This window comes from Cryobacterium sp. PH29-G1, assembly GCF_030063365.1.
In the GTDB taxonomy this organism is placed as follows: Bacteria; Actinomycetota; Actinomycetes; order Actinomycetales; family Microbacteriaceae; genus Cryobacterium.
Genome location: NZ_JASISY010000012.1, coordinates 1 through 108205, shown reverse-complemented (window position 1 = coordinate 108205; position 108205 = coordinate 1). Strand labels below are relative to the sequence as shown.

Sequence of the window (108205 nt, the reverse complement as noted above, 5' to 3'; positions counted from 1 at the left end):
CTGGAGCGAAGCCCACCACATCGAAAACTGGCTCGCCGCCAACGGCCTCACCAACATCGACCAAGCCATCCTGCTCTGCACCCCACACCACCTACTGCTCCACAACCGCGGCTGGAAAACACTCCTCATCGACAATCAGTATTGGCTGCAGCCCCCGGCCGACATCGATCCCCAACAAACACCGATCGAACTGCCCAGCAAAAACCCACTCCTCCAGCAGCCGCCCCTGCTCGATCAGCACGATGACTACCTAGACTGAGTCGTGGCGCCGCTCGCGCCGGTAGTGCTGGCATCGTCGCTATGCGCCGGTCACGAAAATGAGCGTCGAACTGTGCCACGGGTACACGGGGGCCCGAGCAGGAATAGAGCCGGAACAGAACCGGTAATGCGGCAGTGCTCCGAGTAGAGCTTCCATCCAGTGGATGGAACCGAGTCCAAACGAATCAAGGAGATTGCGTGTTCAGTCTGAGCGACCTGGAGATTCCCATCATTGCGGCACCGATGGCCGGCGGTGCATCGACCCCGAGCCTCGTGGTCGCCGTGAGCGACGCCGGCGGACTCGGTTTTTTGGCCGGCGGCTACAAGACGCCGCAGGCTCTGACCGCGCAGATCGTTGGCGTGCAGCAGCGCACCGAGCGCGCCTTCGGCGTAAACCTTTTTCTGCCCCAGTCGCCCATGATCGACCGAGGCGCCGTCGAAGCGTACCGGGACGTTCTGGCGCGCGAACTTCCCGCAGCGTCCGGCGCGATCGCCGACCAGCTGCTGGCCGCCGAGATTCAGGCCGACGACGACGACTGGTTCGCGGAGAAGGTGGCCGTTGTCATTTCCCAACGGGTCGCGGTGGTCTCCTTCACGTTCGGTCTGCCGCCCCTTGACGCCGTGCAGCGGATGCACGCGGCCGGATGCTGGCTGATCGCCACCGTCACGTCAGTGCCCGAAGCCTTGGCGGCGGTCGCCCGAGGCGTGGACGCCGTCTGCGTGCAAGGTCCAGAGGCCGGCGGGCACCGAGCGACCTTCACTGCGAGAGACGAACCGGGCACTCTGGAATTGGGCGAGCTTGTGATCGCCATTCGTGAGGTGGTGACGCTGCCGCTGATCGCGGCGGGCGGCATCCACTCGGGTGGGCAGATTGCGTCGTTTCTCGCCGCCGGAGCGGAGGCCGTGCAGCTCGGCACCGCTTTTTTGCGCACCGAGGAGTCGGGCGCGACCCCGGCTCACCAGGACGCACTCGTCGACCCGCGGTTCAGCGAGACCGTTACTACCCGGGCTTTCTCCGGCCGGCCAGCGCGGGGCCTTCGTAATGCGTTCATCGGGGCCCACGATTCCAGGGCACCGCACGAGTATCCGCAGGTGCATCACCTCACCAAGGTGCTTCGAGCGGATGCCGCCCGTCGCGGTGACCCCGACGGGCTCGCCCTGTGGGCCGGCACCGGTTTTCGCCACGCACGCACCGGCCCCGCCGCTACGATTCTCTGCGGACTGTGGATCGACGCGTTCTCTGCGGCGGCTTCGTAGCATCGGCTTCCCTGTCGACCGGTCCCCACGAACCACCGGCACGATAGTCGTTGTGGAGTGCACCCCAAGGTAGGCTCTTTCGCAGGGTGCGCAGCACCCGGTACCCGGTAGTTCAGCGTCGATCGGCGCGATACACCCCTTTGGCTGACAGGGCGAGCAGGTCGCGACACGAATCGCACGATAAGAAATGGTTTCATTTTGCGCAAACTCAATATTTTCCGGGCGGGAAAGCTCACGGTCGCCGTTACAGCGCTGCTGGCTCTCGCCGGCGGATTCGTCGGCGTCAGCGCCGCAGCCGCGAGCCAATCTGCGGCACACCCGGTGTCGGCGGTTTCTGGCGAAACGTTCGTCATCGGTACCGACACCACCTTTGCACCGTTCGAGTACCGCAAAGACGGTGAACTGACCGGCATTGACATGGACTTGATTCGTGAGATTGCCGCGAACCAGGGCTTCACCGTTGAAATCAAGTCGCTCGGATTCGACGCGGCGTTGCAGGCGTTGCAATCCAACCAGGTGGACGGCGTTATCGCCGGCATGTCGATCACCGACGAGCGCAAGCTGGTCTTCGACTTCTCCGACCCGTACTTCGACTCCGGCGTGCAGATGGCTGTTGCTGAGTCCAACACGGCGATCACCGGCTACGCCGACCTGGCCGGCGAAACCGTCGTCGCGAAGCGGGGCAGCGAGGGTGAGACCTTCGCCAAGTCGATCGCGGACGAGTACGACTTCACCGTCAAGTCCCTCGCCGACTCGGCCACGATGTATGACGACGTCAAGGCCGGCAACTCTGTCGCGGTGTTTGATGACTACCCGGTGCTTGCCTACGGCATCAACCAGAACAACGGTCTCAAGTCGGTCACCGAAAAGGAACAGGGCAGCTCCTACGGCTTTGCCGTGAACAAGGGCCAGAACCCGGAACTGCTCGCTGCGTTCAATGCCGGCCTGGCCGACCTGAAAAGCAGCGGCGATTACCAGAGCATTCTCGACAAGTATCTTGAGCAGCCGGCGCCCGCCGCGGCATCCGGTTTCTTCGGTTTGCTGACTGATAGTCTGCCGGCTCTGATGAAGGGCCTGGGGCTGACACTGCTCGCGACCGGCCTCTCGATTCTGATCGCCCTCGTGCTCGGCGTACTGTTCGGGTTCTTCAAAGTCTCCGAGAGTCGCCTCTTGCGCGGCTTGGCGAGTATCTACGTCAGCATCTTTCGGGGCACTCCGCTGCTCGTGCAGGCATTCTTCTTCTACTTCGGCCTGCCACAGCTCACCGGGCAGTCGATCGACGTGCTCACCGCCGGTGTGCTCACCCTGAGCCTGAACGCCGGTGCCTACATGACTGAGATCGTGCGCGGCGGGATCCAGTCGGTTGACCCCGGCCAGACCGAGGCCGGTCGCAGTCTGGGACTCAGCTACGTCACGACCATGCGGCGCGTGGTACTGCCGCAGGCCGTGAAGATCATGACGCCCTCATTCATCAACCAGTTCGTGATGACCCTCAAGGACACCTCGCTTCTCGCCGTGATCGGCTTTGCCGAGCTCACCTACCAGGGTCAGCAGATCTACGCCTCGAACTTTCGCACGGGTGAAACCCTGCTGATCGTCGCGGCGCTGTACTTCATCGTCATCAACCTGCTCACCATGCTCTCCAACAAGCTCGACAAGAGGTTCAACAAATGAGCACCAGCGCCATCACCAACACGAGCGCCAGCAGCAAAATCAGCGTCAGAGGCCTGCGCAAGTCCTTTGGCTCCAACGAGGTGCTCAAGGGTCTCGACGTGGAGATCAGCGAGGGCGAGGTGGTCTGCGTCATCGGCCCCTCCGGTTCGGGTAAGTCCACTTTTCTGCGCTGCCTGAACAAGCTCGACCAGCACTCCGCCGGCACGGTCATCATCGACGGATTCGACCTCGGTGATAAGACCGTCGACCTGAACGAGGTGCGCCAGCACATCGGAATGGTGTTCCAACATTTCAACCTGTTCCCGCACATGACGGTGCTGCAGAACATCATGCTCGCGCCGGTCGAGTTGAAGAAGGAGTCCAAAGCGGATGCCCGCGCCACGGCCGTGAAACTGCTCGACCGGGTCGGGCTCGCCGACAAGGCGGATGCCCGCCCCGCGCAGCTCTCCGGTGGGCAGAAACAGCGCGTGGCCATTGCCAGGTCGCTCGCGGTGAACCCCGACATTATGCTCTTCGACGAGGCCACGAGCGCCCTCGACCCGGAGATGGTCGGCGAAGTGCTCCAGGTTATCCGTGACCTCGCCGCCGAGGGCATGACCATGGTCGTCGTTACTCACGAAATGGGTTTCGCTCGCGAGGTCGCCGACCGGGTCATCTTCATGGCCGACGGCGTCATCGTCGAAGAGGGCACGCCGGCCGAGCTGTTCGGCAACCCGCAACAGGAACGCACCCAGGACTTTCTGTCGAAGGTGCTTTAAACCGAAGATACGACCTGTCCCGCGGTCCGCTGCGCGCAGTGCCCCGGTGAAGTGAGGGCGCTGCGCAGCAGCAGATCAAGTACGTCCTACGAGAAGGACGGTGTCATCGCGATGACGGTTCCGAGTGAAAACGGCGGAACTCGGTGGGGGACATTCCGTTGGCGGCCCGAAAGATCCGGCTGAAGTGAGCGGCATCCAAGAAACCCCATTGAGCGCCGATAGCCGCTACGCCCCGTGTTGCCTGCGCTGAATCGACAAGGTCTGCATGGCAGCGTTCGAGTCGAAGTTCCTTAATCAAGGCGGCAACAGTGGTTCCTGTTTCTGTGAACAGCGTGTGCAGATACCGAGTCGAGATGTAGTGGGCTGCCGCGATGCTACTCGGGGTGAGGTCCGGCGATGGCAAGTGCACTTCAATGTACTTTCCAATTTTGCTGAGCAGGCTCTGCCTCGTGTCCTGTTCCGAGGGATGTAGGCCCAAAACCTCGGTGAAGAGATTCTTCGCCAGGTCGAGGCTGGTGTCGGCCAGTTGCAGCCGCGTTGCCCCGGCGAGCATGCTGAACTGCTGAGAAAAGTTCGTGATGAACGCCGAAAGGATGGGGGCCAGTGGGTGCATCGCGCTGAGCGGGGCGGCGCTGAGATGCTCGAGGGACGCGACGGGTGCGCTCAGAGAATTCTTCGGGAACATCATGATGAGGTTGCGAAATTCGCCATCGAACAGCAGTGAATACGGCCTCGAGGTGTCGTAGAGCGTTAAATCTCCGGCTTGCATCACCAGTTCCCTGCCGTCTTGGACGAGGATGCTCGTGCCCGCCAGCAGCAGGCTTACCTTGTAATAGGAACTCCCGCCCCGGGAGATCTCGCACGAAGTACGCTCGACCGTTTGCGCGGTAGAAGCGATCTCCGTGAAAACGACATCGCCCGCGCCAGCGGTGCGAATATCAGCGAAAAACTCACCTCTGTGCTGGGGAGATATTCGCAGCGGCACAAATGACTTCGCGATTGCATTCAGATACGATGCGTGATCATCCGAATGCATCTCAGTGGTGAAATCTTGAACGTTTCGTCGCAGCATATTCACTTCACAGGTCCTAACGCCGTAGTCTCAACTGCCGCCGCAGTTGGTGCGACGTTACCTCAAGTCAGGCCTATTCCGGTCTTGATCGTCTCCGCGGGGACATTCTGCCGTAGTTTGCGAACTCGCGCTATATTTCGTCGAGGGATGCTTGCAGCGCGTCGAGCAGGATGGGGAGCTCCGCAGCGCTGAAGGCAAGCGGTGGGCGCACCTTGAGCACATTGTCGTGAGGGCCGATTTTGGCGATGAGAACCTTCCGTGCCTTCATCGACTCAACGACTTTTTTGGCCAGATCCGGCGCTGGTGCACCATCCACTCCAAAATCGAGTCCGAGGAAGGTGCCAACGCCCTTGGCTGAGCGAATGAAATCGTACCGTGCGGCGAAATCGTTCAGAGCCGCGAACGCTGATGCGCCAATGATCCTGGCTTGCTCCATGAGGTCACGATCCCGCATTTCCAGCAGCACGGCTTCGCCGACTGCGGCTGATACGGGGTTTCCCGCGAAAGTGTTGAAAAACATGTTCGCGGATCCGAATTCCTCGAGCAGTGACTCACTGGTGACAACCGCCGCCATGGGCTGCCCGTTGCCCATGGGTTTTCCCAAGGTCACGAGATCGGGGTGCATTCCGACGCGCTGGTAACCCCACATGTGCGTTCCGGTGCGCCCAAAGCCACTCTGCACTTCGTCCGCAATAATCAGACCGCCGGCAGCATGAATACGATCCATTATTCCGGCGATCAGGCCGTGGGGCAGGCGAGGCAGGCCCTCGCTGGAGAACAGAGAATCGAAGAGGCAGGCGGAGACCCCGTGTCCGGCGTCCTGAAGGGAAGTGATCATTCCGTCTAGTTCTGCGAGTGTGGCGCGCAGTACCTCCGCTTCTTCGCGCGTTTCCAGGTCCATATCAGGAATGTGCAGGGTGCGCACATGATCGGCGAGGGCCTCTTGCGTGTGCAGTGCGGTGGTGAGCTCTGAGAGAGTGATGGTATTTCCGTGATAGCTGAAGTCGGAAACGATCACACCCTTGTTGTGTGTGTGCTGGCGTGCGATTCTGAGCGCAAGTTCGTTTGCTTCGGAACCAGAGTTAGTGAAGAACACGCGGTCAAGATAGTCATCGAAGGTAGCGAGCAACTGCTCCGAATAGTCGATTACTCGGTCGTTGAGGTACCGGGTGTGCACGTTAAGCCGTGACGATTGATCCATCAATGCCCGGAGGACACGCTCGTTGCAATGACCGACGTGCGGGACGTTGTTGTATCCGTCGAGGTACTGATCGCCGTGAATATCGGTGAACCACACGCCCTTGGCGGACACGAGGTGCAGCGGCTCATTGTAGAAGAGTGGCGAGTGCGGACCGATGGTTCGGTTGCGGCGGATGATGAGGTTTTCGGTGGTGGTGGTCATGTGCATATCCTTTCGAGCCGGGTACGGCTGGGTGGTTGCCAGGTCAGGCTGCGAGCAGTGCGTGGGCGAGTTGAACGACGCGGGGGATGAATTCTTCGACCACGAATTCGGCGGTGTCATCACCGCGGCGGTCGGCGGCCCACCCGAGGTAGGTGAGGGCGCGGGCAAATACGATCGCGGGATAGGCTGCATGGTCGCGCGCTTCAAATGGGCGAATTGCCTCGTAGGCATCGAACAGGGCGACCCGGTACTCCTCGTAGCGCGGGTGCGGAATGAAGAAGTTGAGAGCCGTGGCGAGATCGAACAGGTGCCAACCGTGCGCGAAGTCATCGAAATCAATAACGACGAGGCCGGCGTGGGTGCGGAGTACGTTTTCGGGTGTGAGGTCGGCGTGGATCGGGCCGTACCGCAGGGGGTGCGCCCCGTAGTCGGCGAGGGTGGCGCGCATGCGCGCGATTGCGGCCTCGACGGTAGCGCGGTCTGCGCCCGTGAGTTCGGGGAGCCGGAGCGGATCGCCCCAGGTCCAGGTCGGGCCGGTCAAACCGCCATGATCCCAGTCCAGACGCTGGGCACTCACGATGTAGCCGGAGCGCTCTGTGGCATCGTGAACGCGAGCGAGCAGGGTGCCCAGCTCGGCGAAGTCCGAGGGGGGTAGCTGCGCGGTCCCGTCAAAGGCGGTCGCCTCGGAACCGAAATTGCCATGATTGACCAGCAGCAGTTGAAGATCGACCTGGTGCGGCCCGTACGGGCTGGTTTCACCGACGATGCAGAAGATGCGCTCATCGAGGGCGCGGATGAACTGGGGCACCGCCACACCTTGAGAGCGCAGAGCCTCAACGAATTCAACCTCGCTCGCCAGCTCGGCATCGGAATGATAGCCCCGCCGGTGCACGCGCACGACATAGTCGACGCCGGCAGCGTGAGCGGAGAAGACAAAATTTTCGCGATACTTCAGGAGGGTGAGCGGGGTCTCGGGATCGATTCCGTAGTGGGGCAGAGCTTGGGCTGCGAGTTGCTCCGCAGCGGCGAGATCAACGTTGATCATGTGCGTCCTTCCGGGGGTCCTGGTTTGAGGCTAACACCATTGCACCACACTTCTGTACTCGGCGTACAGTAAATATATTCCTCGTCCAATCATGCTGAGTGATTCATGACGTGAGCGGGTGGCCAGCCCATGCGGATCGATAGTCTTGAGGGACGATGTTAGAGACCAAAGTAAAACCCACCTTGCGGGAGCGGCGGTTTCAGCGCACCCGGCAGGAGCTCGTTGACGCCGTACTCGCAGCGGTGGGTGAGTATGGGATCGAGGGAGTCACTATCGATCGGGTAGCAGAACACGCCGGTCTCTCTCGGGGCACCATTTACGCTCACTATCCGGCCGGGCGCGACGAACTGTTGCGGGCGGCATACGCCGCACTGGGCCACGACGTCGCGGCGCGTACCCGAGCGCGAGTATTGGAGGCCGGTTCCTGGCAGGCGCGGCTCGTCGCGCACGCGAGCGTGATGTATGAACTTGCCCGGGTTGAGCGCATCGGCTATTTTTTCAATGTTTCCGGGCCTGCGCTGATCCCCGAGGGAGAAGAACGTGGAATCGGATCCTCGGCAAGCGTGGCACTCATGCGGGAGACGCTGGTGGCCGCACGGGAAGAGGGCACACTGGCCGCAGACGTACCGCCGGACTCGATCGCTATTTTGTTGGTCGGGGCGGTGCGTGAGGCTGCCGCGGCTGTCGCGAGCGGCGCGTGCGACGCCTCCGAAGCGGAGGAGGGCTTTGCCCGTCTGGTTGAGGGGCTCGCCGCCGGAGTACGTTGACCAGCTTGGCAGTACCGTCGGACGCCTGAACGCAGAAACACAGACGCTCCTCCTGAGCGCCCCGTTCTGGGGTCTGCGCGGGAAGAGCGTCTGTGATTGCTTGGTCGAGACCTATCTAGCCGCTGACGACCTGCGGCTGCGACACCGCTTTGAGGCCCTCGACACCGAACTCCATGCCGTAGCCGGACTGCTTTGCGCCGCCGAAGGGTACGCGCGGGTCAACCATGCCGTGGGCATTGATCCAGACAGTTCCGGCCTGGATTCGAGAGGCCACCTCGCGTGCACGCTTGATGTCGGTGCTCCAGACAGAAGCTCCAAGGCCCACCTCGAGGGAGTTGGCCTGTGCAACCGCCTCGTCGAGGTCCGTGTACCGAATGATGGGCAATGCGGGTCCGAACTGCTCCTCGATGACCAGATCATTCTGCGGATCGATATCCGCAATGAGCGTGGTCGGGTAGAAGTATCCTTTTGCATCGCGCTCGGGGTTGCCGCCCAGCACCACGCGTGCGCCGGAGGCCTTCGCCGATTCGACGAGGCGATCCACGATCTCGAACTGCTTCTTGTTCTGCAGCGGACCGAGCGCGTTCTGGTCCTCAAGGCCGTTGCCCATCGGAACATTCCTGGCGAAGTCGGCCAAGGCATCGACAACCGCGTCGTAGACGCTGTCGTGAACGTAGAGGCGCTTGAGAGCGGCACAGGTCTGACCGGTATTAATGAACGCACCCCAGAAGAGACCTTCGGCGATTGCCGTCGGGTCGACATCTGGAAGCACGATCCCGGCATCGTTGCCACCCAGCTCGAGCGTGAGTCGGGTCACGTTCCCGGCACTGGCCTCGATGATTTTCTTGCCCGTCGGGGTCGAACCGGTGAACATGACCTTGCCGATTTTGGCATTGCGGACGAGCGCGTCGCCGATCACGCTGCCTGGACCCGAGATCGTGTTGAGCACGCCCTCAGGCAGCGCCTGGTTCATCACCGCGGCCAGGGCGAGGCCCGAGAGGCTGGTGGTTTCGGCCGGCTTGATGACGACGGTGTTTCCCATTCGGATCGACGGGGCAATCTGCCAGATGGCGATCATCATCGGCCAGTTCCACGGGGTAATCGCGCCGACAACGCCGATGGGTCGGTAGTGCAACTCCGCGTATGTCGTACCATCATCGACCAGCGTTTCCACGGGCAGTGGTGTGTCAGCCGCAGTCCGGAGCCAGCCCACGCAGCCACCGACCTCAAATCGAGCATTCGGCCCGTTCAGAGGCTTGCCTTGTTCGCGCGACAGAAGCTCAGCAAGTGCTTCTGCTGATGCTTCAATGGCGTCAGCGGCGCGGTGCATGTACTGGCGTCGCTCGTCATCACTGAGCGCTGCCCACGCCGGCTGGGCGGCTGCAGCCTTGTCGATCAGATCCGAGAGCTCGTCGACGCCGTGAACGGGTGCCAGCCCGATCAGCTCACCGGTGGCGGGGTCGATGACTTCGTTGGTCTTGCCGTTCTTCGCTGTGACTGCGGCGAGCAAGCTTTCGTAGGTGTCCATGGTTCCTCCTCATTGAGTACTGACTTTTGTGTGTGCCAAGTTAGTGGGTGAAGCGTGCCGAATCGTGCACGGAGCTAAGCGGGGAATGACGACCGGCCGGTGTAACCGAAGTCGGAGAGCAGGCTTTGCCCATTCACCGCGCGGGCACGCCGGCTGGTGAGGTAAGCCACCGACCAGGCGATGTCTTCGGCTGACTGCACCGGGAACGGGGGATTATCCATCACGTCGTCACCCAGACCTCGTCGGGCCATCGGAGTGTCTACGACCGAAGGGGCGACGCTATTCACTCGGATCCCATCGGTGTCGTACAGTTCCACCGCAAGGGCTCGTGTGAGCTGGATTATCGCGCCTTTGGAGGCGTTGTAGGCCAGCATTCCCGGAACCGCGACGAAGCCCGAGTCCGATCCGATGATGGTGATCGTCGGGTTATCCGCCAGCCTGAGGTAGGGGAGCGCGGCTTTCACCGCAAGGAAAGCACCGAGCACGTTCACCTCCAGGACTTCGCGAAAACCCGCTGCGGTGACCTCGGATACGGCAGCGCCCATTTCTCCGTCGACGCCGGCAGAGATCACGAGAGCATCGAGTCCACCGAGCTGGCGGGCGATGTCATCGATGGCATCCGTCACCGCTTGCTCATCCGCCACGTCGGCCGGTGCGAGCACAACCCGTGCCGCTCCGGCTACAAACTCGAACTCCGTAGCCGCCGTCTCAAGACGTGCTCTTGAGCGACCGATGAGACCGACGCTGGCGCCCGAATCATGAAAGAGGCGGCCGCACGCCAGACCGATTCCCGAAGCGCCACCGGTGATGGCCACACGCCGGGGAAGGCCCAGCGACACGCGTTCATCCGTGTTCTGCGTCGTGACGGTCATCGCTTCACGGCCTCGGCTGCTTCTCTGAGCTCCTCGTCGAAATCTTCGAGGTCATCCGAGAGCCCGGCGTAGACGTCGGGCTTCTTCGCTTTCAGATACGCGCCGTAGACAATGCCACCGATGACGGCAGCCACGAGGATCCACGGCAGGGCGACCACGTACGGCTCTTCAGAACCGGCGACCGTGGGGAAGTTAGCCAGGGCCATGATGCTGAACAAGGCCAGTGCCAGGAATCCAAGACCCGGGGCGATGAAGGTGCTCCACCAGCGACGGTCGCCTTTCTTGCGAAAGTACGCCACAACCGAGAGGGCTGCGATCGCTTGCACGATGATAATGGCGAGGGTCGCGAATCCAATGCCGACAGGTACCAAAGTGAGGATCGGAGGAACGTCGGGGAGGACGAAGCGGAAAATCGCCGCGATGAGAATGGCGAACAGCGCGTTGACCAGGAGCGCACGATCCGGCGAACCCTTGGCGTTTGTCTTCGCGAGCCAGTTCGGGAGCACGCGGGCCCGACCCATGGAAAAGAGGTACCGAGCAGCTGAGTTGTGGAATGCCAGCTGTGCGGCGAAGAGGCTGACGACGACCAGAATCAGAGCGGCGGTGAGGCCGATCGGCCCCAGATAGTTGCCGATGACCATCAGGGTGAGGTCGCCGCTCTCCAGGTGGTCAAGGGCAACGCCCTGTGCCTCCGTGGCTCCGATAGCGCTGATGATTGCCCAGGCGGCGAAAGCGTGCATCAGGCCGATGATGATGATCGCGGTATAGGTGGCGCGTGGGATCGTCTTACGGGGGTTCTTGGCCTCCTCGCCAAAGAGGGCGGTGGCTTCGAAGCCGATAAAGGCGGTCGCAGCCAGGAGCAGGCCGATCCAGAGCGAACCGCCCATGATGACCTCAGGGTGGAAGATGCTCAGATCGAAGCCTGTGGTGAAGAGTACCGAAAATCCGAAGACGACGACCAGAAGGATCTCAACGACGAGAGCGATGCCAAGTGCGATGGCGCTGACATGAATGCCCGATCGGGCGAGCAGGAAGACGAGGACCATCAGCACGAGAGCAGTGAGGAACCAGTCCAGTTCCACACCGAAGAGTTCTGGAAAGACCACGGCACCGGCGAAGAAACCGATGGTACCGAGTGCGCCGGCCACGAAAGCGTTGTAGCCGATCGTGGCGATGATGCCGGTGATCAGGCCAGCGGTCTTACCGAGGCCCTTCACCGCGATCGCATAAAACCCACTGGCGTTGGTGAGCTCCTTGGTGATTTGTGCGTAGCCGACGGCGAAGAGGAGTAGCGCACCCGCCACCAGGAGAATGGATATGGGAACACCTCCGCCATTGCCGAGTCCGATCGCCAGCGGAAGGACCACGATCAACACTGTGACCGGGGCTACTGCCGCGAGGACGAGAAAAACGATTGAACCGACGCCGAGTTTATTTCGGGCGAGATCGGTGTTTGCATCTGCCATAGCAGTCTCCTTCGTTGGAGCGGGTCAGGTGATTGACGTGACGTTGACAGTGACATATTCCGATCAGACTGTCGATACCCCGGGATTATCACTGCGCGCAAAGAACAATCTTCGGCGCTGGTCGTCAACAGAGCGCATGCCGGATGTTCGGTCCCTTGGGAAGAACCCCACCGGACGCTGCTAGAACTACCTATTGAATGGCGAGAAATACGTATTGCCAGCGGATTCTCCCGTTCAGTATCTTCAGGGAAAGGCTTTGAGCGCTATTCACCTGCGATCAGGAGAAAAATGACGGATTCAGTTGTCGATGACAGTTACGGGAACGGTCGCGGAACGAAAAATCTGGCGATACCGGGTCTCACCCGCTCAGGCCAGTCACCGACCCATCTCGGGTCAAGCACTGGCGCCCTGACGCTCGGCACGCGCCGGCCAATGCTCACCGCGGATCCGAGTTTCCCCTCTTCGTGCGCAGGCTGCGGTCATTCTCCGGAGGCCTGCCCGGGTGCTGAGATCGATTCTCAGAATATGGTGCGTTACCTGCGGTGGTTGCACAACTAACCGGTGTCAGAACTATTCCTCACAAGACCACGACCCGTACATCCAAATTCTGGGGCGGGACAATGAAATGGAGCAATGTATGTCTCAAGAAGTACAAGACCTGGAAGCTTCTGCTGCAGCCTCCGGCAACGCCGCCACGGATCGCTTTCGCACGAGCGGCAAGACGGGCACCGCCGTGGCCTCCCCGGAACGTGTCTCCCTGATCGTCAACGAGGTTCTCGGCGCTGTCTATGACACTGTGCGCAAGCACCAGGTCAGCTATGCGGAGTTCAACGTGCTCAAGGCTTGGCTGATTAGCGTCGGCGAGGATGGTGAATGGCCGTTGTTCCTGGATGTGTGGGTCGAGCACGTCGTGGAAGAGGTCGCCACCGGGGACCGCTCAGGTTCCAAAGGCACCATCGAGGGTCCGTACTACATCCCCGAGGCACCAACACTGACCACGCCTGCGACGCTGCCCATGCGAGCGGATGAGGCGGGCACACCGCTGCTGCTGTCGGGTCAGGTAACCGGCACGGATGGCGCAGCGTTGGGCGGAGCGATCGTCGAAATCTGGCACGCCGACGACGACGGATTCTATTCACAGTTCGCCCCCGGCCTGCCGGAGTGGAACCTTCGAGCTACGGTCATCGCTGACGACAACGGCAATTTCGCGATCAACACCATTCAGCCGGCCCCGTACCAAATTCCGACGGATGGTTCCTGCGGAAAACTCATCGCTGCCGCCGGATGGCACGCGTGGCGTCCGGCCCACCTGCACCTGAAGGTGTCCGCCCCGGGGCGGCAGCTGCTCACCGCCCAGCTCTATTTCGAGGGAGATACGCACCTCTCTGATGACATCGCCTCGGCCGTGAAGTCCGAACTCGTGTTGCGGCCCACGCCGACAGCCGACGGTGCGGGCCGGGAAGTCACCTACGACTTCGTGCTTGATCCAGAATAAATAGGGGGGCTCATGCTTTTCGCAATCCGCATGGACGTCAATTTGCCCGTGGACATGGATCCGACGGTGAAGGCCGACACGCTTCTTCGGGAGAAGGCCTACTCACAAGAGCTGCAACGGAGCGGTGAGTGGCTGAACATCTGGCGGTGCGTGGGAGAATATTCCAATCTCAGCATCTTCGACGTCGAAGACAATGAACGCCTGCACAACATTTTGTGGAACCTCCCCCTGTTCCCCTACATGCGGATTGATGTAACGCCGCTTGCGACGCATCCCTCCGCAATCGCAGCGCCGGCACCGGGTTGACAAGCCTCCCGGGGAGACGGAAATCGGAGTCGTTTCGACTACGATCACGTTTTCCTGGGGGACGCCGGTGCTTCTAAGCTCGGACGTGCCGGTGGTGGGGCTAGATCGTGCACCTGCGGTGGTCGAGCCATTTTCTGAGCCAGTCGCTCAGGCGCGGTCCCCGACGATCTCCTCGCGTACCCGGCGCAGGTCTTCCATGAGGGAGCCGATCAGAATCCAGTGGTCCGGGTGCGGGGTCACAATGCGCAGCGGCGCGGTCAGAGCGAGATCATCGATCGCCGGCAGATCGGGTACCTCGGTGAGGTCACCCTCCTGGCGGGCGAGCAGCTTCAAATCGTGCGCGGCCCGAGCCAGTTCGCGCGAAAAGGCCTGAACACTGGGCTCGAACTGCAGCGATTGGTCGTAGTGGTCATGCAGCGCCCGGGTCATGCCGATGGCGCGGGTCACGAGCGTCGGCAGCCGCTCGATCATCTCCCGGTCGGCATCGAGGCCTACCCGCAGCCTGGCTTTGCGCGGGTTGAGCATGAGACTCTCCTCCGCCTGCGCGATGGCCTTGTCGGCCGAGGCTTGCATGGGCCGCAGCAGCCGGGCCTTGATCATCAGCTCCATCAGGTCGATCGGGGTCTGCGGGGTGCGCAGCGCCTGGGCGATGCGGTCGAAGGTGTCCGCCAGCTCGCGCGCAAGCAAGCTGACAGCGTCACGCGCGGGCGCAATCAGTACCGGGGGAACGATGAGTGCATTGATGATGAGAGCGATCCCGGCCCCGATGAATGTCTCGAAGATCCGATCGAGGGCGTATCCGGGCGTTGTCGCGCCGAGGGCGAGCACGAGCATGGCGCTGATCGGAATCTGACTGGAGGCGACGGGCGACAGGCGCAGCGCCCAGGCGACGAGAATGCTCACGACGATGGCCCCGAGCACGATCCAACTGCTTTGGCCGAGGAAGAATCCGATCGTGGAAGCGATGATGACACCGCCGATGACGCCCGCGGTGCGTTCGATCGCTCGGCCGAGGGTCTGGTTGACGCTCGGTTGCACCACGAGCAGGGCCGCGATCGCGGCAAAAATGGGCAGGTCGTTCGGCAGCAACAATTGGGATGCGACCCAGGCCAGACCGACGGCGACGGCCATTTTCACGACTTGCAGAACCGGGAGCCGTTTGGGGATGCGCAGGGCCGAGGTTAGTTTCACTGGTCAAGGCTAACCCGCCCCGGGACCTCCGCACGCTTGAGCTTCACCGCAAGAAATCTGGCGTAGTCCTGTGCTGCTCGCGCGAATGCCCGTTGCGTTTTCGAGGCCCGAGCCCGCCCGGTTGCCGTGGTGGGTTCGTCGAACAGCACGGCCTCGGCGGTGAACCCCGACGTGGCAATCGTCTTGCGCCAGGTTCCGACAATGTGGCCGTTTCTGACCACGATGGGGAGAAAGATCCCGTTGAGGCCGGGCACGACCCGGGTGAGCTCCTCTGCGGCGATCACGTGCGTGCGATCGCGGTAACCGAGCAGATACTCATCGAACCCGGGCAATGCGAGCACCTGCGTGCGCCGTAGAGCGGGGGAAACTGCCGTATCCGCTGCTTCCGTGGCAAGAAAATGCGCGACGCCATCGACCCGCACCTCGGTGAGGTTGTGCCTGGCCACCGCCAACCCGATTTTCGCCTCGGCGACGGTGAGCTGCGACCACCAGACGAAATCAGCCAGTGTCGCCGGCCCGTGGCCGATGAAATAGCGGTACACGAACGCGCCGAGCGCCTCGTCGCGCTCCAGCCGGCGCGGGTTCAGCACCCACTCGTCCAGTAGCACGAGGCTCTGCTGGGTGCCGACGTGCCGACCCCAACACAGTGTTCCGGTGAGGGCGAGGTGGGAGACGATGTGGTACCCGCGCTGGCCCTCGGTCGACAGCCCTGCAGCTTGCAACACGGTCATGAATTCGGCGCGGCTGAGTTGGGCATGCCCGGACAGGGCGCTGATCGCGGCTTCTCGAGCGCGCTCCAGCACAGAGAGATCGAGGCCGAGTCGTTCGTTGATCGTGCGCGTTCTGGCGATCATCCGCGGTGTCGTGAGGGCCTGCATCCAGCCCAGTTCCCGAGCCGGAACAAAATGTAGCGTGCCCCGCATCGGCCAGGAACGCACAATCTGCCCGGCCGAAACAGCCGCTTGTACGTCGGACTGTGTGGTCCCGGGGGAGCGGACGCCCAGCGCCCACTGGCCGGCAGCGTAATCCTGGGCCTGCACCGCGAGCATCCGCTCAGCCACGGCGACGGGCCCATCCGCTGCCGGATCCGTCAGGCCGTGCGCATGCAGGCGCAGCCGAATGACGTCGGCGCGAGAGGCGGCAACTGGCATGACACCAGTATGCCGACTCCCGCGCCGAGGTCGAAGGGCAAGATTCGAGAAACTGGCTAACGGCGGGAACGCCCGGCCGGAGGACGCACCACGCGAATCACGCGGGCGCTTGTGTCCGAGGTCTGGGTTCCGAAAGCATCGAACTCTTCCCTCCATTCGGAATCCGCCGTACCGGAATCCGCCGTACCGGAATCCGCCGGTGCACCGCCGCCGGACACCGTGCCGCCGGACACCGTGCCGCCGGACACCGTGCCGCCGGACACCGTGCCGCCGGGCATCGAACTGCCGGAAGCGGGGCCGTCCGTCGGGCCGCCAGTCGGGGCATCGGTGGGGCCGCGGCGATCGAAACGGCGCAGCAGTGCCTTCACGACGGGCGGACCGATCAGGTACAGGGCGATGACGGTGTACACCACAACGGCCAGCGGCTCACTCAGCAGCGCGGCCGGGTCGCCGGCGCTGATCTGCAGCGAACGGCGCAGTTGACGTTCCATCTCCGGGCCGAGGATGGCGCCCACGATAATGGGCAACACCGGGAACCCGAAGCGGCGGGCCATATAGCCGAGCGCGCCGAGCAGCAGCAGGATGACGATGTTGAACGCCTGCATGCCCGCAGCGTAGGCGCCGAGCGTGGCGAAGAACAGGATTCCGGCGTAGAGGTATGGCCGCGGGATCCGCAGCAGCTTCGCCCACATCGGCGCGAGCGGCAGGTTGAGCGCGAGCAGCAGCGTATTGCCGATGAACAGGCTCGCGATGAGCGTCCAGACCAGCAGCGGCTCGGTCGTGAACAACAGCGGCCCCGGGTGGATGCCGTACTGGTTGAACGCGGCGATCATCACGGCGGCGGTGGCCGTCGTCGGCAAGCCGAGGGTGAGCAACGGCACGAGGGTGCCGGCAGCGGATGCGTTGTTCGCGGCTTCCGGACCGGCGACACCCTCAATGGCCCCGTGACCGAATTCCTCAGGATGTTTGGACAGCTTCTTCTCGGCCACGTACGAGAGGAACGTAGGAATTTCCGCTCCGCCGGCCGGGATGGCGCCGAACGGAAAGCCGATGGCCGCGCCGCGTAGCCAAGGCTTCCAGCTGCGCTTCCAATCTTCCTTGCCCATCCACGGCACGCCGACCGGGATGGTGGCCTGCTTGCCGTGCCGCAGGTGCGCGGCGATCCAAAGGGCCTCACCCACCGCGAACAGGGCGACAGCGACGACAACCACATCGATGCCGCCGGAGAGCAGCGGCTGGCCGAATGTGAGGCGGGGTTGGCCCGTCGTGGCGTCCATGCCGACCAGACCGATGGCGAGCCCGATGAACAGTGACGACAATCCTCGGATGCGGCTCGCGCCGAGCACGGTACTCACCGCGACGAAGGCAAAGACCATCATCGCGAAGTAGGAGGGAGCGCCCAAGCTGATGGCGATGGCCACGACGAACGGTGCCACGAACACGATGCCGGCCGTGGCGATGGTGCCGGCCACGAACGACCCGATCGCCGCGGTGGCGAGCGCCTGGGCGCCTCGTCCGGCCTTGGCCATCTTGTTGCCCTCCAGGGCGGTGACCACCGACGATGACTCACCGGGAGTGTTCAACAGAATCGATGTCGTCGACCCGCCGTACATTCCGCCGTAGTAGATGCCGGCGAACATGATCAGTGAACCCGTCACGTCGAGTGCGTAGGTGAGCGGAAGCAGCAGCGCCACGGTCATAGCCGGGCCGATGCCGGGCAGCACACCGACAGCGGTACCGAGCAACACCCCGATCAGGGCGAAAAGCAGGTTCTGTAGGGTCAGCGCGTTGGCAAACCCGTCCATCAAAAGCGAGAGATTGTCCATTACAGAATTCCTGTCAGCAGGCCGGCCGGAAGGGGAATGCCGAGCCCGAGTACGAAGCCATAGAACACACCGACGGCCAGAACGGCGCCGATGGCCAAGGCCCAGAAGTAACGCTTCGACCCGAGCAGCAGCGCTGCGCCGTAGAACAGCAGCGTGCTCGATACCACGAACCCCAGAAAGTCGAGGGTGAGGGCGTAGGCGAGAATGACCCCGGCCAGACCGAACACGGTGGGCCAGTGCGCGGGGAGGGTGAGGTCGATGTCTTCGCCTTCTTCCGCTGCGGCACGGCCGCCACGCAGCACGCTCACGGCGAGGGCGATCGAGCACAGACCGAGGGCGACGGCGATGATACTCGGAACGACGCGCGGTCCCATCACGCCGGCGTTGATAGCGGTGTCGCGGATATGCGCGGTGTCGAAGGCGATCACGATCGCCAGAACGGCCAGCAGGAGGGCGACGCCGAGCTCCGCCCGGCCGCGCAGCACCGCGGGCACCCGGCTCGCGGTCGGCGTGGCAGAAACGGTGCCCCCGGCGCTGGTCATCGAGCCGGGAACGCCCGCGGTGCCGTTGCTCATATCAGGCCCAGTGTTTTCAGGGTCGTGGCGACGCGCTCGTCCTGCTCGGTGAGGAACGTGCCGAAGTCGTCGCCGGTGAGGAAGGAATCGGTCCAGGCGTTGGCTTTCAGAACGGCAGCCCACTCGTCGCTGTCGTGCATGGCGGTCACCGCGTCGACCAGGCGAGCTGTCTCGGCGTCGGTCAGGCCGGGTGCGGCGAGGAATCCGCGCCAATTGGTGAAGATCAGGTCGACGCCCTCTTCGGTGAGGGTGGGGGCATCGATAACGGGGACGCGCTCCTCACTCGTCACGGCCAGTACGCGCAGGTCACCGGACTTGACCTGCTCGAGGAACTCGCCATAGCCCGAGGCTGCGAACTGCAACTTTCCGCCGAGGATGGCCGGCAGCAGCTCTCCGCCCCCGTCATAGGAGATAAAGTTGACAGCGCCCGGGTCGATGCCCACGGCATCCGCGAGCTGCATCGGCAGCAGGTGGTCGGGGCCACCGGGTGACGATCCGCCGCCGACGGCGAAGGCGGCCGGGTCGACCTTCCACGCCGTGATCATGTCGTCGAGACTCTGGTACGGCGAGTCGGCGGGCACGAAGATGGCGCCGGCCTCTTCGATCAGGCGCGCGATCGGGGTGGCGTCGGCCACCTTGGCGTTGCCTTCGTTGGTGTACGCGGCGCCGACGACGCCCAGGCCCATCACCATGAGAAAGTTGGCGTTGCCCGTTTCGGTGAGGGTGCGGGCGAGGCCCACGGTGCCGCCGGCGCCGGCGAGGTTGGTGACCTCGGTGCTGGTGGCGGTACCGATGTCGTCCATGACCTTGACGGCTGCACGACCGGTGACGTCGTAGCCGCTCCCGGGGGCGTTGGGGACCATGACCTGAAGGTTGTCGATCGGGCCGCTGGCGGCGCCGTCGGTGTCTTTTGCGCCCGTGACTCCGCAAGCGCTCAGGGCGAGAATTACCGCCCCGGCCAGAACGGCGGTGCCCGCGGTTCGACGGGAACGCGTGATGCGTGCTGTGATTGGCATGCTTAAAATCCTCTTCGATTTCTGGCCAGCCTCTTTGCCGGCCACGTTCATGGTGCGTGGCCAGCCCGGCCGGGCACAACTTGTGGCGTTACTGAACGTTGTGTAGCTTATGGAGGCCACCAGCGGAGGAAAATTTCGGTTTGGCCAGCCGATGAGGGACTATCTTCTATGGCCAAAGACGACTCCCGGACACGACCGACCGCCGTAGCGGTGCGTGCGCTGCGCCATCGCGGCACGGGCATCCGTTCGAGCCGACTCAGCCTCACCCGTCAGCTCCTGCTGTTTCAGCTGAGCCTCATCGCCCTCGTTTTGGTTGCCGTCACGGCGATTTCTTTGGAACAAGCCCGCGGCAGCTTCGAGAGCGGGGCACGCCGACGTATGCTGACCGTCGCCGAGTACACCGCCGCCAACCCGCTCGTGCGCAGCCTGCTCGACAGCAAGGCGGTGCCGCAACAATTCTCCATTCCGGTCGAGGCTCTGCGCATCACGATGGGCGTCGATCAGCTGATCGTAACGGATGCCGGCGGCCACATCCTTGCGTCCCCGGCCGATCCGCAGCTGCTGGCGACTAACCTCGCCATCGATCCCACGCCGGACGAGTCTGATGCCGGCTGGTCCGGTGTCGCTCCGATCGGCGTGAACGACTACGTGGTCGCGCAAGTGCCGGTGCTCTCGGACTCCGGGGTGGTGGTGGGCACCGTTGTTTCCGCCCGGCAGTTTCCCACGGTGGACGTGTTGCTCGCGAGTGCGGCGCCGAACTTGATCACCTATGTGGGGGTGGCCGGGGTGCTCGGTGTGGTCGGTTCGTTGCTGTTGGCCGCCCGGGTGAAGCGGCAGACCCTCGGTCTGGAGCCGGAACAGATCGGTCGGTTGGTGGAGCACCGTGACGCCATGATCCACGGCATCCGCGAGGGGATGATCGCTGTAGACGCCGACGGTGTGATCACACTCGCCAACGACAGCGCGCGTACCCTGCTCGGTCTGCCCGCTGATGCGGAAGGCCGGGCGATCAACACGGTGGGCCTCGATGACGCGGCGGTGCGGGCACTGCGCCAACAGGACGGCGGCGAGATTGACGCGGTGTTGGTAAACCGTGGGGTGCTGCTCGTGCTCAATCAGACGCTCATCCACCCGCCGCGGTCGCTGCCGGAGGTCGTCACGACCCTGCGAGATCGCACCGAATTGGTGACCCTGCAGCATGATCTCGGCAGCAGTCGGCAGGCCACCGACACCCTGCGGGCCCAAACCCACGAGTTCGCGAACCGCCTGCACACCATCTCGATGCTGATGCAGCTGGGCGACACCGACGCAGCGGTGGAGTACGTCGACGCCGTTACGCGTGACCGCACGGACCTCGATAACTCGGTGCTGACCCGGCTGCAGGAGCCGGCGGTCGCCGCGCTCGTGATCGCCAAGACGTCACTCGCTCGCGAACGCGGGGCGACGCTCGTGCTCTCGGACGACTCGGTGCTGGCCCGGGTCGACGCTGAACTCTCGACCGACCTCGTCACCGTCATCGGCAATCTGGTCGACAACGCCCTCGACGCCGTGGCGGGGACCCCGGAGCGCACGGTGCGCCTGGACTTGCAGACACTTTCTGGATCCGCTGCCGTGCGGGTCACGGTGCGGGATTCGGGACCGGGAATCGACGTCGCGCTCCTCGACCGGGTGTTCGAGGTTGGGGTGACCAGCAAGTCGGCGTTGGCGGGGGGAGACGCCCACGGTTACGGGCTCGCGATTGTGCGTCTCGTTGCGACGCGTCGTGGGGGAACGGTTCGATACCGGGCCGAAGACGGTACCGTTTTCGAGGCCGTACTCCCGCTCGTGGCAGCCCGGTCGGCCGAGCAGGAGGAACAGACCCGTGTGTGAGGTGCTCGTCGTCGACGACGATTTCATGGTGGCGCGTGCCCACGAACGTATTGTGGCCAAACAACCCGGCTTCACGGTCGTCGGCGTCGCGGCGACCGGATCTGATGCGCTCGCGCAGATCGCCGAAAAGTGCCCGCGCCTTGTGCTGCTCGACATGTATCTGCCCGATATGACCGGCCTCGACGTGATCCGCCGGGCGCGCGAAGCTGGGCTGGATGTGGACTTTCTCGTGCTCAGTGCCGCACGGGAGGCCGAGATGGTCACCGCGGCACTGCAGGGCGGAATCGTGAGCTACCTGCTCAAACCGTTCAAAATCACCGAACTGCAGTCGCGGTTGTCGGGGTACGCCGAACGGCGCCGGCTCTTGGGCCGCCGCGGTGATCTGAGCCAGAGCGATCTGGACCAGGCCCTGGGGCGCGCATCCGCTCCACCGTCGGCAGAGCCGGTGGCGACACTGCCCAAAGGCCTGAGCAAAGAGACGGTAGCCCTGGCCGCTGCCGCCCTGAAAGCGGCAACCGTGGGCCCCGCGCGCGATCTGGCCGCATCGGAGTGTGCCGAACGACTCGGGCTGTCCCGGGTGGTGGCACGAAAGTACCTGGAGTACTTCGTCGATTCCGGGCAGGCATCCGTGAGCTTGCGCTATGGGCAAACCGGCCGCCCGCAGCGGCGCTATGCCTGGCTAGCCAGCTGACGACAGGTGCGAGCCCGCGGCGGGTCAGCCCAAATCGTCGTCGGTGCGTGCGCCGAACACGATCTCGTCCCAGCTCGGCATCGACGCCCGGCCGCGCTTGGCTGTCGTGCGCCCGTGGCTGGTACGTTCCTGCGCCCGGGCAGCCTGATTAGCCCAGACATTCCCGGTGGGTTCAGGCGTGGTGGCGGGCGCCGCACTGGACTCATCCGTGACCGTGACCGTGGCCTCGGGCGGCGTGGCCCGACGCGGTCGCAGTGCTGCCGGCGATTGCCCGCCGGTCTGCTGTTCGTGCTGCTGGCCAGCCTGCTGTGCTGCAGCGGACGCCGTCGGTTTAGCGGCCGCATCGGTACTGGATGCCGCCTCACGTTCGCCGCGGCGACGACGCAGGGATTCCAGGAGGTCGGCCGTTTCGCTCATGTTCGAGGCCGGCTCAGCGGCGCGCTTGATGGCCGCTTTCGACACCGCGTCGTCCCGGTTCAGTGAGCGAGAGTACGGAACAGCCTCGAGGTTCGGGCTGGTGTCGTTCAGGATCTCGTCGGCGAGCGATTCCTTGAAGTTGAAGGCGTTGCTGTCAAAGCGGGACACGTCGGCGACGCTGGTCTCCGACCCGACCGCGCGTAGGCGTGGAATGAGTGAGCCCTTGAGCTCACCCTGCTGCGAAAGCGCAACGGCCTCGCTGCCGACGGGCGACAGGGAATTCTTTTTCGGTTCGAAACCCCAACGGGCATCGTGGTCGATTTCGTCGGCGGTGAACGACAACTTCACAATCCAGCCGCCGCCGGGCTCTTTCCAGCTAGCCCAACGTTCTCCGGTCGCGCCGAGCGAGGCCAGGCGTTCACGGATGACGCTGCCGAAGTTGACGCTCTCGTCGATCGGGTCGGGATCGATCGCGGTGTGCACCGGAACGCTCAGCGCCGACGAGACGATGTATTCCCGTTCGGCAACGACCGGACCCTCAAATCGACGCACATAATCCAGGGACGCCCCGGTGACCGCGGCTACGTCCTCGGCGGACATGCCGGAGCGAATGTGCGCCTGCACTTCCCGCGGGGACAGCTTGGGCGCGTTGACACGTTCCGTCTGGGTTTGGCGAAGCCGGGACTGAAGAACCTCGTCGATGGCGATTCGATACCGATCGCCATCTTCGGACGCTGCGAGCAGCGCACCGTTCTCAACCCCAATAACCTTCAATTCCTGCATGAAGACAAGCCCTCTCGCGATTACCGTTGGCTGCAAGACTGCCACGGTTGGTACCGATTTGCGGGAATACGCCGGGCGTGCCGCAAGTTGTTTCTTCATGTCCGAACACGAAGGTTGGCGGACGGTTTGCTATTCCGTCTGGATTGTTGGAAACTGTGCCCGCCGATTTCGTTTATCGGCGTAACTGAAATGGATGGGCATGGCAACCGATTACGACGCACCCCGAAAGACTGAAGACGACTCTGAGTCGATCGAGGCCCTCAAGGAACGTGTGCCAGACAAGATGTCCGGCAGCGTTGATGTCGACGACTCCGACAACCCCGGTGGGTTCGACCTTCCGGGTGCCGATCTGTCCGACCTGGACCTCGATGTCGTCGTTCTGCCCCCGCAGGCCGACGAGTTCACCTGCGTGAATTGCTTCCTCGTGAAGCACCGCTCGCAGATGGGCCACGAAACCAAGCTCGGTACCGTCTGCCTGGAGTGCGACTCCTAAGACCCGCACGATTCAACCAGCACGATGTTTGATCAGCACCTGTTTGATCAGCACCTGTTTGTTCAGCACCTGTTTGATCAGCACGGTGTCTGACCAAACAGGTGCTGAACAAGCACCATCTGATTTAGCCCACGTTGGCCGTTCGCGATTCATTGATCGCGGCGGCCAACTCTGTGGGGTGACGGCTGGAGATGATCCAGTACGGCGCCGGATCGGTCGCATCGACGATCGGTACCCGCACGACCGGGTCGATCCAGCCCCGGATGAGCAGCCAGGCGCGGGCATCCAATCGGGGTCCGCGTTCCTGGGTGGCTTCGGACTTGGCAAAGACCGTCGCTTCGCCGAGCAGGCGGGTCGAGATTGTTGCCGGTCCGGCAACCAACTCGCCGTTCTGCACGCGCACGACCGGTGCGGCCAGGATGAGCAGCAGCACGCAGCCGCCGTACAGCACGGCGGCCGTGACGATGCCGGCAAAGAGAGAGATCGGTACGAGCACGAGAATGCTCGCTGGTATCACCAGAGCGGTGACGATGAAGGCCCAGGCGTTGGGCCACAGTTTTTCGCGGTAATCAGGCATGGCTCTATTCGATCAGATATCTGCACTACCCTCGACACGTGGCAGAAAGCGTCGAAGTACTGATCCAGGCATCCATCCTCCCGAACTACGCACACCCCGGTGATGCCGGGGCAGACCTGCACGCGGCCGAAGCGCTCGTGCTCGCCCCGGGAACCCGTGCACTTGTCGGCACCGGCGTGTCGATCGCCCTTCCCGACGGATATGCGGCCTTTGTCGTTCCCCGAAGCGGGCTCGCCGTCAAGCACGGCATCACCATCGTGAACTCTCCCGGAACGGTGGATGCCGGCTACCGCGGCGAAATCAAGGTCGCCCTGCTGAATACGGATCCCCGCGAATCGTTCACGATCGCGATCGGCGATCGCATCGCCCAGCTCATCGTGATGCCCGTCGTTCGCGCCACGTTCATTGCCGTTGACAAGCTGCCCGGCAGCCAGCGTGGCGAGGGCGGGTTTGGTTCCACCGGCGTTCTGCCGCACGCTGCAGGCAACACAGGCAGCGTCCCCAACCACGCATCAGTGCCGGGCGCAGCCGCCCCGCAGACAGGAGATAACCGGTGAGTGACATCACGAACCCGGCGGAGTTCCCCGCCCCCATGCCGAAGTCGGCGCCCGACGACCGTGAAGCCGAGGGCCCGTACGACGAGTCAGAGGCCAACCCGGTGCGGCCCTACGTCGACCTCGGCGGAATCAAGATTCTTCCGCGTGAAGGATTGCACCTGCGCCTCGAAATCGAAGAGGGCAGCAAACGCGTTGTGGCCATCGGCCTGGACTTCGCCGGTTCCACCCTGCAGGTGCAGCCGTTCGCCGCGCCGCGCTCGAGCGGACTGTGGCACGAGATCCGCGACCAGATCGCCGACCAGATCGGCAAGCAGGGCGGCACCACGACGCCTCGTGAGGGCCCGTTCGGTCCCGAACTCGTCGCCGAGATCCCCGTCGCAGCCGGCCAAGAGGCCGGTGGAGTCACCCGTCTCGCGCGCTTTATTGGCGTTGATGGCCCGCGCTGGTTTCTACGCGGGGTCATCGCCGGCGAGGGTGCGATCGACCCGGCGGCCGCAGCGCAGATCGAAGACCTGTTCCGCAGCATCGTCGTGGTGCGCGGCTCCACCCCGATGCCGCCGCGGGACCTCATTCCGCTGCGCATGCCGGCCACGCCGGCCGGCGCCAGCGAGACCGCCCCGGCCTAGGTTGCAGCGCACCTCATGACTGACGCACGCGAGCCCGACGATTCTCGACCCGATACGACGCCTGCGTCGGCCGAGCCAGGGCCGGTGCCCGTGGAGGGTCAGGACAATCCCGACCAACCGAGCCCGACCGTGTCCGGTGTTTTTGCCGAATCCATGGCGGGCGCGGCCCGGCGTGCCGGATTCAGTTCGGCGACCGACGGTGAGGCCATTAACAGTCAGGCGCTGCTCGCGGCGATGGGGGGCGTCCGTGGCCTGATTGAGGCCGTGCTGCCGGGATTGGTTTTTCTGGTCACCTACTCGCTCACGATCGACCCGAACAGCCCGGCGACGATCGCATCTCTGCTGCCCGCGCTCATCGCCCCGCTCGTGCTCGGCGTGATCTTCGTCGCCCTGCGCGCTGTGACGCAGCAAACGGTCGCGCCCGCCATCGGCGGCCTGATCGGCACCGGAATCAGTGTGGCCCTGGCGCTGTTCTCGGGAAAGGCTTCGGGATTTTTCATCGTGGGTCTCTGGACCAACTTCGGCTACGGCGCCGCCCTGCTGGTCTCCGTCTTCGTGGGTTGGCCGCTGATCGGGCTGGCCGTGGGCTTTCTTATGGGCGACGGCACGGCTTGGCGGCAGGATCCAGCCAAGCGTCGGGTCCTGAGACTTCTGACGCTGTGCTGGGCCGGACTGTTCATCGCCCGGCTCGCCGTGCAGTTGCCGCTCTACCTCGCCGACAACATCGAGGTACTCGCCACGATGAAACTGCTCATGGGCATCCCGCTCTACGCGCCGCTGCTCGTGGTGTCATGGCTCATGGTGCGCTCGGTATATCGCAAAGCGGATGCCGCAGACGCGCTCTAAGCGACCATTCTGCAGCGCTCCCGCCCTGCTAGAGTTATCTTGACGTCAAGATAGTTGCTCGGTGATGATTCGCCGACGCGACTCGATGGAAAAGGGCAGCCCCCGGCATCCGCTGGTTAGGCTTGCCTTGCTGGCACGAGGTCGTGGCAGCGCACAAGAATTGAGGATTGCCGCCGGTATCCCGTCGGCTCCCACAACGGAGAGGGCATTGTGTCGGATTCAACAAATACCGCGGTTAATAGCTTCGGAGCCAAAGACACGTTGCGCGTCGGTTCGACGGACTACGAAGTCTTTCGTCTGGACGCGGTCGACGGCTACGAGAAGCTGCCATACAGCCTGAAGGTGCTGCTGGAGAACCTCCTGCGCACCGAAGACGGCGCAAACATTACCGCCGAGCACATTCGTGCCCTCGGCGCGTGGGTACCCACCGCGGAGCCCGACACCGAGATCCAGTACACGCCGGCTCGCGTCATCATGCAGGACTTCACCGGAGTTCCCTGCATCGTCGACCTCGCCACCATGCGCGAGGCCCTCGTCACGCTCGGCGGCGACGCGAAGAAGATCAACCCGCTCGCCCCGACCGAAATGGTCATTGACCACTCCGTCGTCGCAGACCTGTTCGGCACCCCCGACTCCTTCGAGAAAAACGTTGAGATCGAGTACGAGCGCAACGGTGAGCGCTACCAGTTCCTCCGCTGGGGCCAGACCGCGTTCGACGACTTCAAGGTGGTGCCGCCGGGAACCGGAATCGTGCACCAGGTCAACATCGAATACCTGGCTCGCGTCACCATGACCCGTGAGGTGGGCGGCGTACTGCAGGCCTACCCGGACACCTGCGTCGGCACCGACTCACACACGACCATGGTCAACGGCCTCGGCGTGCTCGGTTGGGGCGTCGGCGGAATCGAAGCCGAAGCCGCAATGCTCGGCCAGTCGGTTTCCATGCTCATCCCCAAGGTTGTCGGGTTCAAGCTCTCCGGTGTCATTCCGGCCGGCGTCACCGCAACGGATGTCGTACTCACCATCACGCAGATGCTGCGCCAGCACGGCGTCGTCGGCAAGTTCGTTGAGTTCTACGGATCGGGTGTGGCCTCCGTGCCGCTCGCCAACCGCGCCACCATCGGCAACATGAGCCCCGAATTCGGCTCGACGGCCGCCATGTTCCCGGTCGACGACGTCACGCTGGGCTACCTGCGCCTCACCGGCCGCAGCGAAGAGCAGGTCGCGCTGGTCGAGGCGTACTCGAAGCTGCAGGGACTCTGGCACAACCCCGATCAGGAGCCGATCTTCAGCGAGTACCTCGAGCTCGACCTGTCCACGGTCGTTCCGTCGATCGCCGGACCGAAGCGTCCGCAGGACCGCATCATCCTCTCCGAGGCAAAGAGCCAGTTCGAACGCGACCTGGACAACTACGCCAACGCGCCGGTCTCCCTCGTGGACGCGGCACTAGAGGGTACTTTCCCCGCTTCCGACCCGCTGGGCCTCACCCCGCAGGACGAGCAGACCGCGCACGAGCACACCTACGAGTGTGGTGTGGAGCGACACACCAGCCACCCGACGAAGTCGCACCCGCAGCCGACCGACGTCACCCTGGCCGACGGCCGTGCGTTCACGATCGACAACGGCTCCGTGGCCATCGCCGCGATCACCTCCTGCACCAACACGTCGAACCCGTCCGTGATGCTCGCAGCAGGCCTGCTGGCCCGCAACGCGAGCCTCAAGGGACTCAAGAGCAAGCCGTGGGTCAAGACCACCCTCGCTCCCGGTTCCAAGGTCGTCACCGAGTACTACGCGAAGGCCGGCCTCAACGGCTACCTCGAAGACCTCGGCTTCTACCTCGTCGGCTATGGCTGCACCACCTGCATCGGCAACTCGGGCCCGCTCGAGAGCGAAATCTCCACCGCCGTGCAGGAGAACGACCTGGCCGTCACCGCCGTGCTCTCCGGTAACCGCAACTTCGAGGGGCGCATCAACCCCGACGTGAAGATGAACTACCTGGCCAGCCCGCCGCTCGTCATCGCCTATGCCCTGGCCGGCACGATGAACTTCGACTTCGACACCGACTCGCTCGGCACGGACACCGAGGGCAACGACGTGTTCCTCAAGGACATCTGGCCCGACGCCGACGAGGTACAGAAGACCATCGACGAGTCCATCAACTCGAACATGTTCGAAACGCAGTACGCCGGTGTCTTCGACGGCGACGAGCGCTGGCAGTCGCTCGAAACTCCCGTTGGCGATACCTTCGCTTGGGACGCCGAGTCCACCTACGTGCGCAAGCCCCCGTACTTTGACGGCATGAAGCTGGAAACCACTCCGGTGGTTGACATTGCGGATGCTCGCGTACTCGCCAAGCTCGGCGACTCAGTCACTACAGACCACATCAGCCCGGCCGGTTCGATCAAGGCTGATGGTCCTGCCGGTCGTTACCTCGCCGAGCACGGCATCGCTCGTGGCGACTACAACTCCTACGGCTCGCGTCGTGGAAACCACGAGGTCATGATTCGCGGAACGTTCGCGAACATCCGTCTGCGCAACCAGCTCCTCGACAACGTCGAGGGTGGATTCACCCGCGACTTCAGCGTCGCTGGAGGCCCGCAGGCAGACATTTATGATGCCAGCCAGAACTACCAGGCCGCCGGAACGCCCCTCGTCATCTTCGGTGGCAAGGAATACGGTTCGGGTTCCAGTCGTGACTGGGCAGCCAAGGGTACGAGCCTGCTCGGCGTCAAGGCCGTCATCGTGGAGAGCTTCGAGCGCATCCACCGCTCGAACCTCATCGGGATGGGCGTTGTACCCCTGCAGTTCCCGGTCGGCCAGAGCGCCGACTCGCTCGGCCTCGATGGCACCGAGATCGTCTCGATCTCCGGCATCACCGAGCTGAACAACGGTAAGACCCCGAAGACCGTGCACGTCACCTGCGTCCCGAGTGAATTCTCGGCCGCCGGCAAGGCACCGGTCGAGTTCGATGCCGTCGTGCGCATCGACACCCCGGGTGAAGCGGACTACTACCGCAACGGTGGCATCCTGCAGTACGTGCTGCGCTCGCTCGTCTGAGCTAGCACAGGGCGCGGCCTTCGCCTCGCTCCACCAGTATGATTCCGGCGCGTAGACTCGATTTATTCGGGCCTACGCGCCGGTTTGGTTTCGAAAACAGTTTCATGAACAGACGACGTGAAAGGTGTGACGGATGATCCTTCTGGAGACAATTCATGGTCCCCGGGACCTCGATGGTCTCTCGAAAGAGCAGTTGCCGCAGCTGGCGAAAGAGATCCGCTCCTTTTTGGTGCGCGAGATTTCAAAGACGGGCGGGCATCTCGGGCCGAACCTCGGCGTGGTCGAACTGACCATCGCCATCCACCGGGTCTTTCACTCACCGACCGACGCGATCGTCTTCGATACCGGCCATCAGTCCTACGTGCACAAGCTGCTCACCGGGCGTCAGGATTTCAGCAAACTCCGCCGGGTGGACGGCCTCGCCGGTTACCCGCAACGCTCGGAGTCTGAGCACGACATCGTCGAGAGCTCGCACGCCTCCAGCTCGCTGTCCTGGGCGGACGGCATTTCCCGTGCCTTCGAGATCACGGGCCAGAAGGACCGGCACGTGGTCGCCGTCGTCGGCGACGGAGCCCTGACCGGGGGAATGACCTGGGAAGCGCTCAATAACATCAGCGATGACAATACGCGCAAGCTCATCATCGTGGTCAACGACAATGGTCGCTCCTACGCACCCACCATCGGCGGCATGGCTCGCTTCCTCAACACCGTGCGCACTCGAGCGAGCTATCGGGATGCCTACCTCACCAGCAAAGACGTCTTCGACCGTTTCGGTGCGCCCGGACGAGCGCTCTGGCGCGGTGCGCGCGGTGGTCTGCACGGTTTCCTCGCCCGGGTCACCAACAACGAAGCCCTGTATTCAAACCTCGACATCAAGTACATCGGCCCGATCGACGGGCACGATGTGCACGCCATGGAAGAGGCCCTCGCCCAGGCCAAGGGCTACGGCGCGCCGGTCATCGTGCACGCCATCACCCAAAAGGGGAAGGGCTACGACCCGGCCGTGCAGGACGTCGCTGACCAGTTCCACGCGGTCGGGCAGATTGACCCGGAAACCGGCGAATCCGTGGAAGAGCCGGGCGCGGCATCCTGGACCAGCGTCTTCGCCGACGAATTACTGCGCCTGGCCACCGAGAACGAACGGATCGTGGCCATTACCGCAGCGATGCTCCGGCCGACCGGGCTGCACAAAATGGCCGAACGTTTTCCGGCCCGCGTGCACGACGTGGGAATCGCCGAGCAACACGCGGTGACCAGTGCGGCCGGGCTCGCCTACGGGGGACTGCACCCCGTCGTCGCGCTATACGCCACCTTCATCAACCGCGCCTTTGACCAGGTGCTCATGGACGTTGCCCTGCACAAGGCCGGCGTGACCTTCGTACTGGACCGCGCGGGCGTCACCGGGCCGGACGGACCCAGCCACCACGGCATGTGGGACCTCGCCATTTTGCAGGTCGTGCCGAACATTCGGTTGGCCGCACCGCGCGATTCCGTGCGCCTGCGCGAAGAATTGGCCGAGGCCGTGATCGTCGACGACGGGCCAACCGTCTTGCGCTTCCCCAAGGGCAGCGTCGGGCTGGAGCTTGATGCGATTCGTCGTCTCGATGACGGCGTTGACGTGCTGCAGGAAGCGACCCAGCAAGACGTGCTGATCGTCACGGTCGGACCGATGGCGGCGATGGGCCTTGACGTGGCGGACCGGCTCGCGGCGCAGGGGATCGGGGCGACGGTCGTTGACCCGCGCTGGGTCGTTCCGGTGCCCCAGAGCATCATTGCCCTCGCGGCGGCACACCGCATCGTCGTCACGATTGAAGACGGCATTCGGGTCGGCGGAATCGGCACGCGGATCCGGCAGGACCTGCGTGAAGCCGGCGTCGACACGGCGGTGACCGAACTCGGCCTGCCCGACCAGTTCCTCGACCACGGCACTCGTGCGCAAATTCTGGAACGGGTCGGACTGACCCCGCAGGCGATCGCTCGCGACGTTGTGGCCATGGTGCTCGGCAGCAAAATCCCCAACGCCCGGCCGCTGCCGGCCAACCACACCGACACCGGCGCCATCCGCGTAACCCGCCGAGACTAGCGTCTTCTTCCACTTCTAACCGGGCCCGGGCCCGGAAAGCGGGCCCATGATAGATCATGGGCCCGCTTTCCTATGGTGGGCCCGGTCTCGCCGACCGGTCCGGTTAGCCCCTAGCCGCGCGCAACTGATTCAACCCGTGCGCCGATTCCGCGAATCGGCGGCGTGTGGAATGTGCTGCCGAAGACGCGTTCGCTCGCGCCGACGCGGTCGAGGTACGGGGTGATCCCGCCCATCTGGAACGGCCAGCCGGCGCCGAGAATCATGCAGAGATCGATGTCTTCAGCCGCGTGCACAACCTCGTCGTCGAGCATCCGCTTGATCTCGTCGGCCAGGCCGTCTTCGACGCGCTGCTGAATCTGCTCCGCAGTCATGGGGGTGGTGCCGCCGGCGACGATCTTCAGTGCACCCTTGTCGAAACCGGTACGGCGGCCCTTGCCGTCGCGTTCGAGGATCTTGCCATGCTCGGCGAGCTTGTGCAGGTTGTCGCTTTCGAAGAACCGGTCGGGGAAAGCCCCGTGGTGCGTGTCGAGCACGTGGGCGCCCACCGTGAGGCCGACCAGCTCGAGCAGTTCGAACGGGGTCATCGGCAGCCCGAACGGCGCGACAGCGGCTTCTACGACCTCGAACGGGGTGCCGGTGTCAACGGCATTCATCGCTTCGCCGAGCAGCTTGGCCAGTACGCGGTTGACCACGAAACCGGGAGTGTCCCGCGTGATGACCGCGTTCTTGCGCAGCTTGCCGGCAATGACCATGGCGGTCGCGAGGGTGACCTCGTTGGTCTGCGGCGTGTTGACGACTTCGATCAGGGGCATGACCGCGACCGGGTTGAAGAAATGGAAGCCCACGAGGCGCTCCGGATGCGTCAGCTTCGATCCGATTTGCTCAACCGAGAGCGACGAGGTGTTCGTCGCCAGAATTGCTTCGGGGGAAACGAACTTCTCGATCTCGGCGAACACCGACTGCTTCACACCGAGTTCCTCGAAGACGGCCTCGATGACCCAGTCGGCATCCGAGAACAACGACTTGTCGGTCGTGCCGGTGACTAGCGCGCGCAGCCGGTTGGCTTCGTCGGACGAGATGCGTTTCTTGGTCTGCAGGGCGGCGATCTCATCGTGGATATAGGCCACTCCCTTGTCGACACGGGCCTGGTCGAGGTCGGTGATGACCACCGGTACCCGCAGCCGCCGCACGAAGAGCAGGGCGAACTGACTGGCCATAAGACCAGCACCAATCACTCCGACCTTCGTGATCGGGCGGGCCAGTTTTTTGTCCGGTGCTCCCGCCGGGCGCTTGGCACGCTTCTGCACGAGATTGAAGGCGTAGATACTGGCTTGGAGCTGATCGCCGGCGATGAGGCCGGCGAGGGCTTCGTCTTCACGCTGGAAGCCATCGGCGCGGCTGCCGCTCTTGGCAGCCTGCAGCAGTTCCAACGCCACGTAGGGCGACTTCGCGACCTCGCCGATGCGGTTCACCAACATCTTGCGGGCGATGCCGATGGCGACGTCCCACTTGACGAGGCGCTCGATTTTGCCGGGCTCGTTCGGACGGGACACCTTCACGGTTCCTGCCAGAACTCCGTCGGCCCAGGAGATGGACTCTTCCAGGAAGCGCGCGGACGTGAACATGGCATCGGCGATGCCGAGCTCCAGGGCATCCGCTCCGGTGAGGGTGCGGTTGTTCTTGAGCGGGTTCTCGATGATCACCTTGAGTGCGTTCTCGATGCCGATCAGGTTGGGCAGCAGGTAGGAGCCGCCCCAGCCGGGAATCAGGCCGAGGAATACCTCGGGCAGCGCGATTGCTGGAACCGACGCATCAACAGTGCGGTAGCTGGCGTTCAAACCGATTTCAAGGCCGCCACCGAGTGCGAGCCCGTTGATGAAGACGAACGACGGTACCCCGAGCGTGTCGAGCTTGCCGAGCGCATGGTGGCCGAGCTGGCTGAGCAGCTTGCCGGTCTCCAGCGAGGGAATCTCGGCGACCTTGCTCAGATCGGCACCGGCGGCGAGAATGAACGGCTTGCCGGTGACGGCAACGCCGTGGATCTCACCGCGTTCGGCCCGACCAGCGAGCTCGTCCATGGTGGCGGCGAATTCCAGGAGGGTGACCGGGCCCAGGGTGTTCGGACGGGTGTGGTCCCGACCGTTGTCGAGGGTGACCAGAGCCAGGGTCCGGCCCGAGCGAAGGGGCACGTCGCGCACAAAGGAGTGCGTGACGACCTCGTCACCCGAGATCGCAACAAGCGAGCTGAAGTCGAGGGTGTTGTAGTCGGTAGTGGTCATCGCTTGGCTGCCTTCTTGTTGAAGTGCGGGTTTTCCCAAATCACGGAGCCACCCTGGCCGAGGCCGATGCACATGGCGGTGAGGCCGTAGCGCACCTCGGGGTGCGATTCGAACTGGTGGGCGAGCTGGTTCATCAGACGAACGCCCGACGAGGCGAGCGGATGTCCGATCGCGATCGCTCCGCCGTATTCGTTGACGCGAGGGTCTTCATCGTCGATACCGAAGTGGTCAAGAAAGGAGATGACCTGCACGGCGAAGGCTTCGTTGAGCTCGAACAGTCCGATGTCGGTGATTGACAGGCCGGCCTTGCGCAGTGCTTTCTCGGTGGAGGGTACCGGGCCGAGGCCCATGACCTCCGGTTCGACGCCGGCGAAAGCGAAGCTCACCATGGTCATTTTGACACCGAGGCCGAGTTCTTTGGCCGTCGCGCCGCTGGCGAGAAGGCAGGCGGTGGCACCGTCGTTGAGGCCGGAGGCGTTGCCGGCCGTGACTCGACCGTGCGAACGGAATGGTGTCCTCAGCGTGCTCAGTCCCTCGAGTGTGGTCTCGGGGCGGGGCGCTTCGTCGCGGGTTGCGAGGCCCCAGCCGGACTCGCTGCGCGTGGCCACGGGAATCAGGTCGGGTTGGATATTGCCGGCGTCGTAGGCCGCGGCCACCTTCTGCTGACTGCGCAGCGCGAACCGGTCGGAGCGTTCCTTGGTGTATGAAGGGAACCGGTCGTGAATGCGCTCGGCGGTGGCGCCCATATTGAGGGCGTCTTCACTGACTAGCCGCTCGGACAGAAAGCGGGGGTTCGGGTCGGCGCCGAAGCCCATCGGGTGACGTCCCATATGTTCGACGCCGCCGGCGATGGCCAGGTCGTAGGCACCGAAGCCAATCGATGCACCCATCGTGGTGACCGCGGTCATCGCTCCGGCGCACATCCGATCAATGGCGAATCCGGGAACCGACTTGGGCAGACCGGCCAGGAGCGCGGCCGTGCGCCCCAGGGTCAACCCCTGGTCGCCCGTCTGGGTCGTGGCCGCGATGGCGACATCGTCGATACGTTCCGGCGGAACCCCCGGGTTGCGTTCCATCAACCCGATAATCGCCTTGACCACGAGATCATCGGCTCGGGTGTTCCAGTACATGCCCTTTTCGCCGGCGCGTCCGAACGGAGTTCGAACCCCGTCCACAAAAACGACTTCTGCTCTCTCGGCCACAATGCCTCCCGTAGGTAGTTCCAAATCAATGTTGGATCAGAATCAGTCAGATTCGAATCAATCTGTTAGGTCTCGTCTGATCCTAGGGTGGCACGATTGGCCGCCCGAATCGTTTGCCGGTTTCTACGACTCCAGATCGGGCGCCGGGTCGCCGATTTGTGGAATCTCTACAAAGGCATCCGCTATTAATTGTGCGGTCACGTCAATTTGCCAGGGTCGCGCCCCCAAAATGGCCAGAGCTTCCCCCACCGAAGCCGCATTTGCCGGATCCGGCGGCGACCAGGACACCCGGCGCAGAAAGTCTGGCGTCAGCAGGTTTTCGAGGGGTATTTCCTGTTCATCCGTGACGGTTTGCAATGCTGCCCTGGCCGCCTTATAGCGTACGTCGGCTGGCGGGTTGCGGTCGGCCCAGGCCCGCGGCGGCGGCAAGGTGTCGTTGGTCGCCTTGAGAGCAGGCAGATCCGTGGTCGCCTGGCCGCGCTGGATGGCGGCCCACCAGCGGCTGAGTTCGTTGCGGCTCGCCCGCCCGTTGAACTCGCGCAGGTCGGACAGTGCCTGACGGGTCGTGGGAAGAACGCGGGCGGCGGCGAGCAGCGCGGCGTCTGGTACCAGCCGTCCGGGGGAGACATCGACCTCGCGCGCGAATTCGTCGCGGGCCAGCCACAGCTCGCGAGCGACGGCCATATTGCGCTGTCCACGCAGCGAGTGGATGCCCGATAGTCGACGCCACGGGTCCACGCGGGCGGCCTTAGCCTCCTTGGCCAGAGTGGCGGAAAATTCCTGCTCGGCAATGTCGGTCTTGTCGGACTCGACGAGCAGATCGACCATGCTGTCGCGCAGATCGGGAAGCAGCTCAACGTCGAGAGCCGCGTAGACCAACCAGGATTCGGGCAGGGGGCGGGTCGACCAATTCGCGGCGGAGTGCTCCTTCTTGAGGTGGATACCGAGCAGCTCTTCCACCACGGTGCCGAGGCCGACGCGAGGAATGCCGAGTAGCCGGGCGGCGAGTTCGGTGTCGAAAATACGTGTGGGGTCGAGCCCGACCTCCCGTAGACAAGCCAAATCCTGGCTCGCGGCGTGCAGAATCCATTCCGCGTCGGCGAGGGCATCGTTCAGTTCGCTGAAATCGCCGATCGGTGGCGGATCGAAGAGGAACGTGCCGGCGCCGCGGCGATAAATTTGAATGAGATAGGCCCGTTGGGAGTACGTGAAACCGGAGGCCCGCTCCGCGTCGACGCCGACCGGTCCGGTGCCTGCGGCCAAAGCGGCCGTTGCGGCGAGGTAGGCCTCACGGGTATCAATGACGCGGTGGTGAACGGCGGGCGGCGCGGCGACGCTCTGATTGGATTGCGATTCAGCCACGGGCTGCTCGGCGTGCTGACAACATGCTGACTCCTTCCCCAGCGGGAGGGAGTCCGGCCAGCATGCAGAGCAGCTCGCCCCACCCCTCGACGTGGGCGGTGAGATTGTGATTCAGGGGTGTCCACGACGCGCGCAGCTCAATCTGCGCGCCATCTCCTTGTTTGGCGAGTTCGCCAAGGCCTGATGAAATTATTTTAGTCGCCGTTCCGGAGGCGGCGGTGTACATTGCTTTTCGCGAGTCAAGAGCATCGACGAGCCACGTCCAGGTCACCTCGGCCAGAAACGGGTCCAACCCGATCTCGACCTCGAGCGGTGCCTGGGCGAAACAGACCACGCGGAACGCTCCGTTCCAGGCTTCGGGCTCGTCCGGGTCGTAGAGCAGGATGAAGCGGCCGGTGCCCAGCTCGGAGTCGCTACCGTGCCGCACCGGCTGGATATTGGCGGAGAGGGCGATCGAATACGGGGCGAGGTGGGCGGGAGCCGCAATCTCCGTAACGATCAGTTCGGCCCGGCTCGTGGCGCGGCGAATGGCGGTCAATGCCGCGGCAAACTCCGCGGGGAGCGATTGATGTGTTTCGGGCACGTCTGCAGACTAGAGTTTTTTCTGGGTGTTGTCCGTGAGGCACGCCGACCAGTCGGAGGTGCACGTGCGCGACCCACATCCCCCAAACGGGCGTCAACAGGGCGTTCTACGAGGGGTTCTCACCGTGACCGGCATCGTCGCGGCCAGCTCGGCTGTCGCCGTTGTCGGCGCGGTCGGTGTGCTCGCGGCGGTTATGGCCAAAACGATCGTGACGCCGCCGGGAGCGCGGGGCGATGACACCAGGGTGTACGGAGTCGACCTGCAAAATGGCACCGTCACCCTGCAGCGTCACCGGGATTCCGTGCTGCCGGGCGACTACAGCTTCTTCTTCAGCGCCGGTACCGGCCACGCCCGGGTCGGTGAGGTCACCACGCGCACGGCGACCAGCGTGACCCGGCGCATTCTCAGCGTCGACTACGGTGATCTGCCCGCCGCCCGACGCGGCCGGTTCAGCGGCTGGCTCTATACCAGCCCGGCCGACCTGGGCGGGGCGTGGACGGAAGTGACCGTGTCCACTCCCGTCGGTGCGGCGCCCGCCTGGCTCATTCCAGCGGATGACGCGGCACCAGCGGGTCGGTGGGTCATCCAGGTGCACGGCCGGGCCGTGCGTCGCGAGGAAGCCCTGCGGGCCGTGCCGGTATTCCGCGCGGCCGGCTACACGTCGTTGCTGGTCTCCTATCGAAACGACGGGGATGCGCCTACCAGCGATGATGGGCGGTACGGTCTCGGCGACACTGAATGGCCCGACATTCAGGCCGCACTCGACTACGCCGTCGACCACGGTGCGACGAGCATCGTGCTGATGGGCTGGTCGATGGGCGGTGCCGTGGTTTTACAGACGTTGACCCGCAGCCGACACGCAGACCGGATCGACGGCGTGGTGCTCGATTCACCGGTCATCGATTGGACTGACGTCGTGGCGGCGCAGGCTCGGGACCGCCGATTGCCGACGCTGATCGCGCGCTGTGCGGTCGCGATAATGGGCGCCCGCTGGGCCGGACGCATCACGGGGCAGGCCACTCCGATTGATTTTGGCCGGCTCGATTTCGTGGCGAGAGCCCGCGACGTGAACCGACCCATTCTGCTGCTCCACAGCGATGACGATGGTTTCGTGCCGGCTACCGGCTCGCACCGACTCGCCGATCGGCGGCCCGACATCGTGACCTTCGTTGCATTTGCCCAAGCTCGACACACCAAACTGTGGAATTTTGATCCCACCCGGTGGAACGCCGAGATCGCGTCGTGGCTGGGCCGGCTGCCGCAGCGCTCCTTGACCGCACTGCCCGTTGACCGCAGTGCTGTTCAGCCGAGGCGCTCCCGAAGCTGACGTTTCGCCCGGCCGAGCATGGCGCTCATACCGCGGAGGCGGAGCGGTGAGACGGCTTCGGTCAGGCCGATGGACAGCGGATAGTCGTCGGGCACGGCGAATACCTGCTCGGCGCTGAGGCCCTCGAGGCCCTGGGCGAGGATCGATGCGAACCCCCGGGTGGTCGGCGATTCGCGGGGAGCCGTGGCGTGCAGGTGGAACGCGCCGTCGGCATCCAGATCAACGAAGATGAAGACCGGGGACTGACACTCAACGACGCGCTCGAGCAGGTCGGGGTGGTCCTGAAACTGTTGCGGGAGTTCGGGCAGCTCGTTGGCGAATTCGAGCAGCAAAAGCAAACGGTCCTTCTGCTCGAGGGCGAGAAAATCCTCCTGAATCTCGGCCAACTGGGCCGGAAGTGCGCTCATCGGTGCTGCGCCGACGCAGTGCCGGGGGCAGTGCCGGGGGCAGTGCCGGGTGCAGTGCCGATCGCGATCGGTACGGCGACGGCGTTGCCCCACTCGGTCCACGACCCGTCGTAGTTGCGCACGTTCTCGAAGCCGAGCAAATGGGTCAGTACGAACCAGGTATGACTGGACCGTTCCCCAATACGGCAGTACGCGATCACGTCGTCGTCGTCGGTCAGGCCCGCTTCTGTGCGGTAGATCCCGTCGAGTTCAGCACGCGTCTTGAAGGTGGAGTCCTCGGCGGCGGCGCGGGCCCACGGCACCGACGCGGCCGTGGGAATGTGGCCGCCGCGGAGGGCGCCTTCCTCGGGGTAGGCGGGCATCGTCGTGCGGGCGCCGCTGTATTCCTCGTCGGAGCGCACGTCAATGAGCGGGTTGCCGAAGTGCGCCAGGACGTCAGCCTTGAAGGCCCGTATCGGGGCGTCGATGCGCTCGACCACCGGGTAATTCGTGGGTGCCACCGGGGAAGCATCCGTTGTCATCTCGCGTTCCTCGGCGAGCCACTTCGTGCGGCCTCCGTCGAGCAGGCGAACATCCTCGTGGCCGAAGAGGGTGAAAACCCAGAGTGCATAGGCAGCCCACCAGTTGCTCTTATCGCCGTAGACGACGATGGTGCTGTCGCGAGCGATGCCCTTGCTGCTCATCAGGGCGGCGAAAGCGGTGCCGTCGATATAGTCGCGGTTGACCTTGTCATTGAGGTCGGTGTGCCAATCAATCTTCACCGCGCCCCTGATGTGTCCGACCTCGTAGAGCAAGACGTCTTCATCGGATTCAACGACGACCAGTCCGGCATCCGTGCGGTGGTCGGCCAGCCACGCGGTTGAAACCAGCCGGGACGGGTGGGCGAAGGCGGCAAACTTCTCGGTAGGGTCGAGTGGGACGGTCATGTTACCTCCAGGTGGGCCGCGGATGCATACGGATTCGGGTTGACCGCGGATTAGGCTTGTCCGGTCCCACCCCTTAAAACTACGCGGTGCCGACACCCAGCGCATTCGCAGAACCAAGAACGAGAACGGGCGTTTCAGCATGGCACCAGAGGCCCACGAGAAGGCACACCACACGGTCCCGCAATTGGCCGAGCGCACCCCGAGCATCACCGGGCGCGAAATCGTGGCCGAGCTGGTGCCGCCTCCTCAGTTTGAACACGCTTCGTTCGAGAACTACCGACCCGATCATGACTATCCGTCCCAGATGGCGGCAGTGGAGAAGCTGCAGGAGTTCGTGAACCCCCGGCCGGCCGGATTCTTCTCCCGTCGACGCCAAACCAAGGATGACCTGCCCGGCATCTACCTCGACGGGGGATTCGGTGTTGGCAAGACGCACCTGCTCGCCGCGCTCTGGCACGCGGCGACCGGTCCGAAGTATTTCGGTACATTCATCGAATACACCGCTCTCGTCGGCGCGCTCGGCTATCAGGAGACGATCAAGGAGTTGCGCAGCGCGAAGCTCATCTGTATCGACGAGTTCGAGCTCGACGATCCGGGCGACACCATGGTGATGACCCGACTGCTCGGTGAACTCGTCGCTACCGGAACCCGCGTCGCCGCCACGTCGAACACCCCGCCCAACTCGCTCGGCGAGGGGCGGTTCGCCGCCCAGGACTTTCTGCGCGAGATCTCGGCGATGAGCGCTAACTTCGAAACCCTGCGCATTGACGGCCTCGACTATCGCCGCCGCAATGTCACCGGTCAGGCTGTGGCGGTGGAGCCCGAAGCCCGGGAGCATCTGGTTAACACGCTGTTGGGGCGTGGTTCGAAAGTTACCGAGGATGACTTCGGAGCCCTGATCCGGCATCTGGGCACCGTGCATCCGTCGAAATATGTCAAGGTCATTCGGGATGTTGACGTGATTGCCCTGCGCGGTGTTTTCTTGCTGACCGATCAGTCCGATGCCCTGCGCCTCGTGGCGTTCATCGACCGGGTCTATGACGCCGAAATTCCGATCGTCGCCAGTGGGCGTCCGCTCAATGAGGTCTTCGACGAGGAAATGATGGCGGGTGGGTATCGCAAGAAGTATCAGCGGTCGCAGTCCCGCATGGTCGCCCTCACCACCGGAGAGTTGCCGCCGCACTCCGATTGACCCCAACCGCCTCGGGCTCTGAAGCGCCCAACTTTTTCCTGACCCCGAGCTGTTACCTGCCGGAAACATAGATCGGCGGCGCCTGAAACCGGCGGTCGTTGTTGTTTGCCCTCCGTGTTTCAGCCCTGGCCGACGGGCGTTTCTCGACCCGTGCAGAGCAAATTCTGATCCGTAACGTGCACGAAACACCCCGGTGTGCTTCCTGAAACGTCGAGCGGTAATACTAATGCGAACCGAGGATGGGGCTGCGAGCGAGTCGTTCGCGCGCCGTTCTCGCTGTACCCGTTACGTACCCACCAGCATTCGCATACCCTGCACCCTCGAGACGCGTTAGGACAATCTATGGATACCGGAAGCATTGCATGGGGGCTCACAGCCACCGCACTCGTGTTGTTTATGACCCCAGGTGTCGCCTTCTTCTACGGCGGACTGGTCAAGGCCAAGAGCGTCATCAGCATGATGATGATGAGCTTCGGCGCACTGGGACTGATCAGCGTCCTGTGGATTCTGTACGGCTTCAACATGAGCGCCGTCGGCAGCCCCACCGAATTCTCCGGCAACCCGTTCTCCGACTTCGGCCTGGGCCAGCTGGCCATGGGTGAGACCGGCAGCGTCGACCTGCTCGGCGCGACCTTCGGCGCGACCTTCGCCATCATCACCGTCGCTCTCATCTCCGGTGCTGTCGCAGACCGCGCCAAGTTCGGTTCCTGGATGATCTTCGTGGGAATCTGGGCGACCCTGGTCTACTTCCCCGTCGCGGCGTGGGTCTGGGGCGGTGGCTGGATCATGGAACTCGGCAACACGCTCGGCCTCCCCGGCGTCATCGACTATGCCGGTGGAACCGCGGTGCACATCAACGCTGGTGCTGCAGCCCTCGCCCTGGCGCTGGTCCTGGGCAAGCGCATCGGCTTCCAGAAGGGCATCAGCAAGCCGCACAACGTTCCGCTGGTACTCCTCGGTGCCTCCATTCTCTGGTTCGGCTGGTTCGGTTTCAACGCCGGTGCCGAAATGTTCAATGGCCTCGCCAACGTCGGCATCATCGTCGTCAACACCCTCGGTGCCACCGCCGCGGCCATCCTCGCCTGGATGCTCGTGGAGAAATTCAAGGACGGCAAGGCCACCTCGGTCGGTGCCGCATCCGGCGCGGTCGCCGGCCTCGTCGCCATCACCCCGGCCTGCGCCAACCTCGAGCCCGGCTGGGCGCTCCTGCTCGGTGCTGTCGCCGGCGCCGTCTGCGCCCTCGCCGTCGAGCTCAAATTCAAGTTCGGCTTTGACGACTCACTCGACGTCGTGGGCATCCACCTGGTCGGTGGCATCATCGGAACGCTGTTCCTCGGCTTCTTCGCCATCGGCACCGGCCTGTTCACCGGCGGCGACCTCGGTCAGCTCGCGGTTCAGGCCATCGCGGCCTTCGCCGTTCTGCTCTACTCCTTCATCGTGGCCTACGTACTCGGTCTGGCGATCGAGAAGACCATCGGCTTCCGAATCAAGAACGAAGACGAACTGGCTGGAATCGACACCAGCGTGCACGGCGAAGAGGGCTACGCCCTCGAGCGTGTCTAACTCGCTCTAGCTTCAATCGTCCACGACAGGGCGGCGAGCAGGCAGTGGCTACCCAGCCGTGGCCTCCTCGCCGCCCTTTCGCGTGCTCGGAAGCGAGCCGTGCCGGGTTAGCCGCGAATGCAGGTTCCGGAGGAGACCGGCTCCGACAGAGTGGATGCCGCGCTCATGACCGGTAGCACTTCGGCGAGGGCAAGGGCGTAGCCGACATTCTCGGTGTTGGACGCCTTCGCGAAGACGACGCCGACGACCAGACCGGACTCGCTCAGGAGCGGTCCACCGGATTCCCCCTGCTGCACGTCGGACGCGACGGTGTAGACCTCTCGGGCTGTCGGGTCCTGGCCGTAGATATCGGCGACACTGATGGTGCTGAGGGAGATGACCTGGGCCGGGTCTGAGACGTAAGGACCGCCGAACGGATAACCGTCGGCAACGGCACCGCTGCCCGCTGCGAGATTTTCCCCGATCGCGAGCGGCGCGGTGGTCAGGCCAGGCACCGAAATGATGGCGAGGTCGTCGACCGGGTCGAAGTAAACGATCTCACCGGCCAGGGCTTGTCCTGCGGGAGTCTCAACAACGGGCCGGTCCACTCCGGCAACGACGTGCGCGTTCGTGACGACGCGACCGTCCGAGACGACGAAGCCACTGCCGGACTGGCTCTGCCCACAGGCGTAGGCCGTGCCGGTGATACGCACGACGGACTGCGCGGCCACGGCCAGGGCCGGGCTGCTCGTGTCGGCTTTCGCGGCATCCGGTGTCGGGCCGGCGAACGCGTCGACGATGCGGGGCAGTCCCTGCTCGACGGCTTTGGAGCGAAGCTCCGCCATGATTGCCTTGACCGGGTCCGGTGTCAGCGAATCAATACCGGAGACGACGGTCGACGTGGCGATGGCGGGGGAAAGAAACGGGATGCCGAGGGCGCCGATGCTGAACGCGACCATCGAGGCCACGAGGGCCGAGGCAACGGCGGCGAACACCGCCCCCAGCACGCGGTTGAGCGTGCCGAGCGGAGAACGCCGCTTGCCTCCGCTCACCATTCCACCGACGGAAGCGCCGATCGAATGCCCGAACAGAACGAGCAGAATCGCCACGGCGATGGTTGCCGGGGTGCGCCACTCGGCTACGGGGATCCAACCGCCCACGAGAGGAACGACGAAGAATGCGGCAATACCGCCCGCCACCGCGCCGACAATACCGGTGAGGCTTCTCAGCAGTCCGGTGCGGTAGCCATTAACCAGGGCCAAGAACAAGATCAAAATTAGAACGAGGTCGAGAATGGTCGAACCGGGCATCCGTCCCCTCACTTCTGGACGCAAGTCATCTGGCCGCACGATACACACGCGAAGTTTTTTCTGACGATGTTGTCTTCTTCATGCTTACACAGGCCGCCTCCGCGATTGCTGAGCGGACGCCCCCGGTGGCCGGCATTCCCGGGCGATCAACAGGCGTTTTCTTCCGGCGAGCGAGTACCGTGAGGCATAGATCGCGCAGAATACGCGGGGAGGGGACGCTATGAAACAGGATGAGGCCAATCCCATTTCGGCGACAGCACCAACCCTGGGCGGGCGGGCTCTGGCAAGCCAGCGGTGGGCTCACCTAGTTTTTCTGCACTGGCGAGTGGATGCTGCGCGGGTCGCCCCGCTTCTTCCCCCCGGCTTGGTTCCCGACGAGTACGACGGTTCCAGTTGGGTGGGTCTGATTCCATTCGTGCTCGACCGCGCGACCGTACTTTCCAGCCCGCCGATACCCTATTTCGGCACCTTCGTGGAGGTGAACGTGCGCCTCTACGCTGTTGATTCCCGCGGTCGTCGCGGAGTTGTGTTCGTGTCCCTGGAAGCCAGTCGTCTGGCGGCGGTGTTGACCGCTCGCGCGGTGTTTTCACTGCCCTATGTCTGGTCCCGTACCCGTCTCAGCATCGATTCCGGTGAGTACCGGTATTCCTCGACGCGGCACGGTGATCGAACCAAGCACACCGCTATCGTGGCGCGACCCGGTTCCGCCCTGGTGGTCCACGATGCGCTGGCAGATTTTCTGACTGCGCGCTGGGCGCTGTTCACAAGCATCCGTGGTCGCACCGTGCACCTGCGCAATCATCACGAACCGTGGCGGCTGTATTCTGCCGCATTGCTGAGCCTTGACGACACGCTGCTGGCCGCTGCCGGTTTCGCCGGCCTCGCCCAGCGCGTCCCGGACTCCGTGCTCTACTCGCCCGGCGTCACGACCTGGTTTGGCCGTGACGCCTGAGCAGCCCACTAGATTAGCGAATCTCTGCGAGAGCGACGTTGATGGGCTGATCGCCGTCGGTGAACTCGATGAACTTTCCCACCGTGTTGTCGCTGGACAGTACGGCGGCAGCCACCAGGGCCACGTTCTCGCGCGAAGTGTCGCCACGAGCCACGTCGGAACCTACCGCGATGGAGCCGGTAGCAGCGTTCAGGGTGAGTGCGCTCGGGCCGAGAATGGTCCAGTTCAGTGAGGTGGCTCGCAGGTAGTCGTCTGCGGCTGCTTTTGCCTCGTAGTAGGCGAACATGCCGTCGTCGGGGGAAGCGCCGTGATCCGCTCGGGATCCGAGGTAGGACACCATCACGTAGCGGTAGATGCCAGCTTGCGCTGCGGCGTCCATGGAGCGGATGGCCGCGTCCCGGTCCACCGCATAGGTGCGCTCCGGGCTTCCGCCGCCGGCGCCAGCGGACCAGACGACCGCGTCGTGCCCGGCCAGCACTGCGGCGATGTGGTCGGTCGACAGGTTCTCGACGTCCGCCAGAACCGGCGTCGCACCGGTCGCCGAGATATCAGCGGAGTGCGCGGGATTTCGAATCAGCGAACTGACCTCGTTCCCGACAGTGGTGAGCAAGCGGGCCAATTGAAGGGCAATCTTTCCATGGCCACCGATAATCGCAATTTTTGTCATGCAAATAACCCTGTCACGGTTGGCTGCGTGGTCCACTCAGGTTTGGTTGACTACACCAACCCGAGCAGGCGTGCGCTCAATGCCAGAGCGAGCAACTGCACGCCGAGAAAGACCGCGACCCACAAGATACCCGGGATGTGCGTGAGCCGGGCCAGCTGATCGGCGTCCGACGACGAACCCGCCCGACGCGACCGGGATTGCTGCAGCTCGAGGGTTGTGCGCAGGGCGCCGAACAGCAGAAATGCCGTGACCAGCAGGGCGAACACCCCCTGCACTCGCTCCGAGCCGAACCAGGAGACACCGAAGACCACGACAGCGGTTACGGCCACCGACCACAGCCCGAACCAGTTGCGAATCTGCACGAGCAGCAGAGCCAGCGCGGCAAGCAGCGCCCACAGCAGACCCACGTCGTAACCCCGGCTGAGTAGCCAGGCGGCGCCCAGTCCGATTAAGGCAGCGGCCGGGTATCCGGCCAACAGGGTGAAGATCATGCCGGGACCGGTCGGGCGCCCGCGGCTCACGGTGAGCCCAGACGTGTCCGAATGCAAGCGGATGCCGCCGAGCCGTCGGCCGCTGAGAACCGCCGCCACGCCGTGACCGCCTTCGTGCACGATAGTGATGGCGTGGCGTGCGAGGCGCCACACCGGCGAAAACACCACGATCGCTGCGGCCGTTGCGAGGGTCAGCCACGCAGCCAGGGGCGTCAGTGCGGCGTGCGGTGTCATCATGCGTTGCCAGATATCGAGAAGCACGTCCATGTCTCTCAGACTAGGCGGGCTTGCCCGTGGTGCCGCTGCGCCCGCGTCGAAGCGGGTGTCGACGCCGGTTTCTCGGCGTGAATCCGAGGCAATGAAGTTACTGTGCGCGGGGGGTCAGGCACACCCCCAGAAAGGGGGCACGGGTTCGGGCGTTCATGCCGATATAACTTGACCTGAGAACTGGGAAATTCTCAGTTTCTCCACAGGTTGAAGAGGCAGTCATGACAGCAATGAGGGGTAAAGCGGATCGAACGATCCGGGCGCGGGCGGGGGGAGCTGTCGGTATGGCTCTCGTCGCTGTGCTGGTGGCGAGTCTGGGCACGGTGATGACCGCGTTGCCGGCCGCCGCGGCCGTTCCCGCCATGCCGGGAATGCCGGGAATGGTCGACAATGGGCCGACCAGCGCTACCGACGAAACAAAAGTGCCGCACTATTTCGGACCGTACCCCAACTGGGCGAACAGCCCGCAAGTCCTCGCCAATGCCATGGTGATGATTTCCGGTGGAGGCGGAATGGATGCCGAAGCGGAAGCGACGGTCAATCCCAAAAACGGTTCTATCTCGTCGATCACCGTGACCAAGCCCGGTACCGGGTACACCAGCGCGCCCGATGTGGCCGTTGAGGCGGCTGGCGTCCAGACGACCCCCGCCGCGGCAACGGCGGACATCTCGCGCGGTGTTCTCACCCGCATCGAGGTCGCGGAAGCCGGCTTCGGCTTCACCGCACCGGCCGTGACCATCACCGGCGGCAATCCCACTCCCGGACTGGAGGCTGGCGCGATCGCCAGTGGTGGTGTGGATGACCTCACCATCATCGACGGCGGCAGCGGGTACACAATCCAGCCGATCGTGGAATTTACCCTGCCCGACCAGCCAAACGGAACGATTCCCACCGCGACAGCCGACATGGATGCTTCGGGTGTCGTCACCTCCGTCACGGTCGTGACGGAGGGCTCCGGATACTCCACCGCCCCCACGGTGACACTTCGTGACGCCAACCTGATCAACGCGACGGCAGCGTCGGTCACGGCCACGATCGGTATCGCGGCAATCGAGCTGACCAGCGGCGGTGAAGGCTACGATTCCGCTCCGGTTGTGACCATCGCCGACACCGTCGGTACCGCCGACAAGGGTGCCAGCGCGACCGCGATCGTTGCAGCCAAGGGCGCCGTTACCGGAATCACCGTGACGAGTGCGGGCTCCGGCTACCTCACCCCGGGCCTCAAAAAGTTCGTCGACACCCTGCCAGGGATGGGCCCCGACCAGAAGAACGACCTCGGCCAGTACATTCCCACGGCAGTTCCGGACACCACGACCTACCCGGGCGCCGACTATTACGAAATTGCCGTCGTGCAGTACCGCATGAAATTCCACCGCGATCTGCCGGCTACGCTGCTGCGCGGCTATGTGCAGTTGTCTACCTCCGTTGTGCCGGGCAACCGTGTGGCCCTGACCAACGCCAACCTTGATCCGACCATGGCAGATACTCCCATTGACGGTTTCACGGGTGTAGATGGACCGCACTATCTTGGCCCGACAATTGTGGCGACCAAAGACAAGCCGGTTCGTATTCTGTTCCGCAACCTGCTGCCCACGGGCGTCGACGGAGATCTCTTTCTCCCCGTTGACACCTCCATGATGGGCTCGGGTGCTGGACCAGACATGATGCAGCTCGACGCCGATGGCGTGCCGATGGACATGGCTGCCGACGAGGGAAGCGTTCTCGACGGGGTTCGCAACCCGATGTGCGGGGCCACCCCCAAGCCCAGCACCTGCTATTCAGAAAACCGCGCCACCCTGCACCTGCACGGTGGGATCACCCCGTGGATCAGCGACGGTACCCCGCACCAGTGGGTCACACCGTCCGGTGAGCAGACCGCCTACCCTAAGGGCGTCAGCGTCAGCAATGTGCCGGACATGGCCGACCCGGGCCCCGGTGCCGAAACGTTCTTCTACACCAACCAGCAGAGCGCGCGTCTGATGTTCTATCACGACCACGCCTGGGGGATCACCCGGCTCAACGTGTATGCGGGTGAAGCAGCCGACTATCTGATCACCGACGCGACCGAGCAGAAGCTGATCGCTCCCGACGGGCCCCTCGCCGGTATGGGCCTTGGCCTGCCGTTGAACATTCAGGACAAGACTTTCGTTCCGGATGCCGCCACCCTCGCCCAGGTCGACCCCACGTGGAACTCGGCCAAATGGGGCGGCACCGGCAGCCTGTGGACCCCGCACGTGTACATGCCGGCGCAGAACCCGGGGGATCCCTCGGGTATGAGTTCCTTCGGTCGCTGGATGTACGGCCCCTGGTTCTGGCCGCCGGCGAAAGACGCCAAGTATCCTCCGATCGCCAACCCGTACTACGACGCGAGCTGCGACGCCGATGTGCAGCCGTTCTGCGAGCCCGCCATGATTCCGGCGACGCCCAACGTCTCGGTCGGTATGGAGGCCTTCAACGACACGCCGATCGTCAATGGCACGGCCTACCCGAAGACCACGGTTGATCCGAAGTCGTACCGGTATCGCATCATCAACGATGCCAACGACCGGTTCTGGAACCTGTCCTGGTACGTTGCCGACCCGACGACCGGCACGCTGAGTGAGGTCGCCCTGAAGCCGGCCGAGGTGCTGGCGGCTCAAACCGACCCCGTCGTCACCCCGACCGTCAACACAGCGTTGAGCCCCAAGGGCCCAGACTGGATCCAGATTGGCTCGGAGGGTGGGTTCCTGCCCGCTCCGGTCGTGGTACCGGCGCACGACACGACCTGGATCACGGACCCGACCCGGTTCGACGTCGGTAACGTTGACCAGCATTCCCTGCTGCTCGCACCGGCCGAACGGGCTGACGTCGTGGTGGACTTCTCGCAGTACCGCGGTAAGACACTCATTCTCTACAACGACGCGCCCGCAGCCTTCCCGGCACGTGTTCCCGGTTACGACTACTACACCGGCAATCCCGACCTGTCGCCGGCGGGTGCTCCGAGCACCCTGGCCGGTTATGGACCGAATACCCGCACCATCATGCAGGTCACGGTGTCGACGAAAGCCCCGGAGGTCGCCTTCGACCGGCCGAACACCACGGCCGACCGCATGGGCGCGCTCAACGCGGCGTTTGCTCATCACCTCGACGCCGCCGGTAACCCGGCCGGTGTCTTCGAGTCCGGTCAAAACCCGGTGATTGTCGGCCAGTCGGCCTACAACTCGGCCTACGGCACGAATTTCGCCAGCAGCGGCTGGTGCAACGCGCCCAAGACCCCCTCGGCTAAGTGCGACGGTTTCGCGCGCATTCAGGAACAGGGCGGAGACGAGTTCAAATTTGACACGCTATCGGGCAACCAGCTTTCCCTGCCGCTACAAGGCAAGGGGCTGCACGATGAAATGAACTCGGCCAACTTTGATGAATGGGGGAGGATGACTGCCAACCTGGGGTTGGAAGCCCCCGGCGCTACGCCGCTCCTGCAGAACATCATTCTGTATCCCTACGTAAATCCGGCGACGGAGATTCTGGATTCCACCGGGGAACCGAGCAGCCTTGATGTGACGCCGATATCGACATCCACTGATGGCACTCAAATATGGAAAATCACCCATAACGGCGTCGATACCCACCCGATCCATTTCCACCTGTACGACGTGCAAGTCATCAACAGGGTGACGTGGGACAACATCATCATTCCGCCCGAACCGACCGAGCTCGGCTGGAAGGACACCGTGCGGGTCAGTCCGCTGGAAGACACCCTCGTCGCGGTCAGGCCGATCGTGCCCACCCTGCCGTTCGGCGTGCCGGACAGCATGCGACCGCTCAACCCGATGATGCCCATCGGCGCTATGGGGTCGATCAATGGTCCCAACGGCACCGAGGCCGGCTTTAACAACACCGACACCAACGGCAACCCGGTTGCTCCGGTGAAGAACGTCGTTGCCAACTTCGGCTGGGAGTACGTGTGGCACTGCCACATTCTCAGTCACGAGGAGATGGACATGATGCGGCCGGTCACGGTGCACGCTGCTCGTTCTCTCGCGGACGCCCCGGTGCTCGCTCTGGGCGCGAGCGGCACGCTGGGCTGGACCGACGGGACGCCGGTGGACTATACCCAGCCCACTACCTGGACCAACCCGGGTACGGCTGAGATCGGCTATCGCGTGGAACGCGCGGAGGTGATCAATGACACGGTGGGTGCTTATGCCACCGAGACCAGTGTGCTGGCCAACCTCACGAGTTACGCGCCCGTACCGCCGGATCCCACAATGACCTACGACTATCGAGTGACGGCCTGGAACGCCGCCGGTGACTCGCAGTCGAACGTGATTCGGGTGGTGGGCCTGCCTCAGGCCCCAACCGGGTTCACCGCCACGGTGGAGTCCGCACCGGCGCTGCCGGCCGGGGCACAGGTAGCCCTCGCCTGGACCAACAACGCCACGAACGCCACCTCGGTGGTGCTCGAGCGTTCCGCCGGAACCGATCCGTTTACCGTGATTGCCACGCTGGCACCGACCGAGACGAGTTTTGTCGACTCCACGGTGCTGCCGGGCAGTTACGCCTACCGGGTGCAGGCGGTTAATCCGATCGGGGCATCCGCTTATGCCGGTCCGGTCACAGTGGATGTTGCCAAGCCCGGTTCCACCACCGTGGTACTGAATGCTCCGAACCCCTCGCTCGTCGGTGAGAACGTGACCTTCACGGCGACAGTGAGCGGGGTACTGGCAAGCGGAACGCCGACCGGCGCGGTGGACTTCACCGTGAACGGAACGACGACAGCTGTTTCACTGGATGCCGTCGGGGCTGCCAGCTACGCCACCACGTCGCTGCCGGCCGGGGACTCCCTCGTCACGGCTTCGTATGGCGGCGACACGGTCTTTATGGCTAGTTCGGCGAATACGACCCAGACCGTGAACAAGATCGCGACCACGGCCGTACTGGTCAGCAGCGCGAATCCGTCCACGTTCGGCTCCGACGTGACCTTCACGACGACGGTCAGTCCGTCAGCCGCGACCGGCACGGTGCAGTTCATCGTGGATGGATCACCGGTCGGTGCTCCGGTCGCGCTCGCCGCGGGGGGAGCTTCCTATACGGTGGGTTCGCTCGCTGTTGGCGCGCACGTGGTCTCGGCCAGCTATGGCGGTGACGCGGCCTACCTCGGCAGTGTCGCTCCCGGCATCACGCAGACGATCGGCGGGGTTTTGCGTCCGACGACGACAACGGTTACCAGTAATCGGGTGCCGTCCACCTTCGGTCAAACCGTGACGTTCACGGCAACTGTTCGACCGGTGACCGGGACCGGAACGCCCACGGGCAGTGTGCAGTTCAACATCGACGGGGTCAATGTCGTGGGCGTTCAAACGTTGAACGCTCAGGGCCGTGCCACCTATGCGACCGCTGCACTTTCCGGCGGTACGCATGCGGTGATCGCGACCTACCGTGGCTCGGCGATCTTTGCCGGAGGTGGAAGCGCGCCACTGAACCAGGACGTCAACCTGGGCACCTCGAAGACAACGCTCACGAGAAATCGCACCACGTTGGTGTTCGGGCAATCGATCACCTTCACCGCACGGGTCACCCCGCTCGCGGCGGCGGGAACGGTGCAGTTCATGTTTGACGGAGCCGCCGTTGGCGGTCCGGTCACCCTGGACGCGACCGGTCGGGCAACCCTGGTGACCAGCACTCTCGCGGTGGGTAGCCACACCGTGTCGGTCACCTCGAGCGGCAACGCTAACTATCTGCCGAGTGCGAGCAACACGCTGACGCAGACGGTTAGGCAGGGCTCCAGCCGGGCCGTCGTCACCTCCAGTGGGCTCACCGCGGCGCGCGGCGCCACGGTGGTGTTCACGGCCACGGTGACGGCCGCCGCACCGGCAACCGGTGTCCCGGCGGGAAGTGTGCAGTTCCGAATCGACGGCGTTGACGCCGGTGGTCCGGTGGCGCTCAACCCCAGCGGACAGGCAGCGTACGCGACGAGTGCGCTCACCGCCGGTCGGCACACGGTGATTGCCGTGTACAGCGGTAGCAACGATTTTGCCGCCAGTACCAGTAGGGGCATCAGACAGCGCATCGTGTAGAAGTTCCCAGCAGGCAGCGGTGGCGTCCCCGGTGGGGGCGCCGCCGCTGTTGTCGTGGATCGGAGGGTTGTGGTCCAGCTGTCCGGGGGACCCTGAGTTCAGTGGACAGTTCCCCGGGCGGGGTCTAGGTTGGCAGCCAACGAAGGGGTCCACGAAGCGGAGGCAGGCCATAGTGGGAATTTATTGCTCGCAGGAGGAGAAATCATTCGATGAGAATGAGTTCGTCTCCGGCGGAAAAGTTCATGTCGTCCCTGACGCGGAGGCGCCGAACGAGTCCTTCGGCGGCCATACTACGGATGGGTGGGATGTCGACTTCTCCGCGTCGCGTGTCGGTGATGGGAGCCCGTGGATTCTGGACGCTGGGGTGAAGTCCCTCCCGCGTCGAGCGGGGATAGGCAAGCTCCGATTCAAGCGGCCTCCGCGGAACAAGCCACGTGGTCGTACACGTGAATGATTCGACCCCGGACGACGATCGCCGCCTGGAAGATGTCAAGGCGGGCATTGCCAGCTTTACCGTGTGGGAGAGTAACCTCTACGCGGTTACGGCAGCCGCCCTCGATCGCGCCAAGATCGGCGCTCAAACGGTGCAGACGGCCTCTGCGGCAATACTGACGATCTATACGGGCCTCCTCGGGTACATCGTCTCCAACAGCGGCGCGACCTTCCCGTTGCGAGGGCTGGTCGCGCCGCTCTTCCTCGGCGCCGCGGTTGTGCTCTCCACCTATTACCTGGCCTTCATGGCACCGCGTGAGGCCGGAACCATGGCTGGGCCGCCGGTTTTGGGAACCTGGCAAGTGCGAGCGGTAGGTCGAATCAACTTCTTCGGGGACTACATTGCAGAATTCGTGGCCCGTCGAGCGGCAGCCCTTCGGGCATCCGTCCTTTGCCTCGGGGTCGGACTCGTCACCCTCGCCCTGCCATTCATCGGCACGTCGACCTTCAGCGACTCCGTGCACGCCAAAAATGCAGCACTGGTTGAAATTCAGTGGCCATCGGCCCCCGCCGGCATGTCAGATCCCTTGGCCGCGATCCTCTATCAAGCGCAAGTGGATGAAGCCGTTGCGGTAGCAGATGCAGCGCGATCCGCGGCGGTGACGGCACCAGCCGGGCTCGTGGAGTCGTGGTACTTCGTACTCATCGTGATTGCGCTTGGCGCCCTATTCGTCTGGCTGGGCGCATCGGAATTCCGCGCTAAGCCGGCCGACAGTCGCGTTCAGCACGCCGAGTAAACCCGGGAAATAGACGGCACCACGAGCATGCTGGCGGCCCTTCCCTGCGCGGCACGGCGGGAGCATTCCGGAACAAAAAACCCCCGCGTGAACGGGGGGATTCTCTGTGGGCGATGCGGGACTTGAACCCACGACCTCTTCCGTGTGAAGGAAGCGCGCTACCAGCTGCGCCAATCGCCCAAATTGCTGTGCACCGGCAACCTGAGTTGCTGTTGCGACTTTTGATACTAGCCCAGACTGGCGCGTCACCGCACATCGAGGACACACCGGGAGTGGCGCGGAGGGCGCGCCCACGGTGATTCGATGCACTCCAGTGTGTTCCGGCGTCGATTAACGAGTCGGCGACCTCAATTCAGCGGCGGACCGACGCCTCTCCCCGGTACGTAAGAAGAATCGCTTTCTAGCCCGCCACGAGGCGCCGGGCGCAACCCGCACCACGCGGCGCAACACGCCGTAAACGGCTCGGTTTGGTTTCCGTCTCGCTATTCGGCTAGAGTCTCCAAGTACGCAGAAATGCGAACAGTTGCGGATGTGGCGCAGTGGTAGCGCATCACCTTGCCAAGGTGAGGGTCGCGAGTTCGAATCTCGTCATCCGCTCGAATGAACTGGAATCGGCCGAAAGGCCGGTTCCAATTCGTTTGGTATGAACGCAACTGGTGGGTTGGCCGAGAGGCGAGGCAGCGGCCTGCAAAGCCGTTAACACGGGTTCGAATCCCGTACCCACCTCCATTCTTTGTGCTGGTTCTTAGAATATGCAGTTCCCAGAAGCTTGGGCGATTGGCGCAGCGGTAGCGCGCTTCCCTGACACGGAAGAGGTCACTGGTTCGATCCCAGTATCGCCCACAAAGAAAAACCCCCGGGAAGCCGGGGGTTTTTGTTTTTAAATGGCTCTGCCAGGCAGTCACGGTGATTCGGAGCAGATCCCGCCGTCGCGCCATGCGCGTCGAAGGCCGACATGCCGAGCTCACGCAGAATGGGCGTGGCGGCCCGGCGGTGGGCACATCCCGAATATGCCCGATTAGCGGGACGTACGCGCGATATCGCAGCTCCGCCCGCGCCCAACCGACGAACAGCGCCGCGCACGCCGCTAAAGTTGACGGGTAGGCAAACAACAGGGAGTAATACACGTGGCTGACGGCTTTGCGCTTTTCACTGATCGATCCGTTGTCGCGATGCGCGTCAACGGTGAGTTGAAAGATTTGGCGGCCACCGTGTTGCCAACGGATGCGGTCGAACCGGTCAGTATTGATTCTCCCGACGGCCTCAGCATTCTGCGCCACTCTGCCGCCCACGTGCTCGCCCAGGCTGTGCAGACCGTCAACCCCGCTGCCAAACTGGGCATCGGCCCGCCCATCACCGACGGCTTCTACTACGACTTCGACGTGGAGGTTGCGTTCACGCCGGACGATGTGAAGTCGCTCGAGAAGGCGATGGATCGAATCATTCGTCAGGGCCAGCGTTTCGTGCGCCGCGTCGTGACCGACGACGAAGCCCGCGCCGAACTCGCCGCAGAACCGTACAAGCTGGAACTCATCGGCCTCAAGGGCGGGGTCTCGACCGGCTCGACCGACGCTGGCGACAATGAATCCGTCGAGGTCGGCGGCGCCGAACTCACCATCTACGACAACGTTGATCCGAAGACGGGGGAGACGGTCTGGAAAGACCTCTGCCGCGGGCCGCACCTGCCGAACACCCGCATGATCGGCAACGGCTACTCGCTCACCCGCCTGGCCGCCGCCTACTGGCGTGGTTCCGAGAAGAACCCGCAGTTGCAGCGCATTTACGGCACCGCCTGGCCCACCAAAGACGAACTGCGCGCCTACAAGACCCGTCAGGAAGAGGCCGCCAAGCGCGATCACCGTAAACTCGGTGCCGAACTCGACCTGTTCAGCTTTCCCGAGGAGATCGGTTCCGGCCTGGCCGTGTTCCACCCCAAGGGCGGCATCATCCGGCAGGAGATGGAAAACTACTCCCGCAAACGCCACACCGAAGCCGGCTACGACTTCGTCTACTCTCCGCACATCACCAAATCGACCCTTTTTGAAACCTCGGGTCACCTCGACTGGTACCGCGACGGCATGTTCCCCCCGATGCACCTCGACGAGGAACGTGACGAGACCGGTCACGTCACCCGCCAGGGCGTCGACTATTACCTCAAACCGATGAACTGCCCGTTTCACAACCTCATCTTCAAGTCGAGCGGTCGCAGTTACCGCGACCTGCCGATGCGCCTGTTCGAATTCGGGTCGGTCTATCGCTATGAGAAGTCCGGAGTGCTCAACGGCCTCACTCGCGTGCGTGGCATGACACAGGATGACGCTCACATTTACACGACCAAGGAAGGCATGAAGGAGGAGCTCACCAGCACCCTCAATTTTGTGCTGCAGCTACTGGCCGACTACGGCCTCGAGGACTACTACCTCGAACTGTCAACCAAAGACCCGAAGAAGTTCGTCGGCAGCGACGACGCGTGGGAAGAAGCGACCGAGACGCTGCGGGAAGTGGCCGAGGCGTCCGGACTCGACCTGGTCGCCGACCCGGGGGGAGCCGCGTTCTACGGCCCCAAGATCTCGGTGCAGGCCCGCGACGCCATCGGCCGCACCTGGCAGATGTCGACGATTCAGCTCGACTTCAACCTGCCAGAACGGTTCGACCTCGAATACACCGCGAACGACGGCAGCCGCCAGCGCCCGGTCATGATCCACCGTGCCCTGTTCGGCTCGATTGAGCGCTTCTTCGCCGTGCTCACCGAGCACTACGCCGGGGCGTTCCCGGTGTGGCTGGCGCCGGTGCAGGTTGTCGGTATTCCGGTGTCTGAGCAGTACGGTCCGTTCCTCGACGATGTGATCGCAACCCTCAGGAAGGCCGGCGTGCGCGCCGAAGTAGACCGCTCCGACGACCGCATGCAGAAGAAAATCCGCACCCACACCAAGGCCAAGGTGCCCTACCAACTCATCGTGGGCGAAGAAGACCAGGCCAACGGCGCGGTGAGCTTCCGCTATCGCGACGGTACGCAGCAGAACGGTGTGCCCGTCGCCGAGGCGGTGCGACTGATCGTGGAATCGATCGAGAATCGCTCCCAGGTCACCACCACGCCGGTCGCCCCGGTCGTGGCTGAAGTGCAGGCCTAGAGTGAGCGCCATTCCCAGTGATCGACTGCGCGGCTCGGACGATTCGGGCGACGCCGCCGAGGAGACGTCTGACGAGTTCGCGGCGGTTCCGGATGCCTTCCAACGGTTGTGGACACCACATCGGATGGTCTACATCCAGGACGGGCAGCAGCCGCATGCCGACGACTGCCCGTTCTGCATTGCGCCATCTCTGGACGACGAGAAGGCGCTGATCGTGGCGCGTGGCACCCATGCGTACGTACTGCTCAACCTGTTTCCGTACAACAGCGGCCATCTGCTGGTGTGCCCGTATCGGCACGTCGCCACCTACGACCAGGCCACGCCGGAGGAAGTCGCCGAGATCGGTGAACTTACCCAGATCGCCATGCGCGTGCTGACCGAGGTGTCCAACTGTGACGGCTTCAACATCGGCATGAACCAGGGGCGCATCGCCGGCGCCGGAATCGCCGAGCATCTGCACCAGCACATTGTGCCCCGCTGGGCCCTGGACTCTAATTTCTTTCCGATCATCGCGGGAACCAAGTCCATTCCTCGCCTACTCGGAGACGTGCGTCGCGATGTCGCCGCGGGCTGGCCGGGCGCTATGACCCCTGCCCCAGCACCCGCACCGACGCCGGCAACGACGGCTGCACCAGCAGCTAACCTTTAGCTTTCTTCCACGACCGGGGCGTCTATTGGTGCGCCCCGGCTCGTTTCCCGCTCCACCAGCCTCCGACCAGACCACCACCGTGCAAGGAATAGGATCGTAGTTATGACTGAATCAACCTCCGCCGAGCAGTTCGGCTCGAGCCGCGTCAAGCGCGGGCTCGCCGAAATGCTCAAGGGCGGCGTCATCATGGACGTCGTCACCGCTGCCCAGGCTCGTATTGCCGAAGATGCCGGCGCTGTCGCCGTCATGGCTCTCGAGCGTGTTCCCGCCGATATTCGCTCGCAGGGCGGCGTGGCTCGCATGAGTGACCCCGACCTGATCGACAGCATCATCGCCGAGGTCAACATTCCGGTCATGGCGAAGGCCCGCATCGGCCACTTCGTCGAAGCACAAATTCTCGAGGTGCTCGGCGTCGATTACATCGACGAGTCCGAAGTGCTGAGCCCGGCTGACTACACGAACCACATCGACAAGTGGAACTTCACCATTCCATTCGTCTGTGGCGCCACCAACCTCGGTGAGGCGCTCCGCCGTATCAATGAGGGCGCGGCAATGATCCGTTCCAAGGGCGAGGCCGGCACCGGCGACGTCTCCGAAGCCACCAAGCACATTCGCACCATCAACGGCGAGATCAAGCGCCTCACCTCCATGAGCCGCGACGAACTGTACGTCGCCGCCAAGGAGTTGCAGGCACCGTACGAGCTCGTCGCCGAGATCGCCTCGACCGGCAAGCTGCCCGTTGTGCTGTTCACCGCCGGAGGCGTGGCCACACCGGCCGACGCCGCCATGATGATGCAGCTCGGTGCTGACGGTGTGTTCGTCGGCTCCGGCATCTTCAAGTCGGGCAACCCCGAGCAGCGCGCCGCGGCCATCGTCAAGGCCGTCACGTTCTACGACGACGCCAAGGTCATCGCGGATGTCTCGCGCGGCCTCGGCGAGGCCATGGTGGGCATTAACGTGTCCGACATTGCCGAGCCGCACCGCCTCGCAACCCGCGGCTGGTAACCGAGCCGTTCGTGACGATTCTCTCCGTGGGCACCCGACCGGCAGATACCGCTGTACCGCACGGTTTGCGGGTCGGGGTGCTCGCCCTGCAGGGCGATTTTCGTGAGCACGCGCACGTATTGCGCGAACTCGGAGCGAGTGTCGAGCTCGTGCGCCGTCCGGAAGAACTTGACCGCATCGACGGTTTGGTGATTCCGGGCGGCGAATCGAGCGTCATGGATAAACTCGCTCGCACGTTCGGTCTGGCCGAACCGTTGCGGGCCGCGATCACGGCCGGCCTGCCGGTTTATGGCACCTGTGCCGGCCTGATCATGCTCGCCGACACGATTCTCGACGGCATGAACGGGCAGCAGAGTCTCGGCGGACTCGACATCGCCGTGCGCCGCAACGCCTTCGGCTCGCAAACGGCCTCCTTCGAGACCGACCTGGAAATTCCCGCGCTCGGTGAGAAGCCGGTGCACGCCGTTTTCATCCGGGCTCCGGTCGTGGAGACTGTCGGCGCGAAGGCGACCGCGTTGGCCACCCTCGACGATGGCCGCTGCGTCGCCGTCGAGCAGGGCAACCTGCTCGGTACGTCGTTTCACCCGGAAATCACCGGTGAATACCGTTTTCACCAGTATTTCCTGCAGAAACTGGTCGCCGCCGCCCGGTGATCGCGCGGCTCAATTGTGCCGGGCGAGAGAGTGTGGCTAGGGTTCAGACATGACTCAGACACCAAGAGGTCAACGATGACCCGCTATGTAGCACTGCTCCGCGGCATTAACGTCAACGGCATCAACATTGCCATGGCCGATCTGGCCGACACCTTTCACGAACTCGGGTACACCGACATCAAAACGGTGTTGGCCAGCGGCAATGTGCTGTTCAGCATCGACAGCCCCCTCGTCGACAAAGCGGATGCCGCCGCCCTTAAAACTCGCATCGAGGCAGCCCTCAGCGCCCGGTTCGAGTACGAGGCGTGGATCGTGCTCATTGACGCGGATTCTCTCGACCGAATCGTGCGCGCCTACCCGTTCGATGCCGACCATGACGGCTGGCATTCGTATGTCATGTTCTCGTCCGACCCGGGGCATCTCAGCGAGCTGGCCGGCCACGCCAGGGAGCTCGTCGCTGCCGATGAGCGTATTGAACTCGGTCACGGCGTGCTGTACTGGGAGGTTCGAAAGGCCGTGGGTGTCAAGAGTGCGTTCAGCAAGAAGAGCGCCAAGTTGAAGTACCGCGACACGACAACGACGCGCAACCTGCACACGTTGCACAAGCTGCTGGAAGTCACTCCGGGATAGACTGGCTCGGCACCAAAGAGTGCACCGACCACGCACTGCCGCCGCCCGCCGCACTTCGGCCACCTGGCCACGGGCCGCCGGCACCTGCAGCACCACAGTGAACGATCCAGCACACCAACGGGAGATGTATGTCCGGGCATTCCAAATGGGCCACCACAAAGCACCAAAAGGCCGTCACCGACTCCAGGCGAGCTAAGGCGTTCGCCAAGCTCATCAAGAACATCGAGGTTGCGGCCCGGCTGGGCGGCGCTGACCTCTCGGGGAACCCGACCCTGGTTGACGCCATTCAGAAGGCCAAGAAGACCTCGGTGCCCAATGACAACATCGACCGCGCCGTCAAGCGTGGTGCCGGTCTGTCAGGCGAGCAGGTCGACTACACGACCATCATGTACGAGGGCTATGCCACGCACGGCGTCGCGGTCATGATCGAGTGCCTCACCGACAATAAGAACCGCGCTGCGGCCGAGGTGCGCACCGCGATGGCTCGCAACGGCGGAGCCATGGCAGACCCGGGCAGCGTCGCCTACAACTTTCACCGCAAGGGTGTCGTCGTGGTCAAGCACCTGCCGACGATCACCGAGGATGACGTTCTGCTCGCCGTTCTCGACGCTGGTGCTGAAGAGGTCGTCGACGAGGGGGAGACCTTCGAGATCTTCTCCGACGTGAGCGACCTCGTTGCCACTCGCACCGCGCTGCAGGCTGCCGGAATCGACTACGAGTCGGCTGATATCGCTTTCGTGCCGTCGCTGAAGATCGAGGTCGACGTCGAAACCGCCCGTAAGGTCTTCCATCTCATCGACGCGATGGAAGACCTCGACGACGTGCAGAACGTGTACTCCAATTACGACCTCTCGGCCGAGGTTCAGGCCGCACTCGCCGCCGAGTCCGAGTAGCGAGAGATGGCGGTCCGGGTTCTCGGCATCGACCCGGGCCTCACGCGTTGCGGCGTTGGTGTCGTCGACGTAGCGGGCAACCGTTCGGCCCGTTTGGTGGACGTAGCCGTGCTGCGAAGCGCACCCGACCTGCCCTTGGAACAGCGACTTCTACTGTTGGCCCAGGGCCTTGAAGAGATGCTCGACCGGCACCAACCGCAGTTCATCGCCATTGAGCGGGTCTTCGCCCAGCACAATGTGCGCACGGTGATGGGCACGGCCCAGATCAGTGGGGTCGCCCTGCTGCTCGCCGCGCAGCGCGGCCTGCCGGTTACCCTGCACACCCCGAGCGAGGTGAAGGCGGCCATCACCGGTTATGGTGCCGCCGATAAAAAGCAGGTCGGAACCATGGTCGCCCGCATTCTCGGGCTGAGCGAGATTCCCAAACCGGCTGATGCCGCCGATGCCCTCGCCCTGGCGATCTGTCATGCCTGGCGCACCGGTGCGTCCGGCGGAACCCTGCCGACCGTGGCCTCGGTGAAGGCCGCTATCGTCGCGCCCGGCGCATTGACCCCGGCCCAACGGGCCTGGCGGGCGGCTGAACGTGGGTCGGTGACCGCGGTGTCGGCGGTGCCCCGTAGTCTTAAGCGGTGATCTCTTCCGTACGTGGCCTTGTCCTCTCAGCTGTGGGCTCAACCGCCGGCTCATCAACGGTGGTCATCGAGGTCGGGGGAGTGGGTCTCGGCCTGCAGGTGACGCCGGCTACCGCCCTCGGCCTGCGCGTCAACGATGAAGCCCTGCTCCTGACCACCCTGATTGTGCGCGAAGACTCGCTCACCCTCTATGGCTTTCCCACCGCTGATGAACTCGCGGTCTTCGAACTGCTCGTCAGTGTCACCGGTGTGGGCCCCAAATCCGCCCTCGGCGTGCTCGCAGTGCTCACCCCCAATCAGGTCGCTCAGGCGGTCGCCAGCGACGACGATGGCGCGTTCCGCAAGGTCAGTGGGATCGGGCCGAAGACCGCAAAACTCATCGTGCTGTCCCTGGCCGGCAAACTCGCCGTGACGGCCGCGAGCACACCGTCGCGCCCGCCGGGGTCTACCTCGGTCGCCGCGAGCGTGCAGGCCGCGCTGATCGGACTCGGTTGGTCTGAGCGCATAGCGGCCGAGGCCGTCGACGAGACCCTGACCGAGCTGGCGGATGCTGTCGGTGCCGAATCCGCGCCACCGACGGTTGCCGCTGTGCTCCGGTTGGCCCTGGGCCGTTTGGGCCCGGCCGCCCATCACGCCACGGGATCTGCCGCTGCGGCCGCGACGACAGACCGGAGCCGCTCGTGAGTACCGACCCGGGAGTTGAGATTACGAACCCCTCGCTGGAAAGCGAATCGGAACTTGCCTTCGAGGGTGCGTTGCGCCCGTCGAGCCTGGCCGAGTTCGTTGGCCAGAAAAAGGTGCGCGGGCAGTTACAATTGTTGCTGACCGCCGCGACGATGCAGAATCGAACGCCCGATCACATCCTCCTGGCCGGCCCGCCCGGTCTCGGTAAGACCACCCTGGCCATGATCGTGGCCTATGAGGGCAACCGGCCACTGCGCATGTCGAGCGGCCCGGCAATTCAACACGCCGGAGACCTGGCCGCAGTTCTCTCGTCGCTGGTACCCGGCGAGGTGCTGTTCATCGACGAAATCCATCGCATGGCGCGTTCGGCCGAGGAAATGCTCTACCTCGCGATGGAAGACTTTCGCATTGACATTATGGTGGGCAAAGGTGCCGGCGCAACGTCCGTCCCGCTGGACCTCGCCCCGTTCACGCTGGTCGGCGCAACCACCCGCTCCGGGCTCCTGCCCAACCCCCTGCGAGACCGATTCGGCTTCACCGCGCACCTGGAGTTCTATGCCGAGAACGAACTCGAACAGGTTCTCGCCCGGGCCGCCCACCTGATCGACCTGCCGATAAGAAAGGACGCCCTCGCCGAAATCGCCGGACGATGCCGGGGGACCCCGCGAATCGCAAACCGTCTGTTGCGCCGCGTGCGCGATTACGCGCTCGTGCACGGGGGAGAAGCCGATATCGCCGCGGTCCATGCCGCCCTGGAGCTGTATGACGTTGACGCTATCGGCCTCGATCGGCTCGACCGCGAAGTCATGAAGATCATCCTGACCCGTTTTGGGGGCGGGCCGGTCGGCCTCAATACACTGGCGGTGTCGGTTGGTGAGGAGTCCGAAACGGTGGAGGCGGTCGTCGAGCCCTTCCTGGTGAGGATAGGCTTCCTCACGCGTACCCCGCGTGGGCGCGTTGCGACGAGCGCAGCGTGGCGACATTTTGGTCTGGCTCCTCCTCAGGGCAGCGCGACCCTTCTTGACCTATAATTCAATTTGGCCCACCTGTCTATAGCCAATTCCCCGTGGAACGCGGGGAGTACCGGACAGACACTGACAAGCTTCGGCCACCAGCGCCGCAATCGGAAGGTTTCACCGCTCCATGGATAATTTGACTCTCGTAATGTTGGCCGTACTGGCCGTTCTCGTGTTCTTCATGTTCCGCAACGGACGTAAGCGCAAGAAAGACCAGGAAGCCCTGCAGGCCACCATGGTCCCCGGCGCCGACGTCATGACCAACTTCGGCATGTACGGCACCATCATCGCCATTGACGAAGAAGCCAACAAGGTGGAGCTGCAGATTGCTCCCGGCGTTGTCGTAGAGATTCACCGCCAGACCATCGCACGCGTGGTCGAGCCCGTTGTGATTGACGATCTTGACGACTCCAGTGTCGATGGCATCGACTCGCTCACCGAGCCGGAATTCGGCCAGCGCGTCACCGACGTCGACACCGACAGCACCGATCAGCCCAAAAAGGGCGACGCGTAGTCTTCGTCTGCTTCGCTCCACAACGCACGTACTGCATCACGCGGCGCGCCCACGCATTCTGGCGTGGGCGCCAACAGAAAGCTGAGTTCATAGGTGGCTAAGTCGTCTCCGGTCAAGAAGGCCTGGCGTTCCCTGACCTGGCTTGGCGTGCTTATCGTCGGCCTCATCGCCATCAACGCTTTTGGCGTGTTCACCCAAAACGGGTCGTGGACGCCGAAACTGGCCCTGGACCTTGAGGGCGGAACGCAGATCATCCTCGCCCCACAGGTGGAGAGCGGCGCGACGGTCACCTCGCAGCAGCTCACCGAAGCGGTCGGCATCATCCGTCAGCGCGTTGACTCCTCGGGGGTCTCCGAGGCGGAGATCAATACCCAGGGCGGCCAGAACATCGTTGTGTCCATTCCGGGTACCCCCGATGACGCCACCCTGGAACGCATCAAGTCGTCCGCCAAGCTGGAATTTCGGGCTGTGCTGGTTGCCGGTCAACCGTCTGGGCAGACCGTCGGAGCCGACGGCACCGCAACGCCAGCGCCGGTCGCCACCGTCGACCCGAACCTGTCGACAACTCCCGCCGTTGAACCGACCAACGCGAGTGACCTCAACTACGTCACCCCCGCGCTCCAAGCTCAATACGATGCCTTCGACTGTGCAGCTATCAACACCACCAACGTGGCACCGGCCGATGAGCCGCTGATCACCTGCGAAACCGATGGCACGGTCAAATACATCCTCGGTCCCGTTGAGGTCGATGGTTCGACCATTTCCGACGCGACCAACGGTCAACGCACCACCACCTCGGGCGCGACCACCGGTGAGTGGGCCGTCAATATCGTGTTCAACAAGGACGGCACCTCAAAGTTCGCCGACGTGACAACCCGCTTGTTCGGCCTGACCGGCGTGCAGAACCAGTTCGCGATCGTGCTCGACGGTCACGTCATTTCGGCTCCGGCAACCCAGGGCGCCATTACCGACGGTAAGCCGCAGATCACCGGGTCGTTCAACCAGGAGAGCTCGAAGGCTCTTGCCGACCAGCTCAAGTTCGGTGCCCTGCCGATCAGCTTTACCGTGCAGAGCCAGGACACGATCTCGGCCACGCTCGGTTCGACCCAGCTGCTCAACGGACTCATCGCCGGTCTGATCGGTCTCATTCTCGTCGTGATGTACTCGCTCGCTCAATACCGTCTGCTCGGTCTGGTCACCGTGGCATCGCTCGGCGTCGCAGCGGTGATCACCTACCTCCTCATCACGATCCTGTCCTGGCGCGAGGGTTATCGGTTGTCGCTGGCCGGTGTCGCGGGTCTGATCGTTGCCATCGGTATCACCGCCGACTCCTTCATCGTTTACTTCGAGCGTGTTCGCGACGAGCTGCGTGACGGTCGTGGGCTGGAATCGTCGGTGGAGGCCGGCTGGAAGCGGGCCTTCCGCACCATCATCGCGTCCGACGTCGTCAACTTTCTCGCCGCCGCCGTACTGTTCGTACTTGCCGTGGGCAACGTCCGTGGCTTCGCCCTGACGCTTGGCCTCACCACGATCGTCGACCTGCTCGTGGTCGGCCTGTTCACGCATCCGATGCTGCAGCTGGTCGCCCAGACGAAATTCTTCAACGAGGGCCACCGCTTCAGCGGGCTGGATCCGCGAGCACTCGGTGCGGTCTACCGAGGCCGCGCGCGCTTTGAACCGTCGGCCGCTGTGTCGGCGACCAAGGTCTCCTCCTCCAGTAAAGAAGCGGCTAAGCGACAAACCATCGCCGAACGTAAGGCGTCCGAGCTCGTGGGCACCAGCACAGATCGATCGACAGACGGGAAGGATTCCTAATGGCCAGCTTCTCGCAGTTCGGAAATGACCTCTACACGGGCGCTCGTTCGCTCAACATCGTCGGGCGTCGGAAGCTCTGGTATCTCATTGCCGGTGGCCTGATTCTGATCGCTTTGGTCGGACCGTTCCTGCTGCGCGGCGGATTCGTCTTCGGTATTGAATTTACCGGGGGCAGCGAGTTCGTCGTCTCCCAGACGACCAGCCAGTCCGAAACCAAGGCAGCGGATGCCGTCACGAGCGTCGTGTCCGACGCCGTGTCCAAGGTTTCCACCATCGGCTCTGATGGTGTTCGGGTGCAGACAGACCAGCTGACCGAAACTCAGACGACCGCCGTGCGTGACGCCCTCGCCACCGCGTACGACGTGCCGACCGCTGAGGTGGCGACATCCTTTATCGGAGCGACCTGGGGGCAGGACATCACCGGTCAGGCGCTTCGTGCGCTGGTCGTGTTCCTCGTGCTGGCCGGCATCGTAATGGCCATTTACTTCCGCACCTGGAAAATGTCAGTAGCGGCCATGGTGGCGCTGCTGCACGACCTCGTCATCACGGCCGGTTTCTACGGAATCACGGGTTTTGAGATCACACCGGCGGCGGTGATCGGCTTTCTCACGATCCTCGGCTACTCGCTCTACGACACGGTGGTGGTGTTCGACAAGATTCGCGAGAACACCAATTTCGACGGCTCGGGCTCCAGCCGAACCTTCTCCGAGTCGGTCAACCTCGCCGTCAACCAGACACTCGTGCGGTCGATCAACACCTCGGTTGTGGCTGCACTGCCCGTGGCATCCATTCTGTTCATTGGTGCGTTCGTACTCGGTGCCGGAACCCTGCGCGACATTTCGCTCGCGTTGCTCATCGGCATCCTGGTCGGTACCTACTCGACCATCTTCATTGCGTCGCCGCTCTACGCCCAGCTGCGCAACGGTGAGGATGCCATCCGCAAGCACGACAAGAAGGCCCTGGCCGCTCGCGCCAAAGCAACAACCTCCGACGCAGCGACCGTCACGACGTAGACAACGAGAGTGCGATGCGAAACGGCCAGTCCTTGAGGACTGGCCGTTTCGCACTCCACACGCCTGATCGCTGGAGGCGTACGGCCTGGCCGCACAGAACCTGCATAATTGACAGTACGCAAACACAGCCCGCGCGGTACCTCCACCGGGTGTGAAGCCGAGGTGAGACTATGACGGACACGACAACCCCCTCCCCGGCGTCGCTGCGCCGTCTGGTACCGCGCATCTTTTCCCGAGCTCAACCGGCCGGTGCCGTCGATCGTCTGATCAAGACCGTGCGCCTGAACCACCCGAAGGTCGACCTGTCGATCATCGAACGTGCCTATACCGCTGCCGAGCGAGCACATGACGGGCAGATGCGCCGCAGCGGAGAGCCGTACATCACCCACCCCGTTGCCGTCGCCCAGATCCTCGCTGACCTCGGAATCGGCACGAAGACCATCGCGGCGGCGCTATTGCACGACACCGTGGAAGACACCGATTACACCCTCGACGCCCTGCGCGCCGACTTCGGCGATGAAATCGCGATGCTGGTGGACGGCGTTACCAAACTCGACAAGGTGAAGTACGGCGACTCGACCCAGGCCGAGACCGTTCGCAAGATGATTGTCGCGATGTCTAAGGACATTCGTGTGCTTATCATCAAACTTGCCGACCGGTTGCACAACGCGCGCACCTGGGGCTTTGTGCCCAATGAGTCCGCCGTGCGCAAGGCCACCGAGACCCTGGAAATCTACGCACCCCTCGCGCACCGCCTCGGCATCCAGACGATCAAATGGGAACTCGAAGACCTGTCCTTCGCCGTGCTCTACCCCAAGTTGTACGCCGAGATCGAGAGTCTGGTCAAGCAGCGCACGCCGCAGCGCGAAGAGTTCGTGCAGCAGATCATTGAGACCATCAACGACGACCTGAAGTCCGCACGCATCCGCGGCAAGGTGGCCGGGCGTCCCAAGCAGTATTACTCGATCTACCAAAAGATGGTCGTGCGCGGTCGTGAGTTTGATGAGATCTACGACCTCGTCGGTATTCGCGTACTCGTGAACTCGGTGCGGGACTGCTACGCCGTGTTGGGCTCCATCCACGCCCGGTGGACCCCGCTGCCCGGTCGGTTCAAAGACTACATCGCCACCCCCAAATTCAACCTGTATCAGTCGTTGCACACCACTGTGCTCGGCCCGAGCGGTCGTGCCGTCGAGATTCAGATTCGCACCACGGAGATGCACCAGCGGGCCGAGTTCGGCGTCGCCGCGCACTGGAAGTACAAGGAGCAGGTCAACGGCAGGAGTCCCGGTGGCCCCGGGCCGCAGAGTGACACCGATATGGCCTGGCTGGCTCATATCTCGGACTGGCAGGCCGAAACCGCCGACCCCGGGGAATTCCTCGACTCGTTGCGCTACGAGATTGGTGCCAAAGAGGTCTATGTCTTCACCCCGAAGGGTCGCGTTATCGGGCTGCCCTCCGGCGCGTCGCCGGTGGACTTCGCCTACGCGGTTCACACCGAGGTCGGGCACCGCACCATGGGTGCCAAGGTCAACGGGCGACTGGTGCCGTTGGAGAGCGAGCTCATCACCGGCGATGTCGTCGAGGTCTTCACGTCGAAGAACCCCGACTCCGGGCCCAGCAAAGACTGGCTCAACTTCGTCAAGAGCCCGCGGGCGCGCAACAAGATTCGGCAATGGTTCACCAAGGAACGCCGGGACGAGGCGATCGAACAGGGCCGCGACGCGATCGCCCGGGCCATGCGCAAGCAGAACCTGCCACTGCAGAAACTGATGAACCAGGACTCCTTCGCGGAGGTCGCCGCTCAGCTGAAGTACGAAGATGTTTCGGCGCTATACGCTGCCGTCGGCGAAGGTCACGTTTCGACGCAGTCCGTGCTCGAAAAGGTCGTCTCCTCGGTGCAGAGCATCGAAGACAACGACAGCAACGATTTTCCGGTTGCAGCGCGCGGCCGCCCGCAAACCACCCGCAATGGCGATTCGGGAGTATTGGTGCGCGGGGCGCCGGACATTTTGGTCAAACTCGCGCGCTGCTGCACTCCGGTGCCTGGCGATAAAATCGTCGGTTTCGTCACTCGCGGCGCGGGTGTTTCCGTGCACCAGGCCGCCTGCCACAACGTGCAGTCGCTGCTGAAAGAGCCCGAGCGCATGATCGAGGTCGAGTGGGCGCCCACCTCGAAGAGCCTGTTCCTGGTCCACATTCAAATTGAAGCCCTGGATCGTTCCGGGCTGCTCTCCGACGTGACGCGAGTCTTGTCGGAGCACCACGTGAACATTCTTTCGGCCACGGTCAATACCTCCAGCGACCGGCTGGCGCTGAGCCGCTTCGTGTTCGAGATGGGGGATACCACGCACCTGGATCGAGTGTTGAATGCCGTGCGCCGCATTGATGCCGTGTACGACGTCTACCGGGTCAGCGACGGTTAACCCACCGTGGCGGCTCGCGCCGCCGCTGCGTTCTGCTGGTGCAAGGTATCCAGCGGGGCTGTGACGGCGGCGAAGCGCGCTATGGCGAGGGCGCTGTGGGCAGGGCTGCCGCGCTGGCAGAGGCACACCGCAGCCGTGATATCGCGGTAATCGCCGTAATGCAGCAGGCGGGCCAGCAGGGCGGTCAGTGCCGGCGTTGACGTTGACGTCGGCGTTGACGTTGACGTCAACGTTGACGTCGGCGTTGTTGTGGATGTCGGGGTGTATCGGGCGAGGTCGACTGCGGTACGCAGCGGAGTGGTGACGCGCACCCCCGAGATAGTCTGTACGTCGTCGGGGGAGCGCACGATCTCGCGTACCCGCGCCCGCGGTGACCACAGTGCGGTGGTGCGGGCGCCGATCAGTACGCAGAATTGGTGTCGGCGCGGTTCCGGGGCGAGGCCGTAGATCCAGGCAGCGGTGAGCTGTTCAGCGATTGCGCGGGGCGGGACCAATTGGCTCGCGGCGATCGCCCGGGTGTCGCATCCATCTATTTCGTCAATGACACACCAGGAGTCGGCGACCTGAAAGACCTGCCCGTCGAGGCGGGCGCCGTACAGCTCGGCGAGCGGTAGATCGTTGACCGTGCGTACTCGTCGCCGTGGGGTTAACATGCGGCCATCGTGCTGCTTAACCACGATCAGGCCCCCGAAGGAGGCCTGATCTGTGGAAAATGCAACTGCCCTGCACCTGTGGATAACCGCGCCGGGCACAACCGCCACGTGGTGGATCAGCGGCAGCGGCTCTCCATTGGCTACTGGCCGATGGCCTTGAGCCACGCCTTGCGTGCCTCAAGCGCTTCAGTGGCATCCTTGATCGCGCGGGCATTCTGGCCCTTTTGCGCGGTGGCGAGCTCAGCTTCGAGCTTGGTGATCGCGTCGTTCAACTGCCCGGCGAGGCCCTCGGTGCGGGCCTTGGTCTCGGGGTTGTTGTGCTTCCAGTGGTCGTCGTCGAGCTTGCGGACGACGGCCTCGACCTTGCGCAGGCGGTCTTCGATCGGCTTGACCTGATCGCGGGGGACCTTGCCGATGGCGTCCCACTTGCGCTGGATCGTGGTGAGCGTGTCACGCGCGGCGTTGCGGTCCGTCGTGGTGAGCAGGGTCTCTGCCTCGGTGAGCAACTCGAGCTTCAGCACGAGGTTCGCGGAGAATTCCTCGTTGTCCTGAGCTTCGACCTCGCTCTTGACGGAGTAGAGCACGTCGCCGGCAGCCTTGAACTTTGCCCACATGGCATCGTCCTGCTTCTTGCCGCTGCGCCCGGCCAACTTCCATTCGTCGAGCAGGTTGCGGTACGCGGAGATACCGTCGGCACCCTTCGGCGCGAGAGCCTCGGCCTGTTCGATCAGGTGCTGCTTCTTGGTGCGAACGTCTTTGTGAGCGCTATCGAGCTCGGCGAAGAACGCCTTGCGGTTCTGCTCGATCGTGGTGCGAGCCGCACGAAAACGCTTCCACAGATCGTTGGCCTCACCCTTGGGGATGCGCGGAGCGTCGTGCTGGTGCGCTTGCCATTTGGCGAACAGAGCGTCGAGAGCGGCGCTGGTCTGCTTCCACTGTGTCTTGGCTGGATCTTCGGCGGCGAGGCGCTCGGCCTCGGTCACGATTTCGGCCCGCTCGGCGACGGCAGCAGCGGACGCTGCTTTCGACTCGATGTTCTGCTGCTCGGTGAGTTCACTGACGGCCCCACCGAGGGCGCCGAGGCGTTCGGCCAGAGCGGCCAGATTGCCGACGGCGTTGGCGCCGGCCACAGCGACGGTCAGGTTCGCGACCGACTTCGCGATGTCCGCGGCCGGAGCGCCACCCTTCGCACGCTGCTCGAGCAGGGTGACCTGCCCATTGAGCTCAACATACTTGCGCTCGAAGTAGGCCAGGGCCTCTTCCGGAGTGGCATCCGGGTATTGGCCGACGGCGCGTTCGCCGTTTGCCTCGCGCACGTAAACCGTGCCGGTTTCGTCTACGCGACCCCATGGTTGCTGATCTGTCGTAGTCAAGAGCCTCACCTTTGCTGAGTTGTTGTGTGTGGATCCGCGGGAGTGTCGAGTGCGGAGCCAAGAAATACCCTGATAAGCCTATTGCAATAGCGCAGGGGGATCGATCGATCCTACTGAACTGTTATGCCGGTGATTGTCGTGGGCACCTTGGGAGTGCCGTCACCGGAGCCATCGGCGGTTCCGGCATCCGTGATCTCGGCCTTCAGCTGGTCCAGCCCGCTCGTCACGTGGCCGAGCACGGTGTACCCGCCGGCCGCATCCGAGGGAATCGTCGTGTCGTCGTAGACGACGAAGAACTGGCTGCCCATGCTGGCTGCATCGCCGCCCTGGCGGGCCATGGCGATCGTGCCGGCCGGGTACAGATCGTCGGTCGGTGCATTTTCAATGGGCCCGTAGCTGTAGCCGGGGCCGCCGGAGCCGTCACCGACCGGATCGCCACACTGCAGCACGGAGAAGCCGCCCGTGGTCAGGCGGTGGCAGCTGACGCCGTTGTAGAAACCGCTTTGCGCAAGGCTGATGGTGGAGGAGACGCCTTGCGGGGCGAGCGCGCCGTCCAGCTCGATGCCGAGCTCGACGTTGTTGAGGGTGAGGGTTCCGGTCCAGGTGCGGCCCTCGGCGAGGCTGCTCGACGGGACCTCGCCCGAGTTTTCATCCGCCGCTGTGGCAGCCGGCGTGGGGGTGGCTGTCGCCGTTGCAGTGGATGTCGGGGTGCCGGGGCCGCCGTCGAAGTAGAACACCTGGGCGACGACGATGAGCGTGAGCACCACGATGAGGCCGCCACCGGCGATGAGATTGTCGCGCACACGACGCTTCTTCTGGTGTTCGTGCACCGCCCGCCGGGCTTGGTACGACCGCACACGTCCGCGTTCTTCACGTGCAGCACGCTCGGCCTTGTAATTCGAAGCCACTGTGAACCCCTCCATGGCCGTCGGGGTTGGCGACGACCGAAAAAAACGAATCCGGCAGCGACGCGCCCGACCTCGTAGAACTCTAACCACAAACTACGCTGGGGGAATGTCGGATGCTCAACCAGGTCTGCGCAGTGGCCAGGCCCCCCTCGCTGTACGAATGCGCCCGAAATCCCTCGATGAGGTCGCCGGTCAACGTCACCTGCTGACGCCGGGGTCGCCGCTCGTGAGCCTCGCGAGCGATAAAACTGGGGAGCGCGGCAGCGTGTCGGTCATTCTGTGGGGGCCGCCCGGCACCGGCAAAACCACGCTCGCGCAGGCCATCGCGCACAGTTCCGGGCGCCGCTTCGTGGAACTTTCCGCCGTCACCGCCGGAGTGCGCGATGTGCGCCAGGTGATGGAGGATGCGCGCACCAACCGTGACCTCTACGGCCTGTCCACCGTGTTATTCCTCGATGAGATTCATCGTTTCTCGAAGGCTCAGCAAGACGCGCTGCTCCCCGGGGTCGAAAACGGCGTGATCATTCTCGTCGCCGCGACAACGGAAAACCCGTCGTTCTCGATCATTTCGCCGCTGCTTTCCCGGTCGTTGCTGCTCACCCTCGAAGTGCTCAGTGACGACGATCTCGGCATTGTGGTGGATCGGGCCGTCACCGATGCCCGCGGTCTGGCCGACCGGTTCGAGCTCGAACCCGAGGCGCGCGGCGCGATCATCCGGCTGGCGTCCGGCGACGCGCGGCGGGCCCTGACCGCGCTGGAGGCGGCATCCGTGTCGGCGGAGTCGACCCTCGAAGCCGGAGCGACCGGCAAGCCCGTCATCACAACCGACATCGTTTCGCTTGCCGTGGACCGCGCGCTGCTGCGCTACGACCGCAACGGCGACGAGCACTACGACGTGATCAGCGCCTTCATCAAATCCGTGCGCGGCAGTGACGTCGACGCCGCGCTGCACTACCTCGCGCGCATGATCGAAGCCGGCGAGGACCCACGCTACATCTGCCGTCGCATCATCATCCTCGCCTCCGAGGACATCGGCATGGCCGACCCGCAGTCCCTCCTGATCGCCGTGGCTGCCGCCGACGCCGTGGCTCTGATCGGCATGCCCGAGGGCCGTATTCCGCTTGCCCAGGCCGTCGTGCACCTGGCCACCGCACCCAAGTCCAATGCGGCCTACCTGGCCCTCGACGCGGCGATCGCCGATGTGCGGGCCGGCAAGATGGGCCGCGTGCCCAAGGGGATGCGCGACGCGCACTATCCCGGCGCGAAGAAGCTCGGTCACGGCAAGGGCTACCGGTACCCGCACGATGACGCACTCGGCGTGGTCACCCAGCAGTATCCGCCGACCGAATTGACGGGCACCCAGTACTACGCCCCCACCGAGCACGGCCATGAGCGAGACATCTCCGCCCGCCTCCTCAAGATCCGCCGCATCGTCCGCAACCAGTAGCGCTGTGAACTGCGGCGGCGCCGCCCGTCTCGAAGACGCGAGGAGCGGGTGACCGGCCGCGGGTTTGGACCAGCTCAACCGGCGGGTCTGGTGTGCTAACCTTGACTCTGCCTACAACTGGTTTCGGCATGCGGCTGCGTCCGATTCCAGGTTGGAGGGGAATCGTTCTGTAGCCGAGCGTCCCATGGCACCCAATCCTCTGATCTCCCATGACGTTTGTGCTGTAGCGATACGCACTCGCCCTGGTATCCCTGTTATTGAGTCCGATCGAAAGGAAACCGTGTCTACCAAGTCACGTACCCGCAGTAAAACTCGCCTCTCGCGCGCCCTGGGCATTGCCCTCACGCCGAAGGCAGCCCGCTTCCTCGAGAAGCGCCCCTATGCACCCGGTGAGCACGGCCGCACCAAGCGCAAGACCGATTCGGACTATGCCGTTCGTCTGCGCGAAAAGCAGCGCTTACGCGCCCAGTACGGCATTCGCGAAGCTCAGCTCAAGATTGCCTTCGAGCAGGCTCGTCGTCGTCAGGGCCTGACCGGTGAGAACCTCGTTGAGATTCTCGAGACCCGTCTCGATGCACTCCTCGTTCGTTCCGCGATTGCGCGCACCACGGCGCAGGCTCGCCAGATGATCGTGCACCGTCACATCCTCGTTGACGGAGAGCTCGTTGACCGGCCCTCCTTCCGCGTGAAGCCGGGCCAGCTCATGCACGTCAAGGCTCGCAGCGAGGGCATGGAGCCCTTCCAGGTTGCAGCAGCCGGCGGACACGTTGACCTGCTTCCCAAGCTCCCGCCGTACCTCGAGGTTGAACTCGACAAGCTTCAGGCCCGCCTCGTGCGTGCCCCGAAGCGCATCGAGATCCCCGTGACCTGTGAAGTTCAGCTCGTCGTGGAGTACTACGCAGCTCGATAACACCGTGCAGCTTGTTAGCTGTCTGACCGGTTCTCGATGGCCTTCCGGCTGTTGTCAACCGGTACGCTGAAGGGCGGATCATCCTCGGGTGATCCGCCCTTTTGTATATCCGCGCTCATTGGGAGCCGATCGAACTGAGTGGAGTCACCGTGTCAGGTGGAGATATTGCCGGGCTCATTGCCGCCGGCGTGTTCGCAATATTGGTCGCGGTCATTGCCATTCCGCTGATCAAACTGGGCCGGGTGTTCGATGAAACGACCGCGGCCATCCACGAACTCAGCGAGGGAATGACCCCGATGCTGACCGAGACCACCGAGACCATCCGTTCGACGAACCAGCAACTGGCCAGGGTCGACACCATCACGAGCAATGTAGCGGATGTCACCGGCAACGCCTCAGCGCTCGTCGCGTTATTTGCTGCGACGGTGGGCGGACCGCTGATCAAGCTGGCCGGGTTTTCGGCCGGCGTGCGGGCTGCCTTTCGCGCCGGGCGGCCGCGGTCCGGGCGCAATCGAGGTTGACCGGCTACTCTGGACACGGCGTTGATATTCTCGCGCCCGTCTTATCGATAGCTACCGCTAGCGGTGCCCGGCTTCATTCAATTCGGTTCTATTGACTGTGGGCCCCGGCCGCACAGATTCAGGGAGAAGTGCCATGAAGAACGTCATCTGGTTGGTCATTGGTGTGGCCGCCGGCTTCGTGGTTGCCCACGAGGTCAACAAGACCCAGCAGGGGAAGCAGTTTTTCACCGAACTCGACACCAAGGCGCGTGAGTTCGGAGAGGCCATTTCTGAGGGCTACCGGCAGCGCGAGGCCGAGTTGCATGCCGCTCTCGGCGACGTCACCGCGGCCGGCGACTCCGCAGCACCGACCGCGCCCTGACCCGGCGCTCGCCCCTCGCCCGGCTATATTCACGCACCACCACATTCATGCACCACCACATTCACGCAACACCAAAAAACGGACACCATGCAGACTGCTGACATTCGCGGGCGCTGGCTCGACTTCTTCGCCGATCGTGGACACACCGTTGTGCCGTCCGCGTCATTGGTGAGCGACGATCCCACCCTTCTTTTCACCGTGGCCGGCATGGTCCCGTTCGTGCCATACCTCACCGGGCTGGTTCCGGCGCCGTACCCTCGTGCTACGAGCGTGCAGAAGTGTATCCGCACCAACGACATCGAAGAGGTCGGCAAGACGCCCCGGCACGGCACGTTCTTTCAGATGAACGGCAACTTCAGTTTCGGTGACTACTTCAAGGAAGAAGCGATCGGTTTCGCCTGGGAGTTGCTGACCACCCCGGAGAACCAGGGCGGCTACGGCTTTCGCGAGAGCGACTTGTGGGTCACGATTTACCTGGACGACGATGAGGCACACCGGTACTGGCGCGCGCTCGGCGTGCCGGAGAACCGCATCCAGCGCCTCGGTATGGAATCGAACTACTGGTCCACGGGCCAGCCCGGCCCGGCCGGTCCGTGCTCGGAAATCTTCTTCGACCGTGGCCCGGCCTACGGAGCCGACGGTGGCCCGGCCACCGACGACGATCGTTATGTCGAAATTTGGAACCTCGTCTTCATGCAGTACCTGCGCGGCGAGAGCACCGGCAAAAGCGACTTTCAGATTCTCGGTGACCTGCCCAAGAAGAACATCGACACGGGTATGGGCCTCGAACGCGTCGCCTTCCTCAAACAGGGCGTCGAGAACATGTACGAGATCGACCAGGTGCGCCCGGTTCTCGACCGTGCCGCTGCACTGTCGGGGCGCCGCTACGGAGCGAACCACGATGACGACGTGCGGATGCGCATCGTCGCCGACCACGTGCGTTCCTCGCTCATGCTGATGAGCGACGGCGTCATGCCGTCCAACGAGGGTCGGGGCTATATCCTGCGTCGCCTGCTGCGGCGCAGCGTTCGTGCCATGCGTTTGCTCGGCGTTGACACCATTAGCCTGCCCGACCTGTTGCCCGCCTCGCGCGACGCCATGAGCGCTTCCTATCCCGAAGTGAAGAGTGACTTCGGGCGCATCAGCCAGGCCGCCTTCGCCGAGGAGGAGACTTTTCTGCGCACCCTCGCCAGTGGCAGCGCCGTGCTCGATTTGGCCGTGGCCAAGACCAAGAAGGCCAACAAGACCGAACTGGCCGGACCGACCGCGTTCCTGCTGCACGACACCTACGGTTTTCCGATCGAAATCACCCTCGAGATCGCTGAAGAAGCGGGTCTGAGTGTCAACCGGGACGCCTTCGAAACTCTGATGACGAAGCAGCGCACCATGGCCAAGGCGGATGCGAAGTCCAAGAAGTCGACGCTGGCCGACCTGGGGGTGTATAGCTCCTTCCGTTCCCTCGGTGAAACCGTATTCACCGGCTACGACGACCTGCAGAACGAATCCAGTGTGCTCGGCCTCATTGTTGACGGAGAGTCCGTCACGAGCGCGGTCGCCGGCGAAACGGCCGAGGTCATCCTCGCCGAAACCGCCCTCTGGGCAGAGTCCGGCGGTCAAGAAGCGGATTCCGGTCTTATTGTGGGCCCCGGCTACGAGCTCAAGGTGCTCGACGTGCAGAAGCCGGTCAAGGGCCTGATCAGCCATAAGGTGCTCGTGCAGTCCGGTGAGGTCGGGGTCGGAGACAGCGCCACGAGCGTGGTCGACGAGAACTGGCGCCGTGGTGCCCGGCAGGCTCACTCCGGTACTCACGTGCTGCACGCTGCTCTGCGTCAGGTGCTCGGCCCGAACGCCCACCAGTCCGGCTCCTACAACAAGGCGGGTTTCTTTCGTCTCGACTTCTCCTGGAACCAGGCGTTGTCAGCGGCGACCCGCACTGAGATCGAAGAAATCTCCAACAACGCCATCCGGGACAACCTCCCGGTCACCACCCGCGAAATGCCTCTCGCCGAGGCCAAGGCGCTCGGCGCCATGGCCCTGTTCGGTGAGAAATATGGCGAAGTTGTGCGCGTCGTCGATATCGGCGGACCCTGGTCGCGCGAACTGTGCGCCGGAACCCACGTGGGCAGCAGCGCCGAAATCGGCATGATCAACCTGATCAGCGAAGCGTCCGTCGGATCGACGAACCGACGCGTTGAATCGCTCGTCGGTCTCGAGGCCTTCCGCGATCTTGCCGCCGAACGCGCCCTGGTCTCGCAGCTGTCGTCGAGTTTGAAGACGCCGCGCGAGCAGTTGCCCGAGCGCATCAGCGACCTGGTATCGAGCCTGAAATCGGCCGAGAAGAAGATCGCAGTGTTCGAAGCCCGCGCCCTCACCGACCGCGTTCCCGCCCTGCTGGCGACGGCCCGTCGCGTTGGTGCCGTGACCGTCGTTACCGAAGACCTCGGCGTGGTCGGCTCGCCGGACGACGTACGGATGCTTGCCCTCGCGACGCGGGAACGCCTCGGCACCGATGCGGTTGTCGTAGCCCTGTCGGCCATTGCCGCCGATAAGCCCGTCGTGATCGTTGCAACCAACCAGGCCGCCAGGGAGGCCGGCCAGAAGGCTGGAGTGCTGGCCAAGACGGTCGCCGGAATTCTCGGCGGAGGTGGCGGCGGCAAAGACGACCTGGCGCAGGGCGGTGGGCCCAATCGTGATGCCATCCCAGCGGCGTTGCAGGCCGTCGTCGCAGCGATCAGCCGCTAACGATGCGCTCCGACCGAACCCCGGCCCGGCCTCGCACACACAGGTCTGAGCCGGGGTCTGGTGAGGATATCGTCATTCGACCCGCCGGGGTCGTTCCTGCCGGGGGCGAGTCGGCCGTAGTCCCACCAGCGTCAAGCATGCGCTCCGGCGTGCGTCTGGGCGTTGATGTCGGTAAGGTGCGCATCGGCCTGGCCCGGAGCGACAACCACGGCATGCTCGCCACACCGGTGGAAACTGTCGCGCGCGATCAGGCTGGAGTGAATGATCTGGCCCGGATCCGAGCGGTGGTGCAGGAACTTGACGCCGTCGAGGTGATCGTGGGGCTGCCGCTTGCCCTGTCGGGAAACGTCACCGCGTCCACCGATGATGCCATCGATTTCGCGGACCGTCTGGCGCGGACCCTCGCCGTTCCGGTGCGCCTGGTCGACGAACGACTCTCCACGGTGTCGGCGCAGTCAGCGCTGAGGGCCTCGGGGCGTTCAACGAAAACCCAACGGCCAGTCATTGATCAGGTGGCCGCGACTATCATTTTGCAACACGCGCTCGACAGTGAGCGTGCCTCGGGGCGGCCGCCAGGGTCGCCCGTCGAACCGACTGAGAGGCCGTAGCTGTGCCGAGAGACACCCCGCAAGAGCCCCTGCCGAGCCGCCGTCAGTGGCGGGCGGAGCAGGCCGCAGCGGATCAGGCTGCGGCTGAGAAGACTGAGAAGGCTGAGAAGGCTGAGAAGGCTGAGAAGGCTGAGAAGGCTGAGAAGGCTGAGAAGGCTGAGAAGGCTGAGAAGGCTGAGACTGCTCGGGTCCCCGCGGCACTGCCAGTGATGCCCAGGCGGTCGAGCGACGGTGCCGATTCCGGCACCGACTTTGATACCGATGCCACCGACGTGCTGGCCGGGAACCATAGTGGTGAATCCGGCCGCGGTCGAGCGAATCGACGCTCGCTCTTGGCCGAGGACCCGCCCAGAGAGAGGCGAAGCCACAAAGGGGCGTGGGGCTGCCTGATCATCTTCGTCGTGCTGGCAGCGCTTGTGGCCGGTGCCGTGCTTTTTCTGCAGGGCCCGATCAGCCAGATCATCGCCGCCACACAGGGACCGCCCGATTTCACTACGGAAGAAGCCGCTACCGGCACGGACGTGGTGGTGATGATCCACGACGGCGACGGTGGTTCCGAAATTGCTTCGACGCTCGTCGATGAGGGAGTGGTCAAGAGTTTTGATGCGTTCTACGATGTGCTGCTGCAGACCGCACCGGAACCCGTGTTCCAGGCCGGTGCCTATCAACTCAAGACGAAGATGGTGGCGAGCACTGCCCTCGACGCGCTGCTCGACCCGGAATCGAAACTGAGTCGGACCGTCGTCGTGCCCGAGGGTACCGCCCTCGTCAACGTTCTCCAGTCGATCTCCGAAGGTACCGACATTCCCCTCGCCGACCTTCAAGCCGCTGCGGCCAACGTTGCGTCGTTCGGGCTGCCTGCAGAAGCGACGACGCTCGAGGGCTTTCTCTTTCCCGCCACCTACACATTCTCGCCGGGGGACACCGCCCAAATCGCTCTGCAGGCCATGGTGAACCGTCAGTACAAGGCCCTCGACGCGGCGGGGGTTGCCGTCGCGGACCGCTGGTCAACGATTGTGTTCGCATCGCTGATTCAGCGCGAGGCCGGTCTCCGTGACGACTACTACAAGGTGTCGCGGGTCTTTCTCAACCGGCTCGACCCGGGCCAGTGGGAGAGCGGTCTGCTGCAATCCGACGCGACCGTGGCCTACGGCACCGGTAACACCCATCTGGTCACGACGACCGATGCCGAACGCGCCGATGCCGGTAACGCCTACAACACCTACGTGCATCCCGGCATGGTCGTCGGGCCCATCTCGAATCCGGGCGACCTCGCGATCGACGCCGCCCTGCATCCGGCCGACGGACCGTGGTTGTTCTTCGTGACCGTGAACCTGGACACCGGTGAGACGGTGTTCTCCACTACCGTGCAAGAGCACGATGCCGCGGTTACGCTCTGGCAAAACTGGATGAGGGAGCACCCCGAATATGGATAGTCTCACGTCGAATCGGCTTGCGGTACTCGGCTCGCCGATCAAACACTCCCGGTCGCCGTTGGTGCACCGGGCCGCCTACCGGCAGTTGGGCCTGGACTGGTCCTACGACGCCGTCGAGGTGAAGAGCGGTTCGTTGGCCATGTTCCTGAGCAAGATGGGCCCGGAGTGGCGCGGATTGTCGCTCACCATGCCGCTCAAGCACGAGGTGCTTCCCTTTATCGACGACTCTGATCGGGTGGCGCAGCTGACCGGGTCGGTCAATACGGTGCTGCTGCGCCGGGTCAACGGTCGCGGCACACTGACCGGGTACAACACGGATGTTGCGGGTCTGGTGCGCGCCTTGGCTGAGGGCGGAGTCACCCAGGCGAACCACGTGACCCTGCTCGGAGCCGGCGCGACGGCGGCATCCGCTCTGATGGCGGCGGCGGAACTCGGCACCGAATCTGTCAGCGTTCTGGTGCGTGATCAGGAGAAGGCACAGCCGCTGGTCGAACTCGGCCGATTACTGGGCGTGGTCGTTGACCTGCAGGACCTCAGCGGTGCGACGCGGGTTGACAGCGACGTCGTGATCAGCGCCTTGCCGGGCGGAACCGTGCTGCCGGTGCCGCTGCCGCTCGAACTGCGTGAACGCGCCGTGTTGTTCGATGTGGCGTATTCACCGTGGCCGAGTGCTGTGGCGTCGTCGTGGCAGGCGGCCGGCGGTACCGTGCTGAACGGCCTGGGCATGCTGCTGCACCAGGCTCTGATTCAGGTGCGGGTCTTCGTCACCGCCGATCCGTTCGAACCCCTGCCCGACGAGTCAGCCGTGCTCGCAGCCATGCGCGGCGCGCTGACCCGTGACCCTGTGGAAAGATAGTAATCATGCTTCGTTGGCTCACTGCCGGAGAATCTCACGGCCCCGAACTCATCGCCATTGTCGAGGGTTTGCCCGCTGGAATTCCGGTCACCCTTGATTCGATCCGTCTCGATCTGGCGCGCCGCAAGCTCGGCTACGGCCGGGGTGCGCGCATGAAATTTGAAGAGGACGAACTTACCCTCTCCGGTGGCGTGCGTCACGGTCTCACCCTCGGCGGTCCGGTCGCACTCCGCATCGGCAACTCCGAATGGCCCAAATGGGTCGACGTGATGAGCGCCGCACCGGTCGATCCGGGCACCCTCGCCCGTGGCCGCGGGGCGCCCCTGACCCGGCCCCGGCCCGGCCACGCCGACCTCGCCGGCATGCAAAAATACGGCTTTGATGAAGCCCGCCCGGTACTCGAGCGGGCCAGTGCCCGCGAAACCGCGGCGCGGGTGGCACTCGGTGCTGTGGCCAGGTCGTTCTTGAACGAGCTGGGAATCTCCCTGGTCAGCCACACCATCGCCATCGGCCCGGTGCGAGTGCCCGAGGGCGCTCCGTTGCCCGAACCCGCAGATCTTGATGCCCTCGACGCGGACCTGCTGCGCTGCTTCGATCCCGCGACATCCGCTCTGATGGTGGCCGAAGTGGATGCCGCGCATCAGGATGGCGACACCCTCGGCGGTGTGGTCGAGGTGCTCGCCTATAACCTTCCCCCCGGACTCGGCTCCTTCGTACACTGGGACCGGCGGCTGGATTCTCAGCTTGCGGCCGCCCTCATGGGCATTCAGGCGATCAAGGGTGTCGAGGTCGGCGACGGCTTCGAAACCACGCGCCGTCGCGGTTCGGCGGCGCACGACGAACTGGTTCAGGCTGATGGTGCCATTGTGCGGCTCAGCGACAAGGCGGGCGGCACCGAGGGCGGCATGAGCACCGGTACCGTACTGCGGGTACGTGCCGGGATGAAGCCGATCGCGACGATTCCCCGGGCCCTGCGCACGGTGGATGTCGCCACGAGTGAGCCGGCACCGGCGCACCACCAGCGCTCCGACGTCTGCGCGGTTCCGGCTGCCGGAGTCGTGGCCGAGGCAATGGTGGCGCTCGTACTCGCAAACTCGGTGCTGGAGAAGTTCGGCGGTGACTCGGTCGGTGAAACCCGCCGCAACCTCGAGTCTTACCTCGCCAACATCCCCGCCAACCTGCGCACGGGCTCATCCAGCGACTCGACGCTTTAACAGTGAACGCCGTAACCATGAACGCCGTAACCGATCTGGAGCAACGATGCTGACACTGCGCAATTCCCTCCTTCCGATTGTGTTCATCGGCCCCATGGCCGCCGGCAAGACCAAGATCGGTCGCCGCGTGGCGCGTGGTCTTAGCGTGCCCTTCATCGATACCGACAAGCGCATCGTCGAAACCTACGGCCCGATCCCGGAAATCTTCGCCCGCGAGGGCGAGGAATACTTTCGCATTATCGAGCGTGAGGCGGTCGACTGGGCCCTCGGCGAGCCGGCCATCGTGTCTCTGGGCGGGGGAGCGGTACTGCACGCCGATACCCAAGCCGATCTCCAGGACGCAACCGTCGTCTACCTGAGCGTGACCCCCGCGGCCGTGCAGGCGCGCCTCGGCGGCAGTAAACGGCCGCTTCTGACCGGTGGCATCGCTGACTGGGAACGCATTTTCGACCTACGCCGCCCCACCTACGAGGCCCTCGCGACGATTCGTCTGGACACCTCCAACCGTCCTATCAGCGGCATTGCCGACGAGATAGTGAACTGGATACAAGAAAGAAATGATGAGTGAGTTTTCAGGGATGACCGAAATGACCCAGGCTGAACAGACCGCCACCACCGTGATCACCGTGACGGGGATCGACAGCTATCCGGTCAGTGTGGGGCGTGGACTGGTCGGTACCGTCGCCGAGCAGTTGGGCAGTGGCGTCAACAAGGTGCTGATCGTGCACACTTCCACGGTCGGCGCCCGCGCGGTCGCCCTACGCGACAGTCTGCTCGAGACCTATTCCGAGGTGCTGCTCGCCGAAGTTCCCGACGCCGAAGCCGCCAAGCGCGTCGAGGTAGCCGCCTTCTGCTGGGGCATCATGGGGCAATCTGATTTCAGTCGCACCGACGCCGTAATCGGCCTTGGTGGCGGCGCCGTGACCGACCTGGCCGGATTTGTCGCGGCAACCTGGCTGCGTGGTGTCAAGCTCATACAGATTCCCACGAGCGTACTCGGCATGGTCGACGCGGCCGTCGGCGGCAAGAACGGCATCAATACCGCCGAGGGAAAGAACCTCGTGGGCACCTTCTACGCGCCCGCCGCCGTGCTCTGCGACCTCGACCTGCTCGATGCACTTCCGCGGAACGAGATCCTCGCCGGTTTCGCTGAAATCGTCAAAGCCGGTTTTATTCAGGTTCCCGAAATACTCGACATCATCGAAGCGGATGTTGACCGGGCCACAGACCCGACGAGCCCCGAGTTCCGCCGGCTGATCGAACTGGCGATCGCGATGAAAGCGCGGATCGTGGGGGAGGACTTCAAGGAGGCCGGCCTGCGCGAAATTCTCAACTACGGCCATACCCTGGGCCATGCGGTCGAGCACGCCGAGCGTTACGGGTGGCGTCACGGCGCCGCCGTCGCCGTCGGCATGATGTTTGCGGCAGAGCTGGCCGCTCTCAGCGGTCGTCTTTCGGTGGAGGTCGTCGACCGGCACCGCACCATTCTGGAATCGCTGACCCTGCCCACCGGCTACCCCGTGGGTCGCTGGCCCACCCTGCTCGCTACCATGCAGCGCGACAAGAAGACCCGCAGCGGCATGCTGCGCTTCGTGGTCCTCGACGATGTCGGCAAGCCCACCATCCTCGAAGGACCGGATGCCTCTTTGTTGTTCAGCGCCTACCAGGCCATCGGGCAGTAGCTAGACGCGAGCCGTCGGCGGGGAAATCGGGGCGGGTGGGGCCGCGATATCGGCTTCGACCCGGTCCGTGCCGGCGGTGTCGACCGTGCCGGCGAACGGGGTCATGGTGGTCATCAGCTCGGAACGGATGAGAAAGCGCACGCCGCGTGGTGCTTCAGCACTGAAGCCGCTGCCGCGCCCCGGCACGACATCGACCGTGAGAAAAGTGTGGCTCCAGTAGTTGAACTGCTCGGCCGACATCCAGAAGTCCAGCGGCTGGCTGGGTTCACCGGCCGGAGCCAGTTCGAACCGACCGAGGAGCACATCCTGGTCGGACGTGATGAACTCGCCGGCCATGAACACCATCGGTGAGCTGCCGTCACAGCAGCCACCGGACTGATGAAACATGAGCGGGCCGTACTCGTCCCACAGGCTGCGGAGCAGATCGACCGCCACCGGGGTGAGTTCGACGCGTGGCACGGTTTCGCCGGCGATCGTGACCGCCGCGGTGATCGTAGGTGTCGACATTGACGGACCTTTCTGCGAAGTGGGCAATGCAATGAATGCGGGACGGCCAAGGGGCTGCCTACGACGTTACGTCGTTGACAGCCCCCCGGCCAGACCCACGGCAGAACTCCCACCCGTCGGGCGCTCTGCCGCGGCTCAGATCGTGCGGACGGACGGTTTAGAAGAAGCCCAGCTTGTTTTCGGAGTAGGACACGAGCAGGTTTTTGGTCTGCTGGTAGTGACCGAGAGCGAGCTTGTTGTTCTCGCGTCCGATGCCGGAGCTCTTGTAGCCGCCGAAGGCTGCACCGGCCGGGTAGGCGTGGTAGTTGTTCACCCAGACTCGTCCGGCCTGAATGTCGCGACCGGCGCGATAGGCGACGTTGCCGTTGCGGGACCAGACGCCGGCACCGAGACCGTAGATGGTGTCGTTGGCGATGGAGATGGCATCGTCGTAGTCGGTGAAGCTCGTCACGGCGAGCACCGGTCCGAAGATCTCCTCCTGGAACAGGCGCATCTTGTTGTGGCCTTCGAAGATGGTCGGCTGCACGTAGTAGCCGCCGGTGAGGTCGCCGCCGAGGTCGGCGCGTTCGCCGCCGAGGGCGAGCTTGGCGCCCTCCTTGGTGCCGATGTCGATGTAGGACAGGATCTTCTCGAGCTGGTCGTTGCTGGCCTGCGCGCCCATTTGGGTGTCGGTGTCGAGGGGGTTGCCCTGGATGATCTTCTTCGCGCGGGTGACCGCATCGCCGAGGAAGCTGTCGTAGATGGGCTTCTGCAGCAGGGCCCGGCTGGGGGCCGTGCAGACTTCACCCTGGTTGAAGGCGAACAGCACGAAGCCTTCCTGGGCCTTGTCGTAGAAGGCGTCGTTTTGGTCCGCGACATCGCTGAAGAAGATATTCGGGCTTTTACCGCCGAGCTCCACGGTAGAGGGGATGATGTTGGCCGAGGCGTACTGCAGGATCAGGCGGCCGGTCGAGGTCTCACCGGTGAACGCGATCTTGCGGATGCGGTTGCTGGAGGCGAGCGGCTTACCGGCCTCGAGGCCGAAGCCGTTGACCACGTTGACCACTCCCCGGGGGAGAATGTCGGCGATGAGTTCCATCAGCACGAGGATGGAGACCGGGGTCTGCTCGGCGGGCTTGAGCACGATGGCATTGCCGGCGGCGAGGGCCGGGGCAAGCTTCCAGACGGCCATCAGGATGGGGAAGTTCCAGGGGATGATCTGGCCGACGACGCCGAGCGGTTCGTGGAACTGGTAAGAGACGGTGTCGCCGTCGAGCTGGGCGTGGTCGCCGTCCTGGGCGCGGATCGCCGAGGCGAAGTAACGGAAGTGGTCAGCGGCGAGGGGAATGTCGGCGTTGATGGTTTCCCGCACTGCTTTGCCGTTGTCCCAGGTTTCGGCGACGGCGAGCATCTCGACGTTGGCGTCGATCCGGTCGGCGATCTTGTTGAGCACGGCGGCACGCTCGGTAGCGCTGGTCTTGCCCCAGGCCGGTGCGGCCTTGTGGGCGGCGTCGAGGGCCAGCTCAATGTCCTCGGCGGTGCCGCGAGCGACCTCGGCGAACGGCTTGCCGGTGACGGGGGTGATGTCTTCGAAGTACTGACCCTTGACGGGGGCGACCCATTCGCCGCCGATCCAGTTCTCGTACCGAGACTTGAAGGTAACTTTCGAGCCGGGTGTTCCGGGGGCTGCGTAGACGGTCATGTCACTCCTAATTCGACGACGGTGTCGGTTCCGCGTTCTGCGGTGTCATCATCGTAGAAAAGCAAACGTTGCAGAAGGTTGCGAGGTGTGCTCAACCAGCTGCCGTGTGCCAGAACCGCCGGATGCTCCGAGCCGCTGCCACGATTATCCGGTGCCGCGAATCGGGAAGAGCGAGGCTCTGGAGCGCTTAGCGCTGCGACGAAGATTGCCGTACGCCGAGCTCATCGTCGATGCGTTTCAAGCGGGCGACCACGGTGGCGCGTTTGGGGGAACGGGCCGGGAGCAGTTCGAGGCAGGCGCGCCAGACCTCGGAGTCGTAGGTGGCCTCGTCGGATCGCGCATACTCCAGGAGCAGATCGACGGAGGCATCCGTCAACATCGCCTCGCGCAGACGCGCGCTGATCTCGGTGCGAATATCGATGATTCCGGGGGAGAACGAGTTAGGCAGAACCGGCCCGCGGTACGCGGCCAGGGCCACGCGGTGGGCTCCGCGATCCAGAAACGCGAGCACCCGTTGGGCATCGAGCTCAAGTGGGGACTGCAGCCGATACGGGCGGGAGCCGATGACAATCGATGGGGTGACCTGCTCGAGCACTTTACGCACCCGCACCATTTCCGCGCGCAGGGTATCGACGCTGTTGACCTGACCACTGCCGGTCTGATCGCTGAGCAGAAAGGCGAGACGATCGGCCGAGAGCCCCTCGCGGTGCCAGGCCAGCAGCGTGAGAATCTCGGCGTGTCGCGGACTCACGTCGATGGCAACGTCGCCGCATTCGAGGTGGCCGTAGTCGCTGCCGAGTACGCCGAACCCGACCGGAACGGCGGCGCGGTTGGCCGCAGAAAACATGGCTACGCTGGAGCGGCGGCGCCGGGAATCCGGTCGGTCGCTCACGTCGCTGCGCCGCTCATCGCTGCGCTGCTCGTCGTTGCGCTGCTCGCCAATGCGCTGTTGGCCGCTGCGCTGTTCACTGCTGCGCTGTTCGTTGGTGCGTTCCCCCGCCAGGCGCTCCGCGTCGAGGCGGCGACCATCGAGGCGCCCCCCGTCGAGACGCTGAATGCGCAACTCCGCTTCCATGGCGGCAACGGCCGCTTCGACGAGCGGCAGGGTCTGCGGGGCGACGGCCTGATCACCGCCGGTGATATCGATCACGCCGAGGATCTTGCCGGTGTCCGGGTCGTGAATGGGCACGGCCGTGCAACTCCACGGGTGCGCGAGGGCATTGAAATGCTCCGCACGCCGAATCTGAATTCCGCGATCCAGAGCGATGGCGGTGCCCGGGGCGCTGGTTCCGACGTGACCTTCCGACCAATCGGCGCCCTCGACGAACAGCATTTCCTCCACCTGACGGCGCAGCACCCGGTCGCCGTCGATCCAGAGCAGCCGACCGGATTCGTCGCCGATCGCGACCAGTAGCTCGGCATCGAAGGCGTGGCGGATCAGCAGGCTGTGCACGACGGGCAACACCGCGGCGAGCGGATGCAGGTTGCGCAGGTCGCGCAGTTCGGCATCGGTCCAGGTGCGTTCCTGCGCCACGATTGCCGGGTTGAGGCTGAGCGAGAGCGAACGCTGCCAGGAATCCTGCACGAGCTGGCGCACACCGGTCTGAAACACCCGGTCATTGACAGCGGATTCGTGTGCTCGCTCGAGCGCGACCAGATTCTCGCGGGCGGGACCGGACGGAACCGACGACGTACTCTTCAAGCCGTGTCCCATCAGGATCTGCCTCCGTTAGCAGTGGTCGGGCGCGGCAGCCTCCGCCACCGTCGGAGTTTCATTCTACGGGCATTGCCACTCTGATCGACCGGCGTGGCCGGCATTCACAGCCGTCCGGCGTCGACCAACCCGCACGTGTCGACCGGAAGTTATCCACAAGCCGCACCGCACCGGTCGTTCTGGGGATAACCGGTCCAGGCGGCACGATCCGCCCATGCTGGCTGCATGACAACAACACTCAACATCGACGACGCCCCTCCCGTGACCACGATCGAACAGGCTCGGGCGCGGGTATTCGACCTGGTCGGCCACGCCATTCGCCGGCAACTCTGGCTCATGTTGCTCGATGCTCGCGGGCAGCAACTTTCGCTCGTGATCCCCATCGATAACATTCCTCTTCGCCCCGAACCCGGTTCGGTGCAGCCCTACGCCGTGAGAATCAACGAATTTCTGGCCGAGGAAGCGCCGGGCGGCAGCATCATTGTCACGCTGGAACGCCCGGGATCGGCAGCCCTGACCGCTCCCGATCAGGTCTGGGCCAGTGAACTGCACCAGTCTTTCGGCAAGCTCATGCGCATCACCGGCCTGTTCGTGGCCCACGATGACGGCATTGCTGTTCTCACCGTCTGAGCGTTCTCACCGGCTGACCGTTCTCACAGCCTGCCGATATTCCTGTCGATTTTCGCGTCAATCCGAGAGAAGAGCGTGCTCGACGCGTGGGCCCGAGCGGAGCGCGTCGCCCAGGACCGGCACCGGCGACGGCCTAGGCTGAGGGGATGAGTACAGTGCTGGTTCTGAACGGTCCGAACCTCGGGCGCCTCGGCAGTCGCGAGCCCGACGTGTATGGAGCGGCGAACCTGGACGACCTGCGCACGCTGCTGGAGGCATCCGCTCTTGATGGAGTGAGCATCGATCTGCGGCAAACCGATGACGAGGCCGAGCTGATCCACTGGCTTTACGAGGCCGTCGACGAACGGATGCCGGTGATTTTGAATCCCGCCGCCTTCACGCACTACAGCTATGCGCTTCGGGACGCTGCGGCGCTCGTAACGAAGGCAGGGCTGCCCCTGATCGAGGTGCACATTTCCAACCCGCACGCTCGGGAGACATTTCGCCACACGAGCGTGGTGAGCGCCATTGCGACCGGCGTTATCGCCGGCCTCGGCTTCGACTCCTACCGACTCGCGCTGGATTTCGTCACCGCCGGTACGCCCGACTAACAATCTGCCTTTGGTGCTTGAGGCTCGGACACGTAGAATCGATAAGGTGCCATTTGCACCCGCGCACCTTATCAATTGAACGGAACACCCCTCCCATGGCCTCTACCGCTGATATCAGAAATGGCGTCGTACTCAACATGGATGGCCAGCTTTGGGCCGTCGTCGAGTTTCAGCACGTCAAGCCGGGCAAGGGTGGCGCCTTCGTTCGCACCAAAATGAAGAACGTCGTCTCGGGCAAGACCGTTGACCGTACGTTCAACGCCGGTGCCAAGATCGAGACCGAAAACGTCGATCGTCGCGATTTTCAGTACCTCTATAACGACGGTGACTCCTACATCTTCATGGACGTGGCCGACTACGACCAGATCTCCGTTTCTGCGGCAGTCGTCGGCGACGCCAGCAACTTCATGCTCGAAAACCAGGCCGTGACCGTGGCGCTGCACAACGGTAACCCGCTCTACGTCGAGCTGCCGGCATCCGTCACCCTGGAAATCACCTACACCGAGCCGGGCCTGCAGGGCGACCGTTCCACCGGCGGCACCAAGCCGGCTACGGTGGAGACCGGCTACCAGATCCAGGTTCCGCTGTTCCTGGAGCAGGGCACCAAGGTCAAGGTCGACACCCGTACCGGCGACTACCTCGGTCGCGTCAACTAGTGAGCGCACGCACCAAGGCACGTAAGCGCGCTATCGACATTTTGTACGCCGCCGATGTGCGCCAGATCAGCATTCCCGAGTCTCTCGCCATCGAGGCCGAGCGTGCCGCCAGCGAGCCGGCGCGGGTGGCCTCCTGGCTGTACGCTCGTGAGCTCGTCGACGGTGTCGTCGATCATCGCGAAGAGATCGACGAATTGATCGAAACGTACTCGCAGGGCTGGTCGCTCGCTCGCCTGCCCAACATCGATCGCGCCATTCTGCGCATCGGTATCTGGGAGATTCTCTACAACGACGCCGTTCCGCACGCCGTCGCCATCGATGAAGCCGTCGAGGCCGCCAAGATCCTCTCAACGGATGACTCGGCCGGCTTCGTCAACGGACTGCTCGGCAAGATCGCCCAAACCGCCCCGTCGGTCTGACTCCGCGTCCGACCGAATACCAGCCAGACCGAATACCAGCCGGCCTGACAACCGTCGGCCAGACCTCGGACATACCGAAGGACACGCCCATGGACACCACCGGACCCGAAACTCCCCGCGAGCCGACGAACCAGCCGAACCCGTATGCCGTGACGCCACCGCCCCGCCCCACGGCGCCCTTCGTCGCGGGGCCGAAGACCAACACCCTGGCCGTCGTTTCGTTTGTCTCGTCGTTCTTCATCGGCCTGGTTGGCGTCATCACAGGGCACATCGCGCTCGGGCAGATTCGCGCGCGCGGTGAACTTGGCCGCGGATTCGCTCTGGCCGGTCTCATCATCGGCTACGTCGGAATGGCCGTGTTCGCCATTCTCACCGTGTTCGCGATTGTCTTCGCATCCGCGATCGGGGCGTTTTTTCTCGCCCTTGATTCCGGCTCGACCTTTTCCGGGCCGTCGAGTTCGACATCGGCACCCGTACCCTCTGCGTCGGCACCCAGCGCACCGCTGCCGACCGGTGCGCTGGGCGCCGCCAACTTCGATGCCGGCTATCTCGAGTTCGGTACCGGCGCGGTGATCATCGACGAATACGTCGACCCGATGTGTCCGTTCTGCGCCCAGTTCGAAGAAGCCAACGGAGAACTGCTGTCGGCCGGCGTTGAGAGTGGAGCCATCACCCTGCGGCTGCACTCGCTCACTTTTCTCGACCGGATGTCCCAGGGCACCGATTACTCCAGCCGTGCTTCGGGGGCGCTGACCTGCCAGGCCACGCTGAACCCCGAGAACACCCTCGACTTGCTGGCAGCGCTGTTCGCCAATCAGCCGCTCGAACAGAGCGTGGGACTGAGCAATACGGAACTTGCTGACCTCGCGACCGGCCCGGTCAGCATCATCGACTGTGTCGATGGGGGAGAGTATGAGGGCTGGTCGCAGCACAACACCGAGGTCGCGCTCACCGGGCCGATTGCCGGAGCCGAGATCGCGTCCGTGACCGGCACTCCGACCGTGCTCGTGAATGGCGTGCTCTACTCCGGCAGCCTCACCGACACGGCCGAGTTCTCCGCCTTCGTTGCCGCTGCGTTCTAACCGCTGGCTTCCTGCGGCTAGGCTGGACTTATTCAGACATCCTTTAATGATCCGTCCTGTGAGACGGGGAAGGAGGTCGGCATTTGGCGCACATTGTGCTCACTCAGGCTGACATCACCCGCGCGTTGACTCGAATCTCCCACGAGATCCTGGAGTCCAATCGGGGCTCGGACAACCTCGTTATCCTTGGTATCCCCACCCGAGGCGTTGTGCTTGCTCGGCGCATCGCAGCGATCATCCAGCGCATCGAACCGGCAGCGACAGCGGTGCGAGTCGGATCGCTGGACGTCACGCTGTACCGCGACGATCTCGCCCACGGTCGCACCCGCACACCCTCCCGCACCGAGGTGCCCGGCAGCATCAACGGTGCCACTGTCGTGCTCGTTGACGACGTCCTCTACTCGGGGCGCACCATCCGCAGCGCACTCGACGCGCTCGGTGACCACGGTCGACCCACGATCGTGCGTCTGGCCGTGCTCGTGGATCGCGGGCACCGGGAGCTGCCGATTCGGGCAGACTTCGTGGGCCGCAACCTGCCCACGGCGACCGACGAGCGCATCAACGTTCACCTCGAAGAAATCGACGGCGACGAATTCGTCTCGATCGACGGGGGGAGCGACCGATGAGGCACCTGCTCTCGACCAAGGACCTCACCCGTGACGAGGCGATCAACCTGCTCGACATTGCCGAGGACATGGCCGATGTCGCCCAGCGCGAAGTGAAGAAGCTGCCGACCCTGCGTGGCAAGACCGTGGTCAACCTGTTTTTCGAGGATTCCACCCGCACTCGTATCTCGTTTGAGGCCGCGGCGAAGCGCCTCAGCGCCGACGTGATCAACTTCAGCGCCAAGGGCTCCAGCGTGTCGAAGGGCGAAAGCCTCAAAGACACCGCGCAGACCCTCGCGGCGATCGGTGCTGACGGTGTCGTCATCCGCCACCCGGCCTCCGGAGCGCCGGCGGTGCTGGCCGACAGCGGGTGGATCGACGCGGGCATCATCAACGCCGGCGACGGCACCCACGAGCACCCCACCCAGGCGCTGCTCGACGCGTTCACCATTCGCCGCCGCATCCACGGCCCGGCCTCCCGGGGCAAGGGGCTCGACGGGGTCAGCGTCACGATCGTCGGCGATGTGCTGCACTCGCGGGTGGCCCGTTCCAACCTGTGGCTGCTCACCACCCTCGGTGCCGAGCTCACCTTCGTCGCCCCGCCGACTCTGCTGCCCAGTGACACGTCGCTCTGGCCGGCCCGGTTCAGTTTTGACCTGGACGACGCGATCGATGCCGGACCGGACGTGGTCATGATGCTGCGCATTCAAACCGAACGGATGAACGCGGCCTTCTTTCCGAGCACCCGCGAGTACTCCCGGGTCTGGGGACTCGATGACGCGCGCTTCGGTCGGCTCGACGCGGCTAGCATTGTGATGCACCCCGGCCCGATGAATCGTGGTCTGGAGATCTCTTCGGCCGCGGCTGACTCTGCGAATTCGACCGTGCTCGAACAGGTCACGAACGGTGTCTCCGTGCGCATGGCTGCGCTCTACTTACTCTTATCCGGCGACCGGAAGGAATCGAACAATGTCGATTGACGGAATGAATCAACGCTGGCTGATTCGCGGCGCGACGCTGCCGGACGGCACGGGCACCGATATCCGTCTCGATGGCGTTCGGATTGTCGAAATGGGCACCGGCCTTTCCTCGAGCGGTGCTAGCGTGATCGACGCCGCCGGACTGGTGGCTTTGCCCGGCCTCGTCGACCTGCACACCCACCTGCGCGAACCCGGCTATGAGCACAGCGAAACCGTACTCAGTGGCAGCCGCGCTGCGGCGCGTGGCGGCTTCACGAGCGTGTTCGCCATGGCGAACACGCTGCCGGCGCAGGACACCGCCGGGGTCGTCGAGCAGGTTCTCGCCCTCGGCGAGAGCGCCGGCTACGTCGACGTGCAGCCGATCGGTGCCGTTACCGTGGGCCTGGCCGGCAAGCAACTCGCCGAACTCGGCGCCATGGCGTCGAGCCGGGCCCGGGTGCGCGTGTTCTCCGACGACGGTTTCTGCGTCTCGGACCCTCTTCTTATGCGCCGTGCTCTGGAATATGTCAAGGCCTTCGACGGGGTCATCGCCCAGCACTCGCAGGAACCACGCCTCACCGAGATGGCGCAGATGAACGAGGGCGCCCTCTCCGGTGAACTCGGCCTCGTCGGCTGGCCCGCCGTCGCCGAAGAATCGATCATCGCCCGCGATGTGCTGCTCACCGAACACGTCGGCTCGCGCCTGCACGTCTGCCATGTCTCCACCGCCGGCTCGGTCGATGTGATCCGCTGGGCCAAGGCCCGCGGCATCAATGTGACCGCCGAGGTCACCCCGCACCACCTATTGCTGACCGAAGACCTCGTTCGCGGCTACGACGCCCGCTTCAAGGTGAACCCGCCGCTGCGCAGCCGGGAAGACGTCGAGGCGCTGCGGGCCGGGCTGGCCGACGGAACGATTGATATCGTCGCGACCGACCACGCCCCGCACCCCGCCGAAAGCAAGGACTGCGAGTGGGATGCCGCTGCCAACGGCATGGTCGGACTGGAATCGGCACTCTCCGTCGTGCATGCTGCGGTTGTGGCGACCGGATTGCTGGACTGGGTCGACATCGAACGCGTCCTGTCACGCACTCCGGCACGCATCGGACGGGTGACCGGCCAGGGCAATCCGATCGCGGTGGGATCACCGGCCGAGCTCACCCTGTACGATCCCGCAGCGACCCGGGTGTTCGGGCGCGCCGATCTCGCTGGTACGAGTGCGAATTCGCCGTACCTGTCGATGACGCTGCCCGGTGAGGTGCGGGCAACTTTTCACCGCGGCTACGCCACGGTGCTCGACGGCACGGTGCGCAGCAGCCTCGAGATCGCCGGCCACCGGAGCGGAGATGCCACGCATGGATAGGTCCGTTCCCACCATCATCACCGCGCTGGTACTGCTCGGCGTCCTGGTTCTGATGTGGCGCAGTTGGCGAAAGCGCGGTCAGCGCGACGCCGCGCTCACCGCCGGCTATCCGATGCCGAGCACGGTGGGAACCGTGCTCACCGGTGCCGAGTCGTACTACGTGGCGACCACCCCGCGTGACGCTCCGCTGGAACGACTCTCCATTCGCGGACTGGGCTTTCGCGCCCGCGCCGCTCTCACCGTGACGGCGGCCGGGATTACCCTTGACCTTGACGGTAATCAACCGGTTTTCGTGCCGGCCGACGCCATTGAGGCGGTCGGTGCGGCGCAGGTCGCCATCGACCGAGCGGTGGAACCCGACGGACTCGTGCGCTTGTCCTGGCGTTTGAACGTGCCCGAGGGGGCTGCCAGCGCGCACAGTGCGCAGAACACCGAGGACCGCCGCGCCGTCGACAGCTACTTCCGCATCATCGATCCGAATGATCGTGCTCGACTCGTCGAGGCGATCCGAACCATTGCAGCCACGATTACCGGCCCGGCCGCCGCCGCGGCCGATCAAGACGAAAGTGAGGCCTGACGTGCCCGACTCGACCGCACCAGACCAGTCAGTACCAGACCAGGCGGTACCCGCTGCCACGACGCCGACCTTCTCGGTGACCAACGTTCCCGGCCCGGCCGTGCTCGTGCTGGAAGACGGCCGCCGCTTCGTCGGTCGCCGCTACGGTAGCGAGGGTCAGACGCTCGGTGAGATCGTCTTCTCCACCGGCATGACCGGCTATCAAGAGACTCTGACCGACCCGTCGTACGCGGGGCAGATCGTGCTGATGACCGCCCCGCACATCGGCAACACCGGGATGAACGACGAGGATCAGGAGTCCCGGCAGATTTGGGTGGCCGGCTTCGTTGTTCGGGAGCCCGCGCGCATCGCCTCGAACTTTCGCGCCACCCGTACCCTCGATGACGACCTCGAAGCTCAGGGCATCGTGGGCATCAGCGGCATCGATACCCGCGCGATCACCCGCCACATCCGCTCCAAGGGCGCCATGAAAAGTGGCATCTTCTCCGGCGACGTGTACGAGCTGTCCGACAGTGAGCAGCTCGAACGCGTGCAGTCCGGGGCCGCCATGCGCGGCCGTAACCTCTCGCTCGAGGTTTCGACGGTGGAGCCGTTCTCGATTCCCGCCCAGGGCGAACGCATCGGCTCGGTCGCGGTACTCGACCTCGGCGTGAAGACCAGCACCCTCACCTACCTCGCCGAACGCGGCTTCGAGGTTCTCGTGCTGCCGCAGTCGGTCACCGCCGAGCATGTTCTGTCGCTGAAGCCCTCGGCCCTGTTCTTCTCGAACGGACCGGGCGACCCGGCCGCCTCCGACGCCCACGTCACCCTGCTGCAGGAGGTGCTGCGCGCCGGTATTCCCTACTTCGGCATCTGCTTCGGCAATCAGTTGCTCGGCCGCGCGCTGGGGTTTCGCACCTACAAACTTCCGTTCGGGCACCGGGGCATCAACCAGCCGGTTCTCGACAAGACCACCGGCCGGGTCGAGATCACCTCACAGAACCACGGTTTCGCCGTCGACATGCCCATTGAGGGCGTTCATGACTCGCGCACCGGGTTCGGGCGCGTTGAGGTGAGCCACTACAGCCTCAACGACCAGGTTGTCGAAGGTATTCGCTGCCTCGATATCAATGCTTTCTCGGTGCAGTACCACCCGGAGGCGGCCGCCGGCCCACACGATGCCAACCACCTTTTCGATCGATTCAGAGACGTTGTACTGGCTTCCCAGCACGCCGTCGCAGGAGAAACCAACTAATGCCCAAGCGCGACGATATCAACAGCGTTCTTGTCATCGGCAGCGGCCCGATCGTCATCGGTCAGGCCTGCGAGTTCGACTACTCCGGTACCCAGGCCTGCCGGGTGCTGCGCGAGGAGGGCGTTCGCGTCATCCTGGTCAACTCGAACCCGGCCACCATCATGACCGACCCCGACTTCGCCGATGCGACCTATATCGAGCCGATCACCGCCGAAATTCTCGAGACGATCATCCAGAAGGAACGGCCGGACGCGATTCTGCCGACCCTCGGTGGCCAGACCGCGCTCAACGCGGCGATCCAACTGCACGAGCGTGGCATCCTCGAGAAGTACGATGTCGAGCTGATCGGTGCCAGCTTCGATGCCATCAATAAGGGCGAAGATCGCATGATCTTCAAGCAGCTCGTGATCGACGCCGGCGCGGGCGTAGCCCGCTCATTCATTGCCCACACCGTTGAGGAAGCTGTCGGTTATGCCGAGGATCTCGGCTACCCGCTCGTCGTGCGCCCCTCCTTCACCATGGGCGGCCTGGGCTCGGGCTTCGCCTATACCGAAGTGGAACTACGTCGCATCGTCACCGACGGACTGCACCACAGCCCGACCACCGAGGTGCTACTGGAGGAGTCGATTCTTGGCTGGAAAGAGTACGAGCTCGAAATGATGCGCGACACGGCCGACAACACCGTCGTCGTCTGCTCGATCGAGAACGTCGACCCGGTCGGCGTGCACACCGGCGACTCGATCACCGTCGCCCCGGCACTGACCCTGACCGACCGCGAGTTTCAGCACCTGCGCGACATTTCGATCGACATCATCCGCGCCGTCGGCGTCGACACCGGCGGCTGCAACATCCAGTTCGCCATCAACCCGGTCGACGGCCGCGTGATCGTGATCGAGATGAACCCCCGCGTGTCGCGTTCCTCGGCCCTGGCCAGCAAAGCGACCGGCTTTCCGATTGCCAAGATCGCCGCGAAACTTGCCATCGGCTACCGCCTCGACGAGATTCCCAACGACATCACCGGGGTCACGCCGGCGAGCTTCGAGCCCACCCTCGACTATGTCGTGGTCAAGGTGCCGCGCTTCGCGTTCGAGAAGTTCCCGGCCGCTGACCCCCGCCTGACCACGACCATGAAGTCGGTCGGTGAAGCCATGGCCATCGGCCGCAGCTTCACCTCCGCCCTGCAGAAGGCCCTGCGATCGCTCGAGAAGCGCGGATCGAGCTTTCACTGGGGCGAGGAAACCCGCACGATCGACGAACTGCTCGCCGTCGCCGAGATTCCCACCGACGGTCGCATCGTGACGGTGCAGCAGGCGCTCCGCCAAGGCGCGACAATCGATCAGGTATTCGCCGCCACCAAGATCGACCCGTGGTTCCTCGACCAGATCGTGCTGATCAACGAGATCGCCGACCAGGTCGCCGCGGCCGACCGCCTCGACCGGGACGTCATGATCCTCGCCAAGGACCACGGCTTCTCCGACGCCCAGATCGGTGAGCTTCGCGGGTTCGGCGAAGCGGATGTGCGCACCGTGCGCCACATCCTCGGCGTTCGACCCGTATTCAAAACCGTCGACACCTGCGCGGGAGAGTTTCCGGCCCTGACGCCGTATCACTACTCCAGCTATGACAACGAGACCGAAGTCGTTCCGAGCGACCGTCGCAAGGTGGTCATTCTGGGCTCCGGACCGAACCGCATCGGGCAGGGCGTCGAATTTGACTACTCCTGCGTGCACGCGTCCTTTGCCCTGTCGGATGCCGGCTACGAGACCATCATGATCAACTGCAACCCCGAGACGGTCTCCACCGACTACGACACGAGCGACCGGCTCTACTTCGAGCCGCTCACCCTGGAAGACGTACTCGAGGTCATCCACGCCGAGAGCCAGAGCGGCGAACTCGTCGGTGTGGTGGTGCAGCTCGGCGGCCAGACCGCCCTCAGCCTGGCCCGTGGCCTCGAAGCGGCCGGCATTCCGATTCTCGGCACCACCCCCGACGCGATCGACCTCGCGGAGGAACGCGGTCTGTTTTCGAAGATTCTCGATGACGCCGGCCTGCTGGCGCCCCGCAACGGAACGGCGATCGACTTTGCCGGAGCCGTCGTCGTGGCCGAAGAAATCGGCTACCCGGTGCTCGTGCGCCCGAGCTACGTGCTCGGTGGCCGCGGCATGGAGATCGTCTACGACTCCCCGTCGCTGGCCGACTACTTCAGCCGCATGGCCGGGCAGGGAATCATCGGCGCCGGACATCCGCTTCTCGTCGACCGTTTTCTCGACGACGCGATTGAGATCGACGTCGACGCCATCTACGACGGCCACGAGCTGTACATCGGCGGCGTCATGGAGCACATCGAAGAGGCCGGCATCCATTCCGGCGACTCGAGCTGCACCCTGCCACCGGTCACCCTCGGCCGCGCCGAGATCGACCGGGTGCGCGAAGCCACCCTCGGCATCGCCCGCGGTATTGGGGTGAAGGGCCTGCTCAACGTGCAGTTCGCGATCGGTGCCGGGGTGCTCTACGTGCTGGAAGCCAACCCGCGCGCCTCACGCACAGTGCCGTTCGTCGCGAAAGCGCTCGGCATCACCCTCGCCAAGGCCGCGGCGCTCATCATGGTCGGCACCACCATCGCCGAGCTGAAGGCCGACGGCAAGCTGCCGGAGATTGACGGCTCCCGGGTTCCGATGGAGGCGCCCGTCGCCGTCAAGGAAGCCGTGCTGCCCTTCAACCGGTTCCGCACCCCGGACGGCCTCGTCGTCGATTCCATCCTCGGCCCGGAGATGCGCTCCACCGGCGAGGTCATGGGCATCGACCGGGACTTTCCGCGGGCGTTCGCCAAGAGCCAGCTCGCCGCCTACGGTGGAATCCCGCTCTCCGGCACCGTCTTCGTGTCGGTCTCGGACCGCGACAAGCGTGCGATCATTCTGCCGATGCTGCGCCTGCAACAGCTGGGCTACGAGATCGCCGCGACCATCGGTACCGCCGAGGTGTTGCAACGCAACGGTATCCGCGCCCGCGTGGTGACCAAGTTCAGCGAGAAGTCGAACGACGACGACGTGTCCATCGTCGAACTCATTCGCCGCGAAGAGATCCAGATCGTGATCAACACGCCCGGCGGCAGCACGGCCAGGGCCGACGGCTACGAGATTCGCGCGGCCGCCGTGGCGGGAGACCTGCCCCTGTTCACCACGATCGCCGAGCTCAGCGCCGCGGTCGCCTCGATCGACTCGATTCGCGACGGGTTCGAGGTGACCTCGCTCCAGGAATACGCCACGGCGCGAACAGCACTGCTATGACGGATCCTGCTCTGACCGGTGCCGCTACGGCGGCACCGGGCACCCCGGTTGTTTCCTTCGGTGAGCGCCTCAGTCGGGTGTTCGCCGAGCGTGGGCAGCTCTGCGTGGGAATCGACCCGCATTCGTGGCTGCTGCGCGACTGGAACCTGCCAGACACCGCTGCCGGTGCGGAAGCGTTCGGCCGCGCGGTTATCGCCGCCGCGGCCGGACGGGTCGGCGTGGTCAAGCCGCAGGTCGCCTTCTACGAACGCTTCGGCTCGGCCGGCTTTGTCGCGCTCGAACGCGTGCTGGCCGATGCCCGGCAGGCCGACCTGCTCGTGATCGGCGATGCCAAACGTGGCGACCTCGGCACGAGCGCCCAGGCCTATGCTGAAGCCTGGCTGTCGCCCGGTTCCCCGCTCGAAGTGGATGCCCTCACCCTCGCCGCGTACATGGGCGTCGGTTCGCTCGACTCCTCGCTCGCCCTCGCGGCAGCGAACGGCAAGGGCATCTTCGTGCTCGCCGCCACCTCCAACCCCGAAGCTGCCGACATTCAGCGAGCCCTCGTCGCCGATGGGCCATTCGCCGGTTCGAGTGTCGCCCGCGCCATCCTGGATGACGTTGGCCAGCGCAACGCGCACGCCGGGGCAGCATCCGTGGGGGGAGCGGCCGGTCTCGGAGCGGCCGGTCTCGGAACGGCCGGTCTCGGATCGATCGGGGTCGTGCTCGGCGCCACTCTCGACCTCGCCGCCTTCGGTATCGACGTGCGCCACGCGCCCGCCGAATTTCGAACTCCGGTGCTCGCGCCGGGCTTCGGTCACCAGGGTGGAAATATTAAGGATCTCGCCGGAATATATGGCGGATACGCCGGAGGGGTTATCGTGAGTGAATCGCGTAGTGTGCTCTCGGCCGGACCCCGCCGGATCGAAGAAGCCATTGAGCGCCGAGTAGCCGAAGTAGGTACCGTTCGTGGCTGAAAACCGTCCCACCCCGCCCGAAGTCGATCGGGTGGCCGCATCGCGCGCCGCCGTCGCTGCCCGCCGGGCCCGCGCCAGGGTTAAAGCCGAGGTCGCCTCCGGCGAACGAACGGCGCTTGAAGTGCTCGCTGCGGCGATTGCCGACCCGATCGGGGTCGAGGGCCGGTTGCGCGTAACCGAACTGCTCGTGAGCATTCCCGCCATCGGCGTCACCAAGATGCAGCGCATCATTCACCGTCTGGAAATTTCCCCGTCCAAACGGCTTGGCGGGCTCGGCCGACACCAACGCGACCGTCTGCGGGATTTTCTCTCCGAACGGACCACCCGGCGACACGTCTCCGACTCCAAACTCATCGTTCTGGCCGGCCCCACCGCTGTGGGTAAGGGAACCGTCGCCGGGTACATTCGCGAGAATTACCCCGACGTGCTGCTCTCCGTCTCCGCGACGACGCGCGCGCCGCGCCCGGGGGAGACCGAGGGGATCAGCTACTACTTCGTCTCCGACGACGAGTTCGACCGGATGGTCGAAGCCGGCGAGTTGCTCGAGTGGGCCAAGGTGCACAACGCGTACCGGTACGGCACCCCCCGCAGCCCGGTCGACGCTGCCATCAGCGCCGGCAACAGCGTGCTGCTCGAGATTGACCTGCAAGGCGCACGCGCCGTGCGACGCGCCATGCCCGAAGCCCGTCTGGTGTTCTTGCTGCCGCCGACCTGGGACGAACTGGTGCGCCGCCTGATCGGCCGTGGCACCGAGGATGCCGCCGAACAGGCGCGTCGGCTGGAGACGGCCAAGCTGGAATTGGCAGCCCAGGGGGAGTTCGATTATCGCGTGATCAACCATGATGTCGCTGAGGCTGCCCGTGAGGTCGTAGACTTGATGGAGATCCGCGCTGCATCAAGCATGTCGTAGCGCCTGTTTCTGCTGAATTCTGCGCCACACTGCGCGCAGCTGCACGTGTACTTTCCTTCCCGCAAAACTCGCACGTCGCCTCAGGCCGTGCTCAATTAGGAGTGTGACACCAATGGCGAACAAGCCCACTGGCATCATTGACCCGCCCATCGACGACCTGCTCTCCAAGGTCGACTCGAAGTACGCCCTCGTGATTTTCGCGTCCAAGCGTGCTCGTCAGATCAACGACTACTACGCCGACCTGCACGAAGGCAGCCTGTTCGACAACGTCGGACCGCTCGTCGACTCCACCGTCGAAGACAAGCCGCTCTCGGTGGCCCTGCGCGAGATCAACGAAGACAAGCTCGTTTCCCGCCCGATCGTCGAGGCCTAAACCTCACCCCATAAAGCGCGCAGGATGAAGACAGCTCGCACGATCGTCGTCGGTATCACCGGCGGCATCGCCGCGTACAAGGCCGTCAGCATCGTGCGCGCTTTTGTGTTGAACGGCGACTCGGTCCACGTGATCGCGACCGAGGCGGCGCTGCGCTTCGTCGGCAAGCCGACACTCGAGGCGATTTCGCGCAACCCGGTGCACACCGACCTCTATGAGGGCGTCTCCGAGGTTCGCCACGTGACGATCGGGCAGGGCGCCGACCTCATCGTCATCGCGCCGGCAACGGCCAACAGCATCGCCAAACTGGCTGCGGGCCTCGCCGATGATCTGCTCGGCAACACGATTTTGGCCAGTACGGCGCCGCTCGTGATCGCACCGGCCATGCACACCGAAATGTGGAACAATCCGGCGACGGTCGCGAACGTGACGGTGTTGCGTTCCCGCGGCATCACCATTGTCGGTCCCGGCGTCGGCCGACTCACCGGCACCGACTCCGGTGCCGGGCGGATGGAAGAGCCGGAGACCATCGTCGCGGTTTCTCTCGCCGTGCTCGACCGACAGGCGTCTGCCGGGGAGGGCGCGGCATCCGCTGTGCCCGATCTCGCCGGTCGCCGTGTGCTGATCAGCGCCGGTGGTACCCGTGAGGCACTGGACCCGGTGCGGTTTCTCGGCAACCGGTCCAGCGGCAAACAGGGCGTTGCCCTCGCGCAGGCCGCGCTGGCCCGGGGCGCTACGGTCACGCTTGTCGCCGCCAACCTTGAAGTCCCTGTTCCGACCAGTATCACGACAGTTCTGGTCAGTAGCGCCCTCGAAATGCACGAGGCCATGTCGCTCGCCGCCGCGGCAGCAGACGTCATCATCATGGCCGCCGCGGTCGCGGACTACCGACCAAAAACTGTGCAGCGCGGAAAAATCAAAAAGGAAGACGTGGGGGACACTCTCAGTCTGGAATTGGTCAAAAACCCCGACATTCTCGCTGGGCTGTCCGCTGCCCGCGCGCCGGGGCAGCTCATCATCGGCTTCGCCGCCGAAACCGAAACGGATGCCGAGCAGTTGCTCGCGCTGGGCCGCGCCAAAATCGTGCGCAAGGGGTGCGACTACCTGGTTGTGAACCGGGTTGGCCATGCGTCGGGATCGACCGTGGGCTTTGGCACAGAGCGTAACGCGGTGACGGTGCTTGATCGTCACGGAGATATAGTGAATGAGGCTTCCGGCAGCAAAATGTCGGTGGCCAACTGCATACTTGACCTGATCGGTTAGCCTCCGCTGGAAAGCACGATCGGGCACGCTGCTAACACCCCGTGTGCCCTGAGCCCGGTGGCGATTTCAACTTCTACATTTTCACCTACAACAGAGACGGGCCAGATGAGCGATCTTCGCCTCTTCACCTCGGAATCAGTCACCGAGGGTCACCCCGACAAGATCTGCGACCAGATCTCCGACAGCATTCTCGATGCACTGCTCACCGACGATCCGCACAGCCGGGTTGCCGTGGAGACTCTCGTCACTACCGGGCTGGTGCACGTGGCCGGCGAGGTCACCACCGAGGCCTACGTGGAGATTCCTTCGATCGTGCGCAAATGCATTACCGACATCGGTTATGACTCCTCCGATGTCTGGTTCGATGGCCGTTCCTGCGGTGTCGAAATCTCCATTGGCGGACAATCGCCCGACATCGCCCAGGGCGTTGACAACGCCTTCGAAACGCGCGAGCAGTCCAGCCTCGACGACTTCGACCGGCAGGGTGCCGGCGACCAGGGCATCATGTTCGGGTATGCCACCCGGGAGACCCCCGAACTCATGCCGATCCCCATCTGGATCGCTCACCGGTTGGCCGAACGCCTCGCCCTCGTGCGCAAGAGCGGCGAGCTGGAGTATCTGCGACCCGACGGCAAGACCCAGGTCACCATCGGCTATGACGGCATCGTCCCGCGCACCGTCGAAACCGTCGTCGTCTCCACCCAACACGCGCCCTCCGTGTCTACGGAACAATTGCGACTCGAGGTCGAAGAGCTCGTGATTCGCCCGGTGTTGGAGAGCGTCGAGCTCGACTCGTCGTCGTTGGCCACGCTGATCAACCCCACCGGTCGCTTCGAGATCGGCGGCCCGCAGGGCGACGCCGGCCTCACCGGGCGCAAGATCATCATCGACACCTACGGCGGATCGAGCCGCCACGGCGGCGGTGCGTTCAGCGGCAAGGACCCGTCCAAGGTCGACCGCTCCGCCGCCTACGCCATGCGTTGGGTGGCCAAGAACGCCGTCGCGGCCGGCTTGGCCGAGCGGCTCGAAGTGCAGGTCGCCTACGCCATCGGCAAGGCGTCCCCGGTTGGACTGTACGTCGAAACCTTCGGCACCGGTGTGCTGCCCGACAAAGAGATCACCGCCGCCATCCGTGCCGTGTTCGACCTGCGCCCGGCCGCCATCATCCACTCGCTCGACCTGTTACGCCCCATTTACGCCCAGACGGCCACCTACGGTCACTTCGGGCGGGAGCTGCCCGACTTCACCTGGGAACGCCTCGACAAGGTCGACGACCTGCGTAGCGCCGCCGGCCTCTGAACTCCGGCGCAGTCATGACGCACACCGGCCTCGTCGCACGGGTGCTGATCGATTCGCCCCTGCCGCAACTGGACCACCTGTTCGATTACGCCGTACCGGCAGAGCTGGTGGGCCAGGTCGCGGCGGGCGTGCGGGTCAAGGTGCCGTTTCGCTCGGGTGGGCGGGTCATTGACGCCTATGTGGTCGAGCTCGTCGATCCGGAAGCCGCACGATCCGAGTCCACCGACGAGATGAATGCCACCTTTCGCGGCGCCCTCAGTCCGCTCGATTCGGTCGTGTCCACCGCAGTGGTGCTGGCGCCCGAGGTGTGGAACCTGGCCCGCCGGATGGCGGATCGGGCGGCCGGCAACGCCAGTGACATCCTCCGCCTCGCCATACCGCCGCGCCAGGTGCGGGTCGAAAAGGCCTGGCTGGCCGCGCGCTCCATCGTGCCGGTGCCGACCGGTTCTCCGACGGCTGAGCCGGCCTCAACCCTCACACCGTCCGACTCCGGGAGCATAACCCCGTCCCTGACGGTGCCCGCCTTTGTCGGGTATCCGACCGGCCGGCTCGACAGCGCGATCATGGAGCACCACCGTGTCGCCGTCGCGGCGATCCCCGAGCTCGTGCAGCTGAACGACGGCACGACGATCGGTCGTTGGGCGCAGACTCTTGCCGAACTCGCTGTGGCCACGCTCGGCAGCGGGCAGACTGCCATCCTGTGCGTGCCCGACTTTCGCGACCAAGACCAGGTACAGGCAGCCCTCGACCAGATCGCCCCGGCCGGGGCGGTTCAACGGGTGGATGCCCGCCAACCGAACCCCGACCGGTACCGCTCCTTTCTGGCCTGCCTCGAGGCAACGCCGAGGATCATTCTCGGTAACCGGTCGGCCATCTATGCCCCGGCGCACGCGCTCGGACTGATTGCGCTCTGGGACGATGGAGACCCGCTGTACTCCGAACCGCTCAGTCCCTACGTGAACACCAGAGACGCTGCTCTCGTGCGCCAGCAGGAGAGCGACTGCGCGCTCGTGCTGCTCGGCCATTCGCGCAGTGTCGAAACTCAGCGGTTGGTCGAGCTCAATTACCTGAGCGAGGTGAACCCGGCCACCGATCGGCACCCGCGCATCATTCCCACCGACTTTCAATCCGAGCCCGACCAGCAGGCGCGTGCGGCACGCATCCCCTCGGCTGCCTGGCAGGCCGCCCGCGAGGCGCTGAACCACGGCCCCGTGCTGGTGCAGGTCGCCAGCCCCGGGTACGCCCCAATGCTGGCCTGCCAAAGCTGCAAGAAAGCCGCCCGGTGCACGCACTGTCAGGGCCCGCTCGGGCTTAAATCGGCTTCGGCCGTGCCGTCCTGCCGGTGGTGTGGCGCCCTCGCTGCCGGCTGGCGCTGCGTGCACTGCGAGGGCACCAAATTGCGCGTGGTCACGCTCGGCACCGGGCGCACCGCGGAAGAGCTCGGCCGGGCCTTTCCGGGGGCGCGCGTGATCGTCGCCGACGGCGAGCACACCGTGCAGGCACTGGGACCACAGCCAGCCCTCGTGATCGCCACCCGGGGCGCCGAACCGGTGCCGACCGGAGGCTACCGGGCCATTCTCATCCTCGACGGCGAACGCATGCTGGCCCGCGAATCGCTGCGCGTGGGCGAGGACTGTCTGCGCTGGTGGGCCAATGCCGCCGCCCTGGCGGCTCCCGGCGCTCCCGTCTTGCTGGCCGGCGTTGGTGGAGCTCTGGCCCGCGCACTCAACTCCTGGCGTCCCGACATCTTTGCCGCGAGTGAACTCGCTGATCGCCGTCAGCTGCGTTTTCCGCCAGCCGTGCGGGTTGCCTCTATCACCGGAACGGCCGCCGACGTCGACGCCGCTCTCGCTGATCTGGGTGAGATCACCGGCCTCGACGTATTGGGACCGGTCGACACCGAGCCGCCCCTGGTGCGAGCGGTCGTGCGGTTCGCATACGCCCGCGGTGACGAAGTCGCCCACGCCCTCAAGGCTGCCGTCGTGCGCAACGCCGCCCGCCGCCGCAAGCCGAAGACCGGTTCATTCCAACCGGCACCTACACTTAAGGTTCGATTCGACGACCCGGAGCTGCTCTAAATGAAACTCGTCTTTGCCGGCACACCCGAGGTCGCAGTGCCCAGCCTCTTGGCCTTGGCCGGCTCCGATCACGAAATTGTCTCGGTGATCACCCGAGCGGATGCCCCGCTCGGCCGCAAACGTACCCTCAGCCCGTCTTCGGTGGCACAGGCCGCTGCCGAGCGCGGGTATCCGATACTCAAAACCAATCGGCTCAATGACGACGCGACCGAGACCATTCGCGCCCTGCAACCCGACCTCGGCGTCATCGTCGCCTACGGCGGCATCGTGCGCGAACCGCTGCTCTCCGTTCCCCGCCTCGGCTGGATCAACCTGCACTTCTCGGTGCTGCCACGCTGGCGCGGTGCCTCCCCGGTGCAGCGCGCGGTCATCGAAGGTGACGACGTCACCGGAGCCGCCGTGTTCCAGCTGGTACCAGAACTCGATGCCGGTGCCGTGTTCGGTAGCTTCTCCCAGCCCATCGGTGCACATTCCACATCGGGAATGCTTCTCGACCAGCTCAGCCACAGCGGCGCCGAGCTGCTTCTGCGGGTGGTCTCCGAACTAGCCGCCGGAACCGCCGTCGCCGTGCCGCAGACCGGTGCGGTCACGCTCGCGCCCAAACTGGTGCGGGACGACGCGCGTATTGATTTCGCCCAGTCGGCGGCATCCGTTTATAGCCGTATTCGGGGAGTGACACCCGAACCGGGCGCGTTCACCACCGTAAACGGCGCCGTTCTGAAACTTCTCGAAGTCGCTCCCAGCGCCGACGAGCCCAACCTGCCTGCCGGAACCATTCTGCAGCGCGACAAGACAGTGCTCGTGGGCACGCAAACCGAACCACTGGTTCTGCTGCGCGTGCAACCGGCCGGAAAGACAGCAATGACAGCAAACGATTGGTGGCGCGGAGTAGCGGCAGACGAGGTGGTCGCCTCGTGAACGATCGAGTGCAACTGCCCAAATCGCGCGCTGCGACCACGGACTTCGTGCAGCCGGCCCGACGAGTGGCCTACGAGGTCATCGCCGCGGTGCGTGAATCCGACGCCTACGCCAACCTCTTGCTGCCGACGCGCATTCAGCGTGCCGCGCTGAACACAGCGGATGCCGCACTGGCGACCGAACTGACCTATGGCACCCTGCGCATGCAGGGTTTTTACGACCGGGTCATCGCCCTGGCCGCGAACCGGCCGGTCGATGCCATCGATCCGGCCATTCTCGACGTGCTGCGCCTCGGCGCCCACCAGCTGTTGGGGACCCGCGTGGCGACCCACGCTGCGGTGAACGAATCGGTCTCGCTGGCCAAACAGGTGGGCTCGCGCTCGGCGACCGGCTTCACCAACGGGGTGCTGCGCACCATCTCCCGGTCCAGCGCTGAAGAATGGCGCGAGCGCGTGCTCGAGGGCGCTGTGAACGCCGATGACCGTCTCGTCGCCGAGTTCTCGCACCCCGCCTGGATCGTTCGCGCCTTTCGGCAGGCGCTCAAGGCCGAGGGCCACGAGAGTGAACTCGCCGACCTGCTCGCCGCCGACAATATGGCAGCCAAGGTCAACATGGTCGCGTTACCCGGTCTCGCGACCGACGCGGACCGCGAACGGCTGGGACTGTCCGATGAATTCTCGCCGGTGGGCTTCGTACTCGATGCGGGCGACCCCTACCACCTCGTCACCGCAACCCAGGGCCGCGTTCGAGTGCAAGACGAAGGCTCCCAGATCGCGGCACTCGCCCTGAGCCGGGCCCGGCCCATCGTGGCGGGGGAGCGTTGGCTCGACCTCTGCGCCGGCCCGGGCGGCAAGGCCGCCCTGCTCGCCGCCGAGGCGCGCGCCGGGGGTGCCGAACTCGTGGCCAACGAGCTCGTTCCCGCCCGGGCAACGCTCGTGCGCACCGCGCTGGAGGCTCTCCCCGAGAGAATTCCAGTCTGGGAAGTCGACGGAACCACAATCGGCCAGACGCATCCCGACTATTTCGACCGTATTCTGCTCGACGCGCCGTGCACCGGTCTCGGCGCGTTGCGCCGCCGGCCGGAGGCACGCTGGCGCAAGCAGCCCAAGGACGTCGCCGACCTCGCCGGGCTGCAATCCGGGCTGATCGACGCGGCCCTACTCGCCCTGAAGCCCGGCGGTATCCTCGCCTACGTCACCTGCTCGCCGCACACAGCCGAAACCCGGGCGATCGTCGCCCTCGCCGTGCGCAAGGCCGGCGGCGCCGTGACGGCGCTGGACACGGCGGCTGTGGTGCAGTCCTTCAGCGACGCGAACCTCGATTTGCCCGCCGATACCGGAAGTGTGCAGTTGTGGCCGCACCGGCACGGAACCGACGCCATGTTCATCACCTTGCTGCAGCGCGCAGCCGACTAGTCTGCCCTTCGGTCGATCGGCGGATGAGCGCGCCAACTTTGAGCGGGCGCTACGTCGGCTACCGCAGCGGCCCCCGATTCGGGCGCGGTCACGTCGAGCACCCCGCGACCTGCGGGTCAGCGCGGTGCGCCCATGACCAGCACTTCGCCGACGTTGCACTCGTGGGCGACGCAAGTCGCATATCGTGAATCCTTTTAGAAGATTGTTTCTTCTCTTAATGTCCCGCACTCACGAAGCATCCGTGGCATGAACGTTGAATTTGTGGGTATCCGGCGTGGTATCCATACCTGATGTCCGTCTGGCCACACTGTCATTGATCCCGATCGCGAATCGAGTTTTCCTCGCTTTTATGTTCGATTTGCGGTAGAATTGGGGTGAAGGAGGCACTGACGCCCATGTTCATGGAAAGCCCCGGCGAGACCAGCGTGAACCCCGTTATTGTGGCGGTGGAGCAGGCGCGGGGAATT

The 108205-nt window shown here is 64.3% G+C and carries 90 protein-coding genes, 4 tRNA genes and 2 pseudogenes; 67 read left to right on the top strand and 29 right to left on the bottom strand.

Annotated features, from left to right (window positions below; genetic code table 11):
• The 4 genes and pseudogenes from QMK22_RS14170 to QMK22_RS14155 all read left to right on the top strand — a co-directional run.
• Positions 1 to 259, top strand: a pseudogene (locus QMK22_RS14170) (hypothetical protein); the annotation flags it as partial.
• Between the two features lie 197 nt (positions 260 to 456).
• Positions 457 to 1515: a nitronate monooxygenase gene (locus tag QMK22_RS14165; protein WP_283498294.1), complete on the top strand. Its 1059-nt coding sequence runs from the start codon at positions 457 to 459 to the stop codon at positions 1513 to 1515.
• Positions 1516 to 1713: 198 nt separating this feature from the next.
• Positions 1714 to 3189 carry an amino acid ABC transporter substrate-binding protein/permease gene (locus QMK22_RS14160; RefSeq protein WP_283498293.1) on the top strand — a complete coding sequence of 492 codons (1476 nt, stop codon included), beginning with the start codon at positions 1714 to 1716 and terminating at the stop codon, positions 3187 to 3189.
• Positions 3186 to 3947, top strand: coding sequence for an amino acid ABC transporter ATP-binding protein (locus tag QMK22_RS14155; protein WP_283498292.1), 762 nt, complete (start codon positions 3186 to 3188; stop codon positions 3945 to 3947). Before QMK22_RS14160 ends, QMK22_RS14155 begins: the two co-directional genes overlap by 4 nt.
• A 103-nt stretch (positions 3948 to 4050) precedes the next feature.
• Here QMK22_RS14155 and QMK22_RS14150 read toward each other — a convergent pair whose 3' ends face one another.
• The 3 genes from QMK22_RS14150 to QMK22_RS14140 all read right to left on the bottom strand — a co-directional run bounded on the left by QMK22_RS14150 (position 4051) and on the right by QMK22_RS14140 (position 7466).
• Positions 4051 to 5019 carry an AraC-like ligand-binding domain-containing protein gene (locus QMK22_RS14150; protein WP_283498299.1) on the bottom strand — a complete coding sequence of 323 codons (969 nt, stop codon included), beginning with the start codon at positions 5017 to 5019 and terminating at the stop codon, positions 4051 to 4053.
• Between the two features lie 130 nt (positions 5020 to 5149).
• Positions 5150 to 6421 (bottom strand): aminotransferase class III-fold pyridoxal phosphate-dependent enzyme, encoded by a 1272-nt coding sequence (locus QMK22_RS14145; protein ID WP_283498291.1) that lies wholly within the window; start codon positions 6419 to 6421, stop codon positions 5150 to 5152.
• 43 nt (positions 6422 to 6464) lie between these two features.
• The gene (locus QMK22_RS14140; RefSeq protein ID WP_283498290.1) at positions 6465 to 7466 is read right to left on the bottom strand and encodes a phosphotransferase enzyme family protein; all 1002 of its coding nucleotides are present in this window, start codon (positions 7464 to 7466) and stop codon (positions 6465 to 6467) included.
• Positions 7467 to 7621: 155 nt separating this feature from the next.
• Between QMK22_RS14140 and QMK22_RS14135 the strand changes: the two genes are divergently transcribed.
• On the top strand, positions 7622 to 8233 hold the full coding sequence (locus QMK22_RS14135; RefSeq protein WP_283498289.1) for a TetR/AcrR family transcriptional regulator: 612 nt from the start codon (positions 7622 to 7624) through the stop codon (positions 8231 to 8233).
• Between the two features lie 115 nt (positions 8234 to 8348).
• Here the strand turns inward: QMK22_RS14135 and QMK22_RS14130 are convergent, their stop codons facing one another.
• From QMK22_RS14130 to QMK22_RS14120, 3 genes are all read right to left on the bottom strand, one after another.
• Complete coding sequence (locus QMK22_RS14130; protein ID WP_283498288.1) at positions 8349 to 9761, bottom strand: aldehyde dehydrogenase family protein; 1413 nt, start codon at positions 9759 to 9761, stop codon at positions 8349 to 8351.
• A 74-nt stretch (positions 9762 to 9835) separates the two neighbouring features.
• On the bottom strand, positions 9836 to 10633 hold the full coding sequence (locus QMK22_RS14125) for an SDR family NAD(P)-dependent oxidoreductase (protein WP_283498287.1): 798 nt from the start codon (positions 10631 to 10633) through the stop codon (positions 9836 to 9838).
• A complete protein-coding gene (locus QMK22_RS14120; protein ID WP_283498286.1) occupies positions 10630 to 12099 on the bottom strand; it encodes an APC family permease in 1470 nt (489 codons plus the stop codon). Before QMK22_RS14120 ends, QMK22_RS14125 begins: the two co-directional genes overlap by 4 nt.
• Positions 12100 to 12736: 637 nt before the next feature.
• Between QMK22_RS14120 and catA the strand changes: the two genes are divergently transcribed.
• Positions 12737 to 13594 (top strand): catechol 1,2-dioxygenase, encoded by an 858-nt coding sequence (gene catA, locus QMK22_RS14115; protein WP_283498285.1) that lies wholly within the window; start codon positions 12737 to 12739, stop codon positions 13592 to 13594.
• A gap of 12 nt (positions 13595 to 13606) precedes the next feature.
• Positions 13607 to 13900, top strand: coding sequence for a muconolactone Delta-isomerase (gene catC, locus QMK22_RS14110; RefSeq protein ID WP_283498284.1), 294 nt, complete (start codon positions 13607 to 13609; stop codon positions 13898 to 13900).
• 147 nt (positions 13901 to 14047) lie between these two features.
• On the opposite strand, the gene QMK22_RS14105 is transcribed toward catC, so the two are convergent.
• Genes QMK22_RS14105 through QMK22_RS14085 form a run of 5 tightly spaced genes read right to left on the bottom strand, consistent with a single transcriptional unit; the run spans position 14048 to position 19659 of the window.
• On the bottom strand, positions 14048 to 15091 hold the full coding sequence (locus tag QMK22_RS14105) for an FUSC family protein (protein ID WP_283498283.1): 1044 nt from the start codon (positions 15089 to 15091) through the stop codon (positions 14048 to 14050).
• On the bottom strand, positions 15088 to 16242 hold the full coding sequence (locus QMK22_RS14100; protein WP_283498282.1) for a winged helix DNA-binding domain-containing protein: 1155 nt from the start codon (positions 16240 to 16242) through the stop codon (positions 15088 to 15090). The genes QMK22_RS14105 and QMK22_RS14100 overlap by 4 nt, the downstream gene beginning before the upstream one ends.
• 56 nt (positions 16243 to 16298) lie before the next feature.
• Positions 16299 to 18068, bottom strand: a complete 1770-nt coding sequence (locus tag QMK22_RS14095; RefSeq protein ID WP_283498281.1) for a tripartite tricarboxylate transporter permease — start codon at positions 18066 to 18068, stop codon at positions 16299 to 16301.
• Positions 18068 to 18643, bottom strand: a complete 576-nt coding sequence (locus QMK22_RS14090; RefSeq protein ID WP_283498280.1) for a tripartite tricarboxylate transporter TctB family protein — start codon at positions 18641 to 18643, stop codon at positions 18068 to 18070. The genes QMK22_RS14095 and QMK22_RS14090 overlap by 1 nt, the downstream gene beginning before the upstream one ends.
• Complete coding sequence (locus tag QMK22_RS14085) at positions 18640 to 19659, bottom strand: Bug family tripartite tricarboxylate transporter substrate binding protein (protein ID WP_283498279.1); 1020 nt, start codon at positions 19657 to 19659, stop codon at positions 18640 to 18642. The genes QMK22_RS14090 and QMK22_RS14085 overlap by 4 nt, the downstream gene beginning before the upstream one ends.
• Positions 19660 to 19827: 168 nt before the next feature.
• Between QMK22_RS14085 and QMK22_RS14080 the strand changes: the two genes are divergently transcribed.
• Positions 19828 to 21528 (top strand): sensor histidine kinase, encoded by a 1701-nt coding sequence (locus QMK22_RS14080; RefSeq protein WP_283498278.1) that lies wholly within the window; start codon positions 19828 to 19830, stop codon positions 21526 to 21528.
• Entirely contained in the window at positions 21521 to 22219 is a 699-nt protein-coding gene (locus QMK22_RS14075; protein ID WP_283498277.1) for a response regulator, read from the top strand. The genes QMK22_RS14080 and QMK22_RS14075 overlap by 8 nt, the downstream gene beginning before the upstream one ends.
• 24 nt (positions 22220 to 22243) lie before the next feature.
• Here QMK22_RS14075 and sepH read toward each other — a convergent pair whose 3' ends face one another.
• Positions 22244 to 23419, bottom strand: coding sequence for a septation protein SepH (gene sepH / locus QMK22_RS14070; RefSeq protein ID WP_283498276.1), 1176 nt, complete (start codon positions 23417 to 23419; stop codon positions 22244 to 22246).
• Between the two features lie 199 nt (positions 23420 to 23618).
• On the opposite strand from sepH, the gene QMK22_RS14065 reads away from it, so the two are divergent.
• The gene (locus QMK22_RS14065; RefSeq protein ID WP_283498275.1) at positions 23619 to 23912 is read left to right on the top strand and encodes a DUF4193 domain-containing protein; all 294 of its coding nucleotides are present in this window, start codon (positions 23619 to 23621) and stop codon (positions 23910 to 23912) included.
• A gap of 124 nt (positions 23913 to 24036) precedes the next feature.
• Here the strand turns inward: QMK22_RS14065 and QMK22_RS14060 are convergent, their stop codons facing one another.
• Positions 24037 to 24489 carry a DUF3093 domain-containing protein gene (locus QMK22_RS14060; protein ID WP_283498274.1) on the bottom strand — a complete coding sequence of 151 codons (453 nt, stop codon included), beginning with the start codon at positions 24487 to 24489 and terminating at the stop codon, positions 24037 to 24039.
• A 38-nt stretch (positions 24490 to 24527) separates the two neighbouring features.
• Between QMK22_RS14060 and dut the strand changes: the two genes are divergently transcribed.
• From dut to dxs, 5 genes are all read left to right on the top strand, one after another.
• Positions 24528 to 25046, top strand: coding sequence for a dUTP diphosphatase (gene dut / locus QMK22_RS14055; RefSeq protein ID WP_283498273.1), 519 nt, complete (start codon positions 24528 to 24530; stop codon positions 25044 to 25046).
• A 35-nt stretch (positions 25047 to 25081) separates the two neighbouring features.
• Positions 25082 to 25672 carry a DUF3710 domain-containing protein gene (locus QMK22_RS14050; RefSeq protein ID WP_283498298.1) on the top strand — a complete coding sequence of 197 codons (591 nt, stop codon included), beginning with the start codon at positions 25082 to 25084 and terminating at the stop codon, positions 25670 to 25672.
• Between the two features lie 15 nt (positions 25673 to 25687).
• On the top strand, positions 25688 to 26518 hold the full coding sequence (locus tag QMK22_RS14045; protein ID WP_283498272.1) for a DUF3159 domain-containing protein: 831 nt from the start codon (positions 25688 to 25690) through the stop codon (positions 26516 to 26518).
• Positions 26519 to 26728: 210 nt separating this feature from the next.
• Positions 26729 to 29575, top strand: coding sequence for an aconitate hydratase AcnA (acnA, locus tag QMK22_RS14040; protein ID WP_283498271.1), 2847 nt, complete (start codon positions 26729 to 26731; stop codon positions 29573 to 29575).
• Positions 29576 to 29708: 133 nt separating this feature from the next.
• On the top strand, positions 29709 to 31658 hold the full coding sequence (gene dxs / locus QMK22_RS14035) for a 1-deoxy-D-xylulose-5-phosphate synthase (protein ID WP_283498270.1): 1950 nt from the start codon (positions 29709 to 29711) through the stop codon (positions 31656 to 31658).
• Positions 31659 to 31768: 110 nt separating this feature from the next.
• Here the strand turns inward: dxs and QMK22_RS14030 are convergent, their stop codons facing one another.
• From QMK22_RS14030 to QMK22_RS14015, 4 genes are all read right to left on the bottom strand, one after another.
• Positions 31769 to 33937, bottom strand: a complete 2169-nt coding sequence (locus tag QMK22_RS14030) for a 3-hydroxyacyl-CoA dehydrogenase NAD-binding domain-containing protein (RefSeq protein ID WP_283498269.1) — start codon at positions 33935 to 33937, stop codon at positions 31769 to 31771.
• Positions 33934 to 35139 carry a thiolase family protein gene (locus tag QMK22_RS14025; protein WP_283498268.1) on the bottom strand — a complete coding sequence of 402 codons (1206 nt, stop codon included), beginning with the start codon at positions 35137 to 35139 and terminating at the stop codon, positions 33934 to 33936. The genes QMK22_RS14030 and QMK22_RS14025 overlap by 4 nt, the downstream gene beginning before the upstream one ends.
• A 123-nt stretch (positions 35140 to 35262) precedes the next feature.
• Positions 35263 to 36501 carry an HRDC domain-containing protein gene (locus QMK22_RS14020; RefSeq protein WP_283498267.1) on the bottom strand — a complete coding sequence of 413 codons (1239 nt, stop codon included), beginning with the start codon at positions 36499 to 36501 and terminating at the stop codon, positions 35263 to 35265.
• Positions 36494 to 37084, bottom strand: a complete 591-nt coding sequence (locus tag QMK22_RS14015; protein ID WP_283498266.1) for a DUF3000 domain-containing protein — start codon at positions 37082 to 37084, stop codon at positions 36494 to 36496. Before QMK22_RS14015 ends, QMK22_RS14020 begins: the two co-directional genes overlap by 8 nt.
• Positions 37085 to 37109: 25 nt before the next feature.
• Between QMK22_RS14015 and QMK22_RS14010 the strand changes: the two genes are divergently transcribed.
• Positions 37110 to 38411 (top strand): alpha/beta hydrolase family protein, encoded by a 1302-nt coding sequence (locus tag QMK22_RS14010; protein WP_283498265.1) that lies wholly within the window; start codon positions 37110 to 37112, stop codon positions 38409 to 38411.
• Here the strand turns inward: QMK22_RS14010 and QMK22_RS14005 are convergent.
• Both QMK22_RS14005 and QMK22_RS14000 read right to left on the bottom strand, forming a co-directional pair.
• On the bottom strand, positions 38387 to 38818 hold the full coding sequence (locus QMK22_RS14005) for a SufE family protein (protein WP_283498264.1): 432 nt from the start codon (positions 38816 to 38818) through the stop codon (positions 38387 to 38389). The genes QMK22_RS14010 and QMK22_RS14005 overlap by 25 nt on opposite strands.
• Entirely contained in the window at positions 38815 to 39744 is a 930-nt protein-coding gene (locus tag QMK22_RS14000) for a sulfurtransferase (RefSeq protein WP_283498263.1), read from the bottom strand. Before QMK22_RS14000 ends, QMK22_RS14005 begins: the two co-directional genes overlap by 4 nt.
• Positions 39745 to 39883: 139 nt before the next feature.
• Between QMK22_RS14000 and zapE the strand changes: the two genes are divergently transcribed.
• Complete coding sequence (gene zapE / locus QMK22_RS13995; RefSeq protein WP_283498262.1) at positions 39884 to 40936, top strand: cell division protein ZapE; 1053 nt, start codon at positions 39884 to 39886, stop codon at positions 40934 to 40936.
• Positions 40937 to 41278: 342 nt separating this feature from the next.
• Complete coding sequence (locus tag QMK22_RS13990; RefSeq protein ID WP_283498261.1) at positions 41279 to 42499, top strand: ammonium transporter; 1221 nt, start codon at positions 41279 to 41281, stop codon at positions 42497 to 42499.
• A 107-nt stretch (positions 42500 to 42606) separates the two neighbouring features.
• On the opposite strand, the gene QMK22_RS13985 is transcribed toward QMK22_RS13990, so the two are convergent.
• Positions 42607 to 43788 carry a MarP family serine protease gene (locus QMK22_RS13985; protein ID WP_283498260.1) on the bottom strand — a complete coding sequence of 394 codons (1182 nt, stop codon included), beginning with the start codon at positions 43786 to 43788 and terminating at the stop codon, positions 42607 to 42609.
• Positions 43789 to 44008: 220 nt separating this feature from the next.
• On the opposite strand from QMK22_RS13985, the gene QMK22_RS13980 reads away from it, so the two are divergent.
• Positions 44009 to 44740: a YqjF family protein gene (locus QMK22_RS13980; protein WP_283498259.1), complete on the top strand. Its 732-nt coding sequence runs from the start codon at positions 44009 to 44011 to the stop codon at positions 44738 to 44740.
• A gap of 13 nt (positions 44741 to 44753) precedes the next feature.
• Here QMK22_RS13980 and QMK22_RS13975 read toward each other — a convergent pair whose 3' ends face one another.
• A complete protein-coding gene (locus QMK22_RS13975) occupies positions 44754 to 45407 on the bottom strand; it encodes an SDR family oxidoreductase (protein ID WP_283498258.1) in 654 nt (217 codons plus the stop codon).
• Positions 45408 to 45457: 50 nt separating this feature from the next.
• Positions 45458 to 46165 (bottom strand): M50 family metallopeptidase, encoded by a 708-nt coding sequence (locus QMK22_RS13970; protein WP_283498257.1) that lies wholly within the window; start codon positions 46163 to 46165, stop codon positions 45458 to 45460.
• Between the two features lie 221 nt (positions 46166 to 46386).
• On the opposite strand from QMK22_RS13970, the gene QMK22_RS13965 reads away from it, so the two are divergent.
• Both QMK22_RS13965 and QMK22_RS13960 read left to right on the top strand, forming a co-directional pair.
• Entirely contained in the window at positions 46387 to 52221 is a 5835-nt protein-coding gene (locus QMK22_RS13965; protein WP_283498256.1) for an Ig-like domain repeat protein, read from the top strand.
• Positions 52222 to 52667: 446 nt separating this feature from the next.
• Positions 52668 to 53450, top strand: coding sequence for a hypothetical protein (locus QMK22_RS13960; protein WP_283498255.1), 783 nt, complete (start codon positions 52668 to 52670; stop codon positions 53448 to 53450).
• A 107-nt stretch (positions 53451 to 53557) separates the two neighbouring features.
• Here QMK22_RS13960 and QMK22_RS13955 read toward each other — a convergent pair.
• Positions 53558 to 53630 (bottom strand) — tRNA-Val (locus tag QMK22_RS13955).
• A 345-nt stretch (positions 53631 to 53975) separates the two neighbouring features.
• Between QMK22_RS13955 and QMK22_RS13950 the strand changes: the two genes are divergently transcribed.
• From QMK22_RS13950 to QMK22_RS13875, 16 genes are all read left to right on the top strand, one after another.
• Positions 53976 to 54047, top strand: a tRNA-Gly gene (locus QMK22_RS13950).
• 58 nt (positions 54048 to 54105) lie between these two features.
• Positions 54106 to 54179, top strand: a tRNA-Cys gene (locus QMK22_RS13945).
• A 42-nt stretch (positions 54180 to 54221) separates the two neighbouring features.
• Positions 54222 to 54293: transfer RNA gene (locus QMK22_RS13940), tRNA-Val, on the top strand.
• Between the two features lie 284 nt (positions 54294 to 54577).
• Complete coding sequence (gene thrS / locus QMK22_RS13935) at positions 54578 to 56581, top strand: threonine--tRNA ligase (RefSeq protein ID WP_283498254.1); 2004 nt, start codon at positions 54578 to 54580, stop codon at positions 56579 to 56581.
• 25 nt (positions 56582 to 56606) lie between these two features.
• Positions 56607 to 57230: an HIT family protein gene (locus tag QMK22_RS13930; protein ID WP_283498297.1), complete on the top strand. Its 624-nt coding sequence runs from the start codon at positions 56607 to 56609 to the stop codon at positions 57228 to 57230.
• A 102-nt stretch (positions 57231 to 57332) separates the two neighbouring features.
• Entirely contained in the window at positions 57333 to 58235 is a 903-nt protein-coding gene (pdxS, locus tag QMK22_RS13925) for a pyridoxal 5'-phosphate synthase lyase subunit PdxS (RefSeq protein ID WP_283498253.1), read from the top strand.
• An 11-nt stretch (positions 58236 to 58246) separates the two neighbouring features.
• Positions 58247 to 58888: a pyridoxal 5'-phosphate synthase glutaminase subunit PdxT gene (gene pdxT / locus QMK22_RS13920; RefSeq protein ID WP_283498252.1), complete on the top strand. Its 642-nt coding sequence runs from the start codon at positions 58247 to 58249 to the stop codon at positions 58886 to 58888.
• A 75-nt stretch (positions 58889 to 58963) separates the two neighbouring features.
• The gene (locus tag QMK22_RS13915) at positions 58964 to 59518 is read left to right on the top strand and encodes a DUF1697 domain-containing protein (protein WP_283498251.1); all 555 of its coding nucleotides are present in this window, start codon (positions 58964 to 58966) and stop codon (positions 59516 to 59518) included.
• Positions 59519 to 59646: 128 nt separating this feature from the next.
• Positions 59647 to 60411, top strand: coding sequence for a YebC/PmpR family DNA-binding transcriptional regulator (locus QMK22_RS13910; protein WP_283498250.1), 765 nt, complete (start codon positions 59647 to 59649; stop codon positions 60409 to 60411).
• A 6-nt stretch (positions 60412 to 60417) separates the two neighbouring features.
• Positions 60418 to 61044 carry a crossover junction endodeoxyribonuclease RuvC gene (gene ruvC, locus QMK22_RS13905; RefSeq protein WP_283498249.1) on the top strand — a complete coding sequence of 209 codons (627 nt, stop codon included), beginning with the start codon at positions 60418 to 60420 and terminating at the stop codon, positions 61042 to 61044.
• Entirely contained in the window at positions 61041 to 61727 is a 687-nt protein-coding gene (ruvA, locus tag QMK22_RS13900; RefSeq protein WP_283498248.1) for a Holliday junction branch migration protein RuvA, read from the top strand. Before ruvC ends, ruvA begins: the two co-directional genes overlap by 4 nt.
• Positions 61724 to 62758: a Holliday junction branch migration DNA helicase RuvB gene (gene ruvB, locus QMK22_RS13895; RefSeq protein ID WP_283498247.1), complete on the top strand. Its 1035-nt coding sequence runs from the start codon at positions 61724 to 61726 to the stop codon at positions 62756 to 62758. The genes ruvA and ruvB overlap by 4 nt, the downstream gene beginning before the upstream one ends.
• 112 nt (positions 62759 to 62870) lie before the next feature.
• Positions 62871 to 63257, top strand: a complete 387-nt coding sequence (gene yajC, locus QMK22_RS13890; RefSeq protein WP_283498246.1) for a preprotein translocase subunit YajC — start codon at positions 62871 to 62873, stop codon at positions 63255 to 63257.
• Between the two features lie 93 nt (positions 63258 to 63350).
• Positions 63351 to 65072, top strand: coding sequence for a protein translocase subunit SecD (gene secD, locus QMK22_RS13885; protein WP_283498245.1), 1722 nt, complete (start codon positions 63351 to 63353; stop codon positions 65070 to 65072).
• Positions 65072 to 66085 carry a protein translocase subunit SecF gene (gene secF, locus QMK22_RS13880; protein WP_283498244.1) on the top strand — a complete coding sequence of 338 codons (1014 nt, stop codon included), beginning with the start codon at positions 65072 to 65074 and terminating at the stop codon, positions 66083 to 66085. The genes secD and secF overlap by 1 nt, the downstream gene beginning before the upstream one ends.
• Positions 66086 to 66255: 170 nt before the next feature.
• Positions 66256 to 68511, top strand: a complete 2256-nt coding sequence (locus tag QMK22_RS13875; protein ID WP_283498243.1) for a RelA/SpoT family protein — start codon at positions 66256 to 66258, stop codon at positions 68509 to 68511.
• Here QMK22_RS13875 and QMK22_RS13870 read toward each other — a convergent pair.
• The 3 genes from QMK22_RS13870 to QMK22_RS13860 all read right to left on the bottom strand — a co-directional run bounded on the left by QMK22_RS13870 (position 68508) and on the right by QMK22_RS13860 (position 71445).
• Positions 68508 to 69164, bottom strand: coding sequence for a type IV toxin-antitoxin system AbiEi family antitoxin (locus tag QMK22_RS13870; protein WP_283498242.1), 657 nt, complete (start codon positions 69162 to 69164; stop codon positions 68508 to 68510). The two genes, QMK22_RS13875 and QMK22_RS13870, sit on opposite strands and share 4 nt — an antisense overlap.
• Positions 69165 to 69304: 140 nt before the next feature.
• The gene (locus tag QMK22_RS13865) at positions 69305 to 70537 is read right to left on the bottom strand and encodes a DUF349 domain-containing protein (protein WP_283498241.1); all 1233 of its coding nucleotides are present in this window, start codon (positions 70535 to 70537) and stop codon (positions 69305 to 69307) included.
• A 110-nt stretch (positions 70538 to 70647) separates the two neighbouring features.
• Positions 70648 to 71445: a peptidylprolyl isomerase gene (locus QMK22_RS13860; protein WP_283498240.1), complete on the bottom strand. Its 798-nt coding sequence runs from the start codon at positions 71443 to 71445 to the stop codon at positions 70648 to 70650.
• Between the two features lie 106 nt (positions 71446 to 71551).
• On the opposite strand from QMK22_RS13860, the gene QMK22_RS13855 reads away from it, so the two are divergent.
• The 11 genes from QMK22_RS13855 to aroB all read left to right on the top strand — a co-directional run bounded on the left by QMK22_RS13855 (position 71552) and on the right by aroB (position 83222).
• Entirely contained in the window at positions 71552 to 72892 is a 1341-nt protein-coding gene (locus QMK22_RS13855) for a replication-associated recombination protein A (RefSeq protein ID WP_283498239.1), read from the top strand.
• A 280-nt stretch (positions 72893 to 73172) separates the two neighbouring features.
• Entirely contained in the window at positions 73173 to 73802 is a 630-nt protein-coding gene (gene rpsD, locus QMK22_RS13850) for a 30S ribosomal protein S4 (protein ID WP_092107727.1), read from the top strand.
• A gap of 149 nt (positions 73803 to 73951) precedes the next feature.
• Positions 73952 to 74323 (top strand): DUF948 domain-containing protein, encoded by a 372-nt coding sequence (locus QMK22_RS13845; RefSeq protein ID WP_283498238.1) that lies wholly within the window; start codon positions 73952 to 73954, stop codon positions 74321 to 74323.
• A gap of 133 nt (positions 74324 to 74456) precedes the next feature.
• Positions 74457 to 74684 carry a hypothetical protein gene (locus tag QMK22_RS13840; RefSeq protein ID WP_283498237.1) on the top strand — a complete coding sequence of 76 codons (228 nt, stop codon included), beginning with the start codon at positions 74457 to 74459 and terminating at the stop codon, positions 74682 to 74684.
• A gap of 87 nt (positions 74685 to 74771) precedes the next feature.
• Positions 74772 to 77426 carry an alanine--tRNA ligase gene (gene alaS / locus QMK22_RS13835; protein ID WP_283498236.1) on the top strand — a complete coding sequence of 885 codons (2655 nt, stop codon included), beginning with the start codon at positions 74772 to 74774 and terminating at the stop codon, positions 77424 to 77426.
• A gap of 137 nt (positions 77427 to 77563) precedes the next feature.
• Positions 77564 to 78034 (top strand): Holliday junction resolvase RuvX, encoded by a 471-nt coding sequence (gene ruvX, locus QMK22_RS13830; protein ID WP_283498235.1) that lies wholly within the window; start codon positions 77564 to 77566, stop codon positions 78032 to 78034.
• Between the two features lie 2 nt (positions 78035 to 78036).
• A complete protein-coding gene (gene mltG / locus QMK22_RS13825) occupies positions 78037 to 79470 on the top strand; it encodes an endolytic transglycosylase MltG (protein WP_283498234.1) in 1434 nt (477 codons plus the stop codon).
• The gene (locus QMK22_RS13820; protein ID WP_283498233.1) at positions 79463 to 80326 is read left to right on the top strand and encodes a shikimate dehydrogenase; all 864 of its coding nucleotides are present in this window, start codon (positions 79463 to 79465) and stop codon (positions 80324 to 80326) included. Before mltG ends, QMK22_RS13820 begins: the two co-directional genes overlap by 8 nt.
• Before the next feature lie 5 nt (positions 80327 to 80331).
• The gene (gene aroC / locus QMK22_RS13815) at positions 80332 to 81540 is read left to right on the top strand and encodes a chorismate synthase (RefSeq protein WP_283498232.1); all 1209 of its coding nucleotides are present in this window, start codon (positions 80332 to 80334) and stop codon (positions 81538 to 81540) included.
• 46 nt (positions 81541 to 81586) lie between these two features.
• Positions 81587 to 82108 (top strand): shikimate kinase, encoded by a 522-nt coding sequence (locus QMK22_RS13810; protein WP_283498231.1) that lies wholly within the window; start codon positions 81587 to 81589, stop codon positions 82106 to 82108.
• Between the two features lie 10 nt (positions 82109 to 82118).
• Positions 82119 to 83222, top strand: a complete 1104-nt coding sequence (gene aroB, locus QMK22_RS13805) for a 3-dehydroquinate synthase (RefSeq protein WP_502857723.1) — start codon at positions 82119 to 82121, stop codon at positions 83220 to 83222.
• Positions 83223 to 83333: 111 nt separating this feature from the next.
• On the opposite strand, the pseudogene QMK22_RS13800 reads toward aroB, so the two are convergent.
• The 3 genes and pseudogenes from QMK22_RS13800 to QMK22_RS13790 form a co-directional block, all read right to left on the bottom strand.
• A pseudogene (locus tag QMK22_RS13800) lies at positions 83334 to 83729 on the bottom strand (DUF779 domain-containing protein); the annotation flags it as partial.
• A 157-nt stretch (positions 83730 to 83886) separates the two neighbouring features.
• Complete coding sequence (gene exaC / locus QMK22_RS13795) at positions 83887 to 85410, bottom strand: acetaldehyde dehydrogenase ExaC (protein WP_283498229.1); 1524 nt, start codon at positions 85408 to 85410, stop codon at positions 83887 to 83889.
• A 187-nt stretch (positions 85411 to 85597) separates the two neighbouring features.
• Positions 85598 to 87112, bottom strand: a complete 1515-nt coding sequence (locus QMK22_RS13790; protein WP_283498228.1) for a GAF domain-containing protein — start codon at positions 87110 to 87112, stop codon at positions 85598 to 85600.
• 237 nt (positions 87113 to 87349) lie between these two features.
• On the opposite strand from QMK22_RS13790, the gene QMK22_RS13785 reads away from it, so the two are divergent.
• The 19 genes from QMK22_RS13785 to QMK22_RS13695 all read left to right on the top strand — a co-directional run bounded on the left by QMK22_RS13785 (position 87350) and on the right by QMK22_RS13695 (position 107738).
• On the top strand, positions 87350 to 87754 hold the full coding sequence (locus tag QMK22_RS13785) for a hypothetical protein (RefSeq protein ID WP_283498227.1): 405 nt from the start codon (positions 87350 to 87352) through the stop codon (positions 87752 to 87754).
• 146 nt (positions 87755 to 87900) lie between these two features.
• Positions 87901 to 88344, top strand: a complete 444-nt coding sequence (locus tag QMK22_RS13780; RefSeq protein WP_283498226.1) for a type II 3-dehydroquinate dehydratase — start codon at positions 87901 to 87903, stop codon at positions 88342 to 88344.
• A gap of 95 nt (positions 88345 to 88439) precedes the next feature.
• Positions 88440 to 89000: an elongation factor P gene (efp, locus tag QMK22_RS13775; RefSeq protein ID WP_283498225.1), complete on the top strand. Its 561-nt coding sequence runs from the start codon at positions 88440 to 88442 to the stop codon at positions 88998 to 89000.
• Positions 89000 to 89419 (top strand): transcription antitermination factor NusB, encoded by a 420-nt coding sequence (gene nusB, locus QMK22_RS13770; protein ID WP_283498224.1) that lies wholly within the window; start codon positions 89000 to 89002, stop codon positions 89417 to 89419. The genes efp and nusB overlap by 1 nt, the downstream gene beginning before the upstream one ends.
• 89 nt (positions 89420 to 89508) lie before the next feature.
• A complete protein-coding gene (locus QMK22_RS13765; RefSeq protein ID WP_283498223.1) occupies positions 89509 to 90501 on the top strand; it encodes a DUF4190 domain-containing protein in 993 nt (330 codons plus the stop codon).
• A gap of 83 nt (positions 90502 to 90584) precedes the next feature.
• A complete protein-coding gene (pyrR, locus tag QMK22_RS13760; protein WP_283498222.1) occupies positions 90585 to 91127 on the top strand; it encodes a bifunctional pyr operon transcriptional regulator/uracil phosphoribosyltransferase PyrR in 543 nt (180 codons plus the stop codon).
• Positions 91124 to 92086, top strand: coding sequence for an aspartate carbamoyltransferase catalytic subunit (locus QMK22_RS13755; protein ID WP_283498221.1), 963 nt, complete (start codon positions 91124 to 91126; stop codon positions 92084 to 92086). The genes pyrR and QMK22_RS13755 overlap by 4 nt, the downstream gene beginning before the upstream one ends.
• A gap of 4 nt (positions 92087 to 92090) precedes the next feature.
• Positions 92091 to 93428: a dihydroorotase gene (locus QMK22_RS13750; RefSeq protein WP_283498296.1), complete on the top strand. Its 1338-nt coding sequence runs from the start codon at positions 92091 to 92093 to the stop codon at positions 93426 to 93428.
• Positions 93421 to 94005, top strand: a complete 585-nt coding sequence (locus QMK22_RS13745) for a PH-like domain-containing protein (protein ID WP_283498220.1) — start codon at positions 93421 to 93423, stop codon at positions 94003 to 94005. Before QMK22_RS13750 ends, QMK22_RS13745 begins: the two co-directional genes overlap by 8 nt.
• Positions 94006 to 94105: 100 nt before the next feature.
• A complete protein-coding gene (carA, locus tag QMK22_RS13740; protein ID WP_502857742.1) occupies positions 94106 to 95239 on the top strand; it encodes a glutamine-hydrolyzing carbamoyl-phosphate synthase small subunit in 1134 nt (377 codons plus the stop codon).
• Positions 95239 to 98526 (top strand): carbamoyl-phosphate synthase large subunit, encoded by a 3288-nt coding sequence (gene carB, locus QMK22_RS13735; protein ID WP_283498219.1) that lies wholly within the window; start codon positions 95239 to 95241, stop codon positions 98524 to 98526. Before carA ends, carB begins: the two co-directional genes overlap by 1 nt.
• The gene (gene pyrF, locus QMK22_RS13730) at positions 98523 to 99482 is read left to right on the top strand and encodes an orotidine-5'-phosphate decarboxylase (RefSeq protein ID WP_283498218.1); all 960 of its coding nucleotides are present in this window, start codon (positions 98523 to 98525) and stop codon (positions 99480 to 99482) included. Before carB ends, pyrF begins: the two co-directional genes overlap by 4 nt.
• Complete coding sequence (gene gmk / locus QMK22_RS13725; RefSeq protein WP_283498217.1) at positions 99475 to 100392, top strand: guanylate kinase; 918 nt, start codon at positions 99475 to 99477, stop codon at positions 100390 to 100392. The genes pyrF and gmk overlap by 8 nt, the downstream gene beginning before the upstream one ends.
• Positions 100393 to 100504: 112 nt before the next feature.
• Complete coding sequence (gene rpoZ / locus QMK22_RS13720; protein ID WP_283498216.1) at positions 100505 to 100765, top strand: DNA-directed RNA polymerase subunit omega; 261 nt, start codon at positions 100505 to 100507, stop codon at positions 100763 to 100765.
• Between the two features lie 24 nt (positions 100766 to 100789).
• Complete coding sequence (coaBC, locus tag QMK22_RS13715; RefSeq protein WP_283498215.1) at positions 100790 to 102028, top strand: bifunctional phosphopantothenoylcysteine decarboxylase/phosphopantothenate--cysteine ligase CoaBC; 1239 nt, start codon at positions 100790 to 100792, stop codon at positions 102026 to 102028.
• Between the two features lie 105 nt (positions 102029 to 102133).
• Entirely contained in the window at positions 102134 to 103327 is a 1194-nt protein-coding gene (gene metK, locus QMK22_RS13710) for a methionine adenosyltransferase (RefSeq protein WP_283498214.1), read from the top strand.
• A 14-nt stretch (positions 103328 to 103341) separates the two neighbouring features.
• On the top strand, positions 103342 to 105405 hold the full coding sequence (locus QMK22_RS13705; protein ID WP_283498213.1) for a primosomal protein N' family DNA-binding protein: 2064 nt from the start codon (positions 103342 to 103344) through the stop codon (positions 105403 to 105405).
• Positions 105406 to 106323 (top strand): methionyl-tRNA formyltransferase, encoded by a 918-nt coding sequence (gene fmt, locus QMK22_RS13700; protein ID WP_283498212.1) that lies wholly within the window; start codon positions 105406 to 105408, stop codon positions 106321 to 106323.
• Positions 106320 to 107738, top strand: coding sequence for an RsmB/NOP family class I SAM-dependent RNA methyltransferase (locus QMK22_RS13695; protein ID WP_283498211.1), 1419 nt, complete (start codon positions 106320 to 106322; stop codon positions 107736 to 107738). The genes fmt and QMK22_RS13695 overlap by 4 nt, the downstream gene beginning before the upstream one ends.
• The last annotated feature ends 467 nt before the right edge of the window (positions 107739 to 108205 follow it).

Excerpts from the sequence above, each read along its gene's own strand:
- QMK22_RS14155 (WP_283498292.1), top strand. The coding sequence starts at position 3,186 with ATGAGCACCAGCGCCATCACCAACACGAGCGCCAGCAGCAAAATCAGC.
- QMK22_RS14150 (WP_283498299.1), bottom strand. The coding sequence starts at position 5,019 with ATGCTGCGACGAAACGTTCAAGATTTCACCACTGAGATGCATTCGGAT.
- QMK22_RS14145 (WP_283498291.1), bottom strand. The coding sequence starts at position 6,421 with ATGACCACCACCACCGAAAACCTCATCATCCGCCGCAACCGAACCATC.
- QMK22_RS14140 (WP_283498290.1), bottom strand. The coding sequence starts at position 7,466 with ATGATCAACGTTGATCTCGCCGCTGCGGAGCAACTCGCAGCCCAAGCT.
- QMK22_RS14135 (WP_283498289.1), top strand. The coding sequence starts at position 7,622 with ATGTTAGAGACCAAAGTAAAACCCACCTTGCGGGAGCGGCGGTTTCAG.
- QMK22_RS14130 (WP_283498288.1), bottom strand. The coding sequence starts at position 9,761 with ATGGACACCTACGAAAGCTTGCTCGCCGCAGTCACAGCGAAGAACGGC.
- QMK22_RS14125 (WP_283498287.1), bottom strand. The coding sequence starts at position 10,633 with ATGACCGTCACGACGCAGAACACGGATGAACGCGTGTCGCTGGGCCTT.
- QMK22_RS14120 (WP_283498286.1), bottom strand. The coding sequence starts at position 12,099 with ATGGCAGATGCAAACACCGATCTCGCCCGAAATAAACTCGGCGTCGGT.
- catA (WP_283498285.1), top strand. The coding sequence starts at position 12,737 with ATGTCTCAAGAAGTACAAGACCTGGAAGCTTCTGCTGCAGCCTCCGGC.
- catC (WP_283498284.1), top strand. The coding sequence starts at position 13,607 with ATGCTTTTCGCAATCCGCATGGACGTCAATTTGCCCGTGGACATGGAT.
- QMK22_RS14100 (WP_283498282.1), bottom strand. The coding sequence starts at position 16,242 with ATGCCAGTTGCCGCCTCTCGCGCCGACGTCATTCGGCTGCGCCTGCAT.
- QMK22_RS14095 (WP_283498281.1), bottom strand. The coding sequence starts at position 18,068 with ATGGACAATCTCTCGCTTTTGATGGACGGGTTTGCCAACGCGCTGACC.
- QMK22_RS14090 (WP_283498280.1), bottom strand. The coding sequence starts at position 18,643 with ATGAGCAACGGCACCGCGGGCGTTCCCGGCTCGATGACCAGCGCCGGG.
- QMK22_RS14085 (WP_283498279.1), bottom strand. The coding sequence starts at position 19,659 with ATGCCAATCACAGCACGCATCACGCGTTCCCGTCGAACCGCGGGCACC.
- QMK22_RS14080 (WP_283498278.1), top strand. The coding sequence starts at position 19,828 with ATGGCCAAAGACGACTCCCGGACACGACCGACCGCCGTAGCGGTGCGT.
- sepH (WP_283498276.1), bottom strand. The coding sequence starts at position 23,419 with ATGCAGGAATTGAAGGTTATTGGGGTTGAGAACGGTGCGCTGCTCGCA.
- QMK22_RS14065 (WP_283498275.1), top strand. The coding sequence starts at position 23,619 with ATGGCAACCGATTACGACGCACCCCGAAAGACTGAAGACGACTCTGAG.
- QMK22_RS14060 (WP_283498274.1), bottom strand. The coding sequence starts at position 24,489 with ATGCCTGATTACCGCGAAAAACTGTGGCCCAACGCCTGGGCCTTCATC.
- QMK22_RS14050 (WP_283498298.1), top strand. The coding sequence starts at position 25,082 with ATGCCGAAGTCGGCGCCCGACGACCGTGAAGCCGAGGGCCCGTACGAC.
- QMK22_RS14045 (WP_283498272.1), top strand. The coding sequence starts at position 25,688 with ATGACTGACGCACGCGAGCCCGACGATTCTCGACCCGATACGACGCCT.
- dxs (WP_283498270.1), top strand. The coding sequence starts at position 29,709 with ATGATCCTTCTGGAGACAATTCATGGTCCCCGGGACCTCGATGGTCTC.
- QMK22_RS14030 (WP_283498269.1), bottom strand. The coding sequence starts at position 33,937 with ATGACCACTACCGACTACAACACCCTCGACTTCAGCTCGCTTGTTGCG.
- QMK22_RS14005 (WP_283498264.1), bottom strand. The coding sequence starts at position 38,818 with ATGAGCGCACTTCCGGCCCAGTTGGCCGAGATTCAGGAGGATTTTCTC.
- QMK22_RS14000 (WP_283498263.1), bottom strand. The coding sequence starts at position 39,744 with ATGACCGTCCCACTCGACCCTACCGAGAAGTTTGCCGCCTTCGCCCAC.
- zapE (WP_283498262.1), top strand. The coding sequence starts at position 39,884 with ATGGCACCAGAGGCCCACGAGAAGGCACACCACACGGTCCCGCAATTG.
- QMK22_RS13990 (WP_283498261.1), top strand. The coding sequence starts at position 41,279 with ATGGATACCGGAAGCATTGCATGGGGGCTCACAGCCACCGCACTCGTG.
- QMK22_RS13985 (WP_283498260.1), bottom strand. The coding sequence starts at position 43,788 with ATGCCCGGTTCGACCATTCTCGACCTCGTTCTAATTTTGATCTTGTTC.
- QMK22_RS13980 (WP_283498259.1), top strand. The coding sequence starts at position 44,009 with ATGAAACAGGATGAGGCCAATCCCATTTCGGCGACAGCACCAACCCTG.
- QMK22_RS13975 (WP_283498258.1), bottom strand. The coding sequence starts at position 45,407 with ATGACAAAAATTGCGATTATCGGTGGCCATGGAAAGATTGCCCTTCAA.
- QMK22_RS13970 (WP_283498257.1), bottom strand. The coding sequence starts at position 46,165 with ATGGACGTGCTTCTCGATATCTGGCAACGCATGATGACACCGCACGCC.
- QMK22_RS13965 (WP_283498256.1), top strand. The coding sequence starts at position 46,387 with ATGACAGCAATGAGGGGTAAAGCGGATCGAACGATCCGGGCGCGGGCG.
- pdxS (WP_283498253.1), top strand. The coding sequence starts at position 57,333 with ATGACTGAATCAACCTCCGCCGAGCAGTTCGGCTCGAGCCGCGTCAAG.
- QMK22_RS13915 (WP_283498251.1), top strand. The coding sequence starts at position 58,964 with ATGACCCGCTATGTAGCACTGCTCCGCGGCATTAACGTCAACGGCATC.
- QMK22_RS13910 (WP_283498250.1), top strand. The coding sequence starts at position 59,647 with ATGTCCGGGCATTCCAAATGGGCCACCACAAAGCACCAAAAGGCCGTC.
- ruvC (WP_283498249.1), top strand. The coding sequence starts at position 60,418 with ATGGCGGTCCGGGTTCTCGGCATCGACCCGGGCCTCACGCGTTGCGGC.
- yajC (WP_283498246.1), top strand. The coding sequence starts at position 62,871 with ATGGATAATTTGACTCTCGTAATGTTGGCCGTACTGGCCGTTCTCGTG.
- secF (WP_283498244.1), top strand. The coding sequence starts at position 65,072 with ATGGCCAGCTTCTCGCAGTTCGGAAATGACCTCTACACGGGCGCTCGT.
- QMK22_RS13875 (WP_283498243.1), top strand. The coding sequence starts at position 66,256 with ATGACGGACACGACAACCCCCTCCCCGGCGTCGCTGCGCCGTCTGGTA.
- QMK22_RS13870 (WP_283498242.1), bottom strand. The coding sequence starts at position 69,164 with ATGTTAACCCCACGGCGACGAGTACGCACGGTCAACGATCTACCGCTC.
- QMK22_RS13855 (WP_283498239.1), top strand. The coding sequence starts at position 71,552 with ATGTCGGATGCTCAACCAGGTCTGCGCAGTGGCCAGGCCCCCCTCGCT.
- QMK22_RS13840 (WP_283498237.1), top strand. The coding sequence starts at position 74,457 with ATGAAGAACGTCATCTGGTTGGTCATTGGTGTGGCCGCCGGCTTCGTG.
- alaS (WP_283498236.1), top strand. The coding sequence starts at position 74,772 with ATGCAGACTGCTGACATTCGCGGGCGCTGGCTCGACTTCTTCGCCGAT.
- ruvX (WP_283498235.1), top strand. The coding sequence starts at position 77,564 with ATGCGCTCCGGCGTGCGTCTGGGCGTTGATGTCGGTAAGGTGCGCATC.
- QMK22_RS13820 (WP_283498233.1), top strand. The coding sequence starts at position 79,463 with ATGGATAGTCTCACGTCGAATCGGCTTGCGGTACTCGGCTCGCCGATC.
- aroC (WP_283498232.1), top strand. The coding sequence starts at position 80,332 with ATGCTTCGTTGGCTCACTGCCGGAGAATCTCACGGCCCCGAACTCATC.
- QMK22_RS13810 (WP_283498231.1), top strand. The coding sequence starts at position 81,587 with ATGCTGACACTGCGCAATTCCCTCCTTCCGATTGTGTTCATCGGCCCC.
- aroB (WP_502857723.1), top strand. The coding sequence starts at position 82,119 with ATGACCGAAATGACCCAGGCTGAACAGACCGCCACCACCGTGATCACC.
- exaC (WP_283498229.1), bottom strand. The coding sequence starts at position 85,410 with ATGACCGTCTACGCAGCCCCCGGAACACCCGGCTCGAAAGTTACCTTC.
- QMK22_RS13785 (WP_283498227.1), top strand. The coding sequence starts at position 87,350 with ATGACAACAACACTCAACATCGACGACGCCCCTCCCGTGACCACGATC.
- QMK22_RS13780 (WP_283498226.1), top strand. The coding sequence starts at position 87,901 with ATGAGTACAGTGCTGGTTCTGAACGGTCCGAACCTCGGGCGCCTCGGC.
- efp (WP_283498225.1), top strand. The coding sequence starts at position 88,440 with ATGGCCTCTACCGCTGATATCAGAAATGGCGTCGTACTCAACATGGAT.
- QMK22_RS13765 (WP_283498223.1), top strand. The coding sequence starts at position 89,509 with ATGGACACCACCGGACCCGAAACTCCCCGCGAGCCGACGAACCAGCCG.
- QMK22_RS13755 (WP_283498221.1), top strand. The coding sequence starts at position 91,124 with ATGAGGCACCTGCTCTCGACCAAGGACCTCACCCGTGACGAGGCGATC.
- QMK22_RS13750 (WP_283498296.1), top strand. The coding sequence starts at position 92,091 with ATGAATCAACGCTGGCTGATTCGCGGCGCGACGCTGCCGGACGGCACG.
- QMK22_RS13745 (WP_283498220.1), top strand. The coding sequence starts at position 93,421 with ATGGATAGGTCCGTTCCCACCATCATCACCGCGCTGGTACTGCTCGGC.
- carB (WP_283498219.1), top strand. The coding sequence starts at position 95,239 with ATGCCCAAGCGCGACGATATCAACAGCGTTCTTGTCATCGGCAGCGGC.
- pyrF (WP_283498218.1), top strand. The coding sequence starts at position 98,523 with ATGACGGATCCTGCTCTGACCGGTGCCGCTACGGCGGCACCGGGCACC.
- rpoZ (WP_283498216.1), top strand. The coding sequence starts at position 100,505 with ATGGCGAACAAGCCCACTGGCATCATTGACCCGCCCATCGACGACCTG.
- coaBC (WP_283498215.1), top strand. The coding sequence starts at position 100,790 with ATGAAGACAGCTCGCACGATCGTCGTCGGTATCACCGGCGGCATCGCC.
- metK (WP_283498214.1), top strand. The coding sequence starts at position 102,134 with ATGAGCGATCTTCGCCTCTTCACCTCGGAATCAGTCACCGAGGGTCAC.
- QMK22_RS13705 (WP_283498213.1), top strand. The coding sequence starts at position 103,342 with ATGACGCACACCGGCCTCGTCGCACGGGTGCTGATCGATTCGCCCCTG.
- fmt (WP_283498212.1), top strand. The coding sequence starts at position 105,406 with ATGAAACTCGTCTTTGCCGGCACACCCGAGGTCGCAGTGCCCAGCCTC.